111 protein-coding genes and 4 tRNA genes (2 of these 115 only partly in view) are annotated in these 112736 nt (G+C 70.5%); 55 read left to right on the plus strand and 60 right to left on the minus strand.

Translation table 11 applies throughout. The features are described from left to right. Positions 1-400, minus strand: the 5' end (the start) of a protein-coding gene (locus ABIC53_RS10770) for an SDR family NAD(P)-dependent oxidoreductase (RefSeq protein WP_112616129.1). 563 nt of this gene lie to the left of the window's left edge; 400 of the gene's 963 nt are visible here — the first part of the coding sequence; the start codon lies at positions 398-400; its stop codon lies off the left edge, out of view. Positions 401-442: 42 nt separating this feature from the next. On the opposite strand from ABIC53_RS10770, the gene ABIC53_RS10775 reads away from it, so the two are divergent. Both ABIC53_RS10775 and ABIC53_RS10780 read left to right on the plus strand, forming a co-directional pair. Further along, positions 443-1252, plus strand: a complete 810-nt coding sequence (locus tag ABIC53_RS10775; RefSeq protein WP_112616127.1) for an HAD-IIA family hydrolase — start codon at positions 443-445, stop codon at positions 1250-1252. A 112-nt stretch (positions 1253-1364) separates the two neighbouring features. Then, positions 1365-1550, plus strand: a complete 186-nt coding sequence (locus ABIC53_RS10780) for a hypothetical protein (protein ID WP_112616125.1) — start codon at positions 1365-1367, stop codon at positions 1548-1550. A gap of 21 nt (positions 1551-1571) precedes the next feature. Here ABIC53_RS10780 and ABIC53_RS10785 read toward each other — a convergent pair whose 3' ends face one another. After that, positions 1572-1982, minus strand: a complete 411-nt coding sequence (locus ABIC53_RS10785) for a RidA family protein (protein ID WP_282501965.1) — start codon at positions 1980-1982, stop codon at positions 1572-1574. A 77-nt stretch (positions 1983-2059) separates the two neighbouring features. On the opposite strand from ABIC53_RS10785, the gene ABIC53_RS10790 reads away from it, so the two are divergent. Continuing rightward, on the plus strand, positions 2060-2503 hold the full coding sequence (locus ABIC53_RS10790) for a winged helix-turn-helix transcriptional regulator (RefSeq protein WP_354451447.1): 444 nt from the start codon (positions 2060-2062) through the stop codon (positions 2501-2503). On the opposite strand, the gene ABIC53_RS10795 is transcribed toward ABIC53_RS10790, so the two are convergent. The 3 genes from ABIC53_RS10795 to ABIC53_RS10805 form a co-directional block, all read right to left on the minus strand. After that, positions 2464-3555 (minus strand): alkene reductase, encoded by a 1092-nt coding sequence (locus ABIC53_RS10795; protein WP_354451449.1) that lies wholly within the window; start codon positions 3553-3555, stop codon positions 2464-2466. The two genes, ABIC53_RS10790 and ABIC53_RS10795, sit on opposite strands and share 40 nt — an antisense overlap. Positions 3556-3669: 114 nt before the next feature. After that, a complete protein-coding gene (gene pyrE / locus ABIC53_RS10800) occupies positions 3670-4248 on the minus strand; it encodes an orotate phosphoribosyltransferase (protein WP_112616119.1) in 579 nt (192 codons plus the stop codon). Positions 4249-4292: 44 nt separating this feature from the next. Then, positions 4293-4787 carry a metallophosphoesterase family protein gene (locus ABIC53_RS10805; RefSeq protein ID WP_269267055.1) on the minus strand — a complete coding sequence of 165 codons (495 nt, stop codon included), beginning with the start codon at positions 4785-4787 and terminating at the stop codon, positions 4293-4295. Between the two features lie 63 nt (positions 4788-4850). On the opposite strand from ABIC53_RS10805, the gene ABIC53_RS10810 reads away from it, so the two are divergent. From ABIC53_RS10810 to ABIC53_RS10820, 3 genes are all read left to right on the plus strand, one after another. Next, on the plus strand, positions 4851-5690 hold the full coding sequence (locus ABIC53_RS10810) for an exodeoxyribonuclease III (protein ID WP_282501962.1): 840 nt from the start codon (positions 4851-4853) through the stop codon (positions 5688-5690). Positions 5691-5762: 72 nt separating this feature from the next. Next, entirely contained in the window at positions 5763-7049 is a 1287-nt protein-coding gene (locus tag ABIC53_RS10815; protein ID WP_282501960.1) for a sensor histidine kinase, read from the plus strand. A 65-nt stretch (positions 7050-7114) separates the two neighbouring features. Next, a complete protein-coding gene (locus ABIC53_RS10820) occupies positions 7115-7759 on the plus strand; it encodes a response regulator (protein ID WP_112616951.1) in 645 nt (214 codons plus the stop codon). A gap of 12 nt (positions 7760-7771) precedes the next feature. Here the strand turns inward: ABIC53_RS10820 and ABIC53_RS10825 are convergent, their stop codons facing one another. Further along, the gene (locus tag ABIC53_RS10825; protein WP_240309798.1) at positions 7772-9106 is read right to left on the minus strand and encodes a glycosyltransferase family protein; all 1335 of its coding nucleotides are present in this window, start codon (positions 9104-9106) and stop codon (positions 7772-7774) included. A 74-nt stretch (positions 9107-9180) separates the two neighbouring features. Then, positions 9181-10992, minus strand: a complete 1812-nt coding sequence (locus tag ABIC53_RS10830; protein WP_282501959.1) for a glycoside hydrolase family 15 protein — start codon at positions 10990-10992, stop codon at positions 9181-9183. A gap of 81 nt (positions 10993-11073) precedes the next feature. Here ABIC53_RS10830 and ABIC53_RS10835 point away from each other — a divergent pair, with 81 nt between their 5' ends. The 9 genes from ABIC53_RS10835 (at position 11074) to ABIC53_RS10875 (ending at position 19935) form a co-directional block, all read left to right on the plus strand. Beyond that, the gene (locus ABIC53_RS10835; RefSeq protein WP_282501958.1) at positions 11074-12117 is read left to right on the plus strand and encodes an ABC transporter substrate-binding protein; all 1044 of its coding nucleotides are present in this window, start codon (positions 11074-11076) and stop codon (positions 12115-12117) included. Between the two features lie 2 nt (positions 12118-12119). Then, the gene (locus ABIC53_RS10840; RefSeq protein WP_258524604.1) at positions 12120-13145 is read left to right on the plus strand and encodes a FecCD family ABC transporter permease; all 1026 of its coding nucleotides are present in this window, start codon (positions 12120-12122) and stop codon (positions 13143-13145) included. Continuing rightward, positions 13142-13906 carry an ABC transporter ATP-binding protein gene (locus ABIC53_RS10845; protein WP_282501957.1) on the plus strand — a complete coding sequence of 255 codons (765 nt, stop codon included), beginning with the start codon at positions 13142-13144 and terminating at the stop codon, positions 13904-13906. The genes ABIC53_RS10840 and ABIC53_RS10845 overlap by 4 nt, the downstream gene beginning before the upstream one ends. A gap of 134 nt (positions 13907-14040) precedes the next feature. Further along, on the plus strand, positions 14041-14937 hold the full coding sequence (locus tag ABIC53_RS10850; RefSeq protein WP_282501956.1) for an ABC transporter ATP-binding protein: 897 nt from the start codon (positions 14041-14043) through the stop codon (positions 14935-14937). Next, a complete protein-coding gene (locus tag ABIC53_RS10855; protein WP_274178234.1) occupies positions 14934-16022 on the plus strand; it encodes an ABC transporter permease in 1089 nt (362 codons plus the stop codon). Before ABIC53_RS10850 ends, ABIC53_RS10855 begins: the two co-directional genes overlap by 4 nt. 171 nt (positions 16023-16193) lie before the next feature. Next, positions 16194-16775 (plus strand): nitroreductase family protein, encoded by a 582-nt coding sequence (locus tag ABIC53_RS10860; protein WP_112616103.1) that lies wholly within the window; start codon positions 16194-16196, stop codon positions 16773-16775. A 103-nt stretch (positions 16776-16878) separates the two neighbouring features. Beyond that, positions 16879-18096 carry a type III polyketide synthase gene (locus ABIC53_RS10865; RefSeq protein WP_354451454.1) on the plus strand — a complete coding sequence of 406 codons (1218 nt, stop codon included), beginning with the start codon at positions 16879-16881 and terminating at the stop codon, positions 18094-18096. Continuing rightward, positions 18087-18785, plus strand: a complete 699-nt coding sequence (locus ABIC53_RS10870) for a methyltransferase domain-containing protein (RefSeq protein ID WP_282501954.1) — start codon at positions 18087-18089, stop codon at positions 18783-18785. Before ABIC53_RS10865 ends, ABIC53_RS10870 begins: the two co-directional genes overlap by 10 nt. Further along, positions 18778-19935, plus strand: a complete 1158-nt coding sequence (locus tag ABIC53_RS10875; RefSeq protein ID WP_282501953.1) for an FAD-dependent oxidoreductase — start codon at positions 18778-18780, stop codon at positions 19933-19935. The genes ABIC53_RS10870 and ABIC53_RS10875 overlap by 8 nt, the downstream gene beginning before the upstream one ends. Positions 19936-19939: 4 nt before the next feature. On the opposite strand, the gene ABIC53_RS10880 is transcribed toward ABIC53_RS10875, so the two are convergent. The 5 genes from ABIC53_RS10880 to ABIC53_RS10900 all read right to left on the minus strand — a co-directional run bounded on the left by ABIC53_RS10880 (position 19940) and on the right by ABIC53_RS10900 (position 26654). Further along, complete coding sequence (locus ABIC53_RS10880) at positions 19940-20764, minus strand: UbiA family prenyltransferase (protein ID WP_274178230.1); 825 nt, start codon at positions 20762-20764, stop codon at positions 19940-19942. Positions 20765-20843: 79 nt separating this feature from the next. Next, positions 20844-23072, minus strand: a complete 2229-nt coding sequence (locus ABIC53_RS10885) for an ATP-dependent Clp protease ATP-binding subunit (RefSeq protein ID WP_282501952.1) — start codon at positions 23070-23072, stop codon at positions 20844-20846. A gap of 64 nt (positions 23073-23136) precedes the next feature. Beyond that, positions 23137-24135, minus strand: coding sequence for a helix-turn-helix domain-containing protein (locus ABIC53_RS10890; protein ID WP_282501951.1), 999 nt, complete (start codon positions 24133-24135; stop codon positions 23137-23139). Between the two features lie 261 nt (positions 24136-24396). Then, positions 24397-25503: a glycosyltransferase gene (locus ABIC53_RS10895; protein ID WP_282502629.1), complete on the minus strand. Its 1107-nt coding sequence runs from the start codon at positions 25501-25503 to the stop codon at positions 24397-24399. Between the two features lie 2 nt (positions 25504-25505). Further along, complete coding sequence (locus ABIC53_RS10900; RefSeq protein WP_439117189.1) at positions 25506-26654, minus strand: glycosyltransferase; 1149 nt, start codon at positions 26652-26654, stop codon at positions 25506-25508. Between the two features lie 251 nt (positions 26655-26905). On the opposite strand from ABIC53_RS10900, the gene ABIC53_RS10905 reads away from it, so the two are divergent. Further along, a complete protein-coding gene (locus tag ABIC53_RS10905) occupies positions 26906-27499 on the plus strand; it encodes a hypothetical protein (RefSeq protein WP_282501950.1) in 594 nt (197 codons plus the stop codon). Between the two features lie 82 nt (positions 27500-27581). Continuing rightward, complete coding sequence (locus tag ABIC53_RS10910; protein WP_282501949.1) at positions 27582-28220, plus strand: hypothetical protein; 639 nt, start codon at positions 27582-27584, stop codon at positions 28218-28220. Positions 28221-28488: 268 nt separating this feature from the next. On the opposite strand, the gene ABIC53_RS10915 is transcribed toward ABIC53_RS10910, so the two are convergent. From ABIC53_RS10915 to dnaK, 4 genes are all read right to left on the minus strand, one after another. Continuing rightward, the gene (locus ABIC53_RS10915; RefSeq protein ID WP_282501948.1) at positions 28489-28932 is read right to left on the minus strand and encodes a heat shock protein transcriptional repressor HspR; all 444 of its coding nucleotides are present in this window, start codon (positions 28930-28932) and stop codon (positions 28489-28491) included. 91 nt (positions 28933-29023) lie between these two features. Next, on the minus strand, positions 29024-30028 hold the full coding sequence (locus tag ABIC53_RS10920) for a DnaJ C-terminal domain-containing protein (protein WP_112616079.1): 1005 nt from the start codon (positions 30026-30028) through the stop codon (positions 29024-29026). Positions 30029-30039: 11 nt separating this feature from the next. Next, complete coding sequence (locus ABIC53_RS10925; RefSeq protein WP_274178225.1) at positions 30040-30657, minus strand: nucleotide exchange factor GrpE; 618 nt, start codon at positions 30655-30657, stop codon at positions 30040-30042. A gap of 2 nt (positions 30658-30659) precedes the next feature. Next, on the minus strand, positions 30660-32528 hold the full coding sequence (dnaK, locus tag ABIC53_RS10930) for a molecular chaperone DnaK (protein ID WP_274178224.1): 1869 nt from the start codon (positions 32526-32528) through the stop codon (positions 30660-30662). A 329-nt stretch (positions 32529-32857) separates the two neighbouring features. On the opposite strand from dnaK, the gene ABIC53_RS10935 reads away from it, so the two are divergent. Next, a complete protein-coding gene (locus ABIC53_RS10935) occupies positions 32858-33577 on the plus strand; it encodes a response regulator transcription factor (RefSeq protein WP_114589032.1) in 720 nt (239 codons plus the stop codon). A 113-nt stretch (positions 33578-33690) separates the two neighbouring features. Next, complete coding sequence (locus ABIC53_RS10940) at positions 33691-35148, plus strand: MFS transporter (protein WP_282501947.1); 1458 nt, start codon at positions 33691-33693, stop codon at positions 35146-35148. 6 nt (positions 35149-35154) lie between these two features. Here the strand turns inward: ABIC53_RS10940 and ABIC53_RS10945 are convergent, their stop codons facing one another. The 3 genes from ABIC53_RS10945 to ABIC53_RS10955 all read right to left on the minus strand — a co-directional run bounded on the left by ABIC53_RS10945 (position 35155) and on the right by ABIC53_RS10955 (position 37942). Next, on the minus strand, positions 35155-35601 hold the full coding sequence (locus ABIC53_RS10945; protein ID WP_282501946.1) for a GNAT family N-acetyltransferase: 447 nt from the start codon (positions 35599-35601) through the stop codon (positions 35155-35157). A gap of 70 nt (positions 35602-35671) precedes the next feature. After that, positions 35672-37339: a BCCT family transporter gene (locus ABIC53_RS10950; RefSeq protein WP_378716914.1), complete on the minus strand. Its 1668-nt coding sequence runs from the start codon at positions 37337-37339 to the stop codon at positions 35672-35674. Positions 37340-37417: 78 nt separating this feature from the next. Then, on the minus strand, positions 37418-37942 hold the full coding sequence (locus ABIC53_RS10955) for a MarR family winged helix-turn-helix transcriptional regulator (RefSeq protein ID WP_282501945.1): 525 nt from the start codon (positions 37940-37942) through the stop codon (positions 37418-37420). A gap of 112 nt (positions 37943-38054) precedes the next feature. Here ABIC53_RS10955 and ABIC53_RS10960 point away from each other — a divergent pair, with 112 nt between their 5' ends. Continuing rightward, positions 38055-38675, plus strand: a complete 621-nt coding sequence (locus tag ABIC53_RS10960; RefSeq protein ID WP_354451461.1) for a winged helix DNA-binding protein — start codon at positions 38055-38057, stop codon at positions 38673-38675. A 69-nt stretch (positions 38676-38744) separates the two neighbouring features. On the opposite strand, the gene dcd is transcribed toward ABIC53_RS10960, so the two are convergent. Continuing rightward, a complete protein-coding gene (gene dcd / locus ABIC53_RS10965; protein ID WP_023952839.1) occupies positions 38745-39350 on the minus strand; it encodes a dCTP deaminase in 606 nt (201 codons plus the stop codon). 49 nt (positions 39351-39399) lie between these two features. Beyond that, positions 39400-40413 carry a LacI family DNA-binding transcriptional regulator gene (locus ABIC53_RS10970; protein ID WP_112616065.1) on the minus strand — a complete coding sequence of 338 codons (1014 nt, stop codon included), beginning with the start codon at positions 40411-40413 and terminating at the stop codon, positions 39400-39402. 202 nt (positions 40414-40615) lie between these two features. On the opposite strand from ABIC53_RS10970, the gene ABIC53_RS10975 reads away from it, so the two are divergent. The 6 genes from ABIC53_RS10975 (at position 40616) to ABIC53_RS11000 (ending at position 46644) form a co-directional block, all read left to right on the plus strand. Then, positions 40616-41920, plus strand: coding sequence for an ABC transporter substrate-binding protein (locus ABIC53_RS10975; protein ID WP_282501943.1), 1305 nt, complete (start codon positions 40616-40618; stop codon positions 41918-41920). An 8-nt stretch (positions 41921-41928) separates the two neighbouring features. Further along, positions 41929-42945, plus strand: coding sequence for a carbohydrate ABC transporter permease (locus ABIC53_RS10980; protein ID WP_274178216.1), 1017 nt, complete (start codon positions 41929-41931; stop codon positions 42943-42945). After that, the gene (locus ABIC53_RS10985) at positions 42942-43838 is read left to right on the plus strand and encodes a carbohydrate ABC transporter permease (protein ID WP_023952842.1); all 897 of its coding nucleotides are present in this window, start codon (positions 42942-42944) and stop codon (positions 43836-43838) included. The genes ABIC53_RS10980 and ABIC53_RS10985 overlap by 4 nt, the downstream gene beginning before the upstream one ends. Before the next feature lie 78 nt (positions 43839-43916). Continuing rightward, positions 43917-46142: a beta-xylosidase/alpha-l-arabinosidase gene (locus ABIC53_RS10990; protein ID WP_282502628.1), complete on the plus strand. Its 2226-nt coding sequence runs from the start codon at positions 43917-43919 to the stop codon at positions 46140-46142. 43 nt (positions 46143-46185) lie between these two features. Beyond that, a complete protein-coding gene (locus ABIC53_RS10995; RefSeq protein ID WP_282501942.1) occupies positions 46186-46545 on the plus strand; it encodes a hypothetical protein in 360 nt (119 codons plus the stop codon). 25 nt (positions 46546-46570) lie between these two features. Then, positions 46571-46644: transfer RNA gene (locus ABIC53_RS11000), tRNA-Gly, on the plus strand. Positions 46645-46874: 230 nt separating this feature from the next. On the opposite strand, the gene ABIC53_RS11005 is transcribed toward ABIC53_RS11000, so the two are convergent. Beyond that, a complete protein-coding gene (locus ABIC53_RS11005) occupies positions 46875-47711 on the minus strand; it encodes an alpha/beta fold hydrolase (RefSeq protein WP_282501941.1) in 837 nt (278 codons plus the stop codon). Positions 47712-48001: 290 nt separating this feature from the next. Here ABIC53_RS11005 and ABIC53_RS11010 point away from each other — a divergent pair, with 290 nt between their 5' ends. Beyond that, positions 48002-48811 (plus strand): helix-turn-helix transcriptional regulator, encoded by an 810-nt coding sequence (locus tag ABIC53_RS11010; protein WP_354451463.1) that lies wholly within the window; start codon positions 48002-48004, stop codon positions 48809-48811. Positions 48812-48833: 22 nt separating this feature from the next. Then, positions 48834-49205, plus strand: coding sequence for a DUF488 domain-containing protein (locus tag ABIC53_RS11015; protein WP_282501939.1), 372 nt, complete (start codon positions 48834-48836; stop codon positions 49203-49205). Here the strand turns inward: ABIC53_RS11015 and ABIC53_RS11020 are convergent. The 4 genes from ABIC53_RS11020 to ABIC53_RS11035 all read right to left on the minus strand — a co-directional run bounded on the left by ABIC53_RS11020 (position 49200) and on the right by ABIC53_RS11035 (position 53174). After that, entirely contained in the window at positions 49200-50330 is a 1131-nt protein-coding gene (locus ABIC53_RS11020) for an FAD binding domain-containing protein (protein ID WP_354451465.1), read from the minus strand. The genes ABIC53_RS11015 and ABIC53_RS11020 overlap by 6 nt on opposite strands. Continuing rightward, on the minus strand, positions 50327-51052 hold the full coding sequence (locus ABIC53_RS11025) for an alpha/beta hydrolase (RefSeq protein WP_269267018.1): 726 nt from the start codon (positions 51050-51052) through the stop codon (positions 50327-50329). Before ABIC53_RS11025 ends, ABIC53_RS11020 begins: the two co-directional genes overlap by 4 nt. 83 nt (positions 51053-51135) lie before the next feature. Then, the gene (locus ABIC53_RS11030) at positions 51136-52011 is read right to left on the minus strand and encodes an alpha/beta fold hydrolase (protein WP_282501937.1); all 876 of its coding nucleotides are present in this window, start codon (positions 52009-52011) and stop codon (positions 51136-51138) included. Next, positions 52008-53174 carry a helix-turn-helix domain-containing protein gene (locus ABIC53_RS11035; RefSeq protein ID WP_354451468.1) on the minus strand — a complete coding sequence of 389 codons (1167 nt, stop codon included), beginning with the start codon at positions 53172-53174 and terminating at the stop codon, positions 52008-52010. Before ABIC53_RS11035 ends, ABIC53_RS11030 begins: the two co-directional genes overlap by 4 nt. A gap of 139 nt (positions 53175-53313) precedes the next feature. Here ABIC53_RS11035 and ABIC53_RS11040 point away from each other — a divergent pair, with 139 nt between their 5' ends. After that, entirely contained in the window at positions 53314-56187 is a 2874-nt protein-coding gene (locus ABIC53_RS11040; RefSeq protein ID WP_354451470.1) for a helix-turn-helix transcriptional regulator, read from the plus strand. Here ABIC53_RS11040 and ABIC53_RS11045 read toward each other — a convergent pair. Further along, the gene (locus ABIC53_RS11045; RefSeq protein WP_282501935.1) at positions 56159-56542 is read right to left on the minus strand and encodes a nuclear transport factor 2 family protein; all 384 of its coding nucleotides are present in this window, start codon (positions 56540-56542) and stop codon (positions 56159-56161) included. The two genes, ABIC53_RS11040 and ABIC53_RS11045, sit on opposite strands and share 29 nt — an antisense overlap. Before the next feature lie 222 nt (positions 56543-56764). On the opposite strand from ABIC53_RS11045, the gene ABIC53_RS11050 reads away from it, so the two are divergent. The 4 genes from ABIC53_RS11050 (at position 56765) to ABIC53_RS11065 (ending at position 59848) form a co-directional block, all read left to right on the plus strand. Next, complete coding sequence (locus ABIC53_RS11050; RefSeq protein WP_282501934.1) at positions 56765-57706, plus strand: Dyp-type peroxidase; 942 nt, start codon at positions 56765-56767, stop codon at positions 57704-57706. After that, complete coding sequence (locus tag ABIC53_RS11055) at positions 57703-58764, plus strand: FUSC family protein (RefSeq protein WP_282501933.1); 1062 nt, start codon at positions 57703-57705, stop codon at positions 58762-58764. The genes ABIC53_RS11050 and ABIC53_RS11055 overlap by 4 nt, the downstream gene beginning before the upstream one ends. 73 nt (positions 58765-58837) lie before the next feature. After that, entirely contained in the window at positions 58838-59308 is a 471-nt protein-coding gene (locus tag ABIC53_RS11060) for a redoxin domain-containing protein (RefSeq protein ID WP_354451473.1), read from the plus strand. 12 nt (positions 59309-59320) lie between these two features. Beyond that, positions 59321-59848, plus strand: a complete 528-nt coding sequence (locus ABIC53_RS11065) for a DsbA family protein (protein ID WP_282501931.1) — start codon at positions 59321-59323, stop codon at positions 59846-59848. 55 nt (positions 59849-59903) lie between these two features. On the opposite strand, the gene ABIC53_RS11070 is transcribed toward ABIC53_RS11065, so the two are convergent. Next, positions 59904-61100, minus strand: a complete 1197-nt coding sequence (locus ABIC53_RS11070) for an MFS transporter (protein WP_282501930.1) — start codon at positions 61098-61100, stop codon at positions 59904-59906. Positions 61101-61168: 68 nt separating this feature from the next. Continuing rightward, positions 61169-62380: a cupin domain-containing protein gene (locus ABIC53_RS11075; protein ID WP_354451476.1), complete on the minus strand. Its 1212-nt coding sequence runs from the start codon at positions 62378-62380 to the stop codon at positions 61169-61171. 152 nt (positions 62381-62532) lie between these two features. On the opposite strand from ABIC53_RS11075, the gene ABIC53_RS11080 reads away from it, so the two are divergent. After that, the gene (locus tag ABIC53_RS11080; protein ID WP_282501928.1) at positions 62533-63261 is read left to right on the plus strand and encodes a YoaK family protein; all 729 of its coding nucleotides are present in this window, start codon (positions 62533-62535) and stop codon (positions 63259-63261) included. A 159-nt stretch (positions 63262-63420) separates the two neighbouring features. Here ABIC53_RS11080 and ABIC53_RS11085 read toward each other — a convergent pair whose 3' ends face one another. Next, positions 63421-64218, minus strand: a complete 798-nt coding sequence (locus ABIC53_RS11085) for an MOSC domain-containing protein (RefSeq protein WP_282501927.1) — start codon at positions 64216-64218, stop codon at positions 63421-63423. A gap of 177 nt (positions 64219-64395) precedes the next feature. On the opposite strand from ABIC53_RS11085, the gene ABIC53_RS11090 reads away from it, so the two are divergent. The 6 genes from ABIC53_RS11090 to ABIC53_RS11115 all read left to right on the plus strand — a co-directional run bounded on the left by ABIC53_RS11090 (position 64396) and on the right by ABIC53_RS11115 (position 71426). Beyond that, a complete protein-coding gene (locus tag ABIC53_RS11090; RefSeq protein ID WP_112616051.1) occupies positions 64396-65307 on the plus strand; it encodes a formate/nitrite transporter family protein in 912 nt (303 codons plus the stop codon). 75 nt (positions 65308-65382) lie between these two features. After that, positions 65383-67959, plus strand: coding sequence for a nitrite reductase large subunit NirB (gene nirB, locus ABIC53_RS11095; protein WP_354451479.1), 2577 nt, complete (start codon positions 65383-65385; stop codon positions 67957-67959). Continuing rightward, the gene (gene nirD, locus ABIC53_RS11100) at positions 67956-68363 is read left to right on the plus strand and encodes a nitrite reductase small subunit NirD (RefSeq protein WP_354451481.1); all 408 of its coding nucleotides are present in this window, start codon (positions 67956-67958) and stop codon (positions 68361-68363) included. Before nirB ends, nirD begins: the two co-directional genes overlap by 4 nt. Beyond that, positions 68360-69589, plus strand: a complete 1230-nt coding sequence (gene cobA / locus ABIC53_RS11105; RefSeq protein WP_323987103.1) for a uroporphyrinogen-III C-methyltransferase — start codon at positions 68360-68362, stop codon at positions 69587-69589. Before nirD ends, cobA begins: the two co-directional genes overlap by 4 nt. Next, positions 69586-70731, plus strand: a complete 1146-nt coding sequence (locus ABIC53_RS11110; RefSeq protein ID WP_354451483.1) for a uroporphyrinogen-III synthase — start codon at positions 69586-69588, stop codon at positions 70729-70731. Before cobA ends, ABIC53_RS11110 begins: the two co-directional genes overlap by 4 nt. Then, the gene (locus ABIC53_RS11115; protein ID WP_354451485.1) at positions 70728-71426 is read left to right on the plus strand and encodes a sirohydrochlorin chelatase; all 699 of its coding nucleotides are present in this window, start codon (positions 70728-70730) and stop codon (positions 71424-71426) included. Before ABIC53_RS11110 ends, ABIC53_RS11115 begins: the two co-directional genes overlap by 4 nt. Before the next feature lie 26 nt (positions 71427-71452). On the opposite strand, the gene ABIC53_RS11120 is transcribed toward ABIC53_RS11115, so the two are convergent. Both ABIC53_RS11120 and ABIC53_RS11125 read right to left on the minus strand, forming a co-directional pair. Next, positions 71453-72121 carry a ThuA domain-containing protein gene (locus ABIC53_RS11120; protein WP_112616041.1) on the minus strand — a complete coding sequence of 223 codons (669 nt, stop codon included), beginning with the start codon at positions 72119-72121 and terminating at the stop codon, positions 71453-71455. A gap of 99 nt (positions 72122-72220) precedes the next feature. Then, a complete protein-coding gene (locus tag ABIC53_RS11125) occupies positions 72221-72847 on the minus strand; it encodes a TetR/AcrR family transcriptional regulator (RefSeq protein ID WP_354451487.1) in 627 nt (208 codons plus the stop codon). 63 nt (positions 72848-72910) lie between these two features. Here ABIC53_RS11125 and ABIC53_RS11130 point away from each other — a divergent pair, with 63 nt between their 5' ends. The 3 genes from ABIC53_RS11130 to ABIC53_RS11140 are packed head-to-tail and all read left to right on the plus strand — an operon-like array spanning position 72911 to position 77146. Further along, positions 72911-74002, plus strand: coding sequence for an agmatine deiminase family protein (locus ABIC53_RS11130; protein WP_354451489.1), 1092 nt, complete (start codon positions 72911-72913; stop codon positions 74000-74002). Then, a complete protein-coding gene (locus tag ABIC53_RS11135; RefSeq protein WP_354451491.1) occupies positions 73999-75720 on the plus strand; it encodes an amidase in 1722 nt (573 codons plus the stop codon). Before ABIC53_RS11130 ends, ABIC53_RS11135 begins: the two co-directional genes overlap by 4 nt. Before the next feature lie 58 nt (positions 75721-75778). Further along, positions 75779-77146: a pyridoxal phosphate-dependent decarboxylase family protein gene (locus tag ABIC53_RS11140; protein ID WP_274178203.1), complete on the plus strand. Its 1368-nt coding sequence runs from the start codon at positions 75779-75781 to the stop codon at positions 77144-77146. Positions 77147-77182: 36 nt separating this feature from the next. Here the strand turns inward: ABIC53_RS11140 and ABIC53_RS11145 are convergent, their stop codons facing one another. The 17 genes from ABIC53_RS11145 to tilS form a co-directional block, all read right to left on the minus strand. Beyond that, positions 77183-77917: a hypothetical protein gene (locus ABIC53_RS11145; RefSeq protein ID WP_354451494.1), complete on the minus strand. Its 735-nt coding sequence runs from the start codon at positions 77915-77917 to the stop codon at positions 77183-77185. Between the two features lie 60 nt (positions 77918-77977). Beyond that, the gene (gene cls / locus ABIC53_RS11150; protein ID WP_258524646.1) at positions 77978-79447 is read right to left on the minus strand and encodes a cardiolipin synthase; all 1470 of its coding nucleotides are present in this window, start codon (positions 79445-79447) and stop codon (positions 77978-77980) included. A gap of 65 nt (positions 79448-79512) precedes the next feature. Continuing rightward, positions 79513-79704, minus strand: coding sequence for a hypothetical protein (locus tag ABIC53_RS11155; protein ID WP_112615987.1), 192 nt, complete (start codon positions 79702-79704; stop codon positions 79513-79515). A gap of 4 nt (positions 79705-79708) precedes the next feature. Next, on the minus strand, positions 79709-80881 hold the full coding sequence (locus ABIC53_RS11160; protein WP_354451496.1) for a DUF4192 family protein: 1173 nt from the start codon (positions 80879-80881) through the stop codon (positions 79709-79711). Positions 80882-80977: 96 nt separating this feature from the next. After that, positions 80978-82495 (minus strand): lysine--tRNA ligase, encoded by a 1518-nt coding sequence (gene lysS, locus ABIC53_RS11165; protein ID WP_282501920.1) that lies wholly within the window; start codon positions 82493-82495, stop codon positions 80978-80980. Between the two features lie 180 nt (positions 82496-82675). Beyond that, a complete protein-coding gene (locus ABIC53_RS11170; protein WP_282501919.1) occupies positions 82676-83314 on the minus strand; it encodes a formylglycine-generating enzyme family protein in 639 nt (212 codons plus the stop codon). Beyond that, positions 83311-84015 carry a DUF2520 domain-containing protein gene (locus ABIC53_RS11175; protein WP_282501918.1) on the minus strand — a complete coding sequence of 235 codons (705 nt, stop codon included), beginning with the start codon at positions 84013-84015 and terminating at the stop codon, positions 83311-83313. Before ABIC53_RS11175 ends, ABIC53_RS11170 begins: the two co-directional genes overlap by 4 nt. Beyond that, positions 84012-85799: a PH domain-containing protein gene (locus tag ABIC53_RS11180; RefSeq protein ID WP_282501917.1), complete on the minus strand. Its 1788-nt coding sequence runs from the start codon at positions 85797-85799 to the stop codon at positions 84012-84014. Before ABIC53_RS11180 ends, ABIC53_RS11175 begins: the two co-directional genes overlap by 4 nt. Further along, the gene (locus ABIC53_RS11185) at positions 85796-86404 is read right to left on the minus strand and encodes a PH domain-containing protein (RefSeq protein ID WP_274178197.1); all 609 of its coding nucleotides are present in this window, start codon (positions 86402-86404) and stop codon (positions 85796-85798) included. The genes ABIC53_RS11180 and ABIC53_RS11185 overlap by 4 nt, the downstream gene beginning before the upstream one ends. Next, positions 86352-86840, minus strand: coding sequence for a DUF3180 domain-containing protein (locus tag ABIC53_RS11190; RefSeq protein ID WP_112615975.1), 489 nt, complete (start codon positions 86838-86840; stop codon positions 86352-86354). The genes ABIC53_RS11185 and ABIC53_RS11190 overlap by 53 nt, the downstream gene beginning before the upstream one ends. Continuing rightward, complete coding sequence (gene folK / locus ABIC53_RS11195) at positions 86837-87385, minus strand: 2-amino-4-hydroxy-6-hydroxymethyldihydropteridine diphosphokinase (RefSeq protein ID WP_282501916.1); 549 nt, start codon at positions 87383-87385, stop codon at positions 86837-86839. Before folK ends, ABIC53_RS11190 begins: the two co-directional genes overlap by 4 nt. Then, positions 87382-87750 (minus strand): dihydroneopterin aldolase, encoded by a 369-nt coding sequence (folB, locus tag ABIC53_RS11200; protein ID WP_114589233.1) that lies wholly within the window; start codon positions 87748-87750, stop codon positions 87382-87384. The genes folK and folB overlap by 4 nt, the downstream gene beginning before the upstream one ends. Continuing rightward, positions 87747-88589, minus strand: a complete 843-nt coding sequence (folP, locus tag ABIC53_RS11205; protein WP_282501915.1) for a dihydropteroate synthase — start codon at positions 88587-88589, stop codon at positions 87747-87749. Before folP ends, folB begins: the two co-directional genes overlap by 4 nt. Continuing rightward, positions 88586-89176 (minus strand): GTP cyclohydrolase I, encoded by a 591-nt coding sequence (gene folE / locus ABIC53_RS11210; RefSeq protein WP_282501914.1) that lies wholly within the window; start codon positions 89174-89176, stop codon positions 88586-88588. The genes folP and folE overlap by 4 nt, the downstream gene beginning before the upstream one ends. Before the next feature lie 9 nt (positions 89177-89185). Beyond that, positions 89186-91201, minus strand: a complete 2016-nt coding sequence (gene ftsH, locus ABIC53_RS11215; RefSeq protein ID WP_282501913.1) for an ATP-dependent zinc metalloprotease FtsH — start codon at positions 91199-91201, stop codon at positions 89186-89188. Between the two features lie 84 nt (positions 91202-91285). After that, the gene (gene hpt, locus ABIC53_RS11220) at positions 91286-91837 is read right to left on the minus strand and encodes a hypoxanthine phosphoribosyltransferase (protein ID WP_023952935.1); all 552 of its coding nucleotides are present in this window, start codon (positions 91835-91837) and stop codon (positions 91286-91288) included. Between the two features lie 9 nt (positions 91838-91846). Beyond that, positions 91847-92848 carry a tRNA lysidine(34) synthetase TilS gene (gene tilS, locus ABIC53_RS11225; protein WP_282501912.1) on the minus strand — a complete coding sequence of 334 codons (1002 nt, stop codon included), beginning with the start codon at positions 92846-92848 and terminating at the stop codon, positions 91847-91849. A 160-nt stretch (positions 92849-93008) separates the two neighbouring features. Here tilS and ABIC53_RS11230 point away from each other — a divergent pair, with 160 nt between their 5' ends. Further along, positions 93009-93542 (plus strand): inorganic diphosphatase, encoded by a 534-nt coding sequence (locus tag ABIC53_RS11230; RefSeq protein WP_120263697.1) that lies wholly within the window; start codon positions 93009-93011, stop codon positions 93540-93542. Between the two features lie 80 nt (positions 93543-93622). Here ABIC53_RS11230 and ABIC53_RS11235 read toward each other — a convergent pair whose 3' ends face one another. Next, complete coding sequence (locus ABIC53_RS11235) at positions 93623-95074, minus strand: M23 family metallopeptidase (protein WP_274178191.1); 1452 nt, start codon at positions 95072-95074, stop codon at positions 93623-93625. 228 nt (positions 95075-95302) lie between these two features. Here ABIC53_RS11235 and ABIC53_RS11240 point away from each other — a divergent pair. From ABIC53_RS11240 to ABIC53_RS11255, 4 genes are all read left to right on the plus strand, one after another. Then, positions 95303-95375: transfer RNA gene (locus tag ABIC53_RS11240), tRNA-Glu, on the plus strand. Positions 95376-95396: 21 nt separating this feature from the next. After that, a tRNA-Asp gene (locus tag ABIC53_RS11245) sits at positions 95397-95470 on the plus strand. Between the two features lie 70 nt (positions 95471-95540). After that, positions 95541-95613 (plus strand) — tRNA-Phe (locus tag ABIC53_RS11250). Between the two features lie 130 nt (positions 95614-95743). Continuing rightward, a complete protein-coding gene (locus ABIC53_RS11255; protein WP_282501911.1) occupies positions 95744-95995 on the plus strand; it encodes a hypothetical protein in 252 nt (83 codons plus the stop codon). 73 nt (positions 95996-96068) lie between these two features. Here ABIC53_RS11255 and ABIC53_RS11260 read toward each other — a convergent pair whose 3' ends face one another. The 3 genes from ABIC53_RS11260 to ABIC53_RS11270 all read right to left on the minus strand — a co-directional run bounded on the left by ABIC53_RS11260 (position 96069) and on the right by ABIC53_RS11270 (position 97884). Next, entirely contained in the window at positions 96069-96764 is a 696-nt protein-coding gene (locus ABIC53_RS11260) for an SOS response-associated peptidase (protein WP_282501910.1), read from the minus strand. Positions 96765-96845: 81 nt separating this feature from the next. Beyond that, positions 96846-96983: a hypothetical protein gene (locus tag ABIC53_RS11265; protein ID WP_282501909.1), complete on the minus strand. Its 138-nt coding sequence runs from the start codon at positions 96981-96983 to the stop codon at positions 96846-96848. A 16-nt stretch (positions 96984-96999) separates the two neighbouring features. After that, the gene (locus ABIC53_RS11270) at positions 97000-97884 is read right to left on the minus strand and encodes a DUF72 domain-containing protein (protein WP_274178188.1); all 885 of its coding nucleotides are present in this window, start codon (positions 97882-97884) and stop codon (positions 97000-97002) included. A 141-nt stretch (positions 97885-98025) separates the two neighbouring features. Between ABIC53_RS11270 and ABIC53_RS11275 the strand changes: the two genes are divergently transcribed. The 4 genes from ABIC53_RS11275 to ABIC53_RS11290 all read left to right on the plus strand — a co-directional run bounded on the left by ABIC53_RS11275 (position 98026) and on the right by ABIC53_RS11290 (position 102628). Next, positions 98026-99189, plus strand: coding sequence for a polysaccharide deacetylase family protein (locus ABIC53_RS11275; protein WP_354451502.1), 1164 nt, complete (start codon positions 98026-98028; stop codon positions 99187-99189). 95 nt (positions 99190-99284) lie between these two features. Continuing rightward, a complete protein-coding gene (locus ABIC53_RS11280) occupies positions 99285-100412 on the plus strand; it encodes a glycosyltransferase (protein WP_112615951.1) in 1128 nt (375 codons plus the stop codon). Positions 100413-100431: 19 nt separating this feature from the next. Further along, positions 100432-100692, plus strand: coding sequence for a glutaredoxin family protein (locus tag ABIC53_RS11285; RefSeq protein WP_282501907.1), 261 nt, complete (start codon positions 100432-100434; stop codon positions 100690-100692). A gap of 331 nt (positions 100693-101023) precedes the next feature. Continuing rightward, on the plus strand, positions 101024-102628 hold the full coding sequence (locus ABIC53_RS11290; protein WP_323987073.1) for a DEAD/DEAH box helicase: 1605 nt from the start codon (positions 101024-101026) through the stop codon (positions 102626-102628). A 156-nt stretch (positions 102629-102784) separates the two neighbouring features. Here the strand turns inward: ABIC53_RS11290 and ABIC53_RS11295 are convergent, their stop codons facing one another. The 5 genes from ABIC53_RS11295 to ABIC53_RS11315 all read right to left on the minus strand — a co-directional run bounded on the left by ABIC53_RS11295 (position 102785) and on the right by ABIC53_RS11315 (position 107776). Beyond that, a complete protein-coding gene (locus tag ABIC53_RS11295) occupies positions 102785-103906 on the minus strand; it encodes an adenosine deaminase family protein (protein WP_354451505.1) in 1122 nt (373 codons plus the stop codon). A gap of 97 nt (positions 103907-104003) precedes the next feature. After that, positions 104004-105086: an extracellular solute-binding protein gene (locus tag ABIC53_RS11300; RefSeq protein ID WP_282501904.1), complete on the minus strand. Its 1083-nt coding sequence runs from the start codon at positions 105084-105086 to the stop codon at positions 104004-104006. 85 nt (positions 105087-105171) lie between these two features. Then, positions 105172-106164, minus strand: coding sequence for an ABC transporter ATP-binding protein (locus ABIC53_RS11305; RefSeq protein ID WP_354451507.1), 993 nt, complete (start codon positions 106162-106164; stop codon positions 105172-105174). Beyond that, positions 106161-106958 carry an ABC transporter permease gene (locus tag ABIC53_RS11310; RefSeq protein ID WP_023952964.1) on the minus strand — a complete coding sequence of 266 codons (798 nt, stop codon included), beginning with the start codon at positions 106956-106958 and terminating at the stop codon, positions 106161-106163. The genes ABIC53_RS11305 and ABIC53_RS11310 overlap by 4 nt, the downstream gene beginning before the upstream one ends. Then, positions 106955-107776, minus strand: a complete 822-nt coding sequence (locus ABIC53_RS11315) for an ABC transporter permease (RefSeq protein ID WP_274178182.1) — start codon at positions 107774-107776, stop codon at positions 106955-106957. Before ABIC53_RS11315 ends, ABIC53_RS11310 begins: the two co-directional genes overlap by 4 nt. 206 nt (positions 107777-107982) lie before the next feature. Here ABIC53_RS11315 and ABIC53_RS11320 point away from each other — a divergent pair, with 206 nt between their 5' ends. Further along, positions 107983-108969, plus strand: coding sequence for a LacI family DNA-binding transcriptional regulator (locus tag ABIC53_RS11320; protein ID WP_323987070.1), 987 nt, complete (start codon positions 107983-107985; stop codon positions 108967-108969). 81 nt (positions 108970-109050) lie between these two features. On the opposite strand, the gene pip is transcribed toward ABIC53_RS11320, so the two are convergent. Then, positions 109051-110028, minus strand: a complete 978-nt coding sequence (pip, locus tag ABIC53_RS11325; RefSeq protein ID WP_181574197.1) for a prolyl aminopeptidase — start codon at positions 110026-110028, stop codon at positions 109051-109053. Between the two features lie 40 nt (positions 110029-110068). Next, the gene (locus ABIC53_RS11330; RefSeq protein ID WP_354451510.1) at positions 110069-111421 is read right to left on the minus strand and encodes an MFS transporter; all 1353 of its coding nucleotides are present in this window, start codon (positions 111419-111421) and stop codon (positions 110069-110071) included. A 63-nt stretch (positions 111422-111484) separates the two neighbouring features. On the opposite strand from ABIC53_RS11330, the gene ABIC53_RS11335 reads away from it, so the two are divergent. Continuing rightward, positions 111485-112075, plus strand: coding sequence for a CGNR zinc finger domain-containing protein (locus ABIC53_RS11335; RefSeq protein WP_354451511.1), 591 nt, complete (start codon positions 111485-111487; stop codon positions 112073-112075). Positions 112076-112139: 64 nt separating this feature from the next. Continuing rightward, on the plus strand, positions 112140-112736 hold the 5' portion of the coding sequence (locus ABIC53_RS11340; protein ID WP_354451513.1) for a malate dehydrogenase. It continues 408 nt past the right edge of the window; the window shows 597 of its 1005 coding nt (coding positions 1-597); its start codon is at positions 112140-112142; its stop codon lies beyond the right edge, outside the window.

The following is a 112736-nucleotide window of genomic DNA, read 5'->3' on the forward strand; positions in this document are numbered from 1 at the left end:
GCGCGTAGTGGCCGAGGACGTTGGTGGCGAACACCAGCTCGTGACCGTCGGGCGTCGTGCGGCGCTGACGCGGCGGATGCACCACCCCGGCGTTCAGGAGCAGGCCGTGGAGGGGCTTTCGGCCGCGGGCGGTCGCCGCCGCTGCCCGCACGGAGCCCAGGTTGCTCGTATCGAGCAGCAGCGTCTCGACCGATCCCACCCCGTCGGGCAGGGCTCGCACGACCGAGGCGCGCGCCGTCGCGAGCCGCTGCGGGCTGCGGCCGGTCATGATGACGTGGGCCCCGGCCGAAGCGAGCTGCAGACTGGCGAAATACCCGAGTCCCGCGTTGGAGCCCGTGACGAGATACCGCTTGCCCGACAGGTCGGGCAGCTTGCGGGGATTCCAGTCGTCGTGGGCCACGAGTGAAGACTACGGCCGGATCGCCACAGCTAGGCTGGGGCCATGCGGACACGCGCCGATATCGAGTGCTGGCTCACGGACATGGACGGCGTTCTCGTCCACGAGAACCACCCCATCCCGGGGGCGGCGGAACTGCTCGCGCAGTGGCGCGAGACGGGCACGCCGTTCCTCGTGCTGACCAACAACCCCTTCTTCACGCCCCGAGACCTCAGCGCGCGTCTCGCGCGGTCGGGGCTGGAGGTGCCGGAGGACCGTATCTGGACGTCGGCGCTCGCGACGGCGGACTTCCTGCGTTCGCAGCATCCGGGCGGCTCGGCGTTCGTGATCGGCGAGGCGGGCCTCACCACCGCCCTCCACGAGGCCGGCTACATCATGACCGAGACCGACCCCGACTACGTCGTGGTGGGCGAGACGCGCAACTACTCCTTCGACGCCATCACGAAGGCGATCCGGTTCATCAACGCCGGCGCGCGGTTCATCATCACCAACCCGGATGCCACGGGCCCGACCCCGGAGGGCGTCGTTCCGGCGACCGGTTCGTTCGCGGCCCTGATCTCGCACGCGACCGGGAAGAGCCCGTACGTCGTCGGCAAGCCGAACCCCATGATGTTCCGTTCGGCGATGAACCGCATCGGAGCGCACTCCGAGAACACCGGCATGATCGGCGACCGCATGGACACCGACGTCGTGGCGGGCATCGAAGCGGGTCTGCACACCGTGCTCGTGCGCACCGGCATCTCGGACGACGCCGAGATCGAGCGGTACCCGTTCCGCCCCGACGAGATCCTCGACTCCGTCGCCGATCTGCTCGAGACGGAGCCGTACGAGACCGAGGATCCGGGCATCCTGTGAACGAGTTCGAGCAGAACCTCCTGCTGATCAGCGTCGCGCTCATGCTCACGACGACCCTCGTGGTCGTCATCGTGCAGTTCGTCCGGCGGCGCCGCGACGGGGACGACGACTGATGTCGATCGTCCTCGCGCTCACCGGTCTCGCGATCCTGCTGATCGCGCTGATCATCTTCGTGCGCAACCAGCAGATCGGCACCGACGGCACCAATCGCGGGTCGACCCGTCGCGGCATCATCCTGCTCATGTTCTTCGGCCTGCTGCTCGGCCTCGCGTCGCAGCTGCCCGTCTTCCAGAGCTGAGCCCGGATCGGCCGCCGGGAGTCAATCGAGGACCGCGGTCGCCTCCACCTCGACGAGGACGTCGGGCTCGAAGAGGTAGTCCACCCCGATGAGCGAGGCCGGCGGCATCGGTGTGGGCAGCCCGATCTCCGCGGCCACATCGTGGACGCCCGCCATGAAGTCGGCGATGCGGTCGGGCGCCCACCCCGTGACGTAGAAGGCCAAGCGGACCACATCGGCGAACCCCGCGCCGGCGCTCTCCAGCGCGGCGTGGGTGTTGCGGAGGGCGTGCGCGACCTGACCGGTGAGATCGCCGGGAGCCACCGACCTGCCGTCGGCGGTTCGGGCGATCTGGCCGGCGACGTGGACCTGGCGCGCGCCGGTGGCAACGGCGACGTGGTGGTACGGAACGGCCTGCATCAGCGAGTCGGGCGACGACAGGTGAACGGTCATGGTGAAGCTCCTTGCATCGTTATTGGTATCTCATGGATACCTGGTGCTCGGAAGTCACTTCAACGAGACTGAGTAGCGTGACCGATACCACCCCCGCCGACGCAGACCGATTCGAGATCGCGGCCCCGCATCGCGACCTGCTCGACCAGGTACTCGACAGGTGGTCGCTCGCGGTGCTGAACGAGCTGTGCGACGCGCCCGCCCGGTTCAGCACCCTCAGGCGCGCGATCCCCGCCGTCACGCAGAAGTCGCTGACCGCGACTCTGCGGCGGCTCGAGCGCAACGGCATCGTGGAACGCGTCGTGCTCAGCACCCGGCCGGTCGCCGTGGAGTACCGGATCACAGCGCTCGGCAAGACCCTGCGCCCGCCCGTCGACGTCATCCTCGCGTGGGCGCAGGAGCATATGCCGCGCATCGAGGACGCACGTCGCCGCTTCGACGAGGCGATGGATGCGACGCTCGGGTTCGGGTCCGGGGTCGATCAGACCGCGCCGGCGGGCACCTCGTCGAGGAACGGGTAGTCGATGTAGCCCTCGGCGGTCGAGCCGTAGAAGAATTCGGGGCGCGCCTCGTTGAGCTCCGCCCGCTGCTCCCACCGGGCCGCCAGATCGGGGTTGGCGATCACGGGGCGACCGACGGCGACGGCATCCGCCCAGTCCGACGTCACGAGCGTCTCGGCCTCCTCGCGGGTCGTGGGCGACCCGAAGCCCGAGTTGAGGATGAAGGGGGCGGCGGCCGTGCGACGGGTGTGCTGCACGAGCTCGCCCGTCGGGTCGGCGCTGAGCACATCGACGAACGCGAGCCCGAGGGGGGCGAGCCCCTCGGCGACAGCCGTGTAGGTCGCGCGGGCGTCGGCGTCGTCGTGCTCGAGCACACCCTGGATGTTGTGCTGCGGCGAGAGCCGGATGCCGGTGCGGTCGGCGCCCACGGCAGCGGCTACGGCCCGGGTGACCTCGACCGCGAAGCGCGCGCGGTTCGCGGGCGATCCGCCGTACTCGTCGTCGCGCACGTTGGAGACGGGCGAGAGGAACTCGTGCACGAGGTATCCGTTCGCGCCGTGGACCTCGACACCGTCGAGCCCCGCCGCGAGCGCGTTGCGCGCGGCCTGCGCGAACTGCTCGACGACCTCGGGCACCTCCGCCGCGGTCAGCGCGTGCGCGATCGGCATGTCGGCCTTGCCCTTCGGGGTGCGGGTCTGCCCGGGCGCAGCCAGCGCGCTCGGGCCCACGACTCGGTCGGCACCGGTGATGTCGGGGTGCGACACGCGTCCGCCGTGCATCAGCTGCATGACGATGGTGCCGCCGGCCTCATGGACGGCGTCGGCGATGCGTCGCCAGCCCGCGATCTGTTCCTCGGTCTGGATGCCGGGCTGCCCGGGGTACGACTTGCCCTCCACGACAGGCCACGTGCCCTCGGTGATGATGAGGCCCTGCCCCGCGCGCTGGCGGTAGTACTCGACCATGACGTCGGTGGGAACACCGTCCTCGCCCGCGCGGGTGCGCGTGAGCGGCGCCATGACGACGCGGTTCGACAGGTTCAGGGCACCGAAGACGGCGGGCTCGTACAGGCTCATACTGAACCGCAACCGCCCAGGCCCCGCGCGCTATTCCTCGGCGGCTGCGGTTCACCTGCCAGTTCATGCCCCCTCACGCAGCCCGAAGCGGCGGATGCTGCCAGGTGAAGCGCCTTACTGCGGGGCGAGGCCCAGGTCGTCGAGGTCGATCGCGGCGAGCCACTGCAGCCCGGCCTCCTCGACCGCTGCCTGGGCGCCGGTCTTGCGGTCGACGATGACGGCCACCGCGACGGGCTCAGCGCCCTCGCGCCGCAGCGCCTCGACGGCCTTGAGTGCGGACTGGCCGGTGGTCGAGGTGTCCTCGACGACGACGACGCGCTTGCCTGCGACATCCGCGCCCTCGACCTGCCGACCGCGGCCGTGGTCCTTGGGCTCCTTGCGCACGACGAACGCATCGAGGGGGCGGCCCGCGCGCACCGACTCGTGCATGACGGCGTTCGCGATCGGGTCGGCGCCGAGGGTGAGGCCGCCGACCGCGACGACGCCGTCGACGTCCGAGATGAGGTCGAGCATGATGCGGCCGATCGCCGGCGCGGCGCGGTGGTCGAGCGTCAGCCGACGCATGTCGACGTAGTACGTCGCCTTCTTGCCGCTCGAGAGGGTGAAGTCGCCGTGGAACACCGCCTCGTCCTGGATCAGCCGGATGAGATCCTGGCGGTCGGCTTCGAGCTCGGGCGTGCCTGCGACGGTCATGACCCCGATTCTACGAGCGGGTCGCCCCGGCCCGACGCCGTCGCTCAGACCACGACGAGGTCGACATCGCGCAGCTCGCCCGCGTCGACCGTGAGCGTGAGGAACGTCTTGTGAGGCTGGCGACGCCGGTCGGTGGGCGAGCCCGGGTTGAGCAGCCGGAGTCCGCGCGGGGTCGTCGTGTCCCACGGGATGTGGCTGTGGCCGAAGACGAGCACGTCGTCATCGGGGTAGACGGCGTCCATCCGTCGCTCGCGCCCCGCCGCGGCGCCGGTCTCGTGCACGACGGCGAACCGCACCCCCTCGATCGTTCGACGCGCCACCTCGGGCAGTCGCGACCGCAGGTCGGCTCCGTCGTTGTTGCCCCACACCCCCAGCACCTCGCCGTGCCGCTCGAGCTCGTCGAGGACGGATGCCGCGACCCAGTCCCCCGCGTGCACGATGAGGTCGGCCGCGTCGGCCGCGGCGAGCACGGCATCCGGCAGGGCCCGCGCCCGCCCGGGGACATGCGTATCGGCGATGAGCAGCAATGTCGTGGCCATCCCCCGACGGTATCCGGATGCCGCGCAGCGGGCGAGGTCCGAGCCGCCGAATAGGCTGGGGGCATGCGTCTTGCCACCTGGAACGTGAACTCGATCCGCGCTCGCGTCGACCGGATCGTCGGCTTCGCGGTGAACGAAGACATCGACGTCCTGGCGATGCAGGAGATCAAGTGCAAGCCCGAGCAGTTCCCGATGGAGCAGTTCGAGGCGGCCGGCTACCACGTCGAGCTCCACGGCCTGAACCAGTGGAACGGCGTCGCGATCGCCAGCCGCGAGCCGATGACCGACGTGCAGATCGGGTTTCCCGGGATGCCGGGATTCCTCAAGGGCCACGAGGGCCCCGACGCGCCGCAGGAGGCGCGGGCCATCGCCGCGACCGTCGGCGGCGTCCGCGTCTGGAGCCTCTACGTCCCGAACGGCCGGTCGCTCGATGACCCGCACTACGTCTACAAGCTCCACTGGTTGCAGGCGCTCGAGCAGTACACGCGCGACACCCTGGCCGCATCCCCCGGCCTCCCCCTGGCGCTCACCGGCGACTTCAACATCTGCCCCACCCCCGAGGATGTCGGCGACCCGACCCTCGTCGAGGGCGTGACGACCCACGTCTCGGCGCCCGAGCGCGCCGCGTTCCAGGCGCTGCTCGACGCCGGCCTCTCCGACACCGTGCGCCCGCTGGTGCCGACCGGCTTCACCTACTGGGACTACAAGCAGCTGCGGTTCCCCCGCAACGAGGGCCTGCGCATCGACTTCATCCTCGGCTCGTCCGCGTTCGCCGATGCCGTCACCGACGCCGCCATCCACCGCGATCAGCGCAAGGGCGAAGCGCCGAGCGATCACGTCCCCGTCGTCGTCGACCTCGACCTCGACGGCGACGACGATGACGACCGTCCGATGATCTTCTGATCGTCGCGACGGCCGTCCGGCTCCCCCGCTCGGGGGATGTCGCACCCCTGCGCGCACCGTAGCGTGGAGGTCATGTCCGTGGCCTCCCCCGTACCCGACGAGCGTCTCGCCGCGACCCCCGAGCAACTGCGCAACGACCTGTGGCTCGCCGCCGCGCTGCTCGTGAGCGCGATCCTCAGCACCTGGCTCGGCAGTGTCGCGCAGGTCTGGGGCGACGACTCACCGCACCTCGGCTGGGGCCTGCTCTACAGCGTGGCGCTGACGGCACCGCTCGCGCTGCGTCGCCGCATCCCCGAGGTCGCGCTGATCGTCGTCGCTGTCGTCTACTTCGTCGGCATGTCGGTGCACATCCCCGAGATGTACGTCGGCAGCATCGCCCTCTTCATCGCGATGTACTCGGTCGGCGCGTGGGTCGTCGATCGGCGGCGGGCCCTCATCGTCCGCGTCGTGGTCATCATCGGCATGTTCTTCTGGCTGCTCGCGGCGATGTTCCAGGCGGCCAGCGAACAGGGCAGCGACAGCGCCGCGGAGTTCTCGCTGTTCTCCCCCGTCGCGGCGATGATGATGCTGCAGTTCCTCTTCAACGTCGTCTTCTTCGCCGGCGCCTTCGCGTTCGGCGAGCGCGCCTACGCGGGCGCGCTCAGCCGCGAGGAGCTCGAACAGCGCACGCGTGAGCTCGAGCACGAGCGCGAGATCACCGCGGCGCAGGCGGTGGCGCTCGACCGCGTCCGCATCGCACGGGAGCTCCATGACGTCGTGGCGCACCACGTTTCGGCGATGGGCGTGCAGGCCGGCGCCGCGCGCACGGTGCTCGATCGCGATCCCGAGGCGGCGCGACGCGCGCTCACCGTGGTCGAGGAATCGGCACGGGCGTCGCTGACGGAGCTCCGCCAGCTGCTCGAGACGCTGCGGACCCCGGATGCCGCAGCACCGCACGATTCGACGCTGCGGCTCGAGGCGATCGCCGAGCTGGTCCGGTACTCGGAGGAGAACGGGATGCCGACCACCTTCACCGTCGTGGGCGAACCGGTCACGGCGTCCGAGGTCGCTCAGGTGAACCTCTACCGCATCGCCCAGGAGGCGCTCACGAACGCGCGCCGCCATGGCGGGCCCGACGCGCGCGCCGACGTGCGGCTGCGCTTCGACGGCGACGAGATCGAGCTCGAGATCGCCAATGACGGCCGCGTGCGCTTCGGGGCGACGCCGGGCCTCGGCCTCGTGGGCATGCGGGAGCGCGCGGCGGCATCGGGCGGCTGGCTCGAGGCGGCACCCCGTCCTCGCGGCGGCTTCCTCGTCCGGGCCCGTGTTCCCGCGAGCGCGCGGTCGTCCCAGCCGAGCGCCGAGGGGGTTCCCGCGTGAGCACGACCACCACGCCCTCGCCCACCACGCCCACGTCGGTGGTGCTCGTCGACGACCATGCCGTCATGCGGGCCGGTTTCCGCATGATCCTCGAGGCGAGCGGCGACATCGCCGTCGTGGGCGAGGCCGGCGACGGCGCGGAGGCCGTCGAGACGGTCGCACGCCTGCAGCCGGACGTCGTCTTCATGGATGTCCAGATGCCCGTCCTCGACGGACTCGAGGCGACCCGCCGCATCGTCGCCGACCCTCGCAATTCCAGCGCGGTCGTCGTCGTGACGACCTTCGACCGCGACGACTACCTGTTCCAGGCGTTGCAGGCCGGAGCCAGCGGCTTCCTGCTGAAGAACGCGGGACCCGAGGAGCTCGCCGCCGCCGTGCGGGTGGCTGCCGCCGGTGACGCCCTCCTCGCTCCGGAGGTCACCCGACGGGTCATCGAGCGCTTCGCGGGCGGCCCACCCGACGCGACCTCCGCGACCACCGAAGCACCCGCCGCGCCGCAGGCGTCGACTCCCGCCGATCACGGCCTCACCGAGCGGGAGGCGGAGGTGCTGCGCCTCCTCGCGCGGGCGCTCAGCAACGCCGAGATCGCGCGAGAGCTCTTCATCGGCGACGCCACGGTGAAGACGCACGTGTCGAACATCCTCATCAAGCTCGGCGCACGCGACCGCGTGGCCGCCGTCGTCCTGGCCCACCGCAACGGCTGGGCCTGACCAGCCGCGAGCTCAGGCCGGGTCGGAGACGGGCGAGAGCGAGGGGCGCGGCACGGGCATCGAGAGGGGCCGCACCGCGCGCGGCATCGCGATGCGCCAGAGCGCCTGGATGCTCCAGATGAACAGTGCGACCAGGAGCACGTTCCGGGCGAGAAGCAGGCTCGCCGCGAACGGGTCGGCGTGCACGAGCGGCATGTAGAAGATCGGGAAGACGAGCGTCGTCAGGAAGCTCGTCACCGCCATCCACTTCGCGGGCGTCCGCCACCGCTCGGGGTCGATGAGCAGCCCCACGACGACGATCGGGGCGAGCCACAGCATGTACTGCGGAGAGCCGACCTTGTTGAAGACGATCAGCGCGGCGGTGAGGGCGAAGGCGCCCAGCACCATGAGGCGACCCTCCGCGCGCTCGACGCGCTGGGCGCCGGCGACCCAGGTCATCCGGGCTCGCACGAGCAGCAACGCGATCGCGGCGAACGCGGCGATCATGAGCCAGCCGACGACCTCGCCGGCAGCCATCGCCCCGTGCCCGATCACCTCGCGGGTGGCGAGCTCGTAATTCTGCTGGATGCGCGCTCCGGGCAGCTCCCAGATCGTCGCCCACACCCACGGCGTCGCGACGGGCGCTTCGAGCTGCGGGGCACGAGTCCCTTGGATCGTGAGGAAGCTGAAGAGGTTCGATGCGCCCCCGGCGAGAACCACCGCGATCATGATGACGACGCTCGCCACGCCACCGCCCACGGCGACCCACCAGCGGCTCCGGCACACCGCGACCACCGCAGCCGCGATGGCGGCCGGCCACACCTTGATCCAGGTGGCGAGCGCGATGAGCGCTCCGGCGACGACGGGGCGCCGCGAGACCCAGACGAGTCCCGCGATGGCGAGCGGAGCAGCGAACCCTTCCAGGCGCAGCATCGACACGGGGGCGAGGAGCAGGATGCTGAGCAGCCAGTACCAAGCGGCCGGATAGGCCGAGCGACGTTGCAGCCGCGCGCCGGCGATCGCGGCGAGCGCGAGCCAGTTGGCGCCGGCGAGCATGAGCAGCCAGACGAGCTGGTACAGGTAGGGGCCCAGCGCGATCGGCGCGACGATCGGCAGCAGCGCGCCCGCCGGGTACACCCACTCGAAGTCGATGATGGGCCAGGTTCCCTGCACGGCATCCTGCGCCCACTGCCGGTACAGCGGGAGGTCGCCCTCCGTGCCGCCCGCGATGATCAGCGGCAGGAGGGCGAGGATGTAGGCCGCGTGGAAGGCCACGAAACCGGTGACGAGACCCCGACGGGTTCGGCCGAATGCCGCCAGTCGCTGGCGGCGCGTCGGGCGGCGGGGGGATGCCGGAAGAGACGTCACCCGGGCATCATAGGCCCCGCGCATATCTGCCCGATGAACGCCGAGGTGGCCGCTGTGGCGTACCGCCGGCCGGCTCAGCGCCGGTGCGCCGCGCGCCCGCCGTGCCCCGCCAGCGCATCGGCTGCGCCCACCAGCGCGAGGTGCGACAGCGCCTGCGGCGTGTTTCCCGCCTGGCGCCCGTCGGTGACGTCGTACTCCTCCGACAGGAGCCCGACGTCGTTGGCGAGTCCGCACAAGCGGTCCATGAGCCGGGTGGCGTCGTCGATGCGTCCGGTCGCCGCGTACTGCTCGACGAGCCAGAACGAGCAGGCGAGGAAGGGATGCTCGGTGCCGGCGAGACCGTCGACGCCGGCCTCGGTGCGGTAGCGCATCACCAGGCCGTCGCGCAGCAGCGTGCTCTCGATGCGCGCGACGGTCGCGAGCATGCGCGGATCGTCGGGAGCGCAGAACCCGACGGCCGGAAGCAGCAGCAGCGACGCGTCGACCTCGTCGGTGCGGAAGTGCTGCGTGAAGTGCCCGCCCGCGGCATCCACGCCCTGCTCGTCGATCTCGGCGCGGACGCGGTCGCGCAGGGCCCGCCAGCGATCGGGATCGCCGCTCAACCCGTGCTCCTCGACGGCGCGGACGCCCCGATCGAGGGCGGCCCAGATCATCGCCCGCGAGTGGGTGAACATCTGCGGTTCACCCCGGATCTCCCAGATACCGTGATCGGGCCGGTCGAGCCAGGCGACGACCTGATCGAGCAGTGCCCGCTGCAACGCCCACGAGAACGAGGTCTCGGTGACGCCGGCGAGCCGGGCGGCCTCGAGGGCGACCATCACCTCGCCGATGACGTCGGCCTGATACTGGTCGACCGCGCCGTTGCCGACGCGCACCGGCGCGGACCCCGCGTAGCCGGGCAGGCTCTCCAGCTCGCGCTCGGGCAGGTCGCGCTCGCCCGCGATGCCGTACATGATCTGCACGTCGGCGGGATCGCCCGCAACCGCCCGCAGCAGCCAGTCGCGCCAGCGCGCGGCCGCCTCGAGATAGCCGTGCGAGATGTAGGCCTCGAGAGTCAGGGCAGCGTCACGCAGCCATACGTACCGGTAGTCCCAGTTGCGCGAACCACCGAAATCCTCCGGCAGAGAGGTCGTCGCGGCGGCGACGATGCCGCCCGTCTCGGCGTGGGTGAGCGCCCGCAGCACGAGCATGGAACGCAGCACCCGGTCGCCCCACCGCCCGCCGTCGCGGATGCGCCGCGCCCAGGTCGTCCACCACCCGCGCGTGCGCTCGAGGGCGCCGTCGACGTCGAAGGGCTGCGGGATGTCGCGGTACGAGGCCTCCCAGCGGAGCACCGAGTCGACGGTGCGCCCCGCCTCGACACGGAACTCGCCCCGGTGCATCGTGTCCCGGGCGACGAGCCGCGGCCCGCGCAGCGTGACGGCATCCGGCCCGGCCACCGCGAGCAGGACGCCCATCGGGCGGGCATCCGACGTGTCGGCCGCACCGATCTGCCGCACCCAGGGCACCGCCCGCGCATAGTCGAAGCGCAGCCGCACCTCGCTCACGAAGTCGACTTCGCCCGCGACACCGACGACGCGCCGGACGACCGCATCGACCCCGTCGAGGACCGGCATGAACTCGTGCACCTCGGCGACACCGGCGGCACACTCCCACCGGGTCACGAGCACGAACGTGTCGCCGTCGTAGCGCCGCGTCGCGGTCGCGTCCGGGTCGCGTGGCCGCAGGCTCCAGCATCCGTGCGAGCTGTCGCCGAGCAGGGCGCCGAAGATGGAGCCGGAGTCATAGCGGGGAAGGCACAGCCAGTCGAGGTCGCCCCGGTCGGACACGAGCGCCGCACTGCGGCAGTTGCTGAGGAGGGCGTAGCGCTCGATCGGTGCGGGCATGCTCGCATCATCGCGGTCGGGGGTCGGATCCGCCAACACGGCGATTCGCGGATGCTGGTTAGGCGAGGCTATCCTTCTGCGGTGCGTCATCGTCTCCTCGCCAGTCTCGCCATCGTTCCGCTGGCCGCTCTCGCTCTCGCGGGCTGCGGCGCATCGGAGGTCGTCCCGGCCGGCGCGGCCGCCCCGGCCGGCAACGGAGAGACGTCCTACCCCCTGACGATCGAGAACTGCGGCCGCTCCATCACCGTCGACGCGGCGCCCCAGCGCATCGTCTCGCTGGACCAGAACTCCACCGAGATCCTGCTCTCGCTCGGGCTGGAGGACCGCATCGTGGGCACGGCGTCGTGGACCGACCCGATCCTTCCCTCGCTCGCCGAGGCGAACCAGAACGTGCCCCGCCTGGCCGACAACGCCCCCACCTACGAGGTCACGCTCGGCGCCGACCCCGACTTCGTCACTGCCTCGTTCGGACGACACTTCACGCAGGGCGGCGTCGCGACGCGCGACCGGTTCGACGAGACCGGGATCGGCAGCTACCTCTCGCCGACCGACTGCGACAACGGCGTCAGCATCAACGGCGGTGGCACCCGCACCACCCCGCTCACCGTCGACGCGCTCTATCAGGAGATCACCGAGCTGGGTCAGATCTTCGACGTCTCCGATCGGGCCGAGGAGCTCGTCGACGATCTGCGCTCGCGCGCTGCGGCCGCGACAGAGGGCCTCGACGCCTCGGGCGCCACCGTCGCCTTCTGGTTCGCCGACACCAAGACCCCGTACGTCGCCGGCGGGCTCGGTTCGGCTGCGCTGCTCGCGGCGACCACCGGGTTCACCAACGTGTACGCCGATGCCGACGACGACTGGCCCGCGACCACCTGGGAGGACCTCGTCGACCGCGATCCGCAGGTGCTCGTCCTCGGCGATCTGCAACGCGATCGCTTCCCCGGCGACCGGCTCGACGACAAGATCGCGTTCCTCGAGTCGGATCCCGTAACGCGCACGATCGATGCCGTGCGCAACAAGCGCTACATCGCGCTGCATGGCGCCGAGCTCAACCCTTCGATCCGCTTCGTCGACGGGCTCGAGAAGATCGAGAGCTGGATGGACGAGCACCGGGACGAGCTCTGAGCGTGCGCACCCGCGGCCCCGTCGCCACGGCCGGGTTGCTCGGGGGCGGCATCCTGCTGCTCGTCGTGTCGGTCGGCGTCGCGATCACCCTCGGCCCGGCCGACATCCTGCTCGTCAACGTCCGCGACATCGTCACCAACCACCTGGGCCTCACCGACATCCCCGTCAAGACCGCGAAAGACGCGATCGTCTGGGAGGAGCGACTGCCCCGCGCGCTGGTCGCCGCGGCGTGCGGTGCGGGGCTCGGGCTCTGCGGCGTCATCATGCAGTCGCTGCTGCGGAACCCCCTCGCCGAGCCGTTCATCCTCGGCATCTCGTCCGGCGCCTCGACCGGGGCCGTCGCGATCGGCGTGCTCGGCCTCGGCGGTGCCGCGCTCGGCCTCTCCGGCGGGGCCTTCATCGGAGCGCTCGTCGCTTTCGCGGTGGTGCTGCTGCTCGCACGCCTCGCCGGGGGCGGGAACGACCGTGTCGTCCTGGCCGGAGTCGCGAGCACGCAGCTGTTCTCGGCACTCACCTCTCTCGTGATCTTCGCGTTCGCCGACGCCGATGAGACGCGCGGGGTCATGTTCTGGCTCCTCGGCTCGCTCGAGGGCATCCGCTGGGACGACGTCGTGCTGTGCACCGTCGTCGTGGCGCTGGGCTCCCTGCTGTGCCTGCGCTACGCCTCGGCCCTCGACGCCTTCGTCTTCGGCGATGAGGTCGCGGCCTCCCTGGGCATCCACATCGCACGCACGCGCGGCATCCTGCTCGTCACGACCGCGCTGATCACGGCCACCCTCGTGAGCGTCGCCGGCGCGATCGGCTTCGTCGGCCTCGTCCTGCCCCACATGGCACGCCTGCTCGTCGGGTCGCGCCACGGGCGCCTCATCCCCACCACGATCGTCGCGGGGGCGATCTTCATGGTGTGGGTGGATGCCGGCTCGCGCGTCGCCTTCTCGCCTACGCCGCTGCCCGTCGGCGTCGGGACCGCCCTGGTCGGCGTGCCCGTCTTCATCGTTCTGCTCGCCCGCCGGAGGAACCGCGCATGACCCTCGCCGCACGCGACGTGTCGTGGACGCGCTCGGGCACGCTCGTCGTCGACGGCGTGAGCGTGCACCCCGAACCGGGTCAGACCCTGGGCCTGCTCGGCCCGAACGGATCGGGCAAGTCATCGCTCCTGCGCCTGCTGCACGGGCTCGTTCGGCCGACCGCGGGCCTCGTGACCCTCGATGACGAAGACCTCTCGTCGCTCAGCCGGCGCCGCGTCGCGCGGACCGTGGCCGCCGTCACGCAGCACGCCGACACGGAGGTCGACATCACCGTGCGCGAGATCGTGCGCCTCGGGCGCATCCCGCACCGGACGACCTTCGGCGGCGACCCGGCGGCCGATGCCGCGGCGGTCGATCGCGCCCTGGAGCACGTCGGCCTGGCTGATCGGGCCGACCGCATGTGGCACACGCTCTCGGGCGGCGAGCGCCAGCGCGCGCAGATCGCCCGCGCGCTGGCGCAGGAGCCGCGCGAACTGCTGCTCGACGAGCCCACCAACCACCTCGACATCCGTCATCAGCTCGACCTGCTCGAACTCGTCTGCGACCTGCCGGTGACGTGCATCGTCGCGATCCACGATCTGAACCTCGCCGCGATGTACTGCGACGCCGTGATGGTGCTGCAGTCGGGCCGGGTCGTCGCCGCGGGCGCCCCCGCCGAGGTGCTGACCGCCGAGCTCATCGCCGACGTCTACGGCGTGGCCGCCGAGGTGCGCCCGGACGCCCGCGACGGGCATCCGGTCATCACGTTCCTGCGCCGCTGACGGGGCCCACCCACCCCGCTCCCCCCGCACGGCTCCCCCGCCGGGCGGGGCGTACTCCGCCACGATCCGCCGTACGGGGGATCCGCCCGACCCCGCCCGCTCCCTAGCGTGGAGTCATCGGCTAAGGAGGCGGAATGCTCGAACTGAGCGGCATCACCAAGAACTACGGCACGCACCGCGTGCTCGACGACGTGGGGTTCCGGGTGCCCGATGGGCGCCTGACCGGTTTCGTCGGCGGCAACGGGGCGGGCAAGACCACCACGATGCGCATCATGCTCGGTGTCCTCTCGCGCGACCGGGGCGAGGTCACCCTCGACGGCTCGCCGGTGACGGCCGCCGACCGGCGCCGCTTCGGGTACATGCCCGAGGAACGCGGGCTATATCCCAAGATGAAGGTGCTCGAGCAGATCGTCTACCTCGCCCGACTGCATGGATTCTCGAAGTCGGATGCCACGGCGCGCGCCCGCGCCCTTCTCGAAGAGCTCGGACTCGGCGAGCGCCTCAACGACAACATCGAGACGCTGTCGCTCGGCAACCAGCAGCGCGCGCAGATCGCCGCCGCCCTCGTGCACGACCCCGAGGTCCTGATCCTCGACGAGCCGTTCTCGGGGCTCGACCCCCTCGCCGTCGACGTCGTGGCGGGCGTCCTGCAGACGCGGGCCGCCCAGGGCGTCGGCGTGCTGTTCTCGTCGCACCAGCTCGACGTCGTCGAGCGCCTCTGCGACGACCTCGTCATCATCGCCGGCGGAACCATCCGCGCTGCCGGCACCCGCGACGGGCTCCGCCGCGAGCACCAGGGGCACCGCTACGAGCTCGTCTCGACGGGAGATGCCGGCTGGCTCCGCACCGAACCGGGGGTCGAGGTCGTCGAGTTCGACGGCGGCTACGCCCTGTTCGACGTCGATGCCGACGAGACCGCGCAGCGCGTGCTGCGCCGGGCCGTCGAGCACGGCGACGTCGCGAGCTTCACGCCGCGGCATCCGTCCCTCGCCCAGATCTTCACCGAAGTCATCCAGGAGGTCGCCCCGTGAGCGCCGCATCCCCCTCATTCGCCCAGAGCACCTGGCTCGTCGCCGAACGCGAGATCGGCTCGAAGCTCCGCAGCAAGTCGTTCGTGATCTCGTTCGCCATCCTCTTCCTCGGCGCGCTCGCGCTCGTGATCTGGGGCGGCTTCTCGGCGGGGAACGACAGCGGCTCGCCCGTCGCGGTGACCCCGGACGCGGCCTCGTACGTCCAGAACGCGCCCGGCCTCGACGTGAAGGATGTCGCCGACCGGGCGGCCGCCGAGAGCGCCGTGCGCGACGGCGACGTCGACGCCGCGGTCGTCGCCGACGCGTCCGCGCCGAGCGGATACGTCGTCATCGGCGACACGTCGGTGTCGAACACCATCCTCCTGTCGCTCGCGCAGCTGCCGAAGGTCGAGCTGCTCGACCCCTCCGGCGACGCCGGCTTCCTCGGCTACATCGTCGCGATCGGGTTCGGCGCGATCTTCTTCATCTCGGCGCAGACCTTCGGTGCCACGATCGCCCAGTCGGTCGTCGAGGAGAAGCAGACGCGCGTCGTCGAACTGCTGATCTCGGCCGTGCCGGTCCGGGCGCTGCTCGCGGGCAAGGTGATCGGCAACACGGTATTGGCGATGGGGCAGATCCTCATCCTCGCCGCGGTAGCGGTGATCGGGCTGACGGTCACGGATCAGACGGCGCTGCTGACGGGCATCGGCGCCCCCATCGCCTGGTTCGCAGTGTTCTTCCTGTTCGGCTTCGTGCTGCTCGCCGCGCTCTTCGCCGCCGCCGCCGCGATGGTCTCGCGGCAGGAGGACATCGGAGCGACGACGACGCCCCTCATCCTGCTCGTCATGGCGCCGTACTTCCTGGTCATCTTCGCGTGGAACAACCCGCTGATCCTCGGGATCATGTCGTACGTGCCCTTCTCGGCACCGGTCGGCATGCCGATGCGCCTGTTCCTCGGCGACGCGCTGTGGTGGGAGCCGCTGCTGTCGCTCGCGATCCTGCTCCTGACCTGCGTCGGGGCGATCCTCGTCGGCGCCAAGATCTACGAGAACTCGCTCCTGCGCATGGGAGCCCGCGTCAAGCTCGGCGAGGCCCTGCGCCGCTGACCCGGCCGCTGCGGGGCCGCCCGCCCTCCCGCCGCATCGCCGTCCTCCGGGTTCACGCCCGGAGGACGGCGATGAGTTTCTCGTGACGGGGAATGTCGGCGAACGCGCCGTCGTTCGCACGTGGCGGGACGATGGAGTCCGACGCTGTCCGCACGAACCCGGGAGAATCCCATGTCCCTCATCGAAGAGCGCGTCGCCGAGACCGACGCCCCCGTCCTCGACATCCTCGCCGCCCGCTGGAGCACGCGCCTGTACGACGAGGTCTCCCCCGTCGACGAGGACGCCCTCGCCAGCGCCCTCGAGGCGGCACGCTGGGCCCCGTCGGCCTTCAACGCACAGCCCTGGCGCTTCGTCGTCGCTCGTCGCGGCACCCAGACCCACGAGAAGGTCGTGTCGACGCTCGTCGAGTTCAACCAGGCCTGGGCCGGCCCCGCGGGCGCCCTCATCGTCTTCATCGCGCAGACCGAGAACGACGGCAAGCCCGTGCCCACCGCGCTCTACGACCTCGGCCAGGCCGCCGCGCACTTCACCGTCCAGGCCCACGCCGACGGCCTGTACACCCACCAGATGACCGGGTTCGATGCCGCAGCCCTCGCCGAGAAGCTCGGCATCGAGGCCCCGTTCACGCCCGTCACCGTCATGGCCGTCGGCGACCTCGGCGACATCGACGCCGCCCCCGCCGCCGTGCGCGAGCGCGAGCTCTCGCCCCGCACCCGCCGGCCCGTGGCCGAGTCGGTCGTCATCGACGACTGAGCCCGCCGGCAGCGGTTCGCACGGCGGCGGCCGCACCATAGACGAGGTCTGTGAGGTGCGACACCCCGGCGCCGCGGCGGTGCCGCACCGGTTATCGTCAAGCATGACCGCCCGCATCCTGTCGATCGGCACCGCCGTGCCGCCGGCCGTGCTTCACCAGAACTCCGTGCGCGACCTGTTCGCCGCACAGCCCGGCATCGGACGGCTGTCGCAGCGTCTGGTCCGCGCGGCGTTCGACGCCTCGGCCATCGAGACCCGGCACACCGTGCTGACCGATCTCGCCGAGGCGCTCGAGCCCGGTGGCGCGCGATCGGATGCCGCCGGCCCGGCCGCCGGCGACCCGGCATCCCTTCCCGTCATCTCCGACGACGGGGCACTGCTCTCGCCCTCGACGGGCACACGCAACGACACCTATATCGCCCTCGCCCCCGAGCTGTCGGCGCGCGCGGCGCGGGAGGCCCTGTCTGCGGCATCCGTCGCGCCGGCGGAGATCACTCACGTCGTGACCGTCTCGTGCACCGGCATGTACGCGCCGGGTCCCGACTACCGGCTGGTGCGCGACCTCGGCCTTCCCACGACCGTCGAGCGCTACCACCTGGGGTTCATCGGCTGCGCGGCCGCCGTCCCGGCCCTTCGGGCAGCGGCACGCATGTGCGCCGCCCAGCCCGACGCCGTCGTGCTCGTGGTCTGCGCCGAGCTGTGCACCCTGCACTTCCGGGTCGCCGACGACCCCGACCAGATCCTCGCGGCATCGCTGTTCGCCGACGGCGCCGCGGCGGCGGTCGTCAGCGCAGACCCGGCGCGTCGCGGAGAGCGGTGGCTCGACCTCGATCGGTTCGCGACCGCGGTGACCGACGACGGTGAGCGCGACATGACCTGGACGATCGGGGACGCCGGCTTCGAGATGGTGCTGACGGCCGAGGTGCCGCGCATCATCGGGCGCGAGATCCGCGCCGCGGTGGCCGAGGTGATCGGCGACGGCCGGGTCGACACGTGGGCCGTCCACCCGGGCGGCCGAGCCGTCCTCGACCGCGTCGAATCGGGCCTCGACCTGCCGTCGGATGCCCTTGCGGCGTCGCGTGCCGCGCTGCGGGACTACGGGAACATGTCGAGCGCGACGATCCTCTTTATCCTCCGCTCGCTCCTCGACGCAGACACCCTGCGCGACGGCGAGACGATCGCGACGCTCGCGTTCGGCCCCGGACTCACGATGGAGGCCGCGCTCCTCACGGCAGGAGTCGCCGCTGGAGCCGACACCGGCGTTGCGGAGAAAGCGTCGACGGATGCCGTGCGGGCGGAACCCGTCGCATCGTGGACCTGAGTCGTCGCGACGTCGAGCTGCGCGAGCTGATGGACGACCCGGACTGCGATCCGGAGGCCCTCGCGCAGACGCTCCGCCGCTTCGACCTCGTCAATCGCGCCGTGAGCGGCTGGGGAACGGTATGGCGGCGGCATCTGCGGCCCGCCCTCGCGCGTCTGGATCGACCCGCCCGCGTGCTCGACATCGGATCAGGCGGTGGCGACGTCACCGCGCGGCTCGCGCGGCTCGCGGAACGGGATGGCCTGGACGTCGGCTGGGTCGGGATCGACCCGGATCCCCGCGCCCTCGCCGTCGCGCGCGAGCGCAGCCGGCCCGACCTGGAGTTCCGCAGCACCGACTCGACGGCGCTGCGGGCGAGCGGCGAGCGCTTCGACGCCGTCATCTCGAACCATGTGCTGCATCACCTCGGCGAGCCCGAGCTCGACGCCTTCATCGCCGACTCGCTCGCCCTGTCGCGCGGCATCGTGCTCCACGCCGACATCGAGCGGGGGCGCGCGGCCTACGCGCTCTACGCGGCGGCCATCCTGCCGGTTCAGCACGGGACCTTCCTGCGCACCGACGGGCTGCGCTCGATCCGCCGCAGCTACCGTGCCCGAGAGCTGCGGACGACGCTCGCGAGTCGCGGCGAGTGGCACGTCGTCCGCCCCGCGCCGTTCCGCGTGCTCGCCGTGGGAGCGGGGCGTGCCTGACGTCATCGTCGTCGGCGCTGGCCCGGTGGGGATGCTGCTGGCGGCCGAGCTTACGCGGCGGGGTGTCGACGTCACGGTGCTCGAGCGCCGCGAACGCGGCGGCGACGGGTCGCGGGCGATCGGGCTGCACGCTCCCGTCCTCGCCGCGCTCGAGGAGGGCGGTGCGACCGACCGCATCCTCGAGGACGCGGTCCGTGTCTCGCGCGGCGAGGCCCGCAGCGACGGAACACTGCTCGGCGTCGTCCGATTCGATCGCCTGTCGGTGCGGCATCCGTATGTCGCCACCCTCCCGCAGGCCCTCACCGAGCGCGCTCTCGCGTTCGGTGCGCCGTCGCCGCTGCGTGGGGTCGCCGTCACCCGCGTGACACCGGGGCCGGCCGACGTACGGGTCGAGACGTCCGGTGCTCGCGGGGCCGGCGAACTGTCGGCGCCGCTCGTCGTGGTCGCCGGAGGCGTCGGCGCACGCGAGCTCGTGTTCCGGCCGAACGCCGTGAGACGCACGAGCTACCCCGACCGGTACCTCATGAGCGACGCCGACGTCCCCGGGAGACCCGATGCCGACGTCGCGGTGGTTCACCTCGCGCGAGCGGGGGTGCTCGAGTCCTTCCCCCTGCCGGGAGGCCGACGCCGCTTCGTCGCCTGGGACGAGCCGCCCGGGCAGGATGACGGCGGGTTCGACGAGCCGGATGCGCGGCTGCGGCGGCTGCGCACGGCGATACGGGAACGGGGCGAAACGGATGCCGCAGAGGCACTGACCGGCGCGACGGGGTTCCGCGTGCGACGTGTGCTCGCACCGGCCCTGCGTCGCGGCCGGGTGACGGTGATCGGCGACACCGCACACGAGATCAGCCCGATCGGAGGACAGGGGATGAACCTCGGCCTCCTCGACGCGGCGACCCTCGCGCCGCTGCTCGCTGCCTGGGTCCGCAGCGGCACCGAGCCCGCTGCTGCCCTAGCACGATGGGAGCACGATCGGCTGCGTTCGGCCCGCACGGCGGGACGGCTGGCGGCGGTCAACATGCGTCTCGGCCGCCCGGTGAGTGCGGGCGCGGACGCCGTGCGCACTCGGATGCTCGGGCGCGTGCTCGCCGCGACCGGCTCCCTGGTCCCGAACGCCTATGCGATGGGGCTCGACGCCGCTGCTCGCTGAGTTCTCAGCGCAACGAGCCCGCAGCCACCACCAGCTGCGCGGCGAGCACGAGAGCCGCGGCCATGACGAGGCGGAAGCCGGTGCGGTCGGGACCGCGGAGCCGCATCCGCACCACCACCGCGACCGCGAGCACCAGCACCACGCCGAAGAACAGCCACGGCAGGACTCCCTCGCTCCGCCCGCCGATGAGCACGGCGATCGCGGCGACGACGATCCCGGCGACAGCGATGATGATCGATACCGGCGCTCCGAGGCGATGCGGCAGCCCCCGCACACCGGTGTCGCGGTCGTCGTCGAGGTCGGGCAGGACGTTGGTCAGGTGCACCGCCGCCCCGAGCGCAGCACCCGCCACAGCAGCGAAGGGCGCCGCGAGCGTCGGATCGGGTGACGAGAGCGTCGCCAGCGAGGGGAAGAGACCGAAGCTCACGAGGAAGGGCACGACGGACACCGGCGTCGACTTCAGCCCGAGGTTGTACGACCAGGCCGACACGATCGTCACGGCGTGCGCGAGCAGCATCCCCCATCCGAGCGCCGCCGAGAGAGCGAGCGCGATGACGGCGGAGCCCCCGGCCGCGATCCAGGCCGCACGATTCGAGACCTCACCGCGGACGAGAGGCTTGTCGGTGCGGCCGACGGCGCGGTCGCGTTCACGGTCGATCGCGTCGTTGGAGATGCCGATCGAGAGCTGACCGAAAAGCACGGATGCCACCAGCACCGCGAGCCGCCAGGGCTCGAGCCCGGCCGCGAGTCCGAGCGCCAGAGCCAGAGCCGTCACGACGACCGAGGGCCCCGGGTGTGAGGCGCCCCACAGGGCCCGGATCGCACGCATGCGTCCACACTCTCACGTCAGGGTCATCGGCTCCGACGGGGTTGCGCGCCTCGGCGTCGTGGGCAGGCCGCCGCCGCGATCAGTCGTCGAGCAGCTCGGCCTCGATCACGTCGTCGTCCCCTCCGGCGGCTGCCGGCGCGGCAGGCTCCGCCGCGGGACCGGCACTCGTCAGCACGAGCGCCGAGCCGTCGGCGGCCACGTCGACCCGGACGATGTCGCCGTCGCGCACCCTGCCCGACAGGATGGCCATGGCGAGGCGGTCCTGGATCTCGGACTGGATGAGGCGGCGCAGCGGCCGGGCTCCGAACACCGGGTCGTAGCCGCGCTCGGCCAGCCACGCGCGCGCATCGGGGGTGACCGCGAGCGAGAGACGCCGGTCCTTGAGGCGCCGCTGCAGCGCGTCGACGGAGAGCTCGACGATCTGTGCGAGGTCGTCCTGGCTCAGCGCCTCGAACATCACGGTGTCATCGAGACGGTTCAGGAACTCGGGCCGGAACGCCTGGCGCAGCAGGATCTGCACCTGCTCGCGCTTCTGCTCGAGGCTCAGCGTCGGGTCGATGAGGATCGGCGATCCGAGGTTCGAGGTGAGGATCAGGATGACGTTGCGGAAGTCGACCGTCCGGCCCTGGCCGTCGGTGAGGCGGCCGTCGTCCATGACCTGCAGCAGCACGTCGAAGACCTCGGGGTGCGCCTTCTCGACCTCGTCGAGCAGCACGACGGAGTACGGGCGGCGGCGCACGGCCTCGGTGAGCTGGCCGCCCTGCTCGTAGCCGATGTACCCGGGAGGGGCACCGACGAGCCGCGACACGGAGTGCTTCTCGCCGTACTCCGACATGTCGATGCGCACCATGGCGTGTTCGTCGTCGAAGAGGAACTCGGCCAAAGCCTTGGCGAGCTCGGTCTTGCCGACACCGGTCGGCCCCAGGAACAGGAACGAGCCCGTGGGCCGGTTCGGGTCGCTGATGCCCGCTCGCGAGCGACGCACGGCGTCGGCGACGGCCTTGACGGCGGTCTTCTGCCCGATGAGGCGCTTGCCGAGCTCGGACTCGAGGCGCACGAGCTTCTCGGTCTCCCCCTGCAGCAGGCGCCCGACGGGGATGCCGGTCCAGGCGGCGATCACGGCGGCGATGTCCTCGTCGGTGACCTGTTCGTTGACCATCCGCTCGGGCCCGTCGACGGCGGTCTCGGCGCGCTCCGCTTCGACGACCTCGCGTTCGAGCGCCGGGATCTCGGCGTACAGAAGCCGCGATGCCTTCTCGAGGTTGCCCTCGCGCTGCGCGCGCTCGGCTTCGACACGAGCCGCGTCGAGACGCGTCTTGAGGTCGCCGACGCGGTTCAGCGACGCCCGCTCGCGCTCCCAGCGCGCCTGCAACTCGTCGAGCTTCTGCTGCTCGTCCTTCAGCGTCGCACGCAAGGCGTCGAGACGCTCGCGCGAGGCGGCATCCTTCTCCTTCTTGAGCGCGAGCTCCTCGAGCTTCAGCCGGTCGACGTGCCGGCGCAGCTCGTCGATCTCGAGCGGCGCCGAGTCGATCTCCATGCGCAGGCGCGACGCGGCCTCATCGATCAGGTCGATCGCCTTGTCGGGCAGCTGGCGGGCCGGGATGTAGCGGTTCGAGAGGGATGCCGCGGCCACGAGCGCACCGTCCGAGATGGCGACCTTGTGGTGGGCCTCGTAGCGCTCCTTGAGCCCGCGGAGGATGGCGATGGTGTCCTCGACGCTCGGCTCGCCGACGTAGACCTGCTGGAAGCGGCGCTCGAGCGCGGCATCCTTCTCGATGAACTCGCGGTACTCGTCGAGGGTGGTCGCACCGATGAGGCGGAGCTCACCGCGGGCGAGCATGGGCTTGAGCATGTTGGATGCCGCGACCGAGCCTTCGCCGCCGCCCGCGCCCATGAGCACGTGCAGCTCGTCGATGAAGGTGATGATGCGGCCGTCGGACTCGGTGATCTCCTTGAGCACGCTCTTCAGGCGCTCCTCGAACTGACCGCGGTACATGGCGCCGGCCACGAGCGCGGAGATGTCGAGCGAGACGAGCTCTTTGTTCTTGAGGCTCTCGGCGACGTCGCCCGCGACGATGCGCTGAGCGAGGCCCTCGACGACGGCGGTCTTGCCGACGCCGGGCTCGCCGATGAGGACGGGGTTGTTCTTCGTGCGGCGGGTGAGCACCTGGCTGACGCGGCGGATCTCGCTGTCGCGCCCGATGACCGGGTCGAGCTTGCCCTGCCGGGCACGGTCAGTGAGGTTGATGCCGAACTGCTCGAGGGCGCTCTGCGCCTCCTCCTGTCCGGGCTGCTGTGTGGCGTTCATATCTCTCCTGAAATCTCTCGGCTCAAACTTGAGCCTGTGTGACTCAAGTTTATCACCGTGTCGTTCAGGACGCTACGGCCTCTGCCGCAGCCCCGGCCACCGACGCCGCCTCGGGCGTACAGGCGAAGCGGGCGCGGTACGCCGAGGGGCTGAGCCCGAGGGCGCGCGCGAAGTTCTGCCGCAGGACGGAGGCCGAGCCGAATCCGCTGTCGGCCGCGATCTGGTCGAGCCCGAGGTCGGTCCGCTCGAGCAGCCGCTGCGCCCGCAGGATCCGCTGCCGCCCGAGCCACGCCGCCGGGGTCGTCCCGTAATCGGCCTTGAATCGGCGCGCGAACGTCCGCGGCGACATGTGCGCGCGCGACGCGAGCAGATCGACGGACAGATCGAGGTCGAGGTTCGCGATCATCCAGTCGGTGATGGGCGCGAGCGACAGCGATGCCGCCTCGGGGAGCGGACGCGCGATGAACTGGGCCTGCCCGCCGTCGCGGAGGGGCGGCACGACCATCCGCCGGGCGATCGTGTTCGCCGCCTCGGCCCCGAGCTCGATGCGCAGCAGGTGCAGGCAGGCGTCGAGCCCCGCCGCGGTACCCGCAGACGTGATGATCCGGTCCGACTGCACGTACAGCACGTCGGGGTCGACCTCGATGCGCGGGTACATCTGCGCCATGGTCTCGGCGTAGCGCCAGTGCGTCGTGGCGCGCTTGCCGTCGAGCACACCGGATGCCGCGACCACGAAGGCTCCGCTGCAGACGGTGAGCACCCATGCGCCGCGCTCGACCGCACGTCGGACGACGGCTGTGACGCGGTTATCCACGGAGTCCCAGCTCTCGCGCGGGATGGGAGTGATGACGACCAGATCGGCCTCGTCGGCGAACTGGAGTCCCGCGTCGACGTTGAGTGAGAACGGGAGATTGGCGGGGACCGCCCCCGGATCGGGTGCCACCACCCGGAAGTCGAAGTTCGGGATGCCCTCGTCACTGCGGTCGAGACCGAACGCCTCGCACGCGAGACCGAACTCGAAGGGCGCGAACCCGGGCTGGACGACGCAAGCGACCGTGTGCATGGCAGGATTCCTCCGAATACCGTCTCATCCGCCAGTATCGGCAGGATAACGCTCATCGTAGCGTTTCTGCCATGCCTTCCGACATCCTTCTTCTCGCACTCGTCCTCCTCGTGATCGCCGCCGTGACAGGCACGCTCGCGGTGGTCGCACGCGACGGCTACCGCCGCGTCCCCACCGACCCGACACGCGTGCCGCCGGCAGAGGAATCGGCGCCCACACACCGCGAGCGCGAGCGGTCACCGCGCCGGAGCGCGGTCGCCGTCAGCGGTCGCGGCGCGCGCGGGCGCGACGGGATGCCGCGAGCAGTCGCGACGCCGATTCCGCCCAGGTGAATCGGGAGATGTGCGCACGACCCGCCGCGACGAGCGCCGCGCGGGCGGCATCGTCATCGAGTGACTCGACGGCCGCGGCGAAGGCTCGCGGGTCGCGCGGCGGCACGTAGAGCGCGCCGTCGCCGCCGACCTCATGGAAGATCGCCATGTCGCTGACCACCGCGGGCACCCCGAGCGCCAGGGCTTCCGCGATCGGCAGCCCGTACCCCTCGTCGAGGCTGAGTGTCGCGAGCATTCCCGCATCGGCGAGGAGCGCGGCGTACTCGGCATCCGTCACTCCGCCGTGGAAGATGATGCGGGCACCGCCGGGCGCGAGCTCCTCGAGCTCGGCGCGTCGACCGTCGGAGATCCGACTCAGCAGGTGCAGCGTGCGGCCGGGCAGCCACTGCATCGCCCGGACGAGCGTCTCGACGTTCTTGTAGGGCATGAACGAGCCCATGTAGACGATGTTCTGCGGCTTCGCAGCCCCGGGCATGGCCGTCGCGGGCGCCAGCTCGGCGAGACGCTGCGGAGCGTTGGGCAGCACCACCACCTCGCGCTTGGTCAGCTTGACGTCGGCGAACTGACGCTTGCTCGTCTCGCTGACCGTCGCGACGACGTCTGCGGCGTTCAGCGTCGCCCGCTGCGGCGCATACGAGAGGTGGAAGAGCCGCCAGCCCAAGCGCACGAACCACGGCAGATCGCGGGGCGGTGTGCGGTGCCGGTAGTAGATCGTGTCGTGCAGCGTGAGGATCAGCGCGAACCGCCGACCGAGGGCCCCGATCGTCTGCATCGGCGAGTAGACGACGTCGGGTCGGTGCCGGTTCAGCCGCAGCGCCGCGAACGGCTCGAGCATGGAGGTCGGCGCGTGCAGCGTGACGTGCGGCGCCCCTGCCGGGAGGAACGGCAGCTGCGCGGGGTCGTGCACGATGAACGTGACCTCGACACCCTCGGCGGGCGCCGCCGCGAACAGCGCGTGAGCGAGCTCATGGGAGAAGCGGCTGATGCCGTCGTGGAAATCGGTGCGGATGTAGCGCGCGTCGAAGAAGAGCCGCATCGTCACGCGTCGAGCGGCTCGCCGCGGTAGAGCTTCTCGAACGTGTCGAGAGTGCGCTCGATGTCGTGGATCTCGACGCCGTCGAGTGAGGCCTGCTGCATCCGCAGGTACTCCTCGGGAGAGGCGGTCAGCACGCGCCGCAGCTTGTCTGCGAGGTCGTCGACGTTGCCGGGCTCGAAGAGGTAGCCATTCACACCCGATTGGACGAGGTGCGGCAGGGCGACGGCATCCGCCGCCACGACGGGCAGGCCCGAGGCCATGGCCTCCATCGTCGCGATCGACTGCAGCTCGGCGATCGAGGCGATCGCGAAGACGTCGGCCCGCGTGTATGCCGCGCGGAGGTCGGCCTCGTCGGTGCGCCCATAGAACGTGACGCGGTCGGTGATGCCGAGCTGCTGCGCGGTCTGCTCGAGGTTCCGACGCTGGTCGCCGCCGCCGACGATGTCGAAATGGACGTCCAGCTCGGGGGCGAGCTTGGCGACCGCCTTCAGGGTGACCTCGACGTGCTTCTCCGTCGTGAGGCGCCCGACGAACAGGATGCGGCGGTGCTCGCGCGGAGTCAGGTCGGGGGTGTAGTTGCGCTTGTCGATGCCGCAGCTGATCGGGATGACGCCCGAGATGTCGATCGTGTCCTCGAGGAACTGCGCGGCCTTGCGCGTCGGGGTGGTCACGGCGCGCGACATCAGGAACGTGCGCTTGGCGTCGTCCCAGCAGAGCTTGATGATGATCTTGTCGAGGAACGGCGGCAGCGTCGTGAAGTCGATGACGTTCTCGGCCATGACGTGGTTGGTCGCGACGACGGGGATGCCGCGCTTCTTCGCCTCGCGCGTGAGTCCGCGGCCGATGACGATGTGCGACTGGCTGTGGACGACGTCGGGCTTGACCGAGTCGAGCACGCGCCGGGCGTAGTGCTTCGAGCGCCAGGGCAGCACGAAACGCAGCCAGTCGTGCGGGTACCAGCGCCACCCGGGGAGGCGGTGGACGGTGAGGTCGGCACCCTCGATGTTCTCGGTGAAGACTCCCGACTGGGAGTGCTTCACGCTGGGGGTCACGACGTGCACGTCGTGACCGCGGGCGGCGAGGCCGGCGGAGAGGCGTTCGGCGAAACGGGCGGCTCCGTTGACATCGGGGGCGAACGTGTCGGCGCCCATCACGATGGTCAGGGGCGCGCGAGAACTCTCGGCGGGAACACCCTCGGTCGTCGTGGATTCGGTCACGGGTCAGGCCCAATCTGTACGGCGGCGTGCCGCCGGCTGTGGCCGACGCGGCGGCCCCGAGCTTACCCGAGCGGTATAGGGGCTCCCGGGAGGCGGCACGGCGTTGGGGGAAACCGACTCGGGCCGCGTCGGACGCTGCGCGCGACGCCCCGCGCGCACCCAGGCGGCATCCCTAGGCTGGGGTCATGGCCCGACTCGAAGCCGATGCCGATCCCGCCCGCTGGGTTGCCGTCACCGAATCGTTCGGATTCTCCGGACGCCGCGCTCGCAAGCGCGCGATCGGGATGCTGCTGAGCCAGGCGAACGCCGCGATAGGAGCGGCGCCCCGCCCCGGTGGACGCTTCGCCGCGTGGGCCGCGAGCCAGGCGGTGCCGATGCTCATGCGCCGAGCCGACGGGCGCGTGCGAGCGTGGATGTGGAAGGCCGACCCCGAGCTGCTCGTCGTCCTCGCGCAGATGCAGGAGGCGACCCCGCAGGTGCGCACCGCGCGAGCGATGATGCCGATGGAGTACGACGACACCGAGGACTTCCGCTCCCCCTACCTCGGGGCGGGCGAGAAGCTCGTCATGACGCTGCCGCCTCACCCGCGGACTCCCCCGTTCGTCTCGTACACCTGGGACACGGGAACCCATCTCGTCACGCTGTCGGCCGTGTGCAGCGACCGCGAGCGCGTGGGGACGGTTCTGGAGGAGCTCGATCACCTCGCCCGCTCGCTCCGCGTCGTCGACGACCTGACCCTCGACGAGTCCGCCAACACGCTGCGCCTCCCACCCGCCTGACCCCGCCGACTTGCCCCCGCCGACTGGCCCCCCCCCCCCCCCCCCCGCCTGATCGGCGGCCGTACTGCGCGTCGTCGAGCCGGTGCTGCTGACCGTCGTACTCCAGGAGCACGCGCCGCTCGACGTCGACGAGGTCGCCATAGGCCACGAAGCGCCCGGCCTCATCGCGGATGACCGCGTTGACCTCGAAGGTGGTCATTCCGAGGTCTTCGGCGTCGAGACGCAGCTCCGTCTCCGCAACCGAGTCGGTGCGTTCCCGGCAGCGTTCGTACGCGAGTCGGAGCGCGCGTACGCCGCGCCGACCGGACCACTCCGCCACCGCTCCACGGAGCTGCTCGATCGACAAGACAGGATCATGCCTGCGCATAAGGGAGTCTGCCGAGATGACGAGCTCGCGTTCGTCCATGAGCTCGGCCGATTGGCACCAGGCGACGGCCGGGTGCGCGATCGGAACGGGTCCGAATCGCCACAGACTCGCCGCGGCAGCTTCGTGCCCGCGCACCCCGACACCACGGGCACGCCCGAGCGGTCGCGGCGCTGCGACATCCACCTGCGCGCGCAGCCGCCCGGGGATCCAGCCGCCGACGAGAGCCACTGCCGTGGCATGACTGATGTGCTCGCCCGCGCGCAGTTTCGGCAGATAAGCGGTCACCAGCGCGCGCACGTCCGTCACGGGCGCACGCGAGCGGATGCCGTGGAAGGGCGCGGCCAGGTCGGCTGAACGGAGTCTGCCGCGCGTCACTCCGGTCGCGCGCGCCCTCCCGACCGTGAAGGCACCCGGCAGCGCCTCGGGGAGTTCAGCAGGAGTGCGTGCCACCCGTCCAGGCTGTCGGCCCTCCGCACCCACCCCGAGATCTCCCCAGCCCGTTCGACATCCGACCTCCGTCGCGCCGCCTGTGCAGGACCCCTGCCCACATCCCCGCCCCACGCTCGAACCGACCCGAATGGTCGGTGCGCGCGTCGGATAACGCCCCTTCGCGTCGGGTCGGCTACGACTGCGCGGGCGGGTCGGAGGGGCGGCGGTAGAGCACGACCTCGGTCGCCCGGCGCACGCGCGCACCGTGACGCAGGGTCACGACGGCACCCGTGGCGCCGGCGGCGAACACTCGCGCGCCGGGGCGCTGCTGCATCTCGTCGCGCAGACGCTGCTCGAGGTCGCGCACCTCGCGGCGGAGTCCCGCGACCTCGTTCTCGAGCTCCAGGATGCGTGCGATGGCGGGCAGGCTGATGCCCTCCGCCGACATCCGCGCCACTTCTCGCAGCTGCCGGATGTGGCGCAGCGAGTATCGACGCGACCCTCCCTGCGTGCGCCCGGGCACCACGAGGCCCAGCCGGTCGTACTGCCGGAGGGTCTGCGCGTGCATGGCCGCGAGCTCCGCCGCGGCCGCGATCGCGAAGATCGGGGCGTCCTCGTCGATGTCGTCATCAGCCATGGTTGGTCACCTCCTGGGCGTCGAGAGTGTCGTCGGGCGACCCGCCGCGTCCGCCCGAGGGGATCGGATGCGACGGGTCGAGACGAATGTGTCAGCCGCGCGCCTTGTTCATCAGGTCGGCGCGGGGGTTCTCGCGGGGCTCGACCTCCGCGAATCGTTCGAGGGCCGCTCGGGCCTCTTCGTCGAGATGCGCGGGAACGGCGACCTGGACCTCGGCCAGCAGATCGCCCGTGCCCTTCGACGTGCTCACGCCGCGCCCCTTGACCCGCAGGACGCGGCCCGACGGGGTGCCGGGCGCGACCCGGAGCTTGACGGGGTCGCCGCCCAGCGTCGGCACCTCGATCGTGGCGCCGAGGGCCGCCTCGGTGAAGGTCACCGGGACCACCACGCGAAGGTTGAGTCCGTCGCGCGTGAAGACCGGGTGCGGCCGGACCGTGACGCTCACGACGATGTCACCCGATTCACCGCCGTCCGGCGAGGGACGCCCGCGACCGCGGAGCCGGATCTTCTGCCCGTCCTTCACACCCGCCGGGATCTTCACCTTGAACGGCTTGCCGTCCTCGCCCTGGAGCGTGACGGTGTCACCGCGGACCGCGGTGGCGAAGTCGAGCGTCGTCCGTGCGGTGACGTCCGCACCGCGCTGCGGGCCGCCGAAGCCCTGGAAGCCCCCGGTCGAGCGGCCGAAGCCGCCCGACCCGAAGCGGCTCGACCGCCCCGTCTGCTGGTTGAACATCGCGAAGATGTCGTCGAAGTCCGCGCCGCGAGCTCCGGCACCGCCTCGCGCACCCTGGTTGAAGGCGCTGAAGACGTCCTCGAAGCCACCGGCGCCCTGGCCACCCGCGGTGAAGCGGGCGCTGCCCGACCCCATCGCCCGGATCTGGTCGTACTCCGCGCGCTGCTCCTTGTCGGAGAGCACGGAGTACGCCTCGCTGATCTCCTTGAACTTCGCCTCGGCCGCGGGGTCTCCCTGCGTCGAGTCGGGGTGGTACTTGCGCGCGAGCTTGCGGTAGGTCTTCTTCAGGTCGGTGTCGGAGACGTCTTTGGAGACGCCCAGCACCTTGTAGAAGTCCTTGTCGAACCAGTCCTGACTGGCCATGTCGTTGCCTCCTATTCGGCCGGCACCGCGACGACGACCTTCGCCGGACGCAGCTCGATGCCGCCGAGGCGGTAGCCGACCTCGACGACCTCGAGGATCGTCGGCTCGGCCGTGCCCGGGGTGGGCGCCTGGAAGATCGCCTCGTGCTGCTGCGGGTCGAACGCGTCGCCGGCGGCGCCGTAGGACTCGACGCCCAGTCGTGCCACCACCCCGCGGAGCTTGTCCGCGATCACCGCGAGCGGCGATCCCTCGACGAGGTCGCCGTGCTTGTCGGCACGGTCGAGGTCGTCGAGCACGGGCAGCAGGCCCTTCGCGACCGAGCCCTTGGCGCGCTCGATCTCAGCCTCGCGCTGGTCCTCGGTACGCCGACGGTAGTTGGCGTACTCGGCCTGCACGCGCTTGAGGTCGAGCAGCAGGTCGTGCTCTTCGGCGGGTGCTTCCGCGACGGCGGCCTCGTCGGACTGCGTCGCACCGAGGATGTCGTCGATGGTCAGTTCGTCGTCCGCAGCCGCGGCATCCGATGCTCCGGGGGCCCCGTGCGCGTCGGGGCCGGACGCCTGGGCGTCCGACCCCTCCTCGCCGAGGACCTCGTCATCGCCGTGCGGCTCTTCGAAGTCCTTGTCGGTCATGATTACTTCTTGTCTTCCTCGTCTTCGACGACCTCGGCGTCGACGACGTCCTCATCGGATGCCGTCGCGCCGGCGTCGCCGGTCGGAGCGTCGGTCGGGGCGCCCTGCGCCTGGTCGGCCTGACCCTGCGCGTAGATGGCCTCGCCGAGCTTGCCCTGCGATGCGTTGAGCTTGTCGAACGCGGTCTTCACCGCTTCGTCGTCGTCGCCCGCGAGTGCGGTCTTCAGCGCGTCGACGTCGCCCTGGACCTCGGACTTGACGTCCTCGGGGAGCTTGTCGGCGTTGTCGGCGATCAGCTTCTCGATCGAGTACGAGAGGGTCTCGGCCTGGTTGCGGACTTCGGCGGCCTCGCGGCGCTTCTTGTCCTCGGCCGCGTGCTCCTCGGCCTCGCGCACCATGCGCTCGATGTCGTCCTTGGGCAGCGACGAGCCGCCGGTGATCGTCATCGACTGCTCCTTGCCGGTGCCCTTGTCCTTCGCCGAGACGTGCACGATGCCGTTCGCGTCGATGTCGAAGGTGACCTCGACCTGCGGGATGCCGCGGGGCGCCGGTGCGATGCCGGTGAGCTCGAACGTGCCGAGCGGCTTGTTGTCGCGCGTGAAGTCGCGCTCACCCTGGAAGACCTGGATCGCGACCGACGGCTGGTTGTCGTCGGCGGTCGTGAAGGTCTCGCTGCGCTTGGTCGGGATGGCGGTGTTGCGCTCGATGAGCTTCGTCATGATGCCGCCCTTGGTCTCGATGCCGAGGCTCAGGGGGGTGACGTCGATGAGGAGGACATCCTTGCGCTCGCCCTTGAGGACACCGGCCTGCAGGGCGGCGCCGACGGCGACGACCTCGTCCGGGTTCACGCCCTTGTTGGGCTCCTTGCCGGCTTCCTTCTTCACGAGCTCCGAGACGGCGGGCATGCGGGTGGAACCACCCACGAGCACGACGTGGTCGATGTCGCCGACCTTGATGCCGGCCTCACGGATGACGTCCTCGAAGGGCTTCTTCGTGCGGTCGAGCAGGTCCTTGGTGAGGTCCTCGAACTTGGCACGCGAGAGCGTCTCGGACAGCGAGACGGGGCCCGAGTCGGTCAGCGAGAGGTACGGCAGGTTGATCGACGTCGACTGCGAGCTCGAGAGCTCCTTCTTCGCCTGCTCCGCAGCCTCCTTGAGGCGCTGCAGGGCGATCTTGTCACCGGAGACGTCGACACCGGTCGTGTCCTTGAACTGCTTGATCAGGTACTCGACGATGCGCTGGTCCCAGTCGTCACCGCCGAGGCGGTTGTCACCGGCGGTGGCGCGCACCTGGATGGTCGAGAAGTCGTCGTCCTTGCCCACTTCGAGGAGCGAGACGTCGAAGGTTCCGCCACCGAGGTCGAAGACGAGGATGAGCTCGTCCTCCTTGCCCTTGTCGAGGCCGTAGGCCAGGGCGGCTGCGGTGGGCTCGTTGATGATGCGCAGGACGTTCAGGCCCGCGATCTCGCCGGCCTCCTTGGTCGCCTGACGCTCGGCGTCGTTGAAGTACGCGGGGACCGTGATGACGGCGTCGGTCACTGTGTCGCCCAGGTACTGCTCGGCGTCGCGCTTGAGCTTCTGGAGGATGCGGGCCGAGATCTCCTGCGGCGTGTACGCCTTGCCGTCGATCGCCTGGGTCTTCCAGTCGGTGCCCATGTGACGCTTGACCGAGGTCAGCGTGCGGTCGACGTTGGTGACGGCCTGGCGCTTCGCGGTCTCACCGACGAGCACCTCGCCGTCCTTGGTGAACGCGACGACCGAGGGGGTCGTACGGAGCCCTTCGGCGTTGGCGATGACCTTGGGCTCGCCGCCCTCGAGGACGGCCACGACGGAGTTCGTCGTGCCCAGGTCGATACCCACTGCACGTGCCATGAGTTGTCTCCTTACTTGCGGTTCTATGGGATCGGAAGTCTGCGGCGGCCCAACCTGAGCCGCGATGACTCAACTGTACTCCCGGCCCGAAATGGTGTCAAGCGAACTTGAGTCAAGGCGTATCAAGTTCCGCATCGCGCCGCGCTGCACAATTTCGTGCGCCTGAGCCAAACCTGAGAAAGACTGAGGCACGATCATCGGTTCCTCCCAGGGGCGCGCTATATGTTGAGTCCACCCATGACAAGAAGCGTGATCCCGAACTCGCCTCTCGTCGACCTCGGACCCGCAATGGGCGGTCGTCGAGCGTTGCGTCGCGCCCGGAGACGACCATGACCCGCACCGCTGTCGTGATCGAGGATGACGACGACCTTCGCAGCCTGCTCACCCAGACCCTCGAGCAGCACGGCTTCGCCGTTCACGCTTTCGCAGACGGGCATGCCGGCGTCAACGCGGTGCGCGCCGTGCGTCCAGACCTGACCACCGTCGATGTCAAGCTCGACGGCATCGACGGGTTCGAGGCGGTCCGCCGCATCCGCGCCTTCTACGACGGATACGTGCTGATCATCAGTGCCGTCGACGACGAGACGGCGACCGTCGAGGGATTCCGCAGCGGCGCCGACGACTACGTCATCAAGCCCTGGCGCCCGTACGAGCTCCGGGCCCGCATCGACGCCCTCATGCGGCGCCCGCGGACGCTCCAGGCGAACGAGGCGGCACCGGGCGCATGGCTCGAAGCCGGCGGCCTGCGACTGAGCCCCGGCTCGCGCCGCGTCGAGCTCGACGGACGCTCCCTCGATCTGACGCGTTCCGAGTTCGATGTCCTGCAGGCCCTGATGCAGCGTCCCGGTGACGTCGTCGAGAAAGCGTGGATCGCGCTCATGCTCCGACGGCAGAGCGGCGCGCACGGCGAGCACGTCAGCCCCCACGACCTTCACGCGGTCGAGGTCCACCTGATGAACCTGCGCCGCAAGCTCGGCGACGACGGCCGGACCGGCCGCTGGATCGAGACGGTGCGCGGCATCGGCTATCGGTTCGCGCGTCGCGACTGAAAAGGGCGTCGACCCCCTTCCCGACGGATACGCTGGCCCCGTCGCGATGACGCGACGTGACGCCGCCGGCCGGCGGCACCGAGTGTTCACGGAGAGGTTCTAGCGTGCCCGGCATGTCACCCGAGACCGATCCGCCCCGTGGGCCCAGCTCCCCGATGTCTTCCGCGCGCGGCGTGCCCGCGCCGCCGACCGCAGCCGACACGCAGGCGCTCGGACGCATCGCCGCCATGCAGGGTCGCGATGTCGACGAGCAGCCGGTCCCCCGCAAGGCCGTCATCTCGTGGGCGCTGTGGGACTGGGCGACGCAGCCGTTCAACTCCGTCATCCTCACGTTCGTGTTCGCGTCGCTGTTCCTCGTGTCGGACTCGTTCCTTCCCGCCGACATCGCGGCACTGCCCGACACCGACCCGGTCAAGGAGGCGGCACTCGCCGAGTTGGCGAGCGGCTACGGCGTCGCCTCGACGGCCGCCGGCATCCTGATCCTGCTGCTGGCCCCGGTGCTCGGCCAGACCGCCGACCGGTCGGGACGCAAGAAGCGCTGGCTCGGGGTCTTCACCGTCGTCCTCGCGCTGCTGCAGTTCGCCCTGTTCTTCACCTTCGCCGACCCGGCCTTCTTCTGGTACGGCGCGATCGTCCTCTCCCTCGGCGCCGTCGTCTCCGAGATCGCGGGCGTCAACTATAACGCCATGCTCGTGGAGGTCTCGACGCCCCGCACGATCGGCCGGGTCAGCGGCCTGGGCTGGGGGCTCGGTTACATCGGCGGCATCATCGCCCTCGCACTGGTGGTCGCCCTCACCTTCGCCGATTGGTTCGGGATGGACACCAGCAACGGTCTCGCCTACCGGCTCATCGCCGTGGGCTGCGGCGTATGGACGATCGTCTTCGCCATCCCCCTGCTGCTGAACGTGCCCGAGCGCACCGCGCCGCACGACACCGAGAAGGTCGGCTTCCTCGCCGCGTACGCTCACCTCGTCACGGACATCGTCCGCCTCTACCGGACCGAGCGCCCGACATTCTGGTTCCTGCTCGCGAGCGCGGTCTACCGCGACGGGCTCGCAGGCGTCTTCGCCTTCGGCGGCGTCCTCGCCGCACGCGCCTTCGGGTTCTCCGCGACCGAGGTCATGGTCTTCGGCATCGCCGCGAACCTCGTCGCCGGCGCCTCGACCATCGTCGCGGGACGATTCGACGATCGCTTCGGCGCGCGCTCCGTGATCGTGGCCACCCTGTCGGGCCTCATCGCCGTCGCGGTGCTGCTGTTCGTCCTGCGAGATGCCGGCTCGATCGTCTTCTGGATCGCCGGGCTCATCCTCTCGGGCTGCGTGGGGCCGGCCCAGGCCGCGAGCCGCTCGCTACTCGCCCGGGTGACGCCGCCGGGGATGCAGGGCGAGATCTTCGGCCTCTACGCCACGACGGGACGCGTCGCGAGCTTCCTGTCGCCCGCCATGTGGTCGTTGTTCATCGCCTGGTTCGGCAGCATCATCTGGGGCGTGCTGGGCATCGCCGTCGTGTTGCTCTTCGGGCTCGTGCTGCTGCTCTTCGTTCGACTGCCGAAGCAGGCCGGCATCCGCTGACCGGGCTCAGGCGGGGCGGCGCATGGGGACGTGCGGGATGTCGTCCTCGGAGAACTCGGGTCCGTTGACCTCGAACCCGAAGCGCCCGTACCACCCGGCGAGGTGCTTCTGCGCGTCGAGGTCGATCGCGGTGCCGGGCCACCGCTCGACGGCGCGCTCGACCGCCGCGCGCATGAGCTGGGCAGACAGACCGCGGCCTCGCGCGTCGGCCGCGGTCGCCACTCGGCCGATGCGGGCGTTTCCCGAGACGTCGCGAAGCAGCCGGAGCGTCGCGAGCACGCGTCCGCCGTCTTCGATCCAGAAGAGTTCGGTGTCGGGCTCGAGGTCGCGGCCGTCGAGCTCGGGGTAGGCCGCGGCCTGCTCGACGACGAAGACGCTCACGCGCAGCCAGAGGAGGCGGTAGAGCGTCTCGGCGGGGACATCGGTCAGACGGGCGGAAGACACCGGAGGCATCCGCCCAGCGTACGACGAAGGCGCCGGACGGTCGTGCCCGGCGCCTTCGCGACGATTCGCTGCAGCGGTATCAGCCGCGCCTGCCGCCGATCCACGGGAAACGCACTCCCCGTTCGTTCGGCTCTTCGACCTCGAGCCCGTAGTGGTCGCCGATCCGCTCGATGAACTGAGCCCGCTCCGCGCGGGCGTACGCACGACGTTCGCGCTGGAAGGCCAGAACCGTCGACCAGCACATCAGCAGCATCACGATCGAGAACGGCAGGGCGATGAGGATCGCCGCCGTCTGCAGCGCCTGCAGGCCTCCGGCCAGCAGGAGCGCGCTCGCGAGGGCGGCGGTGATGACGACGAAGAAGGTGCGCACCCAGCGCGGCGGCTCGGGATTTCCGCCCGTCGCGATCATGCCCATGACGAGCGCACCCGAGTCAGCCGAGGTGATGAAGAAGACGGCGATCAGGACGATGGCACCGATGGTCAGCACACCACCGGCGGGCAGCCCCTCGAGCAGCTGGAACAGGGCGCCCTGCAGGTTCACCGACCCGTCGGCGGCGAGCATCGATCCGGGCTGCTCGAGCTCGCGGTACAGCGCCGAGCCGCCGAGGACGGCGAACCACAGGATGCCGATCAGCGTCGGGACGAGCAGCACGCCCGCCACGAACTGGCGCACCGTCCGCCCCTTGCTGACGCGCGCGATGAAGATGCCGACGAAGGGCGCCCACGAGATCCACCAGCCCCAGTAGAACGACGTCCACTGCGCCTGCCAGGCCTCGCCGGCCGCCCCCTGAAGCGCGCTGACGGTGAAGGAGAGACCGATGAAGTCCTGGATGTATGCGCCGATCGACTGCACCCACTCGCGCAGCAGGAACTGCGTGGGTCCGACGAAGAGCAGGAACAGCAGCAGCAAGCCGGCGACGATGAGGTTGAAGTTGGAGAGCCACTTCATCCCCTTCGTCACTCCCGACAGTACGGAGAAGAGGACGAAGACGGAGACGATCGCGATGAGCCCGATGAGCATCGCGTCGTTCATGGGCGGGAGGCCGATGAACTCGAGCCCGGATCCCATCTGCATGACACCGAGCCCGAGCGAGGTCGCGACGCCGAACAGGGTGCCGACGAGGGCGACCGCGTCGATGACGTTGCCCGCAGCACCGCGAACCCGGTTCCCCAGCAGCGGCTCGAGCGCCCAGCGGATCGAGATCGGGCGGCGGCGGCGATGGATCGCGTAGGCGAGGGCGAGGCCGACGACGACGTACATCGCCCAGGCGTGCACGCCCCAGTGCAGGTAGGTCTGGGTCAGAGCGCTCTGCGCCAGCTGCTGCTCGGTGCCCGTGACGCCGGGACGCGGGTCCACGAAGTGGCTGAGCGGCTCACTCACGCCGTAGAAGACGAGGCCGATGCCCATGCCCGCGGCGAAGAGCAGCGAGAACCACGATCCCGTCGAGAACTCGGGCTCGTCGTCGTCGCGTCCGAGCTTGATGTCGCCGAAGCGGCTGAAGCCGACGAAGATCGCGAAGCCGACGAAGAAGGCGGCGATGAGGACGTAGTACCAGTTGAACGAGTCGACGATCGACGTCTGGATGGCGCCGAAGAACGACTCGGCTGTGGTGGGGAAGATGATCGCGAAGGCGCTGAACCCGACGATGACGACCGCAGCCGGCCAGAACACCCAGCGGGCGATCGTGCCCGGGGTGGACACCGCGGCTATGCGTTCTGCGGGAGAGGGCTGATTCTCGGTGCTCACCGATACAGGGTGTCAGGATACCGACGCGACGCAAAGCGGGGAAGGGCAGTTGCCTGCCGCGATGACACCGGGTATGGCTCAGCCGCGCGGCCAGGCGTCGGCGAGTTTGGTGAGCAGCCGAGCCAGCTCGGCCCGCTCGTCATCGGTGAATCCGCCCAGCGCGCTGCCGAGGGCCGCCCGACGCTCGCCCCGCACGCTCTGTGCGAAGCTGCGCCCCTCGCCGGTCAGCGCGATGCGCGTGCGGCGGGCGTCGTCGGGGTCGGCCTCCCGACGCACCAGGTCGAGCTCGACCGCCTGCTGCACCAGCCGCGAGGCGCGTGGCTGATCGACGCCGATCGCCTCACCGATCTCGCTGACGCTGAGCGGATGGGATGCCGCGGCGAGCGCCTCGAGCATGCGGAGGCGGGCGAGCCCCGCCATCCTGCCGCGTCCCTCGGCGAACGGGCCGCCGTGATGGCCGTGCGGGCCGTGTCCGCCGTGAACGCCGAACGGTTCGTGCGCCTGCGGTCCGCGCTCGACGCCCGGCGCGGGCCGCCGCCGTCCGCGCAGGCGCCCCAGGGCGTCCGCGATGGCATCGATCCGCGGGTCGTCGTCGGCCGTCATGCTTCGAGAATACATGCGACTTGACATGCACCCGCGGTACATGTCATAGTGCATACACATGACAGATGACATGCATCAGAGGCCGGATAGGCCGGCCCACGAAGGGAACACCATGAACAACCACGACAGCACCCCCGAGACGCCCGACACCCGCCCGCGGTCGCTGCCCTTCTGGATGCGCGCGGCCGGAACCGCCCTCGCCGGCGAGATGAATCGGACGCTCGCCGCCGAGGGACTCGACCGCCGAGACTGGGCCGTGCTCGACGTCCTCGCGGGCGAGCGCGACATCCCCGGCCTCGCCGAGCGCGTGCAACGCGGCGGCAAGCGCGTCCACTCCCTCGCGGCTCGCGGCTGGGCCGTCGAGCGCGACGGCGCCTGGACCATCACCGAGGACGGACGTCGCGAGCGCGACCGCATCCACGGTCTCGTGAGCGGTGTCCGCGATCGCGTGCGCGGCGCCGTGACGGACGCGGACTACGCGACGACCCTCGCCTCGCTCGAGGCGATCGCCCGTGAGCTCGGCTGGGACGAGAGCTCACCGCGCCGATTCGGCCCTCGCGGCCGGCACGGTTTCGGGCGCGGCTTCGGTCACGGTCACGGCTGCGGCCCTCGCTTCGGCGAGCACCCGCACCACGGCGACCACCCGCACCGCGGTGAGCACCCGCGCCGCGGTGAGCGAGCCTTCGAGCGCGGCTTCACCGCGGGCTTCGCGGCCGGGCGCAACGCCGCCTGACCCGCGACATCCCGAACGGCGGCCCCGAGGTTCTCCACCTCGGGGCCGCTGTGCATCCCGGAACGGGCGTCAGGCGCCGCGCGATCCGGCGTCGATGGTGCCGACGTCGGTGCGGTGGAAGTTCTGGAAGGAGCGGGATGCCGTCGGCCCGCGCTGTCCCTGGTAGCGGTTGCCGTAGGGGCCCGACCCGTAGGAGTTTTCGCTCGGCGAGCTGAGCTGGAAGAAGCAGAGCTGCCCGATCTTCATGCCCGGCCACAGCTTGATGGGCAGAGTGGCCACATTGGCGAGCTCGAGCGTCACGTGACCCGAGAACCCCGGGTCGATGAATCCTGCCGTCGAATGAGTGATCAGGCCGAGGCGTCCGAGCGACGACTTGCCCTCCAGACGCGCGGCGACGTCGTCGCCCAGGCGCACCTGCTCGAAGGTCGACCCGAGCGCGAACTCCCCGGGATGCAGGATGAACGGCTGATCCGGCTCGACCTCGATCAGACGGGTCAGTTCGGGTTGGTCCTGGGCGGGATCGATGAAGGGGTACTTGTGGTTGTCGAACAGCCGGAAGTACCGGTCGAGGCGCACGTCGACGCTCGACGGCTGCACCATCGAGGCATCCCAGGGATCGAGGCCGATGCGGCCCTGGTCGATTCCGGCACGGATGTCGCGATCACTCAGCAGCACGGACACAGCCTAGAGCGCGACGCCGCCGCTGCCGGCATCCGCGACAGCGTCATCCGGCCCGACGCCCCGCGGGCGGTGCCGTGGTCTGCCGGGCGACCAGCTTCGTCGGAAGCCGCAGGTGCGTGGCCGGCGGCGTCTCGCCGCGCATGAGGGCCAGCAGCATCTGGACCGCGGCCGCCCCCAACCGCCCCATCGGCTGACGCACCGTCGTGAGGGGAACCGGGAGCCGCGTCGCCTCGGGGATGTCGTCGAACCCGACGATCGACAGATCGCGCGGCACCTCGAGCCCGAGCTCGGCGGCGACCTGCAGGATCGCGATGGCCGACACGTCGTTCGCCGCGAACACCGCGGTGGGGCGATTGTCAGCGGAGAGCATCTCGATCGCGACCTCGCGCACCGTCGCCTCGCGATACCGGCCGGCGCCGACGTAGGTCGCATCGAACGGGATGCCGGCGTCGGCGAGCGCTCGGCGGTATCCGGCGTCGCGCGCGATCGACGATCGCAGGTCGGCGCGCCCCGCGATATAGCCGATGCGCGTGTGGCCCATGCCGATGAGATAGGCCGTCGCCTCACGGGCGCCGCCGTAGCTGTCGCTCTCGACGATCGGCACGTCGGCCGGACCCGTGTGCGGGTCGATCGCGACGAGCGGCACGTCGGCGCTCGCCCTGACGACGGTCGGGGTGACCATGATGGCGCCGTCGATGAGCGTTCCACTCAGCCGCGAGAGCGATCGGCGCTCCCACCCCTCTTCGTCACCGCGCGAGCCCGAGTACGCGAGCAGGTCGTAACTGGTGTCACGCAGCGCCTCCCCCACGCCCTTCAAGATCTCGGCGCTGAACGGCTCGAAATCGGCGACGAGCACACCGATGACACCCGTCGAGCGCGAACGCATGCTGCTGGCGATGAGACTCGACTCGTAGCCGAGCTCGGCGACTGCCGCCATGACGGCATCCACGGTCGCCGTCGCGACGCCGTAACGCCCGTTGACGGCCTTCGACACGGTCGACACGGAGACGCCGGCACGCTCCGCAACGTCGTGGATGGTGGGTCGTCGTCGGTCCATGACCGCATGCTAGCCCGAAATGGAAACCGTTTTCGAAAACGTTTGACACCTCTTTGTTGCCCGCGCAAACTTTCGGTGTCCGACAGCACCAGCGAATGTCCGACGACTCCGAGCATCGCCGCTCGGCGGTTCGAGCAGCCCAGCCCGGGCCCGACGCGGCGCGCTCGGCAGATGTCCACTCAACGAAGAGAGAAGGAATCACATGGCACGCACCATCACGGCTCGCCGCAAGGCTGCCGTCACGGCTGCCGTCCTGGCGGTGGGGGCGCTCGCGCTCACCTCCTGCAGCGGCAACGGCGACGGAGGCAGCGCCGACGGCACCGTCGAGATGACCCTGTGGCAGAACTCCACGACCGGCCCCGGCCAGGAGTTCTGGAAGGACGCGATCGCCGCGTTCGAGGCCGAGAACGAGAACGTGAAGATCTCGATGCAGTCCGTGCAGAACGAAGACATGGACGGCAAGCTCCAGACGGCGCTCAACGCGGGCGACCCGCCGGACATCTTCCTGCAGCGCGGTGGCGGCAAGATGGCCGCCATGGTGCAGGCCGGGCAACTGATGGACCTCACCGACCTCATCGGCGACACCGCCAAGGAAGAGATCTCCGAGGGCTCGTTCAAGGCCGAGACCTATCAGGACAAGGTGTGGGCGATGCCGCTCGCAGTGCTCCCCAGCGGGTTCTGGTACAGCTCCGACCTGTTCACCCAGGCCGGCATCACCGAGGCCCCCGCGACGGTCGAGGATCTCGAGGGCGTCGTCGACCAGCTCAAGGCCGCCGGCATCGCGCCCATCGCGCTCGGCGCGAAGGACGCCTGGCCCGCCGCGCACTGGTTCTACAACTTCGCCCTGCGCGAGTGCAGCCCGGAGACGATCGAGAAGACCGGCGACTCGAAGGATTTCAGCGATGAGTGCTGGCTGAAGTCCGCCGAGGACCTCGCCGACTTCGCCGAGCTGCAGCCGTTCAACGAGGGCTACCTCACGACCTCGGCTCAGCAGGGCGCGGGCAGCAGCGCGGGCCTCATCGCCAACCACCAGGCGGGCATGGAGCTCATGGGCGCCTGGAACCCGGGCGTCATCGCGTCGCTCACGCCGGACGAGCAGCCTCTCCCCGACCTGGCGTGGTTCCCCTTCCCCGAGTTGTCGGGTGGCGAGGGTGAGCCCGGCTCGATCATGGGCGGCGTCGACGGATACTCCTGCTCGGCGAAGGCCCCGAAGGAGTGCGCCGACTTCCTGAACTTCCTCGCCAGCGCCGAGCAGCAGGAGGCCTACTACCAGGCCTTCAACGCACCGCCGGTGAACTCGGTCGCGCAGGAGGCGGTCGAGGAGGAGTACCTCCAGGAGGTTCTCGCCGCATACAACAAGGCGCCCTTCGTCTCGCAGTGGCTCGACACCGTCCTCGGACAGAACGTCGGCAACGCGCTGAACGTCGCCGTCGTCGATCTGCTGGCGGGCAAGAGCACGCCCGAGCAGATGATCAAGTCGGTCTCCGACGCAGCGAAGAAGGGCTGATCCGCATCATGTCGCTCAGCGAGACAGCCGTGGCGGACTCCGCCGGCGGCGTGGATCTCGCGGCCCGGGGCGAGGGCGTCACCACGACGCCCTCGCCCTCCCGGCGCCGCCGAGGCCTGGGCTGGTCGGGTCGCCTCGAGATCGCGGTGCTCGTCGGCCCCGCCCTGGTGATGTTCGTCGGGTTCGTCATCTTCCCCGTCGTGATGGCGGCCTACTACGGCTTCTTCCGGTGGCAGGGCTACGGGCCGCCCACCGAGTTCGTCGGCCTGCAGAACTACATCACGATCCTCACCGATCCGACCTTCGTCGAGGCCCTCGGCCACAACGCGATCATCGTCGTGGCATCCCTCGTCCTGCAGGGGCCGGTCGCGATCCTCCTCGCCCTGCTGCTCAACCGCCGCATGCGGGGGCAGTCGCTCATCCGGGTGCTGATCTTCGTGCCCTACGTCATCGCCGAGGTCGTCGTCGGCACGGGCTTCGGGCTCATGCTGCAGACGCAGGGCGCGCTCAACGGGGCCCTCGAGCAGCTCGGGCTGGGCGCGCTCACGCGCGACTGGATCGCCGATCCCTCGATCGCGATCTGGACGCTCATGGCCATCCTGACCTGGAAGTACGTCGGCTTCGCCGTCATCCTCTTCCTCGCGGGCCTCCAGGGAATCCCCGACGAGCTCTACGAGGCCGCCGCCCTCGATGGTGCGGGCTACTGGCAGATGCACTGGCGGATCACCCTGCCGCTGCTCGCCCCCACCCTGCGCATCTGGGCGTTCCTGTCGATCATCGGCGCACTGCAGCTGTTCGACCTCGTGTACATCATCTGGGGTCAGTACGTCGCGTCGACCGCGGGCACCTCGACGATGGCCACCTACATGGTCGTCAACGGCCGCAACGCCGGCAGCTACGGCTTCGGAAACGCCGTCGCCGTCGTCATCTTCCTCATCTCCCTCGTCGTCGCGATCGTCTACCAGCGCTACGTGCTGCGTCGTGACACCGCCGGGGCCATCACCGAAGGGAAGCAGGAGCGATGACCGCCCTCACCTCCCCCGCCACGCGCGCGATCGTCGCGCCGGCACCCACCGGCCGTCGCGGCCGCCGCACGGAGCGCCTGCCCTGGGGCAGCCCCGTCGTGTATTTCGTCGCCCTCGTGGTGATCGCGCTGATGCTCGCGCCGGTGCTGTACATCATCATCGGCGGCTTCCGCAGCAACGCCCAGATCACCGTGGACCCGGCCGGCTGGCCGTCGCCGTGGAACATCGAGAACTACCTGGCGGTGCTGACCGGCTCGCAGTTCTGGCAGCAGGTGCTCAACTCGACCATCGCCGCCGGCGCGACGACGATCGGTGCCGTGCTGCTCGGCCTCATGGCGAGCTACATCCTCGCCCGGTACCGGTTCCGCGGCCGCGGAGTGCTGTACGCCGTCTTCGCCTCGGGCCTGATGTTCCCCATCACCGTCGCGATCACGCCGCTGTACATCGTCATCCGCGACCTCGGCCTGATGAACTCGCTCGCGGGCATCATCCTGCCGCAGATCGCCTTCGCGCTGCCGATGACGATCATCATCCTGGTGCCGTTCCTGCGGGCGATCCCCGACGAGATCCAGGAGGCGGCGTTCATCGACGGATGCGGGCGCCTGTCGTTCTTCTGGCGGATGGTGCTTCCCCTGTCGGTGCCCGGCGTCATCACGGTCGGCATCCTCGCCTTCATCGGCAGCTGGAACAGCTACCTGCTTCCCCTGTTCATCCTCAACAACGAGGCGACCTTCACCCTGCCGCTCGGCGTGCAGGCGTTCTCGTCGCAGTACTCGGTCGACACGGCGAAGGTGCTCGCCTTCACATCCCTGTCGATGCTTCCCGCCCTGGCGTTCTTCAGCCTGTTCGAGCGCCGCATCGTCGGCGGTCTGACCGGCGCCGTCAAGGGCTGATCCCCCGTAGAGAAAGCACGAACTGTGACCCTCACCGATATCTCCGTCTCGACGCGCGTCTCCGACCTGATCGCGCGCATGACCCTCGACGAGAAGCTCGCCCAGCTGGTCGGCTTCTGGGTCGATCAGGGCGACGAGGTCGTCGCGCCGATGGCCGGCGAGATGGCGTCGTCGACCGCGTACGCCGATGCGACCGTCCACGGCCTGGGGCAGCTGACCCGCGTCTACGGCACGCGGCCCGTCGACCCGATCGAGCGGGCGGCATGGCTGTGGGAGGAGCAGCGCCGACTCATTCGCGAGACGCGCCTGGGCATCCCCGCCCTCGTGCACGAGGAGTGCCTGACCGGCCTGGCGGCGTGGCAGGCGGCGACCTTCCCCACTCCCCTCGCGTGGGGCGCGGCGTTCGACCCGGAGCTCGTCGAGGAGATGGGAGCGCTGATCGGCGAGTCGATGCGCGAGCTCGGCATCCACCAGGGGCTCGCGCCGGTGCTCGACGTCATCCGCGACCCCCGCTGGGGACGCGTCGACGAGTGCATCGCCGAGGACCCGTACGTCGTGGGCGTCATCGGCACCGCGTATGTGCGGGGCCTGCAGAGCACGGGCGTCCACGCGACGCTGAAGCACTTCGTCGGGTACTCGGGCTCGCAGGCGGGCCGCAACCACGCGCCGGTCCACGCGGGACCGCGCGAGATCGCCGACGTGTTCCTGCCGCCGTTCGAGATGGCAGTCCGCGACGGCGGCGTGCGGTCGGTGATGAACTCGTACGCCGAGATCGACGGGATGCCGGTCGCGGCGACGCCCGCCTACCTCACCGACCTCCTGCGCGAGACGTGGGGCTTCGACGGCACCGTCGTGTCGGACTACTTCGCCGTCGCCTTCCTCCACACGATGCACGCCGTCGCCCGCGACCGCGGCGAGGCCGCGCAGCTCGCCCTCGAGGCCGGCATCGACGTCGAGCTGCCCACGGGCGACGCCTACGTCGGGCCGCTCGCCGAGCGCGTCCGCGCGGGCCAGGTCGACGAGGCGCTCATCGACCGCGCCGTTCGTCGGGTGCTGATCCAGAAGGAGGAGCTCGGGCTCCTCGACGAGACCTTCGAGGAGCCGCCGACGAGCATCGACCTCGACTCGCCCGCGCACCGCGCGGTCGCCCGGCGCCTGGCCGAGGAATCGGTCGTGCTGCTGACCAACGACGGCGTGCTGCCGCTCGCATCGCCCCGCCGCGTCGCCGTGATCGGACCGAACGGCGACAGCTCGGAAGCCCTCATGGGCTGCTACTCGTTCGCCAACCACGTGCTCGCCCACCACCCGGGCGTGCCGATGGGATTCGAGATCCCGACGCTCGCGGCATCCGTCATCGACGCCATGCCGGACGCCGAGGTCACCGTCGTGCGCGGCTGCGAGGCCGAGGGCGACGAGCGGTCGGGCTTCGCCGAGGCGGAGGATGCCGCACGCGCGGCCGACGTCGCGATCGTCGCCGTCGGCGACCGGGCCGGACTGTTCGGCCGGGGCACCGTCGGCGAGGGGAACGACGCCGACTCGCTCGAGCTGCCGGGCGTGCAGCGCGAGCTCGTCGAGCGTCTCGTTGCGACGGGGACGCCGGTCGTGCTCGTCGTCCTGTCGGGGCGGCCGTACGCGATCGACTGGGCGCTCTCGGGCGAGGGGGCCGTCGCGGCAGCGCTGCAGACGTTCTTCCCGGGCGAAGAGGGCGGACCGGCGATCGCGGCGGTTCTGTGCGGCGAGGTCTCGCCGTCGGGCCACCTGCCCGTCTCGCTCCCCCGGTCGTCGGGCTCGCAGCCCTACAGCTACCTGCATCCGATTCTCGGCGGTCCGAACGAGATCACGAGTGCCGACAGCACCCCCGCGCTGCCTTTCGGGCACGGGCTCAGCTACACGTCGTTCGAGCGCTCCGGCCTGTCGGTGACCGCGTCGGTGGCGACGGGCGGCTCCTTCACGGCGAGCGTGCGGGTGCGGAACACCGGCGAGCGCGCCGGCACCGATCTCGTGCAGCTCTACGCCCGCGACGTGCACGCGAGCGCCACCCGCCCCGTCGCGCAGCTGCTCGGCTTCGCCCGCGTGCAGCTGGATGCCGGAGCCGAGGCGACCGTCTCGTTCGACGTGCCGACCGCGCGGCTGGCCTTCACCGGGCGCGAGGGGGTGCGCATCGTCGAGCCCGGCGACATCGAGCTGTGGGTTGGACCCTCGTGCGCGGAGCACGAGACCGAGGCGGCGACCGAGATCGTCGGCGACGTGCACCGCATCACGGCATCCGACCGGCGGATCGTAGAGGTCTCGATCGAGCGGTGATCGGGGGTCGTGCGCGGAGGGCGCGAGCGATAGTGTGCGGGCCATGTACAACGACTACGCAGGGCCCGCGGCGGCCTTCGGCATCGGCTTCGTCGTCCTCGGTATCGCGATCTACCTCGGGACGATCGCACTCGTCCTCTGGGTGAGCTACCTGCTGATGCGCACGGCGGTGAAGAACGGGATGCTGCTCGCGATGCGCGAGAGCGGCGGGCAGTTCCCGGGTGGGGGTGTCGGTGGTTATGGTGCCGGTCCGCGTCCGGCGGCGCCGCCGTACCCGCAGGCTCCGCCCGCGCCGGGCGGGCACGGGCCGGCTGCGCCGGGCGGGCCGGGCACCCACGGTGGGCCTGCTGCTCCTGGTGCACCAGGTGGTCCGGCTTCGGGCGGTCCGGGCCCCGTGGGGTAAGCTGACCGAGCACCTCCGGGTGCGTGGGGCTGTAGTTCAATGGCAGAACATCTGCTTCCCAAGCAGATAGCGCGGGTTCGATTCCCGTCAGCCCCTCCACAGCCCCGACGGGCGGCCACCGGCCGCGCGGCGGGGCTTTCCCGATGTTGCCGTCGGAACCACCCCGCCCCGCCCGCGCCGCGATGCAAGGGTTCTGGCCCGACACCCCGCTCAGCGGCATCCGGCCCGGGGTGTCGTGTCGGATCCCTTGCATCCCGGTCCACGCCGCCCGAGGCTCCGCAGAAGAGGCGCACCCGTCATCCGGGTGCGCCTCTGAGCTGATGCCGCGATTACTTCTGGATGAAGGCCAGCAGGTCGGGGTTGATGACGTCCGCGTGAGTGGTCAGCATGCCGTGCGGGTAGCCGGCGTAGATCTTCAGCTCGGAGTTCTGCAGCAGCTCGTGCTGCAGCAACGCGGCGGCCTTGTAGGGGACGACCTGGTCGTCGTCGCCCTGCATGACGAGGACGGGAACCGTGATGGCCTTGAGGTCCTCGGTCTGGTCGGTCTCAGAGAACGCCTTGATGCCCTCGTAGTGGGCGAGGGCGCTGCCCGTCATGCCCTGACGCCACCAGTTGGCGACGACCGGCTCGGACACCTCGACACCGTCACGGTTGAAGCCGTAGAACGGCCCCGAGGCGACCGCCTGGAAGAACTCGGCGCGGTTGGCGGCGAGAGCGGAGCGGAAGCCGTCGAAGACCTCGATGGGCGTTCCCTCGGGGTTGCTGTCGGACTTGAGCATGATCGGCGGAACCGACGAGACCAGGACGGCCTTCGCGACGCGCCCCTGCGGCTGACCGTACCGAGCGACGTAGCGGGCGACCTGGCCACCGCCGGTGGAGTGGCCGATGTGGATCGCGTTCTTCAGGTCGAGGTGCTCGACGACCGCGTTCACGTCGCTGGCGTAGTGGTCCATGTCGTGGCCGGTGCTGATCTGCGAGGAGCGACCGTGGCCGCGCCGGTCGCTGGCGACGACACGAAAGCCCTTGGCGAGGAAATACAGCATCTGCGCGTCCCAGTCGTCGGACGACAGCGGCCATCCGTGGTGGAACACGATGGGCTGGGCGTCCTCGTCACCCCAGTCCTTGAAGTAGATCTCGGCGCCGTCTTCAGTGGTGATGTATCCCATAATGAGTCCTTTGTCATGTCGTCGAACGAGTGGGCCCGACCGACGGGTGAATGGTGCGCGCCTCGACGATGTGGCGACGGGATTCACGGTAACTTTCGGGTCTGCGCGACGCCTCCGACAATTGCCGACTCCCGTTGCTACGTCTATCCAAGCCGGGTACGTCGCCGCGAAGAGGGGATACGGATCCCCCGGAGAGGTGATGTGAGCACACCCTCGTTCTCCTTACGGTGAAGTCTCTCCCCCGGCTCGGCACGAGTCGGGAGGACGGTTCGTGACAGTCAGGGAGCTCGGTGAGCGATAACAAGAGTGTTCTCGGGAGCTTTCTGCGTGCGCGGCGCTCGCGCGTCCGCCCGACGGACGTCGGCCTCCGTCCGACTGACGGCAGACGAGTCTCCGGGCTGAAGCGCGACGAAGTCGCGATGCTCGCAGGCATCAGCATCGAGTACTACACCAGGCTCGAGCAGGGACGGGGAGCCGACCCCTCCACCACGGTGGTCCGCGCTCTCGCGCGCGCTCTGAATCTGGACGACGTGAGCGTCGAGTACGTCAACCGTCTCACCGGAAGAGTCGACGAGCAGCGACGCATGATCCCGCCCGAGAAGAGCTACATCATGCGCGAACTGCTCGACACGTGGGCGCACATTCCGGCGTACATCACCAATGGCAACCTCGACATCGTCGCGGTCAACGAACTCATGCGTTCCCTGAGCTCCGGCACCATCCGCCCCGGCGCCAACGCCCTCATCGCGCACTTCGCGGCCGGGAACAAGCGCCAGATCGTGAACTGGGAGGAACTGGCGGCACGCGGTGTCGCGACCCTGCGGTTCCTCGGAGATCGAACGTCCACGCGGTATAACGAGATCATCCGTGAGTTGTCGACGGATCAGGACTTCGTGAGGCTGTGGGAGCTGCACGAAGTCGCTCGCCCGTCGGACTTCGATTCTCACCTGCGGTTGGACGGGATCGGCGAGATCCAGATGCGGGTACATAATTTCGAGGTCCCCTCCCTGCCGTTCCACACGTTGACGACCCAGTCCCCGAAACCCGGGTTCACCGCTCTCGCCGACACCCCCGTCAGCCGCGAAACGAGCTTCGCCTGAGCCCTCGAACGAAAGGCCGCCCATGCCGAGCATCCGCATCAAGCGCGCATATGACGCAGCTGCCGCAGACGACGGTTACCGGATCCTCGTGGACCGCCTCTGGCCACGGGGCGTGTCGAAAGAACGCGCTGCTGTCGACGAGTGGTTGAAGGACATCGCGCCCTCGCCCGATCTGCGCACCTGGTGGGACCATGACTCCGCGCGAATGACGGAATTCACCCATCGGTACGAGGCGGAATTGGAAGCGAATCCCACGGCCGTTCAGCACCTGCTCGAGGTCGCCCACGCGCAGGGCACGGTCACCTTGATCTACGCGGCGCACGACCCGGCGGTGAATCATGCCGTGGTCCTCCAGCGTTTCGTCCAAGAGCGGCTCGCCCGCACCGGGTCATAGCGGCAACTGCTCGCCGAGCCTCACCCCGTAACGCGCGATGCTCGTCGCCACCGGGAGCCGCTGCTCGTCGTACGAGGCGAGGGCTGCGTCCACGGTCGACGAACGCAGGAGGCGGGCGAGAGCGAGCGCGTCGCCCGCCGCTTTCGCGGCCCCCATCGCGGTGTGCGGACGGACCACCGCTGCCGCATCCCCGAGGAGCAGTGCGCGCGTCCGGGTGAGCCGAGGGGCGACGTAGTCGAGCACACCCTGGAGGAATGGCCGAGGCTCCATCGCGATCACGTCGGCGAACGGGGGCGGGAGGCGATGCTGGGCCGCCTCGATCAGGTGCGTCCTGACGTCCTCCGGCGTCTGCCCGGGCGCGAGGGACGTCGACAGGGGGAGGCGTCCCGCGGCGGTCATCAGCGCCGACAGGTCGCCGGAGCTCATCGACCGGTACCAGACCCAGTTGTATCGCCGACGCCCCGGCTGGGTCTGTCCGTCCGCCCCGGGGACGAGATAGCCGAGCGCGTGCTCCCCCGGTCCCGTGAAGAAGGTCATCCGACGAAACAGGGTGTCGGCGGATGCCCCGGGGACGAGGTCTTCGGGGATGAGGCCGCGCCAGATGGCGTAACCGGCGTAGCTGGGTTCGCCGCCGTCGGGTGCGACGAAGCGGCGCACGTGCGAGTGGGCTCCATCCGCTCCCACGAGGAGCGAAGCCTCCTCTCGTTCCTCGCCCGCAGTGAAGGAGAGGACGCCGGCTCGCGCGTCGACATCGGTGACCGGACTGTTCACGACATATCGAGAGTCGGGGATCGCATCGCGGAGACCGTCGTATAGGCGGTCCCACGACAACTGCGTCTGCTCGGCCCGCTCTCGGTAGCGAACGGCACCTCGCAGGTCGAGCGCGATCCGCTCGACGGATGTCACCCCGGGGACAGCGCCCGCCGGGACTCCGGCGACATCGAGTGCGGCGAAGACCTCGTCCTGGGCGACCAAGCCGGCGCCGCGCGCTCGGAGACCGTGCACCGACTTCTCGTACACCGTGACGTCGTGTCCCAGCCGGTGCAGCATGGCCGCCGCGAACAGCCCGCCGATGGAACCGCCGGCCACCGCGATGCGGGGCGCGGACGACGCGAAGCCGCTCATGCGGTCAGCGGCACGGCGTTGGCAGCGTCGACGATAAAACGTGCGATGTCGCCGGGGTGCGTGTGCAGGACGAGGTGCGGGCCCGGCAGCTCGAGCACCATGCGGGCCGAGGCTCGCTCGAGACCGAAACGGACGGCGTCCGGGTTCACGATCTGATCCGCCGTGGCGACGATTCCCCAGGTCGGGCGGGTATGCCACGCTGCGTGCGTGGCTCGGTCGCTGAGCACCGCGGCGTCCAGCGGGCGCTGGGTGACGGCGATGACGGCCGCCTCGTCGGAGGGAATCCCCAGGGCGGCGAGGAAGGGGAACTCGTCGATGGCGACGGATACCTCCTGCCGGGTCGCGCCGTCGGCGGTGGCGTATCGCCGGTAGTCGAAGTAGTCGGCGGCGTCGGATGCGGGGAAGCGCTGACTCAGGTCGTCTGCACTCTCGTCCACGTCGAGCACGAATCCCGCCACGAAGACGAGCCCGCGAACGTTCTGCGCCGTTCCTGCACCGGAGGCCACGGTGGCTCCATAGGAGTGGCCGACCAGGAGCACCGGTCCGTCGATGTTCTCGACGAACGATCGCACATACGCGACATCCTCCGCGAGACTTCGATTGGAGATGGCGGGAACGCGCACCTCGATACCCGCACCCATCACGCGCATCGCCACCGGTGACCAGCTCGCTCCATCAGAGAACGCGCCGTGCACCATCACAACGGTCGGCGTCTCGCGCATATCCCACTCCCTCGTTCCCGGAGATGACCCGGCCACGTCTCACGGTAGGAGCAGTGTCCGCGCCCTCCCTCCGAAGGTTGTCGCTACCTGACTGGACGGATGTCGGAAACCGCGTTCGCATCGAGGAACACTCGGACGACCTCGTTGAACGCCTCCGGATTCTCCAGGAACGGGAAATGCGAGCTGGCGACATCGCGCGGGAAGATGTGCACGAGCGCTCCGGGGATGCGCGAGGCGACGTAGCGTTGCGACTCGGCCGACACATGGCTGCCGTCGCACCCCAGCACGAGGGTGGGCTTGGCGATGGTCGGCAGGAGTTCCCGCCAGTCCTGCGCGCCGTGGTCGAACAGCAATGGCGCGGCGACACGGCGCGGTGTCTGAGCGACCTCCGATGACACGAACGACCAGAGGCCGTCGTCGACGGGCCCGGTGAACATGCTCCGCACGAAGGCGCGCACCGTGGCGTCTCCGCCAGTATCGTCGGCGATGGCGTTCGCGAGGGTACCGAGCCCATCCGCGGGCAGGATGCAGCCTGCGGACTGCTGCTCGATCGCACTCATCCACAGCTGCGCGGCGACCGCGGCGGGCTGGTCCACCAGCACGAGGCTTCGCACTCTCCTGTCGCCGAAGAGTTCGAGATACGACCAGATGACCGAGACCCCCATCGACCAGCCGAGGAGATGGACATCCCGGATGTCGAGATCTTCCAGGATGTCGCGGACGTCGGCTGCGAGACGAGCGATGCGGTGGCCCCGCCCAGGCTTCTCCGACCTGCCGTGTCCACGCATGTCGTACGTGATGACACGGCGTTCTCCGAGTCCGTCACGCTGGTGCCGGAACATCTCCTGCGATTGCGACCACCCATGGAGCATCAGGACCGGGGCGCCGTTCCCGCCCGTGTCGTACACCTCGAGGGTTACGCCGTCGCTGGTCTGGACCTGCCGGCTTTGCGCCCTCATTGGATGTGTCCCGCGTTCTCCCAGTACGAGGCGAGTTTCAAACCGAGGTGCAGTGCACTGCGCTTCATCCCGTCATCCATCGCGTCTTTGACCACCTGTGGCATGTTTTCCAATCGGTAGTACAGCGTCGTGCGGTGAATGTGCAGTTCTTCGCATACGACTTTGATCTGGTGGGCATGGTCGAGGAGGGTCTCGATGGTCTGGCGGCGCAGCGGGTCCGCATCGTGGATCAGGGCGTATGCGGCGGGTGAGTACCACTGCAGTCGGTTCGGATCCGAGACGACGTCGGCGATGAGCAACCACGGGCCGACGTCTTCGGCGCGCAGGCTCGTGCCCAGATCCGGCAAGAGCTCCGCGACCGCTGCCGTCGCGACAGCTCGCTCGGCGACCGGTCGCACGTCGATGTCGGTTCCGGTGAGATAGGCGGACCCGATTGCGCGCAGCGGCACACCCGCGCGCGCCGCCGTGGCCGCGATGAGGTCATCCGTTCGCGTGTTCTCATGTGAACGCTCCAGGAACAGCAAGGCAGCTCCGATCTCGCCCATGAACATGAACGTCGCTGTGGCCAGGCTCTCCACAGCCCGACCGAGCGAAGCGCGCTGGACCACGGAGGTGTCGTGCCCGACGGCCACGGCGCGAACGACGGTCGCCGAGCTGCGAGACACGCCGTAGGCGCGGACAGCAGTGCTCAGCGCATCCCGTCTGACGATCGGATCCGGGGCGAGGAGTCCTCGGAGGACCATGTCGCGCGTCGATCGGCCCGGTATCTCGTCCTGCGCGGCGGCGAGATACTCGCGTGCGATCTCCACCGCGGCGTCGACTGCACGAAACTGCGATGACGTCAGCGGGGGGAGCCCGCCCGTGATCAGCCACAGGACCCCGAGCAGTGCGTCACGGGAGCGGATCGGCACCGCCAGGCGTTCCCGTGCGCCGAATCGATCGAGGTTCACGGTCTGCGGTCGTTTGGCGGAGGACAGGTGGATGCTCTCCAGATACGCGCGCTCACGCGGAGGTGTCGCGCGTCCCAACAGTCCACGGGCGCGGAGCTCATCGATCTCCTCGCCCTGTGCGCTGGAAACGATGGGGCGGTACTGGGCGTCGTTGATGACGACGGAACGGCCGAGGTCTTCCGCGAGGTCATCCACGAGTGTCTGCAGGTTCATCCCCGTCCGCTCCCTTCTCGGCCGCACCCGCGCCCTCGGCTTGAGCGTAAGAACGGCCCTCCCGGGCGAGGAGGCCCAACTTGTACTACTCAGGCGGCGGCGACCTCCGCGGCATACGTCGCCGCGGAATAATGAGGGGATGCACGACCGGCACTCCGGCTTCGCCGTTGCGTCAGACCGCGCCTTCCTGGCCGGGTCTTCCACCGCTGCCAGCACCCCCCTGCGCGGGCGCGGCGACATCATCTCGTCCCTCACCGCGTCCATCGAGCGGTCTCTCTCGGGCGAGCCCACGCCCGCGCTCATCCGCGGGCGCGCGGGCATGGGAAAGACCCGCCTGCTCGCGGAGGTTCTCGCCGTCGCCGAGCAACGAGGCTGGCCCACCCTCACCATCACCCCGGACGTCGACTCCGGAGCAGTCCCCTTGGGGGCACTGACCGAGGCGATGCTGCGCGGCACACCGCGCCTGGTGACGGAGGAGGAGCTGCGGCCGGCCCTGGGCGCGGGAGAACCGCAGTACTGGATCGCGCGCCTCCTGACCGACCGATTGGAGTCGACGGCTACGACGGCGGGCGGTGCGATCGTCGTCGTCGACGACCTGCAGTGGTTGGACGCCGCGTCCGTCGGGATCCTGTTACGGTCAGCGGCCGCCCTGGCGGATCAGCCTGTCGCCTGGGTGCTTGCCAGCCGCTCCGGACAGTTCCGGGCGGCCCATGCTCGAGTCGCCGAGTATGTCGAGCGCACCGGCACGGTCCTCGATCTCGAGCCTGTCGCGGCGGATGCTGCGCTCGAGATCGCGGCAGACCTCACCGGCGCCACCCTCGGACCCAAGCTCGAGGCGGCCCTCGAGCAGACCTCGCACATCCCGCTGCTCATCGTCGAACTCGTGCGCGGGCTGCAGGAAGAAGCGCTCCTGGCGGCCCGTGGTGGCGTCGTCGACGCCATCGGCTATGCCGTTCCCGCCAGATTCGGGGCGGCATCGCGACAGCGGGTGGCGCACCTCTCCGACGACGCACTGACCTTCGCCCAGGTCGCGAGCTTGTTCGGCAGGCGGTTCCGCCTCTCCGACGTCTTGACCGCGACCGGCGGCACCGCGGTGGCCTCGATGACCGCGGTGCGCGAACTCCTCGGTGCCGATTTCCTGATCGAGGACGGGGCAACCCTCGCCTTCGTCCACGACACGATCCGGGAAGCGGTGGAAGCGTCGATCCCGGCATCCGTCCGTAAGGCGATGCTGCGCGAAGTCGCACAGCTGCGCCTCGCCTCCGGCGAACCAGCCTCCGCCGTCGCCGCGGCACTCGTGGAGGCTGCCGAACCCGGCGATCAGCAATCGTTCGCACTGATCCGCGACGCCGCGCAGCAGTTGGCTGCGTCCGACACATCGCAGGCCGCGGACCTCGCCGCAGCGGCACTGCGCCTCGCGAACAACGTTCCGGCTCTGGCGGAGGCCAGTACCGAGCTCCTTCCGTACCTCTGGGCCGACGGGCGCGACACCGAGGCGGACAACGCGACCCAGGCACTCGCGCCCTATCTCTCACCGGAGTCGCGGGCACGTGTCCTCCTCGGTGCCGCCCGTCGCCAGACCGAATCCTCCTTCGATCGCGCCATCGCCACCTGTGATCAGGCGCTCGCGCTCGCAGGCATCGAACGCGCGACGCGAGCGGACCTGCTCGCCGTACGCGCCCTGAACTGTGCGAACAAGGCGGACTTCGTCGAGCTGACCCGCACCCTGGCGCTCGCACGCGAGGTCGCCGACCCCGATGCGGACCACGAGGCGCTCGCCACCGTGGACGCGACAGAGTCGGTGTACGCGTTCAACAGCAACCGGTTCGACGACGCGGTCGCCCTCATGGAATCCGCGTCGAGACGCGCCGCTCTCGCGGGGCTGGATCCGGCGCGATGGGTGCCGGAAGGATTGTGGGACGCATTCCTCCACAACTCGAAGGGCGACGTCACGCGAGCTCTCGAGCTGGTGGACGAGGGGCTGAGCTCGGCGATCGCATCCCGGGCCGCTGTCGCCGAGGCGTATTGGATGATGGTCCGCGCCCGCGTTCTGCATGACCTCGGCCGGCTGGATGACGCGAGGCTGCAAGCGGAGTCGGTGCTCGCTCTTGCTGATGAACTCGGACTCGGCGATTTCGCGAATGCGACCGCCGGCATCGTATTGTTCCGAATCGCTCTTCGCACCGGTGACACCGCTCTCCGAAAGCAGACCGAACCGCTCGTCGAGACTCTCGCGTCCGGCGGCGGTGTCGTCCGAGCGGGTCAGTGGATGCTCGTGCTGCGAGCGCTCAACGACGGAAAAGTGGATGACGCTGTGGCGCACAGCGTCCTCGCACGGGAATCACTCCACGACCCGATCCCCACGATGACGACACCCTCGGACTTCGCCGACGACCTTCTGCTCATGGAGGTCGCGATCCGCTCCGAGGATGACGAACTCGCTCGTGAGGTCATCACGCGAGCCCGCATCCGATACGACGCCAATCCTGAGAATGCCTACTGCCGGGCCATTCTGCGGACCGCGGAGGGCTGCCACGGACGTGATGCGGACACGCTGACTGAGGCCGCGATGATCCTCCGGCAGTCGGATCGCCCGCTCATCCTCGCTCTCGTCCTCGAGTTCCTGGGCGTTGTGGCGCCCGACGCGGAACGCTCGGTCCCGGCGCTCGACGAGGCACTCGCCATCTATGAGACCGCGGGCGCGCATCGCGATGTCAACCGTGTGCTGCAGTCTCTCCGACACCTCGGAGTTCGCCGTCGCGCGCACGCGCACGGCGATCCGCAGATGCTCTCACCGCGTGAGCAGCAAGTGCTCGAGCGCGTCGCCGCCGGCGCGACGACGCAGCAGATCGCGGACGCACTGTTCATGTCGCCCCACACCGTCGTGTCCCACATTCGCCACATCTACGCGAAGTCGGGACTCAATTCGCGAAAGGACCTGCGCGAGTGGCACGGAAAGCGCGCGGCGCGCGCCCCGTCACAGCTCACGCGTGAATCTGGTTCCATGCGCTGATCTGGGCGCCCGCGACGCGGAAGCTCGCGAACCCCATCACCTCGACCGTCGACGTGCCGGGGAGCCTCAGCCGCAGCCGCTGCTCGGTCAGCACCGTGTCGCCGCAGACCGCCACGGACTCGAGGTGCGTGGTCCACTGGTCGAACTCCTCGTGCAGCTCGGCGATCATCCGTGTCACGGCGGGTCGCCCCCACACGCGCTTGTTCGCAGACGGACGATAGACGACATTTTCAGCGAGGAACGGATGCAGTTCGGCATGCGCGCGGTCGTTGAGGAGCGCGATGAAGTCGCGCACGACGAGTTCGCGTTCGAGTTGGTGGATCCCGGTGAGTGCCTCGCGGCCGATGGCGTCCATGGTGTCTCCGTCCAGGTCAGGTGGCACTCACGGTATGGCGGGTCGCGACCAGCGCTGTGCGACGTCCGTCCAGTCCGCGAAGGACACTTCGTGCAGATCGGCGACCCCGATCACCGGGCGATGCACTCGTCGCACGCAGTCTCGTCACGTGTCGGAAGCACATCGCTCCGGATAACGCGATGGTGGTGCCGTCAGACGAATGCGAGAGCGAGCGGACACCGGATGAACAACGTCGAGACAGGACCGACACAGGCACCAGGAGCACCTCTCACCGCGAATGCGGTGTTCCTGGTCGTGACCATCGCGCCAGGCGGCGTCGACATCGTGCGCGACGTTCTCGCCGATCTCTCCGATTCGATGAAAGCCATCACCTTCCGATTTCCGGAGGCGGCGTTGACGTGCACGGTGGGAGTCGGCAGCCGCGTGTGGGCGTCGCTCATGCAGAGCGCTCCCCCCGCGCAGCTCCGCCCCTTCACGCCGGTCGTCGGGGCGAGGCATACGGCACCCGCGACACCGGGGGATCTGCTCTTCCACATCCGCGCGGAACGCACGGACGTCTGCTTCTTCTTCGAGAAGCGCCTGCTGAGTGATCTCGGTGCGGCGGTGCACGTCGTCGATGAGACGGTGGGCTTCCGCTCTTTCGATCGTCGCGACCTGTTGGGTTTCGTCGATGGAACGGCGAATCCGGTTGAACCGGCCATCGATGCCACCGTCCTCGTCGCCGACGAGGACCCCGTACACACCGGAGGCACCTATGTCGTGACGCAGAAGTACGTGCACGCGATGGCCGAGTGGGATTCGCTGCCCGTCGAGACACAGGAGCGGATCCTCGGACGCACGAAGGTCGATGGGATCGAGCTGGATGACGCCCCCAGCGGCCAGCAGTCACACAAGTCCCTGGCGACCATCGAGGACGACCACGGTGTCGAGCACGACATCGTCCGCGACAACATGCCGTTCGGCAGGCCCGGAGCGGGAGAGTTCGGCACCTACTTCCTCGGGTACAGCCGCAACCTCTGGGTCATCCAGCAGATGATCGAGCGGATGTTCATCGGACATCCTCCGGGGATGCACGACCGGCTGCTCGACTTTTCCACCGCGTTGACCGGCACCGTGTTCTTCGCCCCGTCCGCCGCCGAGCTCGACGCGCTCGGCAGCGGATGAGCAGGCGCGTCTGGCGTCAGCTGTTCGCCCTCCGACCGGCTCCGCGCCAGTGGCCGGCCGCACTGCAGGCTGCTCTGGCCGTCGCCGTTCCCCCGCTGCTCGGACTCGTCATCGGCGAACCACGTTGGGGGTCGGTCGGTTCCCTCGGCGCTCTCATCGTCCTGCACCTCCCCGACCGGTCGCGCAGAGAACGTGCTGTCGCGCTACCGATCATCGCCGGCGCTCTTCTGGTGGCCGCGTGTGTCGGTGCGGCGCTGGGTACAGCGCTCATTCCCGGCCTCGTGGCCATGTCCGTCATCGCCGTCGGCGGGTCGTTCCTCGCGCAGGCGCTGGCGGTCGGTCCGCCCGGGGCGCTCTTCCTCGTCCTCATCACCGGCTCTGCCGGCCAGCTCGTGGCCCCCGCGGCTGCCGGCGGTGCCGGCATGAGCTGTCTCGAGGTCGTGGCTTCACTCGCCGGCGGTGCGCTCCTGGGGTATCTGATCGTGGTGCTGCCGCTGCTCGCGCCCACGATCCGAGCCCGCGACCGGATGATATTCGCGCAGCGAACGCCCTGGCGCTTCGCAGTCCCCGCATCCGCTCGCCTGATCGTCGCTCGGATCGCTGCGTCCGCGGTGCTCGCTGTACCGGTCAGCGCGACCCTCGGCCTGCATCATGCGGCGTGGGTCATGTTGGCGTGCCTCGGAATCCTTCAGAAAGACGCGGACGTCTATTCAGCAGTCCTGCGGGGTACGCAGCGCCTCATCGGCACCGGACTCGCCATCCTCCTCGTGATCGTCCTGGCGGCCATCGAGCCCCGGGGGTGGGAGCGCATCGCCTGGGCGGCCGGGTTGATCTTCCTCTTCGAGCTCCTGCTCCGACGGAACCTGACCTGGGCGCTCGCCGTCGTCACACCGATGGCGGTGCTGCTCGCCTCAACCGCAGGGCAACCCATCAGCGAGGTCGCGGCCGAGCGCGTCGTCGACACGATCGCTGGTGCCGGAATCGCGGGAGTCGTCCTTCTCGCCGCCGTGACAGGGGAGCGCCGGCGCAGCACGACCGGTTCGACACATGTCGGATGACGTTCGAACGCGCGGCCTACGGGAGCCCCATCTCACCCGAGCACAGTGAGGGTACGTTCAGAAAGGGCCGATCATGCCAGACATCCTGCAACCGGGGAACCATGCGCCGCACTTCAGTCTCCGGGTGACCGCCGACCAGTCGCTGAGTTCAGATGAGCTCCTCGGCAGCCCCGTTGTCCTCGCGTTCTACCCCGCCGACTGGAGTCCCGTCTGCGGCGACCAGCTGTCCGTCATCAATGAGGCTCTGCCGCTGATCCGCGCCCGGGGCGCGCAGGTGGTCGCCGTGTCCGTCGACAACGTGTGGTCGCACGAGGCGTTCACGGCAGCTCACTCACTGCACTTCCCGCTGCTCAGCGATTTCGAGCCGAAGGGGGCGGTCGCACGACTCTTCGGTGCGTACGACGACGCCGTGGGCGAAGCGCGCCGAGCGCTCTTCGTCATCGACCCCGCCGGCGTCATCGCTTGGAGCTACCTCGCGCCCGTCGCCGTCAACCCCGGCGTCGACGGCGTACTCGATGCCCTCGACACCCTCACCCACAACTGAAAGGAGAGGACCATGTCCTCACTTCGCGTTCCCGTCTCCTCACACGACCACAGCTCGGGTCCCGCCGACGCGGCGGTGGTTCTCGTCGAGTACGGCGACTATCAGTGCCCCTATTGCGGTGCCGCGTATCCCGTCGTCGCGAAGCTGCTCGCCGCATACGAGGGGCAGGTGCGTTTCGTCTTCCGGAACTTCCCGCTCGCCGAACTGCACCCCGAGGCGGTCGATGCAGCGTTCATCGCCGAGTTCGCGGCCGAACACGGCAAGTTCTGGGAGGCTCACGACCTGCTGTTCGAACACCAACGACAGCTGGGCCCCGACCTCTATGCGACGATCTGCGAGCGCCTCGGCCTGCCGATGGACGAGCTCCGCGCGGCGGTGGCCGAGGGACGCTACCTGTCGCGAATCCGCGCCGACGAAGAAGGCGGCATCCGCAGCGGCGTCAACGGGACGCCGACGTTCTTCCTCAACGGCCATCGCGTCGACTCCGGTACGGACGGCCTCGCCGACGCCCTCGCGGATGTTATTCGTCGCTCTGCGTGAGCCATGGCGATAGCGAAGGGCCGCCGGGAGCATCTCGGCGGCCCTTCCCTGTTGCTCAGCGCGCGGCGCGACGCATCCGCAGTGCCGCAGTCACCGTCACGACGCCCACCAGGACGACGAACGCCAGAAGCACGGTGGTCTGGGGCAGCACGGTCAACGCTCCCCCGATAGCGAGCACCGGAAGCGCCAGACCGCAATACGCGACGAGGAACATCGCGGCGAGCGTCTCACCTGTGCGACCCGGTTCCGCGATCTCCGAGGCGGTGGCCAGCGCACATCGGAACAGCGCGCCGACGCCCGCCCCGCCGACGATCCCGCCGAGAAGGAAGAGAGCGAGCGACGGCGCGAGAGCCCCGCCGGCGATCACGAGCAGACCGACTCCACAGGCGATGGCGGCGAACAGCAGCTGGGTGCGATACGCGACGCGGGCCAGAAGCCCCTGAGCGGCGGCGGCGGACCCGAAGACGAGGAAGACGGTAATCCCGGCCACGAGGTGGCCGTGCTCGTCGAAGATGCCGACGAGGATCGACGGGGCCAGAGAGGTGAACAGCCCGAAGAGCGCGAAACCTGCGAAAGCCGCGAAGGCGGCAGCCACGAAGCGGTCGCGGGACGCCGCGGGGACCGCGACCTTCTGCGGACGATATGTGCGCCGAGCCGCGGTGACGGTCTCCGGAACAAGCGCGACGGCGATGGCCAGGAGAATGAGGACCACGGCGAACACGGTGTGCGGAAGGTGCAGCGGGTCGGGCAGGAAGTCGGCGAAGAGCCCGCCGATGAGGGGGCCGAGGGCGAGACCGCCGAGGTTCGCTCCCCCGGCGACGGATGCCGCGACGACGGCGTTCTCGTCTGGTCGCGCCCGAGCCCGCAACTCGCCGAGGTGCGCAGTCGCGGTCGCCGTGAGCACGCCGATACTGACGCCGTTGACGATTCGGGCGATCAGCAGCCCCGGGACGTCGGTGAATACCGTGAACAGCATCGCGGACAGCGCGGAGATGACGATGGCGATGACGAGCATCCGTCGTCGCCCCATCCAGTCGCTGACGTGCCCGAGCAGGAACAGGCTCGCAACCACCCCGGCCGCGTATGCCGCGAACACGACGGTGACGACGGAGACGGGGAACCCGTCGAGCTGCTGATAGAGCGGGTACAGGGGTGTGGGGACGGTGGAGTACGCCATCACCAGGAGGAACGCGACCGCGACCACCCAGAACGGCGTGGTGCGGCGTGTGACGTGTGAGTGTGTGGGGGCCAACGCGTGCAGCTTTCTCGGGGAGCGTGCCGTTCATCGCCTCGGGCATGAACCCGAGGCGATGTCGCGGCTCATCGCAGCGGTGTGATGCCCTGCGAGCCGCGCGGGAAGGTCGCGAGAACCGCAGGGTCGATGTTGAGGTGCGCCGAGACGAGCTGCGGCGGCACGTGGGACAGCCAGTTCGCGAGGGAGATCTCCTCGTACTTGTCGGCGCGGAACACCTCGAGGAACTGCAGCACGTCGTCACCGGTGTTCTCGATGTAGTGGCCGAAGTTTTTGCGGACCACGCCCACGTCGCCGGCACGGAAGTCCGTGGTGTTCGCATGCGGTCCGGTGTTGAACACCGTCATGCGGGCAGAACCGCGAAGGTAGTACTGCCACTCATCGGCATTCGGGTGCCAATGCAGCTCTCGCATGGAGCCCGGCTCGACGGTGACGAGTGCCGCGGCGACCGTGGATGAGTACGTGTAGTTGGTCGAGTCGGCGATCTGGATGGAGCCGCCCGTGTTCTCGTAGAGCGGCTTCGATCGCGAGAGGCGGAAGATGACCGGCTCCATGCCCCACTCGACGCCGGCCGCGGCCTGGTCGGCCTCGAGCGCCGGCGGCTCGTCACCGGGGAAGATCCACAGGTTGTGCAGAGGGATGTCGGAGAAGACCTCCTGGGCAACGCCGAAGTTCTTCGCCAGGACCTCCGGCGGCGTGTGAGCGAACCAGTCGGTGAGGAGCAGCGTGTTCGACTCGGACTGGTCGCCGTCATCGAAGGCGAGGACGAACTCGGCCCCGTCGGGTCCGAGACCCTGGAGCGAGTGCGGCGTACCGGCGGGGAAGAACCACAGATCGCCCTCCTCCACGTCTTCCACGGCGGGAAGACCGGAGCGACTGAGGGTCGTGACGCGCGCTTTGCCCCGGGTCATGACGGCCCACTCGGCAGTCTGGTGCCAGTGCAGCTCACGAATGCCGCCGGGCTCGAGGTACATGTTGACGCCGGCGATCTCGTCGGAGATGTGGAAGTCCTGCTTCGTCAGCTCCCGCGCCCAGCCGCCCCGCTGGACGCGGCGCGGCGAGATGTTGAACGAGGACCAGAAGAACGGCTGGGTGCTGATGTCGGTCGCCGGCGCGTGAATCTGGTTGGGGAACTGCGAGGTGATAGCCGTGTTCTGCGGGCCGGTCATCGTGTTGCTCTGCGGGCGATCGGCGATGTTGACCTCGCCCTCCTGCGGCAAGTCGGGGTTGCCCAGCGTGGGAACCTCGTGCCCGACGGGGACGTTCTCAGACGAATCCATGGCTTGCTCCTTCGTGACGGATCCGGACGGTATTCAGGAGTCTGGCGATGCCCCGCGATGCGTCACAGGGATAGCTGACGAACGGGTATTCGACACTCGTCGGACGCCGTCGATCGCTCCGTTCGCTTGGGTGGAAGGCCCCGGGAGGTTCCATGTCGCTCGCCCACGCCTCATCGATTCGTCGCTACCCGCTCCTGGAGACGGTGTGGGCGTCGGCATCTCTCGCGTTCGTCTCCGGACTGCTCGACGCATGGACGTTCGGCCAGGTCGGCACGTTCGCGACCGTGCAATCCGGCAATCTCATCTCGCTGGGCTACGCCACCGCGGAGGGAGACGTCGACCGCGCGCTCCTTGCGGCCAGTTCCGTTCTCGTCTTCGCGGCCGGAGCCTTCGCGTGCAGCATCCTCATCCTCGGGCTCGCTCGCCGGGGGAAGTCGTACTCGGCGCCCGTCCTTCTCGGCGAGGTCGTGATCGTCACGGTCCTCGCCGTGCTGAGCGTCACCCGCGGATCGGAACCGATGTGGATCGCCGGGGCCGTCAGCTTCGTCGCCGGCGTTCAGGGCAACGCCTTTCACCGCGAGACGGGGATGCTCTATGGCAACATCGCCGTCACCTCGGTCATCCAGATGGCCGCCGGCCTGCTGGGACGCGCGGTCGCACGCCGCATCGCCGACGACGGTGAACAGCACCTCCGCCCGGCAGGGGCGTACGTGGCCGTGCTCGTCGCATTCGCTGCGGGAGGCGGGCTCGGCTTCAGCGCGAACGCGGTCCGGTCCGGCTTCTCGTTGATTCTCGCCGCTGCGGTTCTCCTCGGGCTGTGGACGTGTGCCGTCCGCGGACGCGGGGCCGTCGACCCGGCGCAGAACGCGCCGACGCCGTAGAAGCTCCCGCCGCCGACATCCCGGCTCAGCCCTCGAGCACCAACCCCGTACCGCGCTGCAAGGCGCCGCGACCGACACGCCGCTCAGCGGCATCCGTCCCGGGGTGTCGGTCGGGAACACTTGCATCCCGGCACCCACGAACGGATGCCGCCACCCGGTTCAGCCCTCGACGACGACCTCGTCGCCCACCCGCACCACTCCCCCGCCGTCGGCGGGGAGGAGCAGGATGCCGAGGGTCGGCTCGGCCTGATCGAACTCGGTCGTCAGCACGCGCAGCAGCCGCGCGTCGCGCTCGCCCGTGTCGGGGTTGGCCATGATCGCGGCGCACCGGCCGATGGGGCGCTGCACGTCGAACGCGACCTCACCGATGCGGGCACGGCCGCTCCAGCCGAGTTCGTCCCACGCACCGACACCCGAAACGACGATGTTCGAGCGGAACCGGCGGCTGTCGACGGGCGCGGCCACCGCAGCATCCACGTCCTCGACCGAGGCGGCACCGTGCAGCGAGACGTAACCGCGGGCGCGGTCCTGGAAGCGCGAGGTCGCGCCGTCGCCGACGAGCCGCAGCGGCAGCACGCCGTCGCGGTCGAGGCGTCGCGCGTCGCCCGAGCCCCGCACGAATGCGGTGATCGCGTCCTCGAGCTCGCGCCGCCCGGCGTCGTTGAGCCCCGCGTCCGCGAGCACCGCGCCATCGACGCTCAGCCGCAGCCGCCGCGCGTCGGCGTCGAAGTCCAGCGCCACGCGCGCGAGCGCCGGGAAGTCCATGAGCGCGAGGCCGCGGCTCTTCGGCCATGACTCGAGGCCGTCGGCGTCCTCCGGCTCCACCGCGTCGGCGAAGCGGAACGCGAGCACCCGGTCGCCGGCGATCCGGCCGTCGGGCTGGACGACGAGCTCGTCGCGCGCTTCGGGAGTGAACCCCTTGACGGGATAGCGGTACAGGGCGGAGACGACGGGCACACCGCTACTCTGCACCACCCCGCCCGAATCGCCACCAGAGCCGGCGATCTCACAACCGCCGACGGCCCGAAGAGAGAAAGAGGTAACGGAACGGACGATCAGCGAGACCGCCGGGGAAACACCCCGCCTCTAGCGTCGAGCACCATACCCACCGGCTCTCGACCGAAGGAGGACGCGATGTCCTACGTCAAGCCCACCGAGCTCGTTCAGACCGTCATCGACGCGGGCGCGTCGAAGGTCATGCTCTCGACCCGCGACACGCTCATCCGCTCCATCATGGGCGGCGCCGTCCTCACGATCGCCGCCGCCTTCGCCGTGACCATCACCGTGACGACGGGGATGCCGCTGCTCGGCGCCGTGCTCTTCCCGATCGGCTTCATCATGCTGTACCTGCTCGGCTACGACCTGCTGACCGGCGTCTTCGTGCTCGCACCGCTCGCCTGGCTCGACCGGCGGCCGGGGGTGACGCTCGGCGGCATCCTGCGCAACTGGGGGCTGGTGTTCCTCGGCAACTTCATCGGCGCCTTCACCGTGGCCGTGCTGATGGCGATCGTCGTCACGTACGGCTTCTCGACGCCGCCGAACGAGGTGGGTCAGGCGATCGGCCACATCGGCGAGGGCCGCACGGTCGGCTACGCCGAGCACGGCGCGGCGGGCATGCTCACGCTCTTCGTCCGCGGCGTCCTGTGCAACTGGATGGTCGCGACGGGCGTCGTGCTGGCGATGATCTCGAAGGATGTCATCGGCAAGATCTTCGCGATGTGGATGCCGATCATGCTCTTCTTCTTCATGGGATTCGAGCACTCGATCGTGAACATGTTCCTGTTCCCCTCGGGGCTCCTCCTCGGCGGCGACTTCACGATCATGGACTACCTGATCTGGAACGAGATCCCCACCGTGCTCGGCAACCTCGTCGGCGGCCTCGTCTTCGTCGCGATCCCGCTCTACTTCACCTACGGCCGGCCGACTTCGCCGCGCCGCGTGCGCGCGCCGAAGCGAACCCGTGCGACCGGGACCGCCGAGCCTGTAGCCACCGAGCCCGCCGCCGCGGAGCCGGCAGCCGTCGAGCCCGCGACCGCCCGGGTGTGACCCATGGTCCGCACCGTAAACAGCCGGAAACACGCCGCTGACGGCGCCGCAACCTCGCCCGCGTACGGTCACGACATGAGCTCCACCGGCCCCACCCGACACGTCGTCGTGGTGGGTGCCGGGATGGTCGCCCACCGTTTCGTGGAGAGCCTGCTGAGCCGCGCAGACGACACCTGGCGCGTGACGGTCGTCGGCGACGAGCCCCGCCACCCGTACGACCGGGTCGGGCTGACGTCGTTCTTCGCCGGCGCCTCCGCCGACGACCTCGAGCTCGACCGCTCTCCCTTCGGCGACGAGCGCGTCCGGTTCCTCCGCGGGCGCACCGTCACCGGCATCGATCGCGACGCCGGCGAGGTGCTCGTCGATTCCGGCGAGCGCATCGGCTATGACCGGCTCGTGCTCGCGACGGGCTCGTACGCGGCCCGGCTCGCCGTGGACGGATACGACCACGAGGGCTGCTTCGTCTACCGCACCCTCGACGATGTCGAAGCGCTCGAGGCGTTCGTGCAGCGCCGGTCGGCTGCGCTCGGCCGACGGCTGACCGGAACCGTCATCGGCGGCGGCCTGCTCGGCCTCGAAGCGGCGGGCGCGTTGCAGGGACTCGACGTCGACTGCACCGTCGTGCAGTCCTCCGACAGGCTGATGTCGGCTCAGCTCGATCTTCCGGCCGGAGATGCCCTGCGCCGCCTGATCACGGCACGGGGGATCGGGGTGCGCACCTCGTCACTGACCACACGGCTCGACGCCGATCGCAGCGGACAGGTCGTGGGCCTGGAGTTCCACGACGGCACGTGGGAGCGCACCGACGTCGTGGTCTTCACCGTCGGCGTCCGCCCCCGCGACGAGCTCGCCCGCGATGCCGGCCTCGCCGTCGACCCGCGCGGCGGCGTCGTGATCGACCAGGGGTGCGACACCTCGGATGCCCGAATCCTGGCGATCGGCGAGGTCGCCAGCTTCGGCGGGCAGTGCGTCGGGCTCGTCGCTCCCGGCTACGCGATGGCCGAGGTCGCCGCGACGCGCCTGCTCGGGCTCGAGGCCAGCTTCGGCGGCTTCGACGTGTCGACGAAGCTGAAGCTGTCGGGCGTGGATGTCGCGAGCTTCGGCGACGCGTTCGCCGAGACGCCCGGAGCGCTCGACGTCGTGTACGCCGACCCCGTGGCCGGGGTCTACAAGAAGCTCGTGCTCTCCGACGACGCGAAGACACTGCTCGGCGGCATCCTCGTCGGAGACGCGTCGGCCTACGGGGCGCTGCGTCCGCTCGTGGGCGGCGCGCTCGGCGGCGACCCGGTCGCCTACCTGATGCCGGACGGCGGCGTCGCGGCCCCGACCGGCGAGCTGCCCGATGCGGCCCTCGTCTGCACGTGCAACAGCGTGACCGCCGGTGGCATCCGTTCGGCCGTCCACGACGAGGGATGCACGGATGTCGCCGCCGTCAAGGCCTGCACGAAGGCCGGAGCCGCGTGCGGCTCGTGCGTCCCCATGATCAAGAAGCTGGTCGGCGCCGAGCTCGCGAAGTCGGGGGCGACCGTCAGCAACGCCCTCTGCGCGCACTTCGACCTGTCGCGCCGGCAGCTCTTCGACGCGGTGCGGGTGTCGGGCCTGACGACGTTCAGCGCCGTGATCGAGCGCTTCGGCGCGGGGCGCGGATGCGACATCTGCAAGCCCGCGCTCGCCAGCATCCTGTCGACCCTCACCGGCCGTCACGTGCTCGACGGCGAGAACGCGACGCTGCAGGACACGAACGATCACGTCATGGCGAACATGCAGAAGGACGGCAGCTACTCCGTCGTCCCGCGCATCCCCGGCGGCGAGATCACCCCGGCGAAGCTGCTCGTGATCGCGCAGGTCGCCCAGGACTTCAACCTGTACACGAAGATCACCGGCGGCCAGCGGATCGACCTCTTCGGGGCCCGGTTGGAACAGCTGCCGGCGATCTGGGGGCGACTCGTCGAGGCCGGCTTCGAGTCGGGTCACGCGTACGGCAAGTCGCTGCGCACCGTGAAGTCGTGCGTGGGGTCGACCTGGTGCCGGTACGGGGTGCAGGACTCCGTCGGCATGGCGGTGCGCCTCGAGCTGCGGTACCGGGGCCTGCGCGCTCCGCACAAGTTCAAGCTCGGGGTCTCGGGATGCGCCCGCGAATGCGCCGAGGCCCGCGGGAAGGACGTGGGGGTGATCGCGACCGAGACCGGGTGGAACGTCTACGTCGGCGGAAACGGCGGGTTCACTCCGCGTCACGCGGTGCTGCTGGCCGAGAACCTCGACGACGACGCCCTCCTGACGACGATCGACCGCTTCCTGATGTACTACATCTCGACGGCCGACCGGCTGCAGCGGACGGCTCCGTGGTTCGAAGACCTCGAGGGCGGGATCGACGGTCTGCGCGCCGTCATCTTCGACGATGCGCTCGGGATCTGCGCCGATCTGGATGCCGCGATGGCGCGCCACATCGACGCGTACGAGGACGAGTGGGCGGCCACCCTCGCCGACCCCGAGAAGCTGCGGCGCTTCGCGTCGTTCGTCAACGCGCCGACGACGCCGGACCCGTCGCTGGCGTACACCGTCGAGCGAGGTCAGCCGCGGCCCGCGACCGCCGACGAACGCACGGACGACCGCGTGCTCATCGCCGGCACGACCCTGGAGGTGCGGCGATGACCCTCGTGACCGAGACCGAGACCGAGACCGAGACCGAGCGCCACGCGCAGGGCCGCAGCTCGGCATGGACGGCAGTGTGCCGGCTCGACGACCTCGAGGTCGAACGCGGCCGTGCGGCGCTGCTCGGAGACCGGCAGATCGCCCTGTTCCTCCTGCACGACGGTCGTGTCCACGCGACGGCCAACCTCGACCCGTACAGCGGCGCGCACGTCATGTCGCGCGGGATCGTCGGCACTCGCGGCGACGCACCCACCGTCGCGTCCCCCATGTACAAGCAGGTCTTCGACCTGCGGACGGGCGCGTGCCTCGACACCCAGGGCAAGGACCCACGGATGCTGCCGGTCTGGCCGGTGGCCGTGAACGGCGAAGGCACCGTCTTCATCCGCGACGGAGGTGCGGCATGACGACGATGCTCGGGCTCTCGCTCACCGGCCGCCGCGTCGTCTTCGTCGGCGGCGGCGCCGTCGCCGCCCGCAGACTCGGCCGATTCCTCGACGAAGGGGCCGACGTCCGCATCGTCTCACCGGAGCTCGGTGACGCGATGCGCGCCGCAGTCGCCGCCCACGGGCTGACGTGGGTGTCCCGCGAAGCGCGGCGCGACGACATCGCCGACGCCTGGCTCGTGCACACAGCCACCGGCATCCCTCGCGTGGATGCCGCGGTCGCGGCCTGGTGCGAATCCGAACGGGTCTTTTGCGTCAACACGTCCGACGGCGCGCACGGCACCGCGCGACTGACGGCCGAGACCCGCAGCGGCGACGTCATCGTGGGGGTCGCCTCGGACGCGGGCGTCGACCCGCGGCGCGCCGTACGCCTGCGCGATGCAATCGCCGCCGCCCTGCGTGCCGGAATGCTGCCGCTGCGCCGACGCCGCCGCGGCGGCGGCCGCGTCGACCTCGTCGGCGGCGGCCCGGGTCCGGCCGACCTCATGACCGTACGGGGTCGGCGCCTGCTCGCCGAAGCGGATGTCGTCGTGGCCGACCGGCTCGGCCCCGTCGACGTCCTTCACGAGCTCGAGCCCGGTGTCGAGGTCATCGACGTCGGCAAGCAGCCCGGCCACCACCCGGTGACGCAGGACGAGATCAACGCCCTGCTGGTCGCTCATGCCCGCGCCGGCAAACGCGTCGTGCGCCTGAAAGGCGGCGACCCGTTCGTCTTCGGCCGCGGTGGCGAGGAGGTCGCGGCCTGCCACGCGGCCGGCATCCCGGTCGAGGTCGTCCCCGGCCTCACGAGCATCGTCTCGGTGCCGCAAGCCGCCGGCATCCCGGTCACCCACCGCGGCGTCTCGGGCGGGCTCCACGTCGCCAACGGCCAGGGGCCGATCACGCCGTCGACACGGGCGGCGCTCGGCGACGACGCGATCACGACCGTCTTCCTGATGGGCGTCGCCGCGCTGCCGCGCATCGTCGAGGCCGCGCGGGCCGCGGGCGCTCCTCTCGAGCGTCCGGTCGCCATCGTCGAGCGGGGGCACACGCCGCAGCAGCGCACGACCCGATCGACGCTCGCGACGGTGCTCGCGGATGCCGCAGCCGCCGGTGTCACGAATCCCGCCGTCATCGTGATCGGCGAGGTCGCCCGAGCGGGCCTGCTGCTCGCGCCGGCTGAGGACCGGGAGCGCGTCATCCGGTGAACCAGTCCGTCCGTCCCGCGCTCTCGGCCGCCCTCGGCGGCTGCACGATCGTCATCGCCGTCGATCGGCGATCGAACGAGCTCGCGACGGCGCTCGAGAGACACGGAGCGACCGTGCGCCATGCCCCGGCGCTGAGCATCGTGCCCCACATCGACGACGAGGCACTCATCTCGGCGACGCGCTCGCTCATCGCCGATCCGCCGGATGTCGTCGTCGTGACGACGGGCGTGGGATTCCGGGGCTGGATGGAGGCTGCCGACGAAGCGGGACTCCTCGACGATCTGCACGACGCCTTCGCGGGTGCCCAGATCGTCGCCCGCGGGCCCAAGGCGCGCGGCGCGATCCAGCAAGCGGGTCTGCTGGCGGACTGGGTCGCCGAGTCGGAGACCTCGGGTGAGCTCGGCGGGTTCCTGCTCGCCGAAGGCGTGCGCGGTCGCCGCGTCGCGGTGCAGCATCACGGTTCGGGAGCCGATGGCCTCGACGAACTGTTCACGGGGGCGGGCGCGGAGGTCGTCAGCCTCACCGTGTACCGGTGGGGGCCGCCGCCGGATCCGGCCGCCGTCGCGCGCTCGGTCGTCGCGACCGCGCAGGGTGAGGTCGACGCGGTGCTGTTCACGTCCGCTCCGGGCGCAGCGGAATGGATCGCGACGGCCCGGCGCGAGGGTGTCATCGACGAGATCGTCCGGCGGGCGCGGGGCCGGCGGCTGCTTCTCGCGGCCGTCGGGCCGATCACGGCGGCTCCCCTCCGCGGCGCCGGAGCGGAACCTCTCATCGCCGAGCGCGGGCGGCTGGGCTCGCTCGTCCGTGCCGTGGTCACCCACTTCGGCGGCGAGCACGCACCCTCGCTTCCGACGCCGGCGGGGCTGCTGGAGCTGCGCAGCTCGGCCGCCGTTCTCGATGGCCGCGTCATCCCGCTCTCGCCGACCTCGGCCCTCATCCTCGAAGCGCTGTTCACCGCCGCGGGTGGCGTCGTGAGTCGCGCCGATCTGCAGCGGTCGCTTCCGCGTTCGAACGCCGGCGACCACGCCCTCGACGTCGCGATCGCCCGCACGCGCGAAGCGCTCGGGTGCTCCGGCCTCATCCGGACGGTTGTCAAGCGCGGCTACCGCCTCGACCTCACGACGACGGGAGCGACACCATGACGCCGGTCCTCATCGCCTGCTCCCACGGCACGAGCTCCCTCGAGGGGCGCGCCGCGATCGCCGGCGTCGTGACGCGAGTCCGACAGATGCTTCCCGGAGTGCAGGTCGAAGAGGCGTTCGTCGACGTGCAGGAACCCGAGATCGACGCCGTCGTGGCGGGCGTGCCCGCGGGGGCGGCATCCGTCGTGGTGCCTCTCCTGCTCTCCACCGGCTTCCACACGCGGGTCGACATCGCACGTGCGGTCGCAGCGGCTCCCGGCCCGTGCGTCGCGACTCCCGCGCTCGGTCCGCACGACCTGCTGGCCGGTCTGCTCGCCGAACGGCTGCGCACCGCCGGCCTGGGCGCAGCCGACGCGCCGCCCGGCGCCGAGGCCGTCGTGCTCGCGGCGGCGGGATCGTCCGATCCGGCGGCCGAGGTCGACGTCGCGGCGATGGCCGACCTGCTGGCCGCCCGCCTGGGGATGCCGGTGTCGGTGGGTTTCGCCGCGGGCGCCGGCATCCGCATCGACGCGGCGGTCGCGGCCGCGCGCTCCGCCGGAGCGACACGCGTCTTCGCCGCGAGCTATGTCCTCGCGCCCGGGCACTTCGCGGCCGTGATCGCGGGCGCCGGCGCCGACGTCGTGACCGACCCCCTCGCGCCCGACGAGGCGGTGGCAGCCGTCGTCGTCGAGAGGTACCGCGCCTCGCTTCGCTGACGCGTCGGGTACCGCTGGCACGCGATTCAGCTGCCGGCGACCGCCCAGGCCGCGAGGGCGGCGACCAGCGTGCGATGGCCCGAGGCCTCGAAGGCTTGCGCGTCGTGGCCGAGCACGTCGACCGCGATGCGCCCGCCGCCGTACTCCCGCACCCACGCCGCGGCCTCCTTCGCGCCGTCGCCCTCGTGCCACGCCACGACGGTGCGCTGCCCGAGCCGCTGCAGCGCGCAGTAGCGCTCGTCGTGGGTGTGGAAGGTGGTCGGCACCTCGGCGGGCACGGCATCCGGCTCGACCTGGACCGTCATCTCGCCCGCCTCCGGGTGGAACGACAGCTCGGGCAGCCAGATCGCGCCGAGCGCCGGCGCCCACTCCGGGTAGTCACGCAGCGATGAGACCGCCGAGTGCACGGCAAGGACGCCGATGCCGCGCTCGAGCGCCGCGGCGAATCCGGCCACGGACGACGGCGGAGCACCCCGCGTCAGGCTGGTGCCGCTGCGCCACGGGTCGCCCGCGCAGACCGCGACGAGGTCGTATCCGTCGAGGTTCGCCATGCCCTGGTCGACGTCGTCCGAGACGGCGACATCCCAGTCGCGGTGGCGAAGGATGTCGGCGACCTGCGCCCCGACCTCAGCGAAGGGGTGCCACGGATCGGCGTACCGACCCGATCCGGTCAGGACGAGTGCTCGATGTGCCATGGCGGTGTCCCCCTCGCTTGTGTGCTCCCCACCGTAGGGCGACCACCGGAGACGTCGCAGACGGGTTGAGATTGGACGCCGCCTGTGACAGCGACGTGGTCACGCGGCGGTGAGCTCCCCGGGCCGGACTCCGAGCATCGCCTCGACGGCGGTCGACATGAGGCGGATGCGCGCATCGGCGTCGTGCCACGAGACGAGAGCGTGCGCGTTGAGCCCGTCGATCATCCCGAGCACCTGGGCCGCGACGGCGGCGGGGTCGTCGACCCGGAACGATCCCGCGCGGACGCCGTCGCGGATGATGCCCTCGAGGAAGGCGGTCCAGGCATCCATCTGCGCGCGCACGCGCTCGGCGAGCGCTTCGTTCCGGCGACCGAGCGCCCACGACTGCACCCACACGAGGGTGACGTCGGAACGGGTGCCGTCGAGGAGCGTGCGCAGCAGCTCGCGGACGAGGGCGACGGCATCGGGACTGCCCGCCCGCAGGTGCTCGAGATCGCTCAGCTCCGCCGCGACGATCGTCTCGAAGGCGGCGGCGACGACGTCGTCCATGCTCGGGGCGTGGTGCGCGACGAGCGCTGGCCCGACGCCGACGGCCGTCGCGACGGCGCGCAGAGTCACCGCGCTCAGGCCGTGCTCACGGGCGATCCGCTCGGCGGCGGCGGCGATCTGCGCGCGGCGCTGCTCTCCGCTCAGTCTCGCTCGCCCCGCAGAATCCTTTGACGCCATGCCCGCCAGTCTGTACGCTTCCCAGAAATTGATCAACTGATCAACTAGTCCGGGAGGACCGCGATGCCCTGGAGGATGCCGGCCGAGACCGCGCCGCACGAGCGCACGTGGATGGCGTTCCCGCGCGTCGGGTTCACCCTCGGAGACACCGATGCCGACCGGGCCGACGGATACGCCGCCTGGACGGCCGTCGCCCGGGCCGTCGCCGAGTTCGAGCAGGTCTCGATGCTCGTCGATCCGACCGAGACCGCGCGGGCGCGCGACCTGCTGGGCAGCGCCATCGAGCAGCACGAGACGCCGGTCGACGAGTTCTGGATGCGCGACCACGGGCCCACCTTCGTCGTCGACGACGAGCGGCCGGGCGTGCTCGGTGCGGTCGACTGGATCTTCAACGGGTGGGGCGCTCCCGACTGGGCTGATTGGCGCCTCTCGGCCGAACACGCGCGCATCATCGCCGCCCACGTCGGAGCGGAGCTCGTCAGCTCGATGCTCGTCAACGAGGGCGGCGGCATCCACGTCGACGGCGAGGGCACGGTGCTGCTGACCGAGACCGTCCAGCTCGATCCGCGCCGCAATCCCTTCGCCGACCGGGCGCGCGTCGAGGCCGAGATGCTGCGCACGATCGGCGCCGACACGGCCATCTGGCTGCCGCGCGGACTCACGCGCGACTACGACGAGTTCGGCACGAACGGCCACGTCGACATCGTCGCGACCTTCGCCGCGCCCGGACGGGTGCTCCTGCACGCGCAGCCCGACCCCGCGCACCCCGACCACGCCGTGATGCCCGAGATCCGCGCCGCCCTCGAGCCCGCGACGGATGCCGCGGGCCGGCACCTCGAGATCATCGACCTGCCCGGCCCCGCGCAGCTGCGCGACGCCGAGGGCTTCGTCGACTTCAGCTACGTCAACCACCTCGTCGTCAACGGCGGGGTCATCGCGTGCGGCTTCGGCGACCCCGCGGCCGACGACCGGGCCCGCGGCATCCTCGCCGACGCCTACCCCGGCCGCCGCGTCGTGACGGTCGACGCGCGCCCGCTCTTCGCCCGCGGCGGCGGCATCCACTGCATCACCCAGCAGCAGCCCGCCCTGCCCTCCCCCGCCGGACACGCACTTCGTGGCGACTCGACGGGAAGAGCAGCGGGGACAGAGCGGTGATCGAGGTCTACGAGGCCTCCATCGGCGAGCTGGGGGCGGCGCTCGCGAGCGGCGAGGCCACTGCGGTCGAGCTCGTCGAGGCCTACCTCGCCCGCATCGACGCCTACGACGGCCCCGATACCGCCACCGCACTGAACGCGATCGTGGTCCGAAACCCCGATGCCCTCGCCGAAGCCCGCTCGTCGGATGAGCGTCGCGTGCGCGGTGAGAGCCGGGGGCCGCTCGACGGCATCCCCTACACCGCGAAGAACAGCTACCTCGTGCGCGGCCTGACCGCCGCTGCCGGAAGCCCCGCGTTCGCGGACCTCGTCGCGCGACGCGACGCCTTCACGATCGAGCGACTGCGGGATGCCGGCGCCATCTGCCTCGGGCTGACCAACATGCCGCCGATGGCCAACGGCGGCATGCAGCGCGGTCTCTACGGGCGGGCCGAGAGCCCGTACAACGCCGACTATCTGACCGCCCCGTTCGCATCGGGATCGTCGAACGGCTCGGGGACGGCCACCGCAGCGAGCTTCGCCGCGTTCGGGCTCGGCGAAGAGACGTGGTCGAGCGGGCGCGGCCCGGCCTCGCACAACGCCCTCTGCGCCTACACCCCGTCGCGCGGCGTGATCTCGGTGCGCGGCAACTGGCCACTGGTGCCGACGATGGATGTCGTCGTCCCCCACACCCGCACCATGGCCGATCTGCTCGCCGTGCTCGACGTCGTCGTCGCCGACGATCTCGACACGCGCGGCGACTTCTGGCGGATGCAGCCCTGGGTCGAGATCCCGGCAGCCTCCGCCGTCCGCCCGCAGAGCTACCGCGACCTCGCGGTCACGGGCCCCGCCGACGCCCGCGCGATGCTGGCCGGCCGACGCATCGGCATCCCGCGCATGTACATCGGCGCCGACCCGGATGCCGGCACGACCGACTCCCCCGGCATCGGCGGGCCGACCGGGCAGCGCATCGAGACGCGACCGGGCGTGATCGCGCTCTGGCGGTCGCTCCGCGCCGATCTCGAGGCCGCCGGAGCCGAGGTCGTCGAGACCGACTTCCCCGTCGTGTCGCGCTACGAGAACGATCGGCCCGGCGCGGGGTCCATCGCGACGAACGGCCGCGTGAACCCCGAGTACCTGCGCCGCGAGATCGTCGACCTGTCGGCCTGGGCCTGGGACGACTTCCTCCGGGCCAACGGCGACCCCGCCTTCCCCGGTCTCGCGGACGTCGACGGAGCGCGGATCTTCCCGCATCCCGACGGCGCCCTGCCCGAGCGCTACGACGGGTTCGACGACGACATCGCCGAGTACCCCGCCTGGGTCCGCGCACATCCGGGCGTCGCGCTCACCGACATCCCGCATCTCGAGGCCGGGCTTCGCGGCCTCGAAAAGACCCGGCGCGTCGACCTCGAGGAGTGGATGGATGCCGCGGGCCTCGACGCCGTCGTCTTCCCCGCCGTCGCCGATGTCGCTCCCGCAGACATGGACGTCAACCCCGCTTCGGCCGACATCGGGTGGCGCAACGGCACCTGGATCGCCAACGGCAACCTCGCCATCCGCCACCTCGGCATCCCGACCGTGACGGTACCGATGGGGCTCCTCCCCGACATCGGGATACCGGTCGGCCTGACGATCGCCGGACGCGCGTACGACGACAGTGCACTGCTCCGCCTCGGCGCGGCCGTCGAGGCACTCGCCCCTCGCCGGGTCGCGCCACCGCGCACCCCGCCGCTGACCTGACCCCGCCTCGGGCCCAGCCCCTGCCCCGCCCGAACTACCCTCGACGCAAGGAGGACCCATGACCGAGCGCTTCCCCGCCCGCATGCACGACGTCACCGATGAGACGCGCGCGATCGTCGATCTCGTGCTCGAGTACTCGCGCGGCCGGCTCCTCGCCGAAGACACGCCGCTCGACAAGCCTCTGCCGCCGACCGAACTGCGCCGCCTGGCCGGGCGCACCATCGACGCGGACGGCATCGGCGCCCGCAAGGCCATCGGCGTCTTCGAGCACATCCTCGCCCCGTCGTGCATCTCGACCGACGACCCCCGCTACCTCTCCTTCATCCCGAGCGCGCCGTCGAAGGCCGCCGCCGCGTTCGATCTCGTCGTCTCGGCGAGCGCGCTCTACGGCGGGTCGTGGCTCGAGGGCGCCGGAGCGGTGCACGCCGAGAACGAGGTGCTTCGCTGGCTCGCCGACGAGTTCGGGCTGCCCGCGAGCGCCGGTGGTGTCTTCGTGCAGGGCGGCACGCTTGGCAACCTTTCGGCGCTCGTTGCCGCTCGCGAGACCGCTCGCGCGCGCGGCATCCGTCCCGACCGCTGGCGCGTGGTGTGCAGCGCGGAGGCCCATTCGTCGATCGCGTCGGCCGCTCGGGTCATGGATGTCGAGGTCGTGGCGGTGCCCGTCGCGGATGACGGCGTGCTGCGCGGCGACGCGGTGCGGGCTGCGCTCGCGGAGCACGGCGAGAGCGTCTTCGCCGTCGTCGCGACCGCCGGGTCGACCAACTTCGGCATCGTCGACGACATCGCCTCGGTGTCGGCGGTCACGCGCGAGCACGGCGTCTGGCTGCACGTCGACGGGGCGTACGGTCTCGCGGCGATGCTCTCCCCGGTTGCGCGCCACCGCTTCGCCGGTGTCGAGAACGCCGACTCGGTCATCGTCGACCCGCACAAGTGGCTGTTCGCGCCGTTCGACGCGTGCGCCCTGATCTACCGCGACCCGGAGCTTGGACGGCAGGCGCACACGCAGCACGCCGAGTACCTCGACACGCTGACCGAGACCTCCGACTGGAGCCCGTCGGACTACGCCGTGCACCTCACGCGCCGGCCGCGCGGCCTTCCGCTGTGGTTCTCGCTCGCGACCTACGGCACCGACGTGTACCGCGACGCCATCACCCGGTCGATCGAGCTCGCCGAGCGCATCGCCGCCGAGATCGAACGCCGCCCGGAGCTGACGCTGGTGCGCCGCCCGCAGCTCGGCGTCGTCGTCTTCGAGCGCGTCGGGTGGGAGCGGTCCGATTATGCGCGCTGGTCCTCGGATCTGCTCGAGCGTCAGCACGCGTTCGTCACCCCGAGCAGTCACGCCGGTCGGACGAACGCCCGCTTCGCGATCCTCAACCCGCGGACGACGTACGACGACCTCACCGGCATCCTCGACACGATGGCCTGACCGGCACGCGGGCGCTGACGGCCGCAGGGGCCGGCGTCAGCCGATGATGGAGATCCGCTGCTCGTCGCCCGCGGGCGACACCAGCACGATCTCGCCCGGGCGAGCGTCGTCCGAGACGCCCTCGACCGCGACCACGCTCAGCCGGGGCGCGTAGTCCATCGTGCAGACCTGGTCGGCGGCGGGCGTCGCCTCGGTGGCGCGCACCGCGTCGCCGTCGAGGGCGACGGTCTCGAACACGGGCGGGCAGCTCGACGAGCCCCAGGTGAGCAGCACGAGTTCCGCGTCGTCGAACCAGCCGGCGCTCGGCAGCATCTCGTCGTTCACCTCGCCCGTCGGACCCTCGAGACCGGCGACCCCGTCGAGGTCGGCGTCGCCGGTGTAACCGCCGGACACGACGATGTCGACGTCCTGCGTGGGGTCGACGCCCGTCGGCAGCCCGACGTACGACGCGCGCGGCGCATAGTCGCGCGTGCAGGCCATCCCTTCGGGATCGCTCAGCTCGACCGTGACCGTCTGCCCCGAGGCTGTCACCTCGCCGACGACGGGCTGACACGAGGAGCTGCCGTAGGTCACGAGGCCGACAGCACGCCCGCCGTCGAGCCACGCCGCCTCGACGTCGGCGTCCTGCGACGGCGCCGCGGAGCCGGCATCCGATCCGCTGGAACCCGTGTTTCCGGGCGCGGCCGCGCCGGGGGTCGTGGCGCAGCCGGCGAGCGCGAGCGCCGAGAGGAGCAGCAGTGCGGATGCCGCGGTCGTGCGTGTCGTCGTCATGGTCTCATCCTTCCGTCATCCCGAGAGTGTCGCGTCACCGCGCATCGTCTCAGAACCCGATCACTGCAGGGCGGAGGTCAAGCGAGCGAGGTTGTCGAGCACCGTCGACCTGAGCGGCTGCTTCATCCACTCCTCGAGCGTGAGCTCACGCGAGAGCGACCGGTACTGGTCTTCGACCTGGCGCAGCTGGGCGATGAACTCCTCACCGCGCACGAGCATCGAGATCTCGAGGTTCAGACCGAACGATCGCATGTCCATGTTGCTCGAGCCGATGATGGCGACATCGTCGTCGATCGTCAGGCTCTTCGTGTGCAGGATGTAGGGCTTGCGGTACATCCAGATCTTCACGCCCGCGCGCAGCAGCGCCTCGTAGTAGCTGCGCTGGGCGTGGTAGACCATCGCCTGATCGCCCTCTTCCGAGACGAAGAGCTCGACCTGCAGGCCACGTTGGCAGGCTGTCTGCACCGCCAACAGCAGCCCCTCGTCGGGCACGAAGTACGGGCTCACGATGATCACGCGCTTCTGAGCGGCGAAGAGGAGCGCGGTGAACAGCTTGAGGTTGTTCTGGAACTCGAACCCGGGTCCGGACGGGACGATCTGGCAGTCCAGGTCGCCCGGCCCGCTCTCGAGCTCGAACAGACCCACGTCCTCCGATGGCGCCGAGCCGGTCTCGCTGTACCAGTCGGAGAGGAACACCGCGTCGATGCTGGCGACCACGGGACCCTGCACCCGCACCATCAGGTCGACCCAGTGCAGGCCGCGCTTGATGTTCTTCTTCAGGTTGTAGGTCGAGTCGGTCATGTTCTGCGACCCGGTGAACGCCACGCGGCCGTCCACGACGATGAGCTTGCGGTGGTTGCGGAGATCGGGGCGCTGGTACTTCCCCCGCAGCGGCTGCACCGGGAGCATGTGGTGCCAGTCCGCGCCCATGGCCGTGAGGCGCTTGACCGTGGCGCGATAGTTCGGCTTGCCTCGGTTGGCCCAGTAGTCCAGGAGTACGCGCACAGTCACGCCGCGGGCTGCGACCTCCTCGAGCGCTGCGAAGAAGACGTCGGTCGTCTCGTCGGACTGGAGGATGTAGAACTCGACGTGCACGTATCGCTCGGCCGTGCGCACCTCTTCCGCCATCCGGCGGATGCTCTCCTCGTAGTCGGAGATGATCTCCGCGCCGTTGTCGCCCGCGAGCGGCATCGCGCCCAGATTGCGGTTGAGCGTGACGACCGAGGTGAACCACGCGGGGGCGTCGGGTCGGAGGGTGCCGAAGTCGAGCCCCTCGCTGGTCTCGCGGATGTACTGGTTGATCTCGCGCTGCATCCGGCGCCGCTTCCGCGGCAGGCGCGGGTTGCCGATCAGGAGGAACAGCAGCACACCGACGAATGGGATGAAGTAGATCGCGAGCAGCCAGGCCATGGCCGCCGTGGGCCGCCGGTTGCGCGGGACGACGATCACCGCGGTGATGCGGATGATGAGGTCGGCGATGAACACCAGGACGAGCCACCAACCGGGGAACTCGAACGCGGTGAACTCGATCGTCACGCCGCCCCTCCGATCTCCTCGGAATCAGCGTATCGGGCGCGACCGCTCATCCCACGGGTTCAGGGGGTCGAGCTGTCGGGCGCCGGAGCGGCGAGCCCACGGGCCGCACGCTCTTCCGCCTCGATCTTCGCGTACGCCCGGCGCTCGGTGCGATCCATGCGCAGGATGCCGCGGAGGACGAAGACGAAGAGCACCGAGACCACGAGGGTCGGCAGCAGCGACCAGATGACCGCGCTCACGTATTCGTCCATGCCCCTATCGTACGGGTCCCCGCTGATGAAAGGCCCAGTCGGGCAGGTGACCGATCTGCGCGAACGACAGCAGGATCTCGGCGAGCCCGTGATCGGGATCGATCTCGAGGGCGCGCTCGGCGTACGACGCGGCATGCGACGATCGCCCCAGCGCCCAGGCGAGCCACGCGCACAGCGCGAGCGGTCCGGGCCGCAATCGGCGCGGAGCCAGCGCGGCGACCTCGCGCACGACTGCGAGCGCGGCGAGCAGGCGCTCGGGATCGGGCCGGTCGCCGTCGCCCCACATGATCCGGCCGAGCCGCTCGGGATACTCCTCGCCCTCCTCCCACCGCCGCTGCGCATCGAGGGCATCGTCGCCGCGGCCGGCATCGGTCGCCCACTGCACGAGGGCCACGTCGCGCAGCGAGGGACGCGAGAGGCACCACACCAGCAGCGCCACGACGAAGGGCTCGAGCTCGGCGGGATCGCCGTCGAGGACCCGTTCGAACAGTCGCGGCGGGTCGTCGAGTTCGCAAGCCGCCTCGAGCGCGGCGGGGTCGACGCCGCTCCCACCCTCTGCCCCCGTGCCTCGCGTTCGCCGCCGGCCGCCGCCCACCCGCGGGATGCCGCACAGCACCGCGAGGGCCGTCTCGAGCGAGCGGAGCGCGCCGCCCACCACGCGGCGCTCTGCGGCGCTGCGCCGCGGCAGCTCGGCGCCCGACGTGTGATCGCGATCGATCGCCGGCCCCGGGCCCGGATCGTCGTCGCGCGCGGCGGCCCGTTCGATCTCGCTGAGCGGCCTCCCGCCCGCCGGGCACGACGCGTCGAGATGCGACCCCCAGCCGTCCTCGGCGACGCTGAGCAGATCGACGACCCGCACGCCGCAGACGTCGGCCGCCCGGCTGACCGCCGCCAGGACGGCAAACGCCGGCAGCCCGTCAGCCGCGGACTCCGGAGCGTACGCGATCGCCGTCAGGGCATCGGCATCCGGAATGCGACACACCATTCCCACGATGGTCGCGGCGGCGCTGTCGAGGTCACCGAGCGCGCCGGTCGGCAGGTCGACGCGCATCGCCCCGAGGCTCCGTGACCCCGCGAAGGGCACCACGACGAGGCTGCGGCTCGGAGCGAAGCCGAGCAGATGAGGAACGAGAGAGAGGAAGTGCGCGGCATCCGCGGCGCGAACAGTCGTGGTCATGCAGACCAGGCTGGCGCCGGGCCGAGTGGTGCAGAGCCCGGCCGGGGCAGGATGTGGAAACCCGGACGGCTCCCTGGCCCTCGCAGGAACCGCCGGTTACTTGACGAGCGGGAAGAGGATCGTCTCGCGGATACCGAGGCCCGTGATCGCCATCAGCAGGCGGTCGATGCCCATGCCCATGCCACCGGTGGGCGGCATGCCGTGCTCGAGGGCGCGCAGGAACTCCTCGTCGACGCGCATCGCCTCGTCGTCGCCGCGCGCGCCGAGCTTGGCCTGCTCGACGAAACGCTCGCGCTGGATGACGGGGTCGACGAGCTCGGAGTAGCCGGTCGCCAGCTCGAAGCCGCGGACGTAGAGGTCCCACTTCTCCACGACGCCCGCGATCGAGCGGTGCTCGCGGACGAGCGGCGACGTGTCGACCGGGAAGTCCATGACGAAGGTGGGGCGCTCGAGCCCGCCCTTGACGAAGTGCTCCCAGAGCTCTTCGACGAGCTTGCCGTGCGTCGCGACCTTCTCGGGTACGACGACACCCACCTCCGCGGCGAGGGCCTGGAGCTCCTCGAGCGAGGTGGCGGGCGTGATGTCGCGTCCCGCGGCGGCCGAGAGCGAGTCGTACATCGAGATGCGGTCCCAGTCGCCGCCGAGATCGAACTCGGTGCCGTCGGCCCACGTGACGGTCGTCGATCCCGCGACGGCGATCGCCGCGTTCTGGATGAGCTCCTGCGTCAGATCGGCGATGCCGTTGTAGTCGCTGTACGCCTGGTAGGCCTCGAGCATCGCGAACTCGGGGCTGTGGGTCGAGTCGGCACCCTCGTTGCGGAAGTTCCGGTTGATCTCGAACACGCGGTCGATCCCGCCCACGACGGCGCGCTTGAGGAACAGCTCGGGCGCGATGCGCAGGAACAGCTCGGTGTCGAAGGCGTTCGAGTGCGTGATGAACGGGCGCGCGGCGGCACCACCGTGCTGCACCTGCAGCATCGGGGTCTCGACCTCGAGGAAGCCGTGCTCGTCGAACGTGCGACGGAGCGAAGCGTTGACCTTGGCGCGGGCGACGACCGTCTCGCGTGCGGTATCGCGCACGATGAGGTCGAGGAAGCGCGAGCGCACGCGGCTCTCCTCGCTCAGCTCGGAGTGGAGGTTCGGCAGCGGCAGCAGCGCCTTCGACGCGATCTGCCAGGCGGACACCATGATCGACAGCTCACCGCGGCGGCTGGAGATGACCTGGCCCGTGACCGAGACGTGGTCGCCCAGATCGACGAGCTCCTTCCACGCCTGCAGCGACTCGTCGCCGACCTCGGCGAGCGAGACCATGGCCTGGATGCGGCTGCCGTCACCAGACTGCAGCGACGCGAAGCAGAGCTTGCCGGTGTTGCGGCTGAACACGACGCGCCCCGCGACCGAGGCGGTCACGCCGGTCTCGGCACCGGCCTCGAGGTCGGCGTAGCGCTCGCGCAGCGCCGGGATGGTGTCGGAGACGGCCACGGCGACGGGATAGGCGCCGCCCGCGGCATCCTCTCGCTCGCTCAGCAGCCGCTCGCGCTTGGCGAGGCGCACGGCCTTCTGTTCGATGACGTCGTCGGCGTCGTCGACGGGGGGCACGGGCGCGTCGCTCATGGCAGAAGAACTCCTCGGGATTCGACGTGCCAGTCTACCGAGCGTGCCGCGGGCGCTTGACGATACAGCCGTCGGACCGCTGGTGCTAGTGTCGCCTCGGCGGCGTCGCGGCACTACTCCAGCACCGCCGATCCGACGAGTGTGCACCTACCGGCCACCCGACGACCCCGAGCCGGGCCGCTAAGCGACGGCGCCGCGGGCGACGCGCAGGCCGATGTCGTCGTGAGCGCTGTCGGGGCGCGCCCCGCGGCGCGTTCCCGCCCGCACGGACGTCGCGGCATCGGCGAACCCGCCGCCCCGGAACACCCGGTCGCGCGACCCGGCGTCGGGGGCGAAGAGATCCCAGCACCACTCCGAGACGTTGCCGAGCATGTCGAAGAGGCCGAAGAGGTTCGGATGCCGCCCGCCCACGTTCTGCGGCGACGAGAGGTTGTCAGCGGCGGTCCAGGCGATCTCGGCGAGCGGGCCGTAGTGCGCGGCACGCGAGCCCGCACGGCAGGCGTACTCCCACTCGCGCTCGGTCGGCAGCCGATACCCGTCGGAGTCGTCGTACCAACGCACCTCGTCGCCGTCGACCGCGTAGGCGGGGTCGAGCCCCTCCCATTCCGACAGCGCGTTGCAGAACCGCACGGCTCTCAGCCACGACAGCTGCACCGCCGGACGCCGCGGGTGCGCGGCGGTCACCCCGAGCACCTCGCCGAGTTGCTCCTCGGTGACGGGATACACCCCGATCTCGAAGGACTCGACCCGCGGGCCCTGGCCCGCGCCCGCGACGGGCAGCTCTCCGGCCGGGATGCGGGCCAGCTCGACGTCGCTCACAGCAGTTCGTCGTCGGGGGTCGCGCCGCGGCCCGCCTCGGTCAGCGCCCGCTCGACGGTCGAGTGCACAAGGGTCGAGAGGAAGCGACCCGGGGCCGGCACTCCGGCGTCCTCGAGCAACGCGGCCGACTGCTGCACGATCGAGGCGGCGAACTGCGTCGCGGTCGCGATCGCCTCGCCGTAGGCCGGACGGTCGGCGTCGGCGACGACGACGGGCTCGCAGCCCAGCTCGACGGCGAGCGCCTGCCCGATCGGCAGGACGGCGGCCGGCGCGGTCACCGCGGCGTAGGCGCCCGTGAGCTGGCGGAGGTCGAGGGTCGACCCGGTGAACGCGATCGCCGGGTGCACGGCGAGCGGGATGGCTCCTCGTGCGGCGGCCGGCGCCAGCACATCGAGCCCGTGCCCGGGGTCGGTGTGCAGCACGAGCTGCCCGACCTGCCAGGCGCCGAGCTCGGCGAGACCGCTGACCAGCGGGCCGAGCTCGTCGTGCGGCACCGCGATCACGACCAGTTCGCTGCGACGCACGACCTCGTCGGCGTCGAGCACCGGCACCCCCGGGATGACCGCGTCGACCCGTTCCCGATCGGATCCCGCGGTGACGCCGGTCAGCGCGTGGCCGGCGCCCGCGAGCGCCGCGCCGATGACGGGTCCGACCCGGCCTGCGCCGATGATGCCGACGCCCAGGCGCGAGCTCGCGGTCATCGTTCGCTCTCCGGCGAGGTCTCCCCCGCGGGAGGCACATACGGCGGGGGCGGCACGGCGCCCGGCGGGAGCTCGGTCACGCTCGGCGGGGGCGGCACCGGGCTCGGGCCCGCGTTCGGGCTCGGCACGGGAACGGGCGCCGCCGGCACGGGAGGCACCGACTCAGCGACATCCGCCACCTCGGCCCAGCGGTGCGAGCGGTCGGATGCCGCGGCCGAGACGGCTACGTGGGCCACCCGCTCGAACGCTGCGATCACGTCGTCGCGGTCGATGCCCGCGACCGCGGTGAGCACCGGGCCCGAGACGGTATGAGCGCGCAGCGTCGCGACGCGCAGCGCGCGCGACACCGGCCCCTGGTGCAGCGCGACGGACTGCAGCCGGGCGAGCGGCAGCACCGCGAGCATGCGCCAGATCAGCCCGCGCCGCAGCATCAGCAGGTCACCCTCGATCGCGAGGCCGTTCCGCCGCCACGACAGCGGGCGCACGATGCGTGCCCGCCGCGGTGTCGTGACGTATCCCCCGGCGGACGAGCCGCCGAGCACACCGTTCCGGACGATCGCCGCGCGCTCCTCCTCGCTGACCGATGGCAGGATGAGGCCGAGCACCCGCTCGACGTCGGCGAGCGTGCCGACGGGAAGGACCGTGGTGAACTGATCGGTCGTCGTGTCGGAAGCGCTCCGGCCGGTCATGCGGTTGATCCGAACCGTCCACCACCCGAATCCGCGCCAGAGGATGGACTGCGTGATCTCTACGGCATGGATGCGTCCGGGAGGCAGGATCTCCGACACGGTCGTGAGCAGGCCGAACGTCACGCGCACGCCGTCGCGCGTCGGCGCGATCGAGTAGCGCAACGACTTCACGATCGTGCGCACCCAGTACGCGCCGAAACCGAGCAGCGCCGGGAAGTAGGCGAAGAGCACCCAGTACACGCCCTGCGACAGGGCGATCGCGAGCGCGGTAGCGCCCGCCAAAATCACGACGGTGCCCCAGCTGGCGAGCTGCGACCCGATGAGCCGCCCGGGTGGAATCCGGACGACCGACTCGGGCTCGGCGGCATCCGCGTCGTCGCCCTCGATGAGACCGGTGATGCCCCGGGCGACGGTGTCGGCGACGGCGACGCGCGACCCGCCGGCCGCGGCCTCGGCGGCTCGCTGTTCGGCCAGACGCTGCCCCGAGGCCAGCCTCAGGATGTCGGCGCGGATCGTCTCGGCATTACCGGTGGAGAGGTATTCGAGCTTGACGTTCGCGTCGGCACCCGCACCCACGATCTCGAGCTTCGCCGCGCCCAGAAGCCGCGCGACGGCGGGGCGGGTGAGGTTGACGCCCTGCACCCGGTCGAGCGGTGCGCGACGATGCGTGCGCGAGAGGATGCCGCTGCGCACCTCGACGTCGTCGTCGGTGATGCGGAAGGTGTGGAAGCGCCACGACAGGTAGAACGCGCCGATGATGAGCGCGAGCACGCCGACGGTGACGAGCAGGGCGATCTGGAGGAGGTTGTTCGCCAGCACCCACCCGATCGGGTCGCCGGCGGCCTCGTACTCCTCCCACTCGTCAATGGGGGCGTCGGGAGCGAACGCCGGCACGAAGATGCTGATGAGCCGGTCGCGCATGTTCGCGACCACGATGCCGAGCACCACGAGCAGCGCCAGCCCGCCGCGCAGCAGCGGCGTCAGCGGATGCAGCCGGTGCCACTCACCGTCGCTCAGGGGTGAGCGGACGAGCTCGGCCGGCGGAGCGGAGACGGTCGCGTCGGCCGGGGGCGGGGTCGGTACGGGGTCGGTCACAGCCCGGTCCGCCGCGATTCAGCCACCGACATCAGGTGGTCGCGCAGCGCCTCGGCAGCCTGCTGCGTGAGGCCCGGGATCACGACGCCCGTCGCTGCCGCGGCCGTGACGAACTTCAGCTGCGCGATGCCGAACCCGCGGTCCATCGGCCCGTGCGTGATGTCGACGAGCTGCATGCGGCCGTACGGCACGGCGACCATGCGCTGCCACAGGATCCCGCGGCGGAAGACCAGGTCGTCTTCGCGCAGCTGGTATCCGATCGAGCGCACCTGGCGCGGCAGGATCGCCATGCCCGCCAGGGTCAGCACGATGAGGATGATGCCGGGGATCAGCAGCCAGGGCAGATCGAAGACCAGAAGCGCCACGAGCAGCGCGGCGACGATGATCGCCAGGATGAACCCGTTGCTGATCAGCTGCACGGTGAGGTATTTGCGCGAGATCTGGTGCCAGACGCCCTGCTCGAGGGCGAGACGCCCGGCTCCGCGGGGCTCGCGGATGCGGTCGTACGTGCCGGCGTCGAGGGTGGCGTCGATCGCGCCGGACTCCGCAGCGTCAGTGGTGGGAGGGAGTGGCGTCGGGCTCGGGTGGTCCGGGCTGGTCGTCATCGTCGTCCTTCCGAATGGTGCAGAGCTGTTCTGCGATCACACCGGCCGCCACGAGCACGACGGCTCCGACGATCGCGGCGACGACCGCTCCCGTCGAGCCTACTGACGGCGGGACCGGCCGTGTGAGAAGGAAGAGCAGGAGGCCGACGCCGATACCGCCCACGAGCGCTCCGACGATGCTCGACGCCTTCGCCAGCATCGCGACGCGCACGGCGCGGAACGGGTCGACCCGCGGAGCCTGACCCCGCGTCGCCCGACGGATCGGCAGCGCGAGGGCGATGACCGAGACCGCCAGCAGCACGAAAAGCACCGGGAGCATGACCGACGGGGTGAAGGTCGCGCGCCCCGCCCCCGTGAGCACCTGATCGATGACGAACCCCGCGGCGATGCCGAGCACCGCCGACACGATGAGGGTCGCGGGAGACGTTCGTCTCACGGCGTGCTCCCGGGCAGCGCGGCCAGCAGCGCGTCGACGCGCCCGCGTCCGGGGAGCACGGCGTCGGGGTCGACCGCGAGCCACGGCCGGAGCACGAAGTCGCGCTCGTGCGCACGCGGATGCGGCAGGACAAGCGTCGGGGTCTCGCAGACGACGTCGCCGTGCGCGATGAGGTCGAGATCGAGCGTGCGATCCTGCCACCGGGCCTGGTCGGCCGAGCGCGGGGCCCGGCCGTGACGCTCCTCGATCGCGTGCAGGTAACCGAGCAGCACGCTGGGCGCCAGCCGCGTGTCGACGAGGGCGACCGTGTTGAGATAGGCCGGGGCCGCGGCATCCGGTCCGTCGAGGGTCAGCGCGACCGTCTCGATCGGGTCGGCCGACCGCGCGACCCGGGTGAGCGGCAGCCCGTCGAGATCAGCGATCGCTCGCGCGACCGTGTCGGCCCGGTCACCGAGGTTCGCGCCGATCGCGACGACGGCTCGACGCGCGGGCGCGCTGTCGGCCGGGCGGGGCTCGGGCGATTCTTGGGCGAGGCGGCGGCTCATCGGTTCTCCCGTCGTCGGGTGAGGGTCACGCTGACATCGCCGAAGGGCACCGCGATGGGCGCCTGCGGCTTGTGCACGGTCACGGCAACGGCATCCACGCGATCGAAAGCGAGGGCCGCGCGGGCGATACGGTCGGCGACCGTCTCGATGAGGTCCGCGGGCTCGCCCGCCAAGATCGCGGCGACCTGCTCGGCCAGCTCTCCGTAGTGGACGGTGTCGGCGACGTCGTCGCTCGCGGCGGCGTCGGCCAGCGACAGGTCGAGCTCGACGTCGGCGATGAACTCCTGGCCCTCGCGTCGTTCGTGCTCGTAGACGCCGTGATACCCGACGGCCCGGATGCCGCGCACCGTGATGCGGTCGCTCATGAGGCCTCCCGCCATCGCCCACGCACGGCCAGCGCGTCGCGGGTCGTCGCGACATCGTGCACGCGCACTCCCCACGCTCCCGCGTCGGCAGCCAGCACGCTCGTGACGGCGGTCGCGAGATCGCGCCGGGCGAGGTCGAACCGGCCGGCGTCGGCGATGTCTGCGCCGGGGGCTTCTGCGTCGCGGGGGTCTCCGATGGCCTCGCGCAGGAAGCCCTTGCGGCTCGTGCCGACGAGCACGCGCTTGCCGAGCCCGACGATGCGTTCGAGGTGGTGCAGCACGGTCCAGTTCTGGTCGCCGCGCTTGCCGAAGCCGATGCCCGGGTCGAGGACGATGCGCGAAGGAGCGATGCCGGCCGCCGTCGCCGCGCTGACGCGATCCTGGAGTTCGGCGACCACTTCTGCGACGACGTCCTCGTAGCGGGCGGTGGCGTACATGTCCGTCGAATGCCCGCGCCAGTGCCCGATGACGACCTCCGCGTCGGATGCCGCGACCGCCGCGAACATGTCGGGATCGGCCAGGCCGCCCGAGACGTCGTTCACCATGCGGGCCCCCGCGGCGACGGCGGCCGCCGCGGTGCCGGCGTTCATCGTGTCGACGCTCACCATGATGCCGCACGCCGCGAGCGCCTCGATCACCGGGACGACCCGCCCGCGCTCGACGGCGGGGTCGACGCGCTCGGCCCCCGGCCGGGTCGACTCGCCGCCGACGTCGACGATGTGTGCGCCGGCGCGGCGCAGGGCCTCGGCGTGACCGATCGCGACGTCGAGGTCGAGGTACCGCCCACCGTCGCTGAACGAATCGGGCGTGACGTTGAGGATGCCCATGATCGCCGTCATGCCGCACCACCCGAGATCAGGGCGATGAGCTCGGCCCGCTCGGCCGGCCCGGTGTAGACGCCGCGCGCAGCGACCGTCACGGTCGAGGCATCCGTCTGGCGTCCGCCGCGCATCGTGACGCACTCGTGAGCAGCATCCAGGACGACCAGCACGCCGCGCGCGTCGAGCGCACCCGCGATCGTGTCGGCGATCTGCTCACCGAGGCGTTCCTGCACCTGCGGGCGCGCCGCCAGGGTGTCGACCACACGGGGCAGCGCGCCGAGCCCGACGACCTGCTCGCCCGGCAGGTAAGCGATGTGAGCGTGGCCCGCGAAGGGCAGGAGGTGGTGCTCGCAGAACGAGCGGAACCGGATCCCGCGCACCATGACCGCGCCCGACGGCAGCGTGTCGGGCGCCGGGCCCCGCGCTATCGAGATCGTGTGCGCGAGGGGTTCGGCGGCGTCCGCGCCCACTCCCGAGAAGAACTCCGCGTACGCGTCGGCGACCCGCTGCGGGGTCTGCTTCAGCCCGGGACGGTCGGGGTCCTCCCCGATCGCCTCGAGCAGGTCGCGCACGAGGGCGGCGACGCGTTCGCGATCGACGGCCACGCCCCGAGCCTAAGCGGTCGCGGGTCGCGCCTGCCCCGAGGGGCGACGGTGCGGAGCGCGCTCGGCGGCGGTCTCGGCATCCGTCTCGGCGACGGTGGATGCCGCCAGGCCGGCCTCTTCGCGACGCTTGGGGACGTCGATCGGGGGCAGGCTCGAAACCGGACGGTCCTGGCTCGAGAGCCACTGCGGGCGCGGCGGGAGCTTCTTGATGTCCTTGAAGATCTCGGCGAGCTGCAGGTGGTCGAGGGTTTCCTCCTCGAGCAGCGCGAGCGCCAGCTTGTCGAGGATGTCGCGGTTGGCGTTGATGACCTCGTACGCCTCGTTGTGCGCCTGCTCGATCAGCAGCCGCACCTCGGCGTCGACGCGCTCGGCGATGCGCTCGGAGAAGTCACGGCCGTGCCCCATGTCGCGACCCATGAACACCTCGCCCGACGACGACCCGAGCTTCACGGGGCCGACCTCCGTCGTCATCCCGTACTCGGTGACCATCTTGCGGGCGATACCGGTCGCCTTCTCGATGTCGTTGGAGGCACCGGTCGTCGGGTCGTGGAACACGACCTCTTCGGCGACGCGTCCGCCCATCGCGTAGGTGAGCTGGTCCTGGAGCTCGTTGCGGGTGACGGAGTACTTGTCCTCGAGCGGCAGCACCATCGTGTAGCCGAGCGCCTTGCCGCGCGGGAGGATCGTGACCTTCGTGACCGGGTCGGAGTGGTTCATCGCCGCGGCGGCGAGGGCGTGGCCGCCCTCGTGGTACGCCGTGATGAGCTTCTCCTTGTCCTTCATGACGCGCGTGCGGCGCTGGGGACCGGCGATGACGCGGTCGATCGCCTCGTCGAGTGCGCGCATGTCGATCAGCTGCGCGTTCGAGCGCGCGGTCAGCAGCGCGGCCTCGTTCAGCACGTTCGCGAGGTCGGCGCCGGTGAAGCCAGGGGTCTTGCGAGCGATGACGGCCAGGTCGACCGAGGGCGAGAGCGGCTTGCCGCGTCCGTGCACCTCGAGGATCTTCTGGCGGCCCTTGAGGTCGGGCGCGTCGACACCGATCTGGCGGTCGAAGCGGCCCGGACGCAGCAGCGCCGGGTCGAGGATGTCGGGACGGTTCGTCGCGGCGATGACGAGCACCGAGACCTTCGGGTCGAACCCGTCCATCTCGACGAGCATCTGGTTCAGCGTCTGCTCGCGCTCGTCGTGACCGCCGCCCATGCCGGCGCCGCGGTGGCGGCCGACGGCGTCGATCTCGTCGATGAAGATGATGGCGGGCGAGTTCTCCTTCGCCTCCTTGAAGAGGTCGCGCACCCGGCTCGCGCCGACACCGACGAACATCTCGACGAAGTCCGAGCCCGAGATCGAGTAGAACGGCACACCGGCCTCGCCCGCGACGGCGCGCGCAAGGAGCGTCTTACCGGTGCCGGGAGGGCCGTACAGCAGAACGCCCTTCGGGATGCGGGCGCCGACGGCCTGGAACTTCGTCGGATCCTTCAGGAAGTCCTTGATCTCCTGCATCTCCTCGATGGCCTCGTCGGAGCCGGCCACGTCGCCGAAGGTGACCGTCGGGGTCTCCTTCGTGACGAGCTTGGCCTTCGACTTGCCGAACTGCATGACGCGGCTGCCGCCGCCCTGCGCGCTCGACATGAGGAACCAGAAGAGCAGGCCCAGCAGCACCAGCGGCAGCATGAGCGAGAGGAAGCCGTCGAACCACGTGGCCCGCGGCACGACGTCGTTGTACCCGTCCGCCGGGTTCGCCGCGTCGACGGCCGCGACGACCTCGTCGGCACGTGCGGAGGTGTAGTAGAACTGCACCTGCTTCGAGCCCTCGAAGTCGTCGGAGAGCGTCAGATCGACGCGCTGATCGCCGTCCGTGGTCTGCACCTTCGTGACGGTGTCGCCCTTGAGCAGCTCGAATCCCTGCTGGGTCGTGATCTGCTTCGCGCCGGTGAGGCTGGAGATCAGCATGAAGCCGATCAGCAGCAGCGCGCCGATGAGCAACACGTACATCAGCGGGTTGCGCGTGACTTTCTTGACGTCCATGGTGCGATCAGGCTACCCCGCGCCGACTATGCGGGCTCTGTGCGTTCGTTTTGGGCGTACCGGGAGCCGGCACGCGAAGCCCGTTCAGCTGTAGACGTGGGGCGCGAGGATCGCGACATCCCGCAGGTTGCGGTACTTCTCCGCATAGTCGAGGCCGTAGCCCACGACGAAGTCGTTCGGGATGTCGAAGCCGACGTACCGGCAGTCGATCTCGACCTTCGCGGCCTCGGGCTTGCGCAGCAGCGCGAGCACTTCGAGCGACTCGGCACCGCGCGACTGGAAGTTCTCGAGCAGCCAGCTGAGGGTCAGGCCCGAGTCGATGATGTCCTCGACGATGAGGACGTGCTTGCCGTGCAGATCGGCGTCGAGGTCCTTCCGGATCTGGACGACACCGCTCGACTTCGTGCTCGCGCCGTAGGATGACACCGCCATCCAGTCCATCGTGATGTCGCGCTTGAGCGCGCGGGCGAAGTCGGCCATGACCATCACGGCACCCTTGAGCACGCCGACGAGGATGAGCTCCTTGCCCTCGTAGTCGGCCTCGACCCGGGCGGCGAGCTCGGCGAGCTTGGCCTGGATCTCCTCCTCCGTGACGAGGACGTCGGTGAGCTGGTCGGCGATCTCGGCAGCACGCATGCGACGAGTTTAGGCGCCGCTCCCGCCCGCCGAGAACTCGACGAGTCGGCCGACGCGGCGGGCGCGGCATCCGGGAAGGTCGATCGGCCCCTGGCCGGAGTAATCGGTGACGAGCCGGGCGACCTCGAGGGTCTGGGTGCGGGTCAGGCTCTCGTGGAACTCGCTCTGCACGACGTGGCGGATGATGCGGTGGCGCAGCGCCGGCGGGTTGGCGGCGAGCGCGGCGACCGAGATCGCGATGCCCGCCTCGGCCGGCTCGACGATGTCTTCGATCGTCTCGGCGATCATGTCGTCGAAGGCCTGCGCGTCCTCGCGCAGATGCTCGGCGGTGCGCGCGAGCGCCTCGGCCACGCCGGGGCCGAGCTCGGCCTCGAGAAGCGGAAGGACGCGGTCGCGGACCCTCACCCGGCTGAAGCGATCGTCACGGTTGTGCGGGTCGAGCCAGGGCTCGAGCCCAGCCGCCGCGCAGGCCGCGACGGTGGTCTCGCGCCGCACCGCCAGCAGTGGACGGAGCCAGCGCACCCCGGAATCGTCGTCGGTGCGGTCGGGCGCCATGCCCGCGAGGCTCGTGGCGCCGGAACCTCGAGCGAGCCCGAGCAGCACCGTCTCGGCCTGGTCGTCGAGCGTGTGACCGAGCAGGACCGCGGCGGCGTTCGCGTCGCGCGCGGCATCCCGCAGCACCCCGTAACGCGCGTCGCGGGCCGCAGCCTCGGGGCCGCCCGCGGTGCCGACCTCGACGCGCACCACCAGCGGGTCGAGGCCGAGGCCTGCCGCGGCCCGCGCGGCAGTGAGCGCGACCTCGTCGGAACCGGGCTGCAGCCCGTGGTCGACCGTCACCGAAGCCGCGCGCAGGCCGAGCTTCGGAGCCTCGAAGGCCGTCGCGGCGGCGAGGGCCAGCGAGTCGGGCCCGCCCGAGAGCGCGACGATCACGGTGCTGCCGGCAGGCAGCGCCGACAGCGATGCGCGCACGGCGCGACGGACCTCGGCGATGGCGGGGCTGAGCGACGGCACGCCCCTACGGTAGCCGTGCTCGTGCCGTCGCCAGGCTGGAGCGGCGCAGCGCGGCCCCGTCGCGGGCGCGAAACCCGGGCTGAGCCTTGTATAGGGCGCGGCGGGCGGCGCAAGTAGGCTGGACGGCGGCATCCCACCGTCTTATCGAAGGAGCACACGTATGGGCGCGTACGACGCCGTCATCGAAATCCCCCGCGGCAGCCGCGTGAAGTACGAGGTCGACCACGGCACCGGCCGGGTCTTCCTCGACCGCGTGCTGTTCACGCCGATGGGATACCCCAGCAACTACGGCTTCTTCGAGAACACTCTCGGCGAGGACGGCGACCCGCTCGACGTGCTCGTGCTGCTCGACCGCGACATCTACCCCGGCGTGCTGGCGAAGGTCCGCCCCGTCGCCGTGCTGAAGATGAGCGACGAGGCCGGTGGCGACGACAAGGTCGTGGCCGTGCTCGCGAAGGACCCGCGCTGGGCGCACATCCAGGATGTCGGCGACATCGACGACTGGACCAAGAACGAGATCGGCCACTTCTTCGAGCACTACAAGGACCTCGAGCCCAACAAGTGGGTCAAGGTCGACGAGTGGGCCGGCGCCGCTGAGGCCGAGCGTCTCGTCTCCGAGGCGTTCGAGCGCTTCGAGGAGCACGAGGGCCAGACGAAGACGCAGGGTGAGGGCGAAGCGCCCAACTCGCTCTGACGCTCAGACGAACGCGAGGAGGGGCGGATGCTGCGGCATCCGCCCCTCCTTCGTCGTTCCGGGCTCGCGAGCGCTGAGGCTCAGACCGAGATGCCCCGATCGCGCAGGAACGGCGCGGGGTCGATGCGCTCGCCGTTGCGGTAGATCTCGAAGTGCAGGTGGCAGCCCTGCGAAATGCCGGTATTACCGGCATAGGCGATGACCTGTCCGGCCGAGACGCGCTGCCCGTATCCGACGTTGAAGCCGCCGTTCTGGATGTGCGCGTAGCCCGAGATGATGCCGCCGCCGTGGTCGACCTTGATGTAGTTGCCCCAGCTGTTCGTGTACGCCGCGAAGACGACGGTGCCGGATGCCGCGGCATAGATCGGGGCGCTGCATCCGCCGGCGAAGTCGATGCCGCGGTGCCCGCTGGTGCACACACCGCCAGAGCAGATGGTGCCGCGATTGCCATACCAGGAGCTGATGTAGCCGGGACCGGGGCGCACCCAGCCGGAGGGCTGGACCTGTCCGGCGCCGCCACCACCGCCGCCACCGCCGCCGCCGCCGCCGCCACTGTTGCCGCCGCCACCGCCACCGCCGCCACCGCTGTTGCCTGCGGCGGCTGCCGCTGCTGCGGCCTCCTGGCGACGACGCTCTTCCTCGGCGGCACGACGGGCTGCCTCTTCTCGCTCGCGGCGACGACGCTCCTCGTCGCGACGGCGCTGCTCTTCGACTCCGGCCTGGTAACCGGCGACCGTCGTCGCCGTCTCGTCCTTGAGCGCCGCGAGCTGCGCCTCGAGGGTCGCCATGTTCGCGGTCTGTTCTTCGAGGGCCGCCTGAGCCGCCGTCGCAGCTTCCTGCGCGGCGATCATCTTCTGCTCGGCTTCGACCTTGAGGCGGTCGCGCTCGTCGCGAGCGACGCCGGCCTGGTCACTGAGGCTCTGTGCGGTCTCGCGGGCGGCGACGGCATCCGTGTACACGCCTCGGTTCGCCTGCAGCAGCTTGTCCATGGTGCCGAGGCGGGCGAGCAGATCGTCGGCGCTGGCCGCGGAGTCGGAGAAGAAGAGCTTGAGGCTCGTGTCGTCGCCGCCGTTTCGGTAGAGCTGGGCGGCCAGCTTGCCGGCGCGGCGCGCGGCCTCGAGGGCGGCGGCAGACTGCGCATCCGCCTGCTCCTGAAGCGAGGTGGCGCGGGCACTGGCGTCTTCGAACGCGGCTTGGGCCTGCGCGTACTCCTCGCCCAGGCGCGCGGCCTCGGCCTGCTTGTACGCGACATCTGCGGCGAGGTCGGAGATCAGCTTCTCGATCCGCGAGATCTCGGCGGCCTTCGCCGCCTCGTTGCCCTTGGCGCGCTGCACGTCATCCCACGACGGATAGCCCTCGATACCGAAGGCCGACGGGATGCCGGGGGCGAGAAATGCCGTCGCTGCGACGAAGCCGACGGCGCCGAGGCCGAGGGCGCCACGGCGCGAGATCAGCTGGGAGAGCTTCTTGCTCTCTGCGGGCGTCGGGGCGCAGCCGCAGTCTTCGGGGGAGTCGAGGCTCTCGTATCGCACGCGGGTGATCCTCCATATCGCGTGAGCAACTTCGTTCACAGTAGCAACACACGTCACAACACCGGAAGCGTCGACGACGACGTCCGGAGCGTGCGAACCCGGCCATTGTGACCCGGAGACACGCCCGGGCGGCGGACGCCACGCCCCCGATTCGCACATCCGCGTCGGATCGCATATGCTTGTCCCTCGGTAAGCGTGAACGTTTGACTCCCGGGTCTGGGTTCGCTCGGCCCCATCGTTTAGCGGCCTAGGACGCCGCCCTTTCACGGCGGTAGCACGGGTTCGAATCCCGTTGGGGTCACTCCCACAACTTAATAAGCATGGCCCTGTAGCGCAGTTGGTTAGCGTGCCGCCCTGTCACGGCGGAGGTCGCGGGTTCAAGTCCCGTCAGGGTCGCTCTAAAGCGACGGGCCCTTTGGTTTCCAGAGGGCCTTTCGTCTAGGACATGGCATCTCTGACGCCATGCGGCTCTGTAGCTCAGTTGGTAGAGCGCACGACTGAAAATCGTGAGGTCACGGGATCGACGCCCGTCGGAGCCACACGGACCGTCATTACAACGGTCCCAGAAACCCTCGCCTAGCTTCTACATGGCGGGGGTTTTGCTCTGCCCTGGTGCCGCGCGTCGCGCCGGCCGGGCCGGCGAGCACCGACGGCCGCTATCGTCTTGGCATGATGGCGTCGCTCCAGCCGCAGAGCCCCCGCACACAGCGCCTGCGCCGGTGGGCGGTGGCGCTGGCCGCATTCAGTGCCGCCGCGTTCATTGCGTCGATCGTCTTCGCGGGCCTGCTTCCGGATGCCCCGGCACTGGTTTACCCGGCACTGCACTTCGTCGGGCTCGCGACCGCACTCGCCGGATACATCCTGTGGCAGCGGTCGGACCCCGCGTACGACTACCGGCAGGAGCCGACAGCCGACGAGTGACGTCGCCGGACGGCGCGCCAGCGCAGGCGTCACGACGCCCCCCGCACGCCACCGGCACGACAACCGCCACCGGCTAGGCCACCGGGTCCAGCAGCGTCGGGTCGGCGGGATCGACCGTGCGCGAGTTGCTGACCTTGCTGTCCACGACGTGCTCGCGGATCGTCGAGGCGACCTGGCCGGACGTGTGCTCCAGCATCGCGAGCGTCTCCGCCTTGCGGTCACCGGTGAGCTTCTCTGGGCTCAGCCAGGCATCCCAGGTATCCGGTGTCAGAAAGGCCGGCATCCGGTCGTGCACCTGTCCGCTCGCATCCCGCGCCTCGCGGGTGATGACGACGAAGCAACGCGTCTTCTCGCCGGTCGGCAGTTCCATCGACCAGGTGAGCCCGGCAGCCGAGAGCAAGCGGTCGCCGTGGAGGAAGTGCGGGGTCTTCGGGGTCTTCTCACCGGTCCACTCGAAGTAGCCCCGCATCGGAACAATGCATCGAGCCGCGCTGAATGCCGGCGCCCAGAATCCCTGGGCCAGCTTCTCCATCCGCGCGTTGATGATCGGACCGCCCCGCGGGCGATTCGCCGGCTTCTGCCAGTCCCAGCGCACGAGCTCCAGGACCCGCCCTTCGCCCCGGTCGCGGACGATTGGCGCATCCTCGGTCGGCGCGATCGAGTACGCACCGGCCCACGACTTCACCCAGTCCTCGGGGTCGCCGCCCTCGGCGACGTACTCCCGGATCAGCTCGTCCGTCTTGGCGTCGTTCGCGAATCGACCGCACATGTCAGCGACCCTACGGCCCGGGGCGGACGGCGTCGAGCAGATACCTCTGCACCTTGGCCGAGGTACGGAGGCCCGACAGGCTCAGGCCGGCTCGGTGACGCGGACGAGTCCGCAGTTCAGACACGACCACGCCACGAGGAACGCCTCGTCGTCGAGGATCTCGAAGCGCAGCGGCTCGCCGCAGGTCGGGCAGACCCACGGTGCCGGCTGCACGCTCACGCGCCATCCCGATCGGTCACCCGCCGAGCCTAAACGCCGCATCGCACCGTCGGGCGAGAGCGACGGCATCGTGCGGCGCCCTCCCCCGGGCGTCGTTGTCGAAGTACACCCACACGTCACGCGGACGGCCATCGGATGCCGCCGAGCCGTCGGCCCATCCGCGGATGCGGTCCGCCCACTCGTCGAGCTCGGCGTCGGTGTACCCGCTGGCGTACAGGTCGGTCGCACCGTGCAGCCGGACGTACACGTGCCCCGCGGTCGTGACCTCTTCGAACCGGGGAAAGCGCCCGGCGGTGTCGGCCACCACGAGAGCGATGTCGTGCGCACGCAGCAGCGCGAGCGCGGCGTCCGAACCGAACCCGGCCGACCGAGGCTCGAGGGCGTGACGGATCGGACGGTCCTCCTCGATCTCGAGCCACGCCCGTCCGTCGAGGCGTTCGTCGTGCCGCTCGGCGAGCGCGAGGGCCTCGCCCGTCGTCCGCGGCAGGAGGGCGAGGAACTCCTCGAGCACATCGGCGTCGAACTCCTCGCGTTCGGGGAGCTGCCAGAGCACAGGTCCGAGCTGCCGTCCGAGCGCGAGCACCCCTGAGGCGAAGAAGTTCGCCAGCGCCGTCTCGACTCCGCGCAGCCGCAGCATGTGCGTGACGTAGCGCGAGCCTTTGACGGCGAAGACGAACGACTCAGGCACCTCGCTCCGCCACCGCTGATAGCTCGACGGGCGCTGCAGCGAATAGAACGACCCGTTCAGCTCGGCCGTCGACATCCGCTCCCCGACATATTCGAGCTCGCGTCGCTGAGCGAGTCCCGTGGGATAGAAGTCGCCCCGCCACCCGGCGTACCGCCACCCCGAGATGCCGACGCGCACCCGGCCGGCGTCGGCTCCTGCAGGTGGCGCGTTCATGATTTCGCAGTCTCCGCCCGCGAACCGAGGCAGGAAAAGGGGGTTGCCCTCGCCCGAGCATCCCAGAACACCGGCGAGTACCCGCATAGCCGAGCGCCCTAGGATTCGACGGACGCACCGGGCACCACAGGGGGAGTAACGATGGGCGCAACGCGACGTTCGAACGCGGGAGGACGGCGCAAGCGCCGGGCGATCGGCATCGGGGCAGCCCTCACCGGGGTTCTGCTCGTTGCAGCGGTCGGGGGCTGGTTCGCCGTCGACGCGATGCAGCGCGCGAGCACGACGCCCGACCCGGCGGCATCCGAGCCCACCCCCGCCCCCACGACCGACGCCGCGACCCCGACGCCCGAACCGCTGTCGCCGGCGGAGCAGCTCATCGCCGATGCGGACGATCCGAACGCGTGCGCCGTGTCGTTCACGGGCGATGCGATCGACATCGCCCCGGTCCTCGAGACGCAGGGGAAGCCCTACGCCTCCCTGCCGCTCCCCTCGCGGGAGGGCATGGTGTTCGCCGGCTGGTACGACACCGCCGAGCATGCCGCGGCTCTGTCGATTCCCGGCCGCCTGAACGGCGCGGATGCCGTCGTCTGCGACGCCCAGCAGCGCACCGTGCACGCCGCATGGATGAGCACCGCCGATAACGACGGCGCGGAGACGCGCGTCCCGATCCTGATGTACCACCAGTTCACGACGAAGCCGGAAGGCGAATCGGGCTGGCTCCGCGGCAACTACGCCTACATCGGCGACTGGGAAGCTCACCTGAAGTACATCTCCGACCAGCAGTTCTACCTGCCGACGTGGCCGGAGCTGAGCGCCTTCATCGACGGCCGGCTCTTCCTGCCCGACCACTCGGTCATCATCACCGACGACGACGCCGACCCGACGTGGCTCGAGCTCGCCGTGCCGCTCGTCGAGAGATACCGCGTGATGACGACATCCTTCGTGATCACCTCCAACGGGCCCGGGCCCGAACTCACCCCCTACGTGCTCAAGCGCTCGCACACCCACGACATGCACTCCGCGGGAGCCGACGGGCAGGGGCGCATCGTCAACTGGACGCACGACGAGATCGTCGCCGACCTCGAGACCTCGGCGAGCGTGCTCGGCGGCGCGAAAGAGGTGATCGCGTACCCGTTCGGCCACCACAACGACGCGGCCAAGCAGGCGGTCGCCGACGCGGGCTTCGAGATGGCGCGCACCATCGAGCCCGGCTACGTGTCGATTGGAACCGACAAGCTGGCGCTGCCGGTGGTCCGCGTCAACTACGGGATGACCGTGGATGACATCAAGAAGGCCATCGGGTGAATCTCAGGCGATATCCAAAGAGTCAACGGGTTGTACGCATATGAATCCTCAGTACTGTGTGAACTCCCCCGTCCGTTTCCACTTGCGAGCGATTCATGGATCTGACGATCGTCGTCCCGACCTTCAACGAAGGCCCGAACGTCGTGGAGCTGCTGCGGCGGATCGGTGACGCGGTCGACGACCGGATGATCGAGGTCGTCTTCGTCGACGACTCCACCGACGACACCCCCGCCATCATCGAGCGGGCGGCGAAGACGGCCGACTTCCCGGTGCGACTGATCCACCGCGACGAGCCGGTGGCGGGACTCGGCGGGGCCGTGGTCGACGGCATCCGGGCCGCGAACTCGTCGTGGTGTCTCGTGATGGACGGCGACCTGCAGCATCCTCCTGAGGACATCCCGCGGCTGCTGGCGCGAGCCGACCGCGGCGACGTCGATGTCGTCGTCGCCTCGCGCTACATCGCCGGCGGCGACTCGAAGGGCCTCGCCGACGCCACGCGAACGACCGTCTCGCGCGCGTCGACACTGCTGACCAAGGCGATGTTCCCCCGCAAGCTCGGTGAGTGCAGCGACCCGATGACCGGGTTCTTCCTGGTTGACCGCGACACGATCGACATCGACGCTCTGCGTCCGCGCGGCTTCAAGATCCTGCTCGAGATCCTCGCTCGCCGGCACATGCGCGTCGCCGAGGTGCCGTTCGCCTTCGCGCCCCGCTACGCCGGATCGTCGAAGGCGACCTTCACGCAGGGCATCCGGTTCCTCACGCAGCTGCTGATGCTCCGCTTCGGGCGGATGTCGGCGTTCGCGCTCGTCGGCGGCGTCGGCGCCATCGCGAACCTGGTGATCATGTGGGGCCTCATCCGGCTCGGCATGGACTATCTGCCGGCATCCATCATCGCGAGCGAGATCACGATCATCGGCAACTTCCTGTTGCTGGAATACCTCGTCTTCAGCGATATGCGCTCGGAATCGGGCAGCATGACGCAGCGGTTCGTGAAATCGTTCACCTTCAACAACGCCGAGGCGATCATCCGGATCCCGGTGCTGTGGGTGCTCGTCGAGAACGCACACATCCCGAGCGTCATCGCCGCGGGACTGACCCTCATCGCCGCGTTCGTCGTGCGCTTCGTGTTCCACGCGCTCGTCGTCTACGCACCCAAGAAGCAGCGCGTCGCCCCGGTGCTCGAGGCCGCCCCCGAGCGCGCCCGGGCCGCCGAGTACTGAGCGGACGTACCCTGGAAGCATGACCGCTTCCACCGACACGATCACGATGTTCGGCGCCGACTGGTGCCGCGACTGCCGCCGCACGAAGGCTCAGCTCGAGGAGCTCGGCGTCGACTACACCTACATCGACCTCGAGGCGGAGCCCGCCGCGGCCGACGTCGCGCGCGAGATCTCGGGCCGCACCCAGATCCCCGTGGTGGTCTACCCCGACGCGACCCACCACGTCGAGCCGAGCAACGACGACGTGGCAGCCAAGCTGCGCGAGCTCTCGCTCATCTGACCTGCGCGCGTTCCGTACGCTGTGCGCGTGCGCGGATGCAAGACATCCGGTCCGACACCCCGTGACGGATGCCGTCCGGCCGGGGTGTCGGGCCGAATCCCTTGCATCGCGACGCGCAGGCCCCGGCCAGGGACCGGACCGTCATACAGGCGGGCACTGGTAGGCTGGGGGTTCTTGTGGCGCGCTCGCGCCGCACGCGTCGTAGAACGCCTTCCGCCCACCGGGTCACGACCGGCATCCCGCGGACTCTTTCGTACGGCGACCCCGCATGCGCACCCGCATCCGGGCCACCGATCAGGGCGCCGACGTGCGCCCGGAGACACACTCCCTCATGACTGACACCACTTTCCGCACGCTCGGCGTGCCCGCTCCCCTCGTCGAAGCGCTCGCGAAGGACGGCAAGACCACCGCCTTCCCGATCCAGGTCGACACCCTGCCCGACACGCTCGCCGGACGCGACGTGCTCGGCCGCGGCAAGACCGGCTCGGGCAAGACTCTCGCCTTCTCGATCCCGATGGCGGCGCGCCTCGGCGGCGAGCTCGCCGGCGGCAGCCGCCGCGCTGCCCGCATCCTGGGCCTCGTCCTCGCCCCGACCCGCGAGCTCGCGACGCAGATCAACGCGACCCTCGAGCCGCTCGCGGCGGCCTACGGCATGAAGACGACCACCATCTTCGGCGGCGTCAACCAGAACCGTCAGGTGCAGGCGCTCAACGCCGGCGTCGACATCGTCGTCGCCTGCCCGGGCCGCCTCGAAGACCTGCTGCAGCAGCGCCACCTGACGCTCGACTCGGTCGAGATCACGGTCATCGACGAGGCCGACCATATGGCCGACCTCGGCTTCCTCCCCGCCGTCACGCGCATCCTCGACAAGACGCCGCGCGACGGACAGCGGATGCTGTTCAGCGCGACCCTCGACAACGGCGTGGACAAGCTCGTCAAGCGCTTCCTGCAGAACGAGGTCCTCCACTCGGTCGACGAGGCCCACTCCCCCGTCGCGGCGATGACGCACCACGTGTTCCACCTCGCGGGCGCGGAGGAGAAGAAGGATGTCGTCAAGGCGCTCGCCTCGGGCATGGGCCGCCGCATCCTGTTCACCCGCACCAAGCACGCCGCGAAGAAGCTCGCCAAGCAGCTGACTTCGCAGGGCATCCCCTCGGTCGACCTGCACGGCAACCTCTCCCAGCCGCAGCGCGACCGCAACCTCGCCGCGTTCTCGTCGGGCGCCGCGAAGGTGCTCGTCGCGACGGATGTCGCCGCGCGCGGTGTCCACGTCGACGACGTCGAGCTGGTCGTGCACGTCGACCCGCCCATGGAGCACAAGGCGTACCTGCACCGTTCGGGTCGCACCGCCCGCGCGGGCGCCGAGGGCGCCGTCGTCACCCTCGTGATGCCAGGCCAGGAGCGCGACGTCAAGGACCTGCTCCGCAAGGCCGCCATCGCGGTCACCCCGATCACGGTCACGGCCGAGTCGCCCGAGGTCGTCGCCCTCGTCGGAAAGGTCGCGCCCTACGTGACTCCAGCGCCGGTCGAGGTCGCACCCCGCGGCACGAGCCAGGGCGCCAACGCGCAGCGCAAGCGCGCCGCACGTGACGCTCGCGAGGGCGGTTCGTCGAACGGCGGCGGTCGCTCCGGCGGTGGCCGCGGTCGCGGCGGACGCACCCAGGGTCAGGGCCAGGGCGCTGCCGGTGGTCGCGACGGCCAGGGCGCACGTTCGGGCGGTCAGCGCGACCAGCAGCAGAGCCGGGGCGGACAGCAGTCCTCGCGCGGCGGCCAGTCCGCCGACCGCGCGCCCCGCGAGACGCGCGACGCCGCTCCCGCGGGCAACCCGCGCCGCACCGGCCGTCGCGCTTCGTCGAACGGCGGTGCCGCCGGCGGCAAGCTCATGGTCGGTTCGGTCGTGCGCCAGAACAGCGCCGGCCGCCGCGGCGGTCGCTGACCCGCAGCATCCGACTCACCCCGGCATCCGGCGCTGCCCCGCCCGCCGAGAACGCACGCTCGCCGCGAGAACGCACCCTCAACCGTGCGTTCTCGCGGCGACGGTGCGTTCTCGGCGCAACCCGGCGCAACCCGGCGCCCGGCCGGGGGCCGGGGCTCAGACGGAGAGCGCGAACTCGGCGTCGAGCGCGTCGACCTCGGCGGTGACCTCGGCGACGCGACGCGCGCGCTGCTCGGTGGGCAGCCAGGATGCCTCGAACGACGAGATCGCCATGCGGCGGACCTGCTCGTGCGTGGCGCCGATCTGGTCCGCGACGATGCCGTACTCGGCGGCGAGCGTCGTGGGGAACATGCCCGGGTCGTCCGAGCACGGGATGACGTTGAGCCCGGCCTCGAGCATCGCGGCGATCGACGCGCGACGCCAGGGCCGCCACGAGCGGCGTGACGTGGTCGAGGCGACGGTGAACGCGACCTGGTCCTCGCGCATCCGCTCGACGACGGCGTCGTCCTCGAGCACGTAGTAGCCGTGGTCGATGCGGTCGCAGCCGAGCAGGTCGAGGCAGGTGATGGTGTTGACCGCAGTCGGCGCGTGCTCGGACGAGTGCGCCGTACGGCCGAGGCCGGCCTCGCCCGCCAGGCGGTACGCGTCGACGAAGCGCTCGGGCGGACCGGCCGTCTCGAGGTTGTCGAGGCCGATGCCCGCGACGTACGGGTGCGGGTTGTCGACGACGCGGCGGACGACCGCGAGGGCCTCCTCGCCGCTGCGGCTGCGGTCGATGCCCTGGATCATCAGACCCGTCATCCCGAAATCGCGCTCCGCCATGCGGATGCCCTCGGCGTACGCCTCGACCGCGCCGAGATATCCGAGCGACTCGAGGTGCGGCGGCAGCGCGTCGAAGAACAGCTCGAGGTGGCGGGTGCCGCTGCGGCGGTGCGCGTCCTCGAACGCCTCGTAGACGATGCGGGTCAGGTCGTCGGCATCCCGGAGCACCTCGACCACCCAGTTCGACACCTGGAAGAGCGAGTACGACACCTCGGGCTCGTCGGCGCCGCGCTGCTGCGGGACCGGGATGCGCGTGTTGCGGTACAGCGCGGGGTCGGGCGGCAGCGAGTTGATGTCGGCGAAGATGCGCTCGGGGTCGGCGGGCAGCTCGAGCGACTCCCGGCGGGCCAGCTCGGCGAACGTCGACGCGCGCACGGTGCCGATGAGGTGGCAGTGCAGGTCGGCCTTCGGCAGGCGCTGGAGGTAATCGACGGGGAGGGATGCTGCGGAAGTCATGGTGCCGTTCGTACTCGTGGAGCGATGCGGTCGGGGAACCGCGAGAAGAGGCCCGGCCACCGAGGATGGGGGGTGCTCGGCGGCCGGGCGGTCTGGATCAGCGCGAGGCGACCTCGCGCGCGAACCGCTCGACCCACTGCGCGCGGTTCGGGACGACCTCGGCCGGGTCGAGCGTGGCGTAGCCCGCCGCGATCGGGTCGGCGGCGATGTCGCCGACGACAGCGGTGATCTCGGCGGGGATCGTCGCGTCGAGGGCGACGGGGAGGTCGCCGACGATCTCGGCCGACGCGGTCTGGGCCTCGACGGACAGCAGGTAGTCGATGAACGCGTACGCACCCTCGAGGTTCTTCGCACCGCTGGGGATCATGGCCCGGTTGGTGGCCATGTAGCGGCCCTCGGCCGGAGCGGTCCACGCGACGGGCTCACCCGAGGCGACGAGCGTCGTGGCGAAGCCGCTGAGGGCATCGGCCGCGACGATCTCGCCCTGGGTGAGGAGGTTGGTGACCTCCGTCGACGACGAGTAGAACTGCAGGATGTTCGGCGCCCATCCGCCGATCGTCGTGTATGCGGTATCGATGTCGTACGGGCCGTCGCCGAAGGTCGAGGCGACGCCCGAGACGGCGAGCTGCCCGGCCGTCACGGCGATGTCGGGGAAGGCGAGACGACCGCTGTAGGCGGAGTCGGCGTAGAGCGACCAGTCGGCGGCCTGCGCGGCATCCAGCTCGTCGGTGTTGTACAGCGTGCCGTTGAGCTGGTAGCTGTAGGCCGGGCCGTCGTAGCCCTCCTCGACGGCGAAGTCGGCGATCTTCGCGAGGTTGGGGACGTCGGACTCGTCGAAGTCCTGGAACAGGTCCTGCTCCTGCCCGGATGCCGCGAAGGTGTCGGAGATCAGCATGACGTCGATGCCGGCGTCGCCACCCGCGAGCTGCAGCTGCGACAGACGGTCGGCGTTCGAGCCGGTCTCGATCTCGACCGTGATGCCCGTCTTCTCGGTGAAGGGGTCGACGATCGCCTCCTGGAACTGCTCGACCCCGAACGGGAACGCGCTGACGACGATGGAGTCGCTCGAGCCACCGTCGCCGGAGTCTCCCGAGCCGCCGGAGCAGCCGGTGACGACAAGGGCCGTGGCGACGACGGCGGCGGATGCCGCGAGGACGCGGCTGGTGCGGGTGCGGATCATGCGAGTTCCTCTCGGGGCTCTGCGGGCGGGCCGCAGGGGCGCGGGTGCTGGTGCTGGTGCGGGTCGGGCGGGACGGCGGATGCGTTCAGGCGGCGAGGCGGATGAGCCGGGCCGCGGGAGCGGTGACGGTGACCCGGTCGCCCGGGCGTGCAGCGACGGCCTCGTCGCGAACGTCGGCGATGAGACGCACGGCCGCGCCGGTGGCGTCCGCAGTCTCGACCGTCACGAGACGGTCGACCCCGCGGTAGGCGACGTCGAGCACGACTCCGTCGAGCGCGAGCCCGGTGCCGTCGGCGGGGAGTCCGAGAGCGAGATGCTCGGGGCGCACGGTCGTGAACGAACCGTCAGCGGCGGCGAGGAAGTTCTCGTAGCCGAGGAACTCCGCGACGAAACGATTGGCCGGATCGGTGAAGACCTCAGAGGGAGCACCCTCCTGCATGATGCGGCCGTCGCGCATGAGAACCATGCGGTCCGACATCTCGAGCGCCTCGTCCTGATCGTGCGTGACGAGCACGACGGTCAGGCCGGTCTCGGACTGGATGCGGCGGATCTCGGCGCGCATCTGCACGCGCAGGCGCGCGTCGAGGTTCGACAGCGGCTCGTCGAGCAGGAGCAGGGTCGGGCGGATGGCGATGGCGCGCGCGAGAGCCACGCGCTGCTGCTGCCCGCCCGAGAGCTTTTTGGGCCGGCTCGCCGCGAGGTGTCCGAGACCGACGAGATCGAGCGCCTCCTCGACGCGGCGGCGGCGCTCCGCTGCCGGGACCTTGCGCAGCTTCAGGCCGTATCCGACGTTCTCGGCCACGCTCATGTGCGGGAACAGGGCGTACGACTGGAACACCATGCCGAGCCCGCGCCGCTCGGGCGGGGTGCGGGTGGCGTCCTCGCCCGCGATCATGATGCGGCCCGAGGTGGGCTGCGTGTAACCCGCGAGCATCCGCAGCGAGGTGGTCTTGCCGCATCCGCTCGGCCCGAGCAGCGTGGTGAGCTGCCCCGACGGGATGGCGAGGTCGATGTCGTCGACGGCGGTGAAGTCGCCGAAGCGCTGGGTCACCCCGACGAACTCTGCTGCGGTGGTCATCGGTTGATCCCTCCGAAGATGCGGGCGAAGCCGACCGTGCGCTCGGCGATGACGGCGATGACGACGGTGCCCGCGAGGATGATGGTGCTCGTGGCCGCGACCATCGGGTCGTAGCTCTGCTGGACGTAGTCGAGCATGGTGACGGGGAGCGTGCGGAAGTCACGGCTCTGCAGCAGCAGCGACAGCGGCACGTTGTTGAACGAGGTGACGAAGCTCAGCAGCCCGGCCGAGAAGATGCCGGGGCGCAGCAGGGGCAGCGTGACCGAGAAGAAGGCGCGCAGCGGCGAGGCGCCGAGGCCGCGCGCCGCCTCTTCGATGCCGGGATCGGCGAGTGCGAGCGACGCCCCGGTGACCCGCACCGCGTAGGGCAGCATCAGCACGGTGTGGCCGATGAGCAGCACCGGGAAGTTGTCGAGGCGCAGGCCGATCATCAGCTGCTGGTAGAGCGCGAGGCCGACGACGAGCTCGGGGACGATGAGCGGCGAGAGGAACAGCCCCTCGACGAGCCCCTTGCCGGGGAGCCGGCCGCGGTGGATCGCCAGCGTCACCGGAACCCCGATGAGCAGCGCGAGCACCGTCGCGATGAGGGCGAGCTGGAGGCTCGACAGCAGCGCGCTGATGAACGGGTCGTAGTTCAGCGCTGCCTCGAACCACTGCAGCGAGAAGCCCTCGGGCGGGAAGCGCAGGGTGCGTCCGCCCGTGAACGCCGTGGCGACCACGAAGAGGATCGGCACGATCATGATGATGTAGCCGGCGACGGCGAGGGATGCCGCGACGGGACGACTCGTCTTCACGCGGTGGCCCCCCGTCGTCCGACGACGGCGGACAGGCCCGACACGGCGAACACGAGGACCGTCATGATGATGGCCGTCGCACTGGCCGCCGCCCAGTCGATCGTCACGCTCGAGTACGAGTAGAGCTGCGTCGACAGCATCCGCTGGCTCGATCCGCCGAGCAGGTAGGGGGTCGTGTAGGCGGTGACGCTCCCCGCGAAGACGAGGGTCGACGCGACGACCATGCCCGGCGCCGAGAGCGGCACGACGATGCCCCAGAAGGTACGGGTGCGGCTCGCGCCGAGACCGCGCGCGGCGTCGTCCAGTCCGGGGTCGACCTGAGCGACGGCGGAGTAGCAGGAGATGATCGCCAGCGGCAGGAAGAGCTGCGTCAGACCCAGCACGATCGCGAGCTCGGTGTAGAGCAGCTGCGGCGCGCGGTCGACGAGTCCCAGCCCCGTGAGCAGCTGACCGATCGCGCCGTTCGACCCCAGCAGCACGAGCCAGCCGAAGGTGCGCACGACATTGCTCAGCAGCAGCGGGAAGATCGCGAGGGCGAGCAGCACACCCGACCAGCGCGAGCTCGAGCGGGCGAGCAGGTAGGCGATCGGGAACCCCAGCACGATGCAGATCACGGTGACGATGAGGCCCAGCCCGACCGTGCGCCCGATGATCGCGAGATCGAACGGGTCGGTCAGCATCCGGCCGAGGCGTTCGAGGATGTCGACCAGGCTGACACCGGGAGGGGCGAACAGCATCGCGATCGACGGGATGAGGAACCCCGCCAGCAGGAGCGCGAGCCCGGGAAGGGCCAGCAGTCCGGTGCGGCGTGAAACCACGAGCGAACTCCGTTCGTGCGAGGGGGTGCGGGTGCAACCGGTTGCGCAACCGGTTGCTCCTACCGTAGAGCCCACTCGGGGAGGCGCGCGACCATTCGTGTTAACACCGTGTAAAACCGGCGTTCATCGGCGGCGCAACCGGTTGCTCCCGCTCAGTAGGATGAGCGGACCGTCGCGCCATGCGGCGGCGGGACGAAGGGGGCGCGGTGACGACACTCGCCGATGTCGCCGCGCATGCGGGTGTGTCGAAGTCGACGGCATCCCGGGCGCTCAGCCGCCCCGACCTCGTCGCCCCCGAGACGGTCGCGCGCGTGCGCGCCGCGGCCGAGACGCTCGGCTTCATCCCGAACCGCGCCGCCAGCCACCTCGCTCGCGGGCGCAGCGGCATCGTCGCCCTCGTCGTGCCGACGCTCGACAACGCCTTCTTCACGCCGATCATCGCGGGGGCTCAGGAGCGCGCCCGCGAGTCCGACCTGCAGCTCACGGTCGCCGTGCACCGGCTCGACGACGTCGACGGGCTCGACGAGCTCGAGCGCCTCGCCCGGCAGGTCGACGGCTGCATTCTCGTCGCACCGCGTGGCCCCGACGACATCGTCCGTGCCGCCGGCGCCTTCGGGCCGACGGTCCTCGTCGACCGTGAGATCGACGGCATGACCTCGATCGTGGCCGACACCGCGAGCGCGTTCGCCGAGCTCGCGACGCGCCTGGCCGACGCGGGCCACCGCGGAATCGTGTACCTCGGAGGTCCGGAGGGATCATGGCAGGACCGGCAGCGCTCGGCCGCGATCGAGGCCGCCGTCGGCGAGCGCGTCGAGCTGACCGCGCTCGGTCCCTTTCCGGCGACGTTCGCGGCGGGTGTCGCGACCGCCGACGCGGTCATCGACTCGGGCGCGACGGCGGCTGTGCCTTACGCGACATCCATCGGGCTCGGTCTCGTCTTCGCCCTCCGCGCTCGCGGCGTCGCCTCGCCCGGAGAGATCGTCGTCAGTGCGGAACGCCTGGTGGCCGAGGCGATCGGAGCCGACGACGTGCCCGCGATCGACGTCGACGGTGACGAGCTGGGCCGCGAAGCGATGGCCGCGCTCCTCCCGATGCTCGTCGCCCCTGGGTCCGGCCCGACCCGCCGTCGCCTCGACGTGTCGGTGCACTGGCCCGCGGCTCGGCCCGCCGAGACCGCACTCTCCCCGCGATAACGCACCATCCGCGGTGCGTTCTCGCGGCGACGGTGCGTTCTCGGCGCCGGCGCGGCACCGGCGCGCGCGGCGCGGCGCGCGTCAGCGGGCGAAGCGGTCGGTCGCGGCGACGAGGGCGGCGGCGATGCCGGGCTCACCGGCCGAGTGGCCGGCGTCGTCGACCATGACGAACTCGGCCTCGGGCCAGGCCCGGTGCAGGTCCCATGCGGTCATCGGGGGCGTGCACGCGTCGTAGCGGCCCTGAACGATGACACCCGGGATGCCGCGCAGGCGGCCCGACGCGGCATCCTCGATCAGCTGCCCTTCACGCAGCCATCCGCCGTTGAGGAAATAGTGGTTCTCGATCCGCGCGAACGCGGTCGCCGACTCCGCCTTCGTCATCCCGGCCACCAGCTCCGGGTCGGGACGCAGGGTCACGGTCGAGGCCTCCCAGCGCGTCCAGGCCTGGGCGGCGGGAACGTGCACCGCCGGATCGGGGTCGGTCAGCAGCCGGTGGTACGCCTCGATCAGTCGGCTCCGCTCGATGACCGGAACCGGGGCGAGGTAGTCCTCCCACAGGTCGGGGAACAGCGCTGCTGCCCCGCCCTCGTAGAACCACTCGAGCTCATGGCGCCGCAGCGTGAAGATCCCGCGCAGCACCAGCTCCGAGACGACATCCGGGTGCGACTGCGCGTAGGCGAGTGCGAGCGTCGAGCCCCACGAGCCGCCGAAGACCTGCCACCGGTCGATGCCGAGGTTGCGCCGCAGCAGTTCGATGTCGGCGACGAGGTGCCACGTGGTGTTGTAGCGGAGGTCGGCGGCCGGATCGCTCGCGTGCGGCGTCGACTTCCCGCAGCCGCGCTGGTCGAACAGGATGATCCGGTAGGCCTCGGGGTCGAAGAAGCGGCGGTGCCAGGGCGAGGTTCCGCCGCCGGGGCCGCCGTGCAGGAACACGACCGGCTTGCCCTCGGGATTGCCCGACTGCTCCCAATAGACGCGCTGGCCGTCGCCGGCGAGCAGGAAGCCCGTCTCGTAGGGCTCGATCTCGGGATACAGGATGCCGGCCAGGGCGGCCGACACGCTCACCGTGCGGCTCCGCGGTCGCGTTCGTTCATGCGCTTTACCGTACCTGCGGCGCGTCGCCCATCGCGTCGCCGCACGGAGACGAGCCGGGATGCGCCGCCTCGGGCCCTCCGCCCGAAACGCCGCTCGCGTCGACCAGCTCGCGGGGATCGCGGATCGAGCGCAGCGGCGACAGCACGACCCAGACGACCGTCAGCATGACGCCCGCACCCGCGATGGCCATCCCGGCCCGGGTGCCCACCAGCTCACCAAGCCCGCCGCCGATCGCCGCGCCGATCGCGACCACCCCGTACGAGACCCAGCGCATCGTCGCGTTCACGCGCCCGAGGACCTCGTCCGGCGTCCGCAGCTGACGCAACGTCACGGCGACGACACTCGACAGCGACGTGCCGGCTCCGTTCAGCGCGAACGCCGCGGCCAGCACCGCCACCAGCACCGTGGGCGACCAGGATGCGGGCACGAGCGGCAGCATCGACAGCGCGATGCTCTCCGCGACTGCGCATGCGATCAAGACCGACCCCGCCCCGAAGCGGCGCACCGCTGCCGGGGCACTCGCCGCGGCCGCCACGGCACCGACGGCACCGAGCCCGAAGATCAACCCGAGCTGCCCCGCATCCAGCCCGAGCTCGCGGACGGCGTGCACCGTGAACAGCACCGTGATCGCCTGGGCGAACAGGTTGTAGATGGCGGCGAATGCGACGAGGGCGATCAGGAAGCGATCTCGCCGCACGAAACGCAAGCCCTCGCGCAACTCCGACAGCGCACCGCGGCCGCTGGGGACGGGGCGGTGTTCCCGGGTGGAGATGCTCGTCAGGGCGAGTGCCGAGACGAGGTACGTGGCCGCGGGAGCGATGAGGGCCCAGGCGGCGGTCAGCGTCTGGACGAGCAGCCCCGCCATCCCGGGGCCGCCGATCTGAGCTACGGCGGCCGTCGCCTGCAGGCGACCGTTCGCGCGCTCGAGGTGAGACCGGCCCGCGACGGTGGGCAGATAGGACTGGTAGCTCACGTCGAACGCCACGGTGAAGGCGCCCAAGAGCAGGACAAGCCCGACGAGAGCGGGCAACGTCAGCACCCCGGCGACGGCGAGGCCGACGATCACGACCGTCAGGAAAGCTCGGGCGAGGTCCGCGACGATCAGGATGCGGCGGCGACGGGACCGATCGACGAGCACGCCGAGCGGCAGCGCGAGGAGCAGGAACGGCATCCATTTCGCCGCGCCCAGCAGCCCCACCTCGCCGGCGCTCGCCCCGAGCACCACGACGGCGAGCAGCGGGAGAGCGAGGTCGCCGACCTGCGCTCCGACAGAGGAGGCCCCCTGCGCGACCCAGAGACGGCGGAAGTCCGCGCCGAGACCGTCCGCGGAGTGTCTAATGGGTGCTCTGGCTTTCATGCGTTACACACTCTCAGCCCTGAACTAATGGCACAAGCGGACGACGAGCGTTAGCATTCATTCGTGGCGCAGTCCGACGCAGCGGCGTTCCCCCGGGTCGCGGGGCACCCCGCTCTCGATCTGGTCGACACGGTGCACTGGCGGCTCGACCCGCAACGCGCGATCGACACCCTCCGCGACTTCGACGACGTCGTGTCGTGGTGCCACCAGATGAATGTCCGCGCCGCGACGGGCGCCGCGAAGAGCGCACCGTCCGGGGCCGAATCGGACGTGGCGGCCCGGGAGCACCGCGCGGTCGTCGCGCTGCGCGAGGCGGTCTACGAAGCGGTGTTCCAGCATTCCTCGGCAGCAGCCGATCTCATCGCCCGCGAGCACGTCGACGCCCTCGCCCGCTCGTCGCTGAGCTTCGACGAGCCCGCCTCAGCGTGGGTGTGGGTGCCGCCCGCTGATCTCTCCGGACCGCGCGCGGCGGTGGCCATGAGCGCCCACGACCTGCTGACATCCGATCTCACCACCGCACGGCAGTGCGCCGACGACGCCTGCGGGTGGGTCTACCTCGACCGCTCACCTCGACGCAATCGGATCTGGTGCACCGCCGCCGGGTGCGGCAACCGCAACCGTGTGGCCCGGCACCAGGCGAAGCAGAAGGGCTGACCGCGAGGTCGATTCTCCGGTCCGGCACCCCGTGCGGCCGCGACGGCAGGAATAGGCTCGGCACATGGACGCCACCACCGTCACCGTCACCGGCGCGGCCGGCCAGATCGGCTACGCCCTGCTGTTCCGCATCGCCTCCGGCGAGATGCTCGGCCTCGACCGGCCCGTGAATCTCCGCCTCCTCGAGATCCCCGACGGGGTCCGAGCCGCGGAGGGAACGGCGCTCGAGCTGCAGGACTGCGCGTTCCCGCTGCTGCGCTCGGTCGAGGTCACGGATGACGCGCGCACGGGGTTCGCGGGTGCCAACATCGCGATGCTCGTGGGTGCCCGGCCCCGATCGGCCGGCATGGAGCGCGGCGACCTGCTCGCCGCCAACGCGGGCATCTTCGGCCCGCAGGGCGCGGCCATCGCGGCATCCGCGGCATCCGACGTCCGCGTGCTGGTCGTGGGCAATCCCGCCAACACGAACGCGCTGATCGCGGCGTCGGCGGCCGAAGGCGTGCCGCCCGAGCGCTTCAGCGCCATGACCCGCCTCGATCACGAGCGCGCCGTCGCTCAGCTCGCCGCGCGGCTCGAGGTGCCCGTCAACGACATCGAGGGCGTGGTGATCTGGGGCAACCACTCCGCGACGCAGTTCCCCGACATCGCCTCCGCGACCGTC

The organism is Microbacterium sp. 1262 (genome assembly GCF_040544895.1).
GTDB classification, from domain to species: domain Bacteria; phylum Actinomycetota; class Actinomycetes; order Actinomycetales; family Microbacteriaceae; genus Microbacterium; species Microbacterium plantarum.

Coding starts and splice junctions, on each gene's coding strand:
- ABIC53_RS10795 (WP_354451449.1), bottom strand. CDS start 3,555: ATGAGCCTGTACGAGCCCGCCGTCTTCGGTGCCCTGAACCTGTCGAAC.
- ABIC53_RS10995 (WP_282501942.1), top strand. CDS start 46,186: ATGTACAACGACTACGCAGGGCCCGCGGCGGCCTTCGGCATCGGCTTC.
- nirD (WP_354451481.1), top strand. CDS start 67,956: ATGACCCTCGTGACCGAGACCGAGACCGAGACCGAGACCGAGCGCCAC.
- ABIC53_RS11075 (WP_354451476.1), bottom strand. CDS start 62,380: ATGGATTCGTCTGAGAACGTCCCCGTCGGGCACGAGGTTCCCACGCTG.
- ABIC53_RS11230 (WP_120263697.1), top strand. CDS start 93,009: ATGGGCGCGTACGACGCCGTCATCGAAATCCCCCGCGGCAGCCGCGTG.
- ABIC53_RS11015 (WP_282501939.1), top strand. CDS start 48,834: ATGCCGAGCATCCGCATCAAGCGCGCATATGACGCAGCTGCCGCAGAC.
- ABIC53_RS10805 (WP_269267055.1), bottom strand. CDS start 4,787: ATGGCCACGACATTGCTGCTCATCGCCGATACGCATGTCCCCGGGCGG.
- ABIC53_RS10980 (WP_274178216.1), top strand. CDS start 41,929: ATGTCGCTCAGCGAGACAGCCGTGGCGGACTCCGCCGGCGGCGTGGAT.
- folB (WP_114589233.1), bottom strand. CDS start 87,750: ATGAGCGACCGCATCACGGTGCGCGGCATCCGGGCCGTCGGGTATCAC.
- ftsH (WP_282501913.1), bottom strand. CDS start 91,201: ATGGACGTCAAGAAAGTCACGCGCAACCCGCTGATGTACGTGTTGCTC.
- ABIC53_RS11330 (WP_354451510.1), bottom strand. CDS start 111,421: ATGAAAGCCAGAGCACCCATTAGACACTCCGCGGACGGTCTCGGCGCG.
- ABIC53_RS11065 (WP_282501931.1), top strand. CDS start 59,321: ATGTCCTCACTTCGCGTTCCCGTCTCCTCACACGACCACAGCTCGGGT.
- nirB (WP_354451479.1), top strand. CDS start 65,383: ATGAGCTCCACCGGCCCCACCCGACACGTCGTCGTGGTGGGTGCCGGG.
- ABIC53_RS11030 (WP_282501937.1), bottom strand. CDS start 52,011: ATGAGGGCGCAAAGCCGGCAGGTCCAGACCAGCGACGGCGTAACCCTC.
- ABIC53_RS10885 (WP_282501952.1), bottom strand. CDS start 23,072: ATGAACGCCACACAGCAGCCCGGACAGGAGGAGGCGCAGAGCGCCCTC.
- ABIC53_RS11260 (WP_282501910.1), bottom strand. CDS start 96,764: ATGTGCGGTCGATTCGCGAACGACGCCAAGACGGACGAGCTGATCCGG.
- ABIC53_RS11285 (WP_282501907.1), top strand. CDS start 100,432: ATGACCGCTTCCACCGACACGATCACGATGTTCGGCGCCGACTGGTGC.
- ABIC53_RS11035 (WP_354451468.1), bottom strand. CDS start 53,174: ATGAACCTGCAGACACTCGTGGATGACCTCGCGGAAGACCTCGGCCGT.
- ABIC53_RS11145 (WP_354451494.1), bottom strand. CDS start 77,917: ATGACGACGACACGCACGACCGCGGCATCCGCACTGCTGCTCCTCTCG.
- ABIC53_RS11005 (WP_282501941.1), bottom strand. CDS start 47,711: ATGGGATACATCACCACTGAAGACGGCGCCGAGATCTACTTCAAGGAC.
- ABIC53_RS11120 (WP_112616041.1), bottom strand. CDS start 72,121: ATGGCACATCGAGCACTCGTCCTGACCGGATCGGGTCGGTACGCCGAT.
- ABIC53_RS10830 (WP_282501959.1), bottom strand. CDS start 10,992: ATGCCCGCACCGATCGAGCGCTACGCCCTCCTCAGCAACTGCCGCAGT.
- ABIC53_RS11040 (WP_354451470.1), top strand. CDS start 53,314: ATGCACGACCGGCACTCCGGCTTCGCCGTTGCGTCAGACCGCGCCTTC.
- ABIC53_RS10785 (WP_282501965.1), bottom strand. CDS start 1,982: ATGACCGTTCACCTGTCGTCGCCCGACTCGCTGATGCAGGCCGTTCCG.
- ABIC53_RS11130 (WP_354451489.1), top strand. CDS start 72,911: ATGCCCTGGAGGATGCCGGCCGAGACCGCGCCGCACGAGCGCACGTGG.
- ABIC53_RS11155 (WP_112615987.1), bottom strand. CDS start 79,704: ATGGACGAATACGTGAGCGCGGTCATCTGGTCGCTGCTGCCGACCCTC.
- ABIC53_RS10945 (WP_282501946.1), bottom strand. CDS start 35,601: ATGCCTCCGGTGTCTTCCGCCCGTCTGACCGATGTCCCCGCCGAGACG.
- cobA (WP_323987103.1), top strand. CDS start 68,360: ATGACGACGATGCTCGGGCTCTCGCTCACCGGCCGCCGCGTCGTCTTC.
- ABIC53_RS10810 (WP_282501962.1), top strand. CDS start 4,851: ATGCGTCTTGCCACCTGGAACGTGAACTCGATCCGCGCTCGCGTCGAC.
- ABIC53_RS11060 (WP_354451473.1), top strand. CDS start 58,838: ATGCCAGACATCCTGCAACCGGGGAACCATGCGCCGCACTTCAGTCTC.
- ABIC53_RS11295 (WP_354451505.1), bottom strand. CDS start 103,906: ATGACTTCCGCAGCATCCCTCCCCGTCGATTACCTCCAGCGCCTGCCG.
- ABIC53_RS10955 (WP_282501945.1), bottom strand. CDS start 37,942: ATGACGGCCGACGACGACCCGCGGATCGATGCCATCGCGGACGCCCTG.
- ABIC53_RS11055 (WP_282501933.1), top strand. CDS start 57,703: ATGAGCAGGCGCGTCTGGCGTCAGCTGTTCGCCCTCCGACCGGCTCCG.
- pyrE (WP_112616119.1), bottom strand. CDS start 4,248: ATGACCGTCGCAGGCACGCCCGAGCTCGAAGCCGACCGCCAGGATCTC.
- ABIC53_RS11290 (WP_323987073.1), top strand. CDS start 101,024: ATGACTGACACCACTTTCCGCACGCTCGGCGTGCCCGCTCCCCTCGTC.
- ABIC53_RS11050 (WP_282501934.1), top strand. CDS start 56,765: ATGAACAACGTCGAGACAGGACCGACACAGGCACCAGGAGCACCTCTC.
- ABIC53_RS11305 (WP_354451507.1), bottom strand. CDS start 106,164: ATGACCACCGCAGCAGAGTTCGTCGGGGTGACCCAGCGCTTCGGCGAC.
- ABIC53_RS10865 (WP_354451454.1), top strand. CDS start 16,879: ATGACCGCCCGCATCCTGTCGATCGGCACCGCCGTGCCGCCGGCCGTG.
- ABIC53_RS11300 (WP_282501904.1), bottom strand. CDS start 105,086: ATGATCCGCACCCGCACCAGCCGCGTCCTCGCGGCATCCGCCGCCGTC.
- hpt (WP_023952935.1), bottom strand. CDS start 91,837: ATGCGTGCTGCCGAGATCGCCGACCAGCTCACCGACGTCCTCGTCACG.
- ABIC53_RS10990 (WP_282502628.1), top strand. CDS start 43,917: ATGACCCTCGACGAGAAGCTCGCCCAGCTGGTCGGCTTCTGGGTCGAT.
- ABIC53_RS11115 (WP_354451485.1), top strand. CDS start 70,728: ATGACGCCGGTCCTCATCGCCTGCTCCCACGGCACGAGCTCCCTCGAG.
- ABIC53_RS10820 (WP_112616951.1), top strand. CDS start 7,115: ATGCGGGCCGGTTTCCGCATGATCCTCGAGGCGAGCGGCGACATCGCC.
- ABIC53_RS11125 (WP_354451487.1), bottom strand. CDS start 72,847: ATGGCGTCAAAGGATTCTGCGGGGCGAGCGAGACTGAGCGGAGAGCAG.
- ABIC53_RS11140 (WP_274178203.1), top strand. CDS start 75,779: ATGACCGAGCGCTTCCCCGCCCGCATGCACGACGTCACCGATGAGACG.
- ABIC53_RS10975 (WP_282501943.1), top strand. CDS start 40,616: ATGGCACGCACCATCACGGCTCGCCGCAAGGCTGCCGTCACGGCTGCC.
- ABIC53_RS10905 (WP_282501950.1), top strand. CDS start 26,906: ATGGCCCGACTCGAAGCCGATGCCGATCCCGCCCGCTGGGTTGCCGTC.
- ABIC53_RS11280 (WP_112615951.1), top strand. CDS start 99,285: ATGGATCTGACGATCGTCGTCCCGACCTTCAACGAAGGCCCGAACGTC.
- ABIC53_RS11090 (WP_112616051.1), top strand. CDS start 64,396: ATGTCCTACGTCAAGCCCACCGAGCTCGTTCAGACCGTCATCGACGCG.
- ABIC53_RS10920 (WP_112616079.1), bottom strand. CDS start 30,028: ATGGCCAGTCAGGACTGGTTCGACAAGGACTTCTACAAGGTGCTGGGC.
- ABIC53_RS11045 (WP_282501935.1), bottom strand. CDS start 56,542: ATGGACGCCATCGGCCGCGAGGCACTCACCGGGATCCACCAACTCGAA.
- ABIC53_RS10845 (WP_282501957.1), top strand. CDS start 13,142: ATGACCCTCGCCGCACGCGACGTGTCGTGGACGCGCTCGGGCACGCTC.
- ABIC53_RS11185 (WP_274178197.1), bottom strand. CDS start 86,404: ATGACGACCAGCCCGGACCACCCGAGCCCGACGCCACTCCCTCCCACC.
- ABIC53_RS11175 (WP_282501918.1), bottom strand. CDS start 84,015: ATGACCGCGAGCTCGCGCCTGGGCGTCGGCATCATCGGCGCAGGCCGG.
- ABIC53_RS10815 (WP_282501960.1), top strand. CDS start 5,763: ATGTCCGTGGCCTCCCCCGTACCCGACGAGCGTCTCGCCGCGACCCCC.
- ABIC53_RS11255 (WP_282501911.1), top strand. CDS start 95,744: ATGATGGCGTCGCTCCAGCCGCAGAGCCCCCGCACACAGCGCCTGCGC.
- ABIC53_RS11270 (WP_274178188.1), bottom strand. CDS start 97,884: ATGAACGCGCCACCTGCAGGAGCCGACGCCGGCCGGGTGCGCGTCGGC.
- ABIC53_RS10915 (WP_282501948.1), bottom strand. CDS start 28,932: ATGGCTGATGACGACATCGACGAGGACGCCCCGATCTTCGCGATCGCG.
- ABIC53_RS10895 (WP_282502629.1), bottom strand. CDS start 25,503: ATGCGGCTCTTCTTCGACGCGCGCTACATCCGCACCGATTTCCACGAC.
- ABIC53_RS10925 (WP_274178225.1), bottom strand. CDS start 30,657: ATGACCGACAAGGACTTCGAAGAGCCGCACGGCGATGACGAGGTCCTC.
- folK (WP_282501916.1), bottom strand. CDS start 87,385: ATGAGCCGCCGCCTCGCCCAAGAATCGCCCGAGCCCCGCCCGGCCGAC.
- ABIC53_RS10780 (WP_112616125.1), top strand. CDS start 1,365: ATGTCGATCGTCCTCGCGCTCACCGGTCTCGCGATCCTGCTGATCGCG.
- ABIC53_RS10860 (WP_112616103.1), top strand. CDS start 16,194: ATGTCCCTCATCGAAGAGCGCGTCGCCGAGACCGACGCCCCCGTCCTC.
- folP (WP_282501915.1), bottom strand. CDS start 88,589: ATGACGGCGATCATGGGCATCCTCAACGTCACGCCCGATTCGTTCAGC.
- ABIC53_RS10775 (WP_112616127.1), top strand. CDS start 443: ATGCGGACACGCGCCGATATCGAGTGCTGGCTCACGGACATGGACGGC.
- dnaK (WP_274178224.1), bottom strand. CDS start 32,528: ATGGCACGTGCAGTGGGTATCGACCTGGGCACGACGAACTCCGTCGTG.
- ABIC53_RS11020 (WP_354451465.1), bottom strand. CDS start 50,330: ATGAGCGGCTTCGCGTCGTCCGCGCCCCGCATCGCGGTGGCCGGCGGT.
- ABIC53_RS10900 (WP_439117189.1), bottom strand. CDS start 26,654: ATGGGCGCCGACACGTTCGCCCCCGATGTCAACGGAGCCGCCCGTTTC.
- ABIC53_RS10880 (WP_274178230.1), bottom strand. CDS start 20,764: ATGCGTGCGATCCGGGCCCTGTGGGGCGCCTCACACCCGGGGCCCTCG.
- ABIC53_RS10850 (WP_282501956.1), top strand. CDS start 14,041: ATGCTCGAACTGAGCGGCATCACCAAGAACTACGGCACGCACCGCGTG.
- ABIC53_RS10935 (WP_114589032.1), top strand. CDS start 32,858: ATGACCCGCACCGCTGTCGTGATCGAGGATGACGACGACCTTCGCAGC.
- ABIC53_RS11160 (WP_354451496.1), bottom strand. CDS start 80,881: ATGACCACGACTGTTCGCGCCGCGGATGCCGCGCACTTCCTCTCTCTC.
- ABIC53_RS11080 (WP_282501928.1), top strand. CDS start 62,533: ATGTCGCTCGCCCACGCCTCATCGATTCGTCGCTACCCGCTCCTGGAG.
- ABIC53_RS11025 (WP_269267018.1), bottom strand. CDS start 51,052: ATGCGCGAGACGCCGACCGTTGTGATGGTGCACGGCGCGTTCTCTGAT.
- ABIC53_RS11275 (WP_354451502.1), top strand. CDS start 98,026: ATGGGCGCAACGCGACGTTCGAACGCGGGAGGACGGCGCAAGCGCCGG.
- ABIC53_RS10985 (WP_023952842.1), top strand. CDS start 42,942: ATGACCGCCCTCACCTCCCCCGCCACGCGCGCGATCGTCGCGCCGGCA.
- ABIC53_RS10890 (WP_282501951.1), bottom strand. CDS start 24,135: ATGCACACGGTCGCTTGCGTCGTCCAGCCCGGGTTCGCGCCCTTCGAG.
- ABIC53_RS10970 (WP_112616065.1), bottom strand. CDS start 40,413: ATGGACCGACGACGACCCACCATCCACGACGTTGCGGAGCGTGCCGGC.
- lysS (WP_282501920.1), bottom strand. CDS start 82,495: ATGAGCGACGCGCCCGTGCCCCCCGTCGACGACGCCGACGACGTCATC.
- ABIC53_RS10960 (WP_354451461.1), top strand. CDS start 38,055: ATGAACAACCACGACAGCACCCCCGAGACGCCCGACACCCGCCCGCGG.
- ABIC53_RS10940 (WP_282501947.1), top strand. CDS start 33,691: ATGTCACCCGAGACCGATCCGCCCCGTGGGCCCAGCTCCCCGATGTCT.